104 protein-coding genes, 6 tRNA genes, 1 pseudogene and 1 riboswitch (1 of these 112 only partly in view) are annotated in these 113854 nt (G+C 65.6%); of the genes and pseudogenes, 40 read left to right on the top strand and 71 right to left on the bottom strand.

Translation table 11 applies throughout. The features are described from left to right. The 13 genes from AC3WQA_RS01845 to AC3WQA_RS01785 all read right to left on the bottom strand — a co-directional run. A protein-coding gene (locus AC3WQA_RS01845; protein WP_492673415.1) for a multicopper oxidase family protein crosses the window boundary here: on the bottom strand, nucleotides 1-365 show its 5' portion. Its footprint begins 1357 nt before the window's first position; only the first 365 of its 1722 coding nucleotides appear in the window; it begins with the start codon at nucleotides 363-365; the stop codon falls past the left edge of the window. Nucleotides 366-879: 514 nt separating this feature from the next. Then, nucleotides 880-1542, bottom strand: a complete 663-nt coding sequence (locus AC3WQA_RS01840) for an RNA polymerase sigma factor (protein WP_492673414.1) — start codon at nucleotides 1540-1542, stop codon at nucleotides 880-882. A gap of 784 nt (nucleotides 1543-2326) precedes the next feature. Continuing rightward, complete coding sequence (locus tag AC3WQA_RS01835) at nucleotides 2327-3418, bottom strand: inorganic phosphate transporter (protein ID WP_492673413.1); 1092 nt, start codon at nucleotides 3416-3418, stop codon at nucleotides 2327-2329. A gap of 82 nt (nucleotides 3419-3500) precedes the next feature. Then, nucleotides 3501-4181: a TIGR04282 family arsenosugar biosynthesis glycosyltransferase gene (locus AC3WQA_RS01830; RefSeq protein ID WP_492673412.1), complete on the bottom strand. Its 681-nt coding sequence runs from the start codon at nucleotides 4179-4181 to the stop codon at nucleotides 3501-3503. Further along, nucleotides 4178-4870 carry a TIGR04283 family arsenosugar biosynthesis glycosyltransferase gene (locus AC3WQA_RS01825; protein ID WP_492673411.1) on the bottom strand — a complete coding sequence of 231 codons (693 nt, stop codon included), beginning with the start codon at nucleotides 4868-4870 and terminating at the stop codon, nucleotides 4178-4180. The genes AC3WQA_RS01830 and AC3WQA_RS01825 overlap by 4 nt, the downstream gene beginning before the upstream one ends. A 1-nt stretch (nucleotide 4871) precedes the next feature. Beyond that, entirely contained in the window at nucleotides 4872-5939 is a 1068-nt protein-coding gene (locus AC3WQA_RS01820; protein WP_492673410.1) for a methyltransferase domain-containing protein, read from the bottom strand. Continuing rightward, nucleotides 5936-6916: an arsenosugar biosynthesis radical SAM (seleno)protein ArsS gene (arsS, locus tag AC3WQA_RS01815; protein ID WP_492673409.1), complete on the bottom strand. Its 981-nt coding sequence runs from the start codon at nucleotides 6914-6916 to the stop codon at nucleotides 5936-5938. The genes AC3WQA_RS01820 and arsS overlap by 4 nt, the downstream gene beginning before the upstream one ends. A gap of 54 nt (nucleotides 6917-6970) precedes the next feature. Continuing rightward, entirely contained in the window at nucleotides 6971-9112 is a 2142-nt protein-coding gene (locus AC3WQA_RS01810; protein ID WP_492673408.1) for a dihydrolipoyl dehydrogenase family protein, read from the bottom strand. 24 nt (nucleotides 9113-9136) lie between these two features. Continuing rightward, the gene (locus AC3WQA_RS01805; RefSeq protein ID WP_492673407.1) at nucleotides 9137-9646 is read right to left on the bottom strand and encodes an RNA polymerase sigma factor; all 510 of its coding nucleotides are present in this window, start codon (nucleotides 9644-9646) and stop codon (nucleotides 9137-9139) included. A 115-nt stretch (nucleotides 9647-9761) separates the two neighbouring features. Further along, nucleotides 9762-10271 carry a DoxX family protein gene (locus AC3WQA_RS01800; RefSeq protein WP_492673406.1) on the bottom strand — a complete coding sequence of 170 codons (510 nt, stop codon included), beginning with the start codon at nucleotides 10269-10271 and terminating at the stop codon, nucleotides 9762-9764. Then, nucleotides 10268-11035 carry an HvfC/BufC family peptide modification chaperone gene (locus tag AC3WQA_RS01795; protein WP_492673405.1) on the bottom strand — a complete coding sequence of 256 codons (768 nt, stop codon included), beginning with the start codon at nucleotides 11033-11035 and terminating at the stop codon, nucleotides 10268-10270. The genes AC3WQA_RS01800 and AC3WQA_RS01795 overlap by 4 nt, the downstream gene beginning before the upstream one ends. Beyond that, nucleotides 11028-11894, bottom strand: coding sequence for an MNIO family bufferin maturase (gene bufB / locus AC3WQA_RS01790; RefSeq protein ID WP_492673404.1), 867 nt, complete (start codon nucleotides 11892-11894; stop codon nucleotides 11028-11030). Before bufB ends, AC3WQA_RS01795 begins: the two co-directional genes overlap by 8 nt. 8 nt (nucleotides 11895-11902) lie before the next feature. Continuing rightward, nucleotides 11903-12199: a BufA1 family periplasmic bufferin-type metallophore gene (locus AC3WQA_RS01785; protein ID WP_492673403.1), complete on the bottom strand. Its 297-nt coding sequence runs from the start codon at nucleotides 12197-12199 to the stop codon at nucleotides 11903-11905. A 317-nt stretch (nucleotides 12200-12516) separates the two neighbouring features. Between AC3WQA_RS01785 and AC3WQA_RS01780 the strand changes: the two genes are divergently transcribed. After that, nucleotides 12517-12873 carry a hypothetical protein gene (locus tag AC3WQA_RS01780; RefSeq protein ID WP_492673402.1) on the top strand — a complete coding sequence of 119 codons (357 nt, stop codon included), beginning with the start codon at nucleotides 12517-12519 and terminating at the stop codon, nucleotides 12871-12873. A 105-nt stretch (nucleotides 12874-12978) separates the two neighbouring features. Here the strand turns inward: AC3WQA_RS01780 and AC3WQA_RS01775 are convergent, their stop codons facing one another. The 4 genes and pseudogenes from AC3WQA_RS01775 to AC3WQA_RS01760 form a co-directional block, all read right to left on the bottom strand. Further along, complete coding sequence (locus AC3WQA_RS01775; RefSeq protein WP_492673401.1) at nucleotides 12979-14454, bottom strand: patatin-like phospholipase family protein; 1476 nt, start codon at nucleotides 14452-14454, stop codon at nucleotides 12979-12981. A gap of 24 nt (nucleotides 14455-14478) precedes the next feature. Continuing rightward, nucleotides 14479-14643, bottom strand: a pseudogene (locus AC3WQA_RS01770) (DUF427 domain-containing protein); the annotation flags it as partial. Between the two features lie 296 nt (nucleotides 14644-14939). Further along, nucleotides 14940-15578, bottom strand: a complete 639-nt coding sequence (locus tag AC3WQA_RS01765) for a hypothetical protein (protein WP_492673400.1) — start codon at nucleotides 15576-15578, stop codon at nucleotides 14940-14942. Between the two features lie 307 nt (nucleotides 15579-15885). Then, nucleotides 15886-16740 (bottom strand): AraC family transcriptional regulator, encoded by an 855-nt coding sequence (locus tag AC3WQA_RS01760; protein ID WP_492673399.1) that lies wholly within the window; start codon nucleotides 16738-16740, stop codon nucleotides 15886-15888. Between the two features lie 140 nt (nucleotides 16741-16880). Here AC3WQA_RS01760 and AC3WQA_RS01755 point away from each other — a divergent pair, with 140 nt between their 5' ends. The 5 genes from AC3WQA_RS01755 to AC3WQA_RS01735 all read left to right on the top strand — a co-directional run bounded on the left by AC3WQA_RS01755 (nucleotide 16881) and on the right by AC3WQA_RS01735 (nucleotide 19577). Then, entirely contained in the window at nucleotides 16881-17438 is a 558-nt protein-coding gene (locus tag AC3WQA_RS01755) for a carboxymuconolactone decarboxylase family protein (RefSeq protein WP_492673398.1), read from the top strand. A gap of 73 nt (nucleotides 17439-17511) precedes the next feature. Next, nucleotides 17512-17766, top strand: coding sequence for a hypothetical protein (locus tag AC3WQA_RS01750; protein ID WP_492673397.1), 255 nt, complete (start codon nucleotides 17512-17514; stop codon nucleotides 17764-17766). Beyond that, entirely contained in the window at nucleotides 17763-18320 is a 558-nt protein-coding gene (locus AC3WQA_RS01745; protein WP_492673396.1) for a peroxidase-related enzyme, read from the top strand. The genes AC3WQA_RS01750 and AC3WQA_RS01745 overlap by 4 nt, the downstream gene beginning before the upstream one ends. Nucleotides 18321-18435: 115 nt before the next feature. Then, the gene (locus AC3WQA_RS01740) at nucleotides 18436-18756 is read left to right on the top strand and encodes a hypothetical protein (protein WP_492673395.1); all 321 of its coding nucleotides are present in this window, start codon (nucleotides 18436-18438) and stop codon (nucleotides 18754-18756) included. Continuing rightward, nucleotides 18756-19577 carry a sterol desaturase family protein gene (locus AC3WQA_RS01735; protein ID WP_492673394.1) on the top strand — a complete coding sequence of 274 codons (822 nt, stop codon included), beginning with the start codon at nucleotides 18756-18758 and terminating at the stop codon, nucleotides 19575-19577. Before AC3WQA_RS01740 ends, AC3WQA_RS01735 begins: the two co-directional genes overlap by 1 nt. 121 nt (nucleotides 19578-19698) lie before the next feature. Here the strand turns inward: AC3WQA_RS01735 and AC3WQA_RS01730 are convergent, their stop codons facing one another. The 3 genes from AC3WQA_RS01730 to rimO all read right to left on the bottom strand — a co-directional run bounded on the left by AC3WQA_RS01730 (nucleotide 19699) and on the right by rimO (nucleotide 23224). Further along, complete coding sequence (locus AC3WQA_RS01730) at nucleotides 19699-20781, bottom strand: ADP-ribosylglycohydrolase family protein (RefSeq protein ID WP_492673393.1); 1083 nt, start codon at nucleotides 20779-20781, stop codon at nucleotides 19699-19701. Between the two features lie 289 nt (nucleotides 20782-21070). Next, complete coding sequence (locus AC3WQA_RS01725; protein WP_492673392.1) at nucleotides 21071-21880, bottom strand: DUF3025 domain-containing protein; 810 nt, start codon at nucleotides 21878-21880, stop codon at nucleotides 21071-21073. A gap of 6 nt (nucleotides 21881-21886) precedes the next feature. Continuing rightward, nucleotides 21887-23224, bottom strand: a complete 1338-nt coding sequence (gene rimO / locus AC3WQA_RS01720) for a 30S ribosomal protein S12 methylthiotransferase RimO (RefSeq protein WP_492673391.1) — start codon at nucleotides 23222-23224, stop codon at nucleotides 21887-21889. A gap of 136 nt (nucleotides 23225-23360) precedes the next feature. Between rimO and AC3WQA_RS01715 the strand changes: the two genes are divergently transcribed. Together AC3WQA_RS01715 and AC3WQA_RS01710 are read left to right on the top strand one after the other, a co-directional pair. Continuing rightward, nucleotides 23361-24038, top strand: a complete 678-nt coding sequence (locus AC3WQA_RS01715) for a dienelactone hydrolase family protein (RefSeq protein WP_492673390.1) — start codon at nucleotides 23361-23363, stop codon at nucleotides 24036-24038. Next, nucleotides 24035-24451, top strand: a complete 417-nt coding sequence (locus AC3WQA_RS01710; protein WP_492673389.1) for an HIT domain-containing protein — start codon at nucleotides 24035-24037, stop codon at nucleotides 24449-24451. Before AC3WQA_RS01715 ends, AC3WQA_RS01710 begins: the two co-directional genes overlap by 4 nt. Nucleotides 24452-24505: 54 nt before the next feature. Here AC3WQA_RS01710 and AC3WQA_RS01705 read toward each other — a convergent pair whose 3' ends face one another. The 3 genes from AC3WQA_RS01705 to apbC all read right to left on the bottom strand — a co-directional run bounded on the left by AC3WQA_RS01705 (nucleotide 24506) and on the right by apbC (nucleotide 26984). Continuing rightward, entirely contained in the window at nucleotides 24506-25009 is a 504-nt protein-coding gene (locus tag AC3WQA_RS01705) for a hypothetical protein (protein ID WP_492673388.1), read from the bottom strand. Between the two features lie 96 nt (nucleotides 25010-25105). After that, complete coding sequence (gene dcd / locus AC3WQA_RS01700; protein WP_492673387.1) at nucleotides 25106-25675, bottom strand: dCTP deaminase; 570 nt, start codon at nucleotides 25673-25675, stop codon at nucleotides 25106-25108. Nucleotides 25676-25889: 214 nt separating this feature from the next. Beyond that, nucleotides 25890-26984, bottom strand: a complete 1095-nt coding sequence (gene apbC / locus AC3WQA_RS01695; RefSeq protein WP_492673386.1) for an iron-sulfur cluster carrier protein ApbC — start codon at nucleotides 26982-26984, stop codon at nucleotides 25890-25892. A gap of 170 nt (nucleotides 26985-27154) precedes the next feature. On the opposite strand from apbC, the gene AC3WQA_RS01690 reads away from it, so the two are divergent. The 5 genes from AC3WQA_RS01690 (at nucleotide 27155) to nth (ending at nucleotide 31532) form a co-directional block, all read left to right on the top strand. Further along, complete coding sequence (locus tag AC3WQA_RS01690; RefSeq protein WP_492673385.1) at nucleotides 27155-27619, top strand: DUF2147 domain-containing protein; 465 nt, start codon at nucleotides 27155-27157, stop codon at nucleotides 27617-27619. Between the two features lie 114 nt (nucleotides 27620-27733). Further along, nucleotides 27734-29824 carry a methionine--tRNA ligase gene (metG, locus tag AC3WQA_RS01685; RefSeq protein WP_492673384.1) on the top strand — a complete coding sequence of 697 codons (2091 nt, stop codon included), beginning with the start codon at nucleotides 27734-27736 and terminating at the stop codon, nucleotides 29822-29824. 10 nt (nucleotides 29825-29834) lie between these two features. Then, entirely contained in the window at nucleotides 29835-30290 is a 456-nt protein-coding gene (locus AC3WQA_RS01680) for a putative signal transducing protein (RefSeq protein ID WP_492673383.1), read from the top strand. After that, nucleotides 30274-30897: an RnfABCDGE type electron transport complex subunit B gene (locus AC3WQA_RS01675; RefSeq protein WP_492673382.1), complete on the top strand. Its 624-nt coding sequence runs from the start codon at nucleotides 30274-30276 to the stop codon at nucleotides 30895-30897. The genes AC3WQA_RS01680 and AC3WQA_RS01675 overlap by 17 nt, the downstream gene beginning before the upstream one ends. After that, a complete protein-coding gene (gene nth / locus AC3WQA_RS01670; protein WP_492673381.1) occupies nucleotides 30894-31532 on the top strand; it encodes an endonuclease III in 639 nt (212 codons plus the stop codon). Before AC3WQA_RS01675 ends, nth begins: the two co-directional genes overlap by 4 nt. A 174-nt stretch (nucleotides 31533-31706) precedes the next feature. Here nth and AC3WQA_RS01665 read toward each other — a convergent pair whose 3' ends face one another. Continuing rightward, the gene (locus AC3WQA_RS01665) at nucleotides 31707-32993 is read right to left on the bottom strand and encodes a porin (RefSeq protein WP_492673380.1); all 1287 of its coding nucleotides are present in this window, start codon (nucleotides 32991-32993) and stop codon (nucleotides 31707-31709) included. 173 nt (nucleotides 32994-33166) lie between these two features. On the opposite strand from AC3WQA_RS01665, the gene rnt reads away from it, so the two are divergent. The 6 genes from rnt (at nucleotide 33167) to phoU (ending at nucleotide 38610) form a co-directional block, all read left to right on the top strand. Then, the gene (rnt, locus tag AC3WQA_RS01660; protein WP_492673379.1) at nucleotides 33167-33826 is read left to right on the top strand and encodes a ribonuclease T; all 660 of its coding nucleotides are present in this window, start codon (nucleotides 33167-33169) and stop codon (nucleotides 33824-33826) included. A gap of 159 nt (nucleotides 33827-33985) precedes the next feature. Next, entirely contained in the window at nucleotides 33986-34969 is a 984-nt protein-coding gene (gene pstS / locus AC3WQA_RS01655; protein ID WP_492676298.1) for a phosphate ABC transporter substrate-binding protein PstS, read from the top strand. A gap of 194 nt (nucleotides 34970-35163) precedes the next feature. Continuing rightward, nucleotides 35164-36129: a phosphate ABC transporter permease subunit PstC gene (gene pstC / locus AC3WQA_RS01650; protein WP_492673378.1), complete on the top strand. Its 966-nt coding sequence runs from the start codon at nucleotides 35164-35166 to the stop codon at nucleotides 36127-36129. Then, entirely contained in the window at nucleotides 36126-36995 is an 870-nt protein-coding gene (pstA, locus tag AC3WQA_RS01645; protein ID WP_492673377.1) for a phosphate ABC transporter permease PstA, read from the top strand. Before pstC ends, pstA begins: the two co-directional genes overlap by 4 nt. Then, nucleotides 36988-37800, top strand: a complete 813-nt coding sequence (pstB, locus tag AC3WQA_RS01640) for a phosphate ABC transporter ATP-binding protein PstB (protein WP_492673376.1) — start codon at nucleotides 36988-36990, stop codon at nucleotides 37798-37800. The genes pstA and pstB overlap by 8 nt, the downstream gene beginning before the upstream one ends. 117 nt (nucleotides 37801-37917) lie before the next feature. Then, entirely contained in the window at nucleotides 37918-38610 is a 693-nt protein-coding gene (phoU, locus tag AC3WQA_RS01635) for a phosphate signaling complex protein PhoU (protein ID WP_492673375.1), read from the top strand. Nucleotides 38611-38705: 95 nt separating this feature from the next. On the opposite strand, the gene phoR is transcribed toward phoU, so the two are convergent. From phoR to rnr, 5 genes are all read right to left on the bottom strand, one after another. Further along, nucleotides 38706-39749: a phosphate regulon sensor histidine kinase PhoR gene (gene phoR, locus AC3WQA_RS01630; protein ID WP_492673374.1), complete on the bottom strand. Its 1044-nt coding sequence runs from the start codon at nucleotides 39747-39749 to the stop codon at nucleotides 38706-38708. After that, a complete protein-coding gene (gene phoB / locus AC3WQA_RS01625) occupies nucleotides 39746-40435 on the bottom strand; it encodes a phosphate regulon transcriptional regulator PhoB (protein WP_492673373.1) in 690 nt (229 codons plus the stop codon). Before phoB ends, phoR begins: the two co-directional genes overlap by 4 nt. A 90-nt stretch (nucleotides 40436-40525) precedes the next feature. After that, the gene (locus AC3WQA_RS01620; RefSeq protein WP_492673372.1) at nucleotides 40526-40792 is read right to left on the bottom strand and encodes a CBU_0592 family membrane protein; all 267 of its coding nucleotides are present in this window, start codon (nucleotides 40790-40792) and stop codon (nucleotides 40526-40528) included. Then, nucleotides 40789-41535 carry a 23S rRNA (guanosine(2251)-2'-O)-methyltransferase RlmB gene (rlmB, locus tag AC3WQA_RS01615; protein WP_492673371.1) on the bottom strand — a complete coding sequence of 249 codons (747 nt, stop codon included), beginning with the start codon at nucleotides 41533-41535 and terminating at the stop codon, nucleotides 40789-40791. Before rlmB ends, AC3WQA_RS01620 begins: the two co-directional genes overlap by 4 nt. Continuing rightward, nucleotides 41532-44123 (bottom strand): ribonuclease R, encoded by a 2592-nt coding sequence (rnr, locus tag AC3WQA_RS01610; RefSeq protein ID WP_492673370.1) that lies wholly within the window; start codon nucleotides 44121-44123, stop codon nucleotides 41532-41534. Before rnr ends, rlmB begins: the two co-directional genes overlap by 4 nt. Nucleotides 44124-44259: 136 nt before the next feature. On the opposite strand from rnr, the gene AC3WQA_RS01605 reads away from it, so the two are divergent. The 8 genes from AC3WQA_RS01605 (at nucleotide 44260) to AC3WQA_RS01570 (ending at nucleotide 54965) form a co-directional block, all read left to right on the top strand. Next, nucleotides 44260-44344 (top strand) — tRNA-Leu (locus tag AC3WQA_RS01605). A 187-nt stretch (nucleotides 44345-44531) separates the two neighbouring features. Further along, nucleotides 44532-44631: riboswitch (glycine riboswitch) on the top strand. A 53-nt stretch (nucleotides 44632-44684) separates the two neighbouring features. Beyond that, nucleotides 44685-47606, top strand: a complete 2922-nt coding sequence (gcvP, locus tag AC3WQA_RS01600) for an aminomethyl-transferring glycine dehydrogenase (protein WP_492673369.1) — start codon at nucleotides 44685-44687, stop codon at nucleotides 47604-47606. Nucleotides 47607-47993: 387 nt separating this feature from the next. Then, complete coding sequence (gene ovoA, locus AC3WQA_RS01595; protein WP_492673368.1) at nucleotides 47994-50138, top strand: 5-histidylcysteine sulfoxide synthase; 2145 nt, start codon at nucleotides 47994-47996, stop codon at nucleotides 50136-50138. 175 nt (nucleotides 50139-50313) lie between these two features. Further along, entirely contained in the window at nucleotides 50314-51477 is a 1164-nt protein-coding gene (locus AC3WQA_RS01590) for a MalY/PatB family protein (protein ID WP_492673367.1), read from the top strand. A gap of 138 nt (nucleotides 51478-51615) precedes the next feature. Continuing rightward, nucleotides 51616-52875: a DNA (cytosine-5-)-methyltransferase gene (gene dcm, locus AC3WQA_RS01585; RefSeq protein WP_492673366.1), complete on the top strand. Its 1260-nt coding sequence runs from the start codon at nucleotides 51616-51618 to the stop codon at nucleotides 52873-52875. Then, the gene (locus AC3WQA_RS01580; protein ID WP_492673365.1) at nucleotides 52872-53150 is read left to right on the top strand and encodes a hypothetical protein; all 279 of its coding nucleotides are present in this window, start codon (nucleotides 52872-52874) and stop codon (nucleotides 53148-53150) included. The genes dcm and AC3WQA_RS01580 overlap by 4 nt, the downstream gene beginning before the upstream one ends. Before the next feature lie 5 nt (nucleotides 53151-53155). After that, complete coding sequence (locus AC3WQA_RS01575; protein WP_492673364.1) at nucleotides 53156-53587, top strand: very short patch repair endonuclease; 432 nt, start codon at nucleotides 53156-53158, stop codon at nucleotides 53585-53587. Next, entirely contained in the window at nucleotides 53574-54965 is a 1392-nt protein-coding gene (locus AC3WQA_RS01570; protein ID WP_492673363.1) for an MvaI/BcnI family restriction endonuclease, read from the top strand. Before AC3WQA_RS01575 ends, AC3WQA_RS01570 begins: the two co-directional genes overlap by 14 nt. A gap of 85 nt (nucleotides 54966-55050) precedes the next feature. Here the strand turns inward: AC3WQA_RS01570 and AC3WQA_RS01565 are convergent, their stop codons facing one another. From AC3WQA_RS01565 to AC3WQA_RS01535, 7 genes are all read right to left on the bottom strand, one after another. Further along, entirely contained in the window at nucleotides 55051-55269 is a 219-nt protein-coding gene (locus AC3WQA_RS01565; RefSeq protein WP_492673362.1) for an addiction module antidote protein, read from the bottom strand. Nucleotides 55270-55342: 73 nt separating this feature from the next. Continuing rightward, nucleotides 55343-57997 carry a M1 family metallopeptidase gene (locus AC3WQA_RS01560; protein ID WP_492673361.1) on the bottom strand — a complete coding sequence of 885 codons (2655 nt, stop codon included), beginning with the start codon at nucleotides 57995-57997 and terminating at the stop codon, nucleotides 55343-55345. 159 nt (nucleotides 57998-58156) lie between these two features. Beyond that, complete coding sequence (locus tag AC3WQA_RS01555; RefSeq protein WP_492673360.1) at nucleotides 58157-60766, bottom strand: heavy metal translocating P-type ATPase; 2610 nt, start codon at nucleotides 60764-60766, stop codon at nucleotides 58157-58159. Beyond that, nucleotides 60763-61188, bottom strand: a complete 426-nt coding sequence (locus tag AC3WQA_RS01550; RefSeq protein ID WP_492673359.1) for a heavy metal-responsive transcriptional regulator — start codon at nucleotides 61186-61188, stop codon at nucleotides 60763-60765. The genes AC3WQA_RS01555 and AC3WQA_RS01550 overlap by 4 nt, the downstream gene beginning before the upstream one ends. A gap of 176 nt (nucleotides 61189-61364) precedes the next feature. Further along, nucleotides 61365-62348, bottom strand: a complete 984-nt coding sequence (locus AC3WQA_RS01545; RefSeq protein WP_492673358.1) for a malate dehydrogenase — start codon at nucleotides 62346-62348, stop codon at nucleotides 61365-61367. Nucleotides 62349-62405: 57 nt separating this feature from the next. Further along, entirely contained in the window at nucleotides 62406-63605 is a 1200-nt protein-coding gene (locus AC3WQA_RS01540; RefSeq protein WP_492673357.1) for an aminotransferase class I/II-fold pyridoxal phosphate-dependent enzyme, read from the bottom strand. Between the two features lie 145 nt (nucleotides 63606-63750). Then, on the bottom strand, nucleotides 63751-64260 hold the full coding sequence (locus AC3WQA_RS01535; protein ID WP_492673356.1) for a peptidylprolyl isomerase: 510 nt from the start codon (nucleotides 64258-64260) through the stop codon (nucleotides 63751-63753). 186 nt (nucleotides 64261-64446) lie between these two features. On the opposite strand from AC3WQA_RS01535, the gene typA reads away from it, so the two are divergent. Further along, on the top strand, nucleotides 64447-66276 hold the full coding sequence (gene typA / locus AC3WQA_RS01530) for a translational GTPase TypA (protein ID WP_492673355.1): 1830 nt from the start codon (nucleotides 64447-64449) through the stop codon (nucleotides 66274-66276). 278 nt (nucleotides 66277-66554) lie between these two features. Then, nucleotides 66555-67976, top strand: coding sequence for a phospholipase D-like domain-containing protein (locus AC3WQA_RS01525; RefSeq protein ID WP_492673354.1), 1422 nt, complete (start codon nucleotides 66555-66557; stop codon nucleotides 67974-67976). Nucleotides 67977-68006: 30 nt separating this feature from the next. Here AC3WQA_RS01525 and AC3WQA_RS01520 read toward each other — a convergent pair whose 3' ends face one another. The 4 genes from AC3WQA_RS01520 to ppsR form a co-directional block, all read right to left on the bottom strand. Continuing rightward, entirely contained in the window at nucleotides 68007-69215 is a 1209-nt protein-coding gene (locus AC3WQA_RS01520; RefSeq protein ID WP_492673353.1) for a beta-ketoacyl synthase N-terminal-like domain-containing protein, read from the bottom strand. A 1-nt stretch (nucleotide 69216) separates the two neighbouring features. Further along, nucleotides 69217-69732, bottom strand: a complete 516-nt coding sequence (gene fabA / locus AC3WQA_RS01515; RefSeq protein WP_492673352.1) for a bifunctional 3-hydroxydecanoyl-ACP dehydratase/trans-2-decenoyl-ACP isomerase — start codon at nucleotides 69730-69732, stop codon at nucleotides 69217-69219. 143 nt (nucleotides 69733-69875) lie between these two features. Then, a complete protein-coding gene (locus tag AC3WQA_RS01510; protein ID WP_492673351.1) occupies nucleotides 69876-70340 on the bottom strand; it encodes a DUF1249 domain-containing protein in 465 nt (154 codons plus the stop codon). A 7-nt stretch (nucleotides 70341-70347) separates the two neighbouring features. Further along, on the bottom strand, nucleotides 70348-71163 hold the full coding sequence (ppsR, locus tag AC3WQA_RS01505) for a posphoenolpyruvate synthetase regulatory kinase/phosphorylase PpsR (protein ID WP_492673350.1): 816 nt from the start codon (nucleotides 71161-71163) through the stop codon (nucleotides 70348-70350). A gap of 239 nt (nucleotides 71164-71402) precedes the next feature. Here ppsR and ppsA point away from each other — a divergent pair, with 239 nt between their 5' ends. Together ppsA and AC3WQA_RS01495 are read left to right on the top strand one after the other, a co-directional pair. Continuing rightward, entirely contained in the window at nucleotides 71403-73775 is a 2373-nt protein-coding gene (gene ppsA, locus AC3WQA_RS01500) for a phosphoenolpyruvate synthase (RefSeq protein ID WP_492673349.1), read from the top strand. 109 nt (nucleotides 73776-73884) lie between these two features. Next, a tRNA-Ser gene (locus tag AC3WQA_RS01495) sits at nucleotides 73885-73974 on the top strand. Nucleotides 73975-74105: 131 nt separating this feature from the next. Here the strand turns inward: AC3WQA_RS01495 and AC3WQA_RS01490 are convergent. The 3 genes from AC3WQA_RS01490 to AC3WQA_RS01480 form a co-directional block, all read right to left on the bottom strand. Continuing rightward, nucleotides 74106-75368, bottom strand: a complete 1263-nt coding sequence (locus AC3WQA_RS01490; RefSeq protein WP_492673348.1) for a hypothetical protein — start codon at nucleotides 75366-75368, stop codon at nucleotides 74106-74108. 76 nt (nucleotides 75369-75444) lie between these two features. Then, nucleotides 75445-75795, bottom strand: a complete 351-nt coding sequence (locus tag AC3WQA_RS01485) for an HVO_A0114 family putative DNA-binding protein (RefSeq protein ID WP_492673347.1) — start codon at nucleotides 75793-75795, stop codon at nucleotides 75445-75447. Further along, nucleotides 75792-76160 carry a toxin-antitoxin system TumE family protein gene (locus AC3WQA_RS01480; RefSeq protein WP_492673346.1) on the bottom strand — a complete coding sequence of 123 codons (369 nt, stop codon included), beginning with the start codon at nucleotides 76158-76160 and terminating at the stop codon, nucleotides 75792-75794. Before AC3WQA_RS01480 ends, AC3WQA_RS01485 begins: the two co-directional genes overlap by 4 nt. An 82-nt stretch (nucleotides 76161-76242) precedes the next feature. On the opposite strand from AC3WQA_RS01480, the gene AC3WQA_RS01475 reads away from it, so the two are divergent. Further along, entirely contained in the window at nucleotides 76243-76863 is a 621-nt protein-coding gene (locus AC3WQA_RS01475; RefSeq protein WP_492673345.1) for an EexN family lipoprotein, read from the top strand. A gap of 642 nt (nucleotides 76864-77505) precedes the next feature. Here the strand turns inward: AC3WQA_RS01475 and AC3WQA_RS01470 are convergent. From AC3WQA_RS01470 to AC3WQA_RS01455, 4 genes are read right to left on the bottom strand one after another with little or no spacing between them, the layout of a single operon-like run. Next, entirely contained in the window at nucleotides 77506-77853 is a 348-nt protein-coding gene (locus tag AC3WQA_RS01470; protein ID WP_492673344.1) for a plasmid mobilization protein, read from the bottom strand. A gap of 31 nt (nucleotides 77854-77884) precedes the next feature. After that, complete coding sequence (locus AC3WQA_RS01465; RefSeq protein ID WP_492673343.1) at nucleotides 77885-78073, bottom strand: antitoxin VbhA family protein; 189 nt, start codon at nucleotides 78071-78073, stop codon at nucleotides 77885-77887. A 40-nt stretch (nucleotides 78074-78113) separates the two neighbouring features. Next, complete coding sequence (locus tag AC3WQA_RS01460; protein WP_492673342.1) at nucleotides 78114-78632, bottom strand: type IV secretion system protein; 519 nt, start codon at nucleotides 78630-78632, stop codon at nucleotides 78114-78116. Further along, nucleotides 78623-79450: a YqaJ viral recombinase family nuclease gene (locus tag AC3WQA_RS01455; RefSeq protein WP_492673341.1), complete on the bottom strand. Its 828-nt coding sequence runs from the start codon at nucleotides 79448-79450 to the stop codon at nucleotides 78623-78625. Before AC3WQA_RS01455 ends, AC3WQA_RS01460 begins: the two co-directional genes overlap by 10 nt. Before the next feature lie 295 nt (nucleotides 79451-79745). Between AC3WQA_RS01455 and AC3WQA_RS01450 the strand changes: the two genes are divergently transcribed. Beyond that, a complete protein-coding gene (locus AC3WQA_RS01450; protein WP_492673340.1) occupies nucleotides 79746-80447 on the top strand; it encodes a PP2C family protein-serine/threonine phosphatase in 702 nt (233 codons plus the stop codon). Here AC3WQA_RS01450 and dnaQ read toward each other — a convergent pair. From dnaQ to AC3WQA_RS01435, 3 genes are read right to left on the bottom strand one after another with little or no spacing between them, the layout of a single operon-like run. Next, nucleotides 80439-81173: a DNA polymerase III subunit epsilon gene (dnaQ, locus tag AC3WQA_RS01445; RefSeq protein ID WP_492673339.1), complete on the bottom strand. Its 735-nt coding sequence runs from the start codon at nucleotides 81171-81173 to the stop codon at nucleotides 80439-80441. The genes AC3WQA_RS01450 and dnaQ overlap by 9 nt on opposite strands. Beyond that, on the bottom strand, nucleotides 81170-81619 hold the full coding sequence (gene rnhA, locus AC3WQA_RS01440) for a ribonuclease HI (protein ID WP_492673338.1): 450 nt from the start codon (nucleotides 81617-81619) through the stop codon (nucleotides 81170-81172). The genes dnaQ and rnhA overlap by 4 nt, the downstream gene beginning before the upstream one ends. Continuing rightward, complete coding sequence (locus AC3WQA_RS01435) at nucleotides 81616-82308, bottom strand: methyltransferase domain-containing protein (protein WP_492673337.1); 693 nt, start codon at nucleotides 82306-82308, stop codon at nucleotides 81616-81618. Before AC3WQA_RS01435 ends, rnhA begins: the two co-directional genes overlap by 4 nt. 378 nt (nucleotides 82309-82686) lie before the next feature. On the opposite strand from AC3WQA_RS01435, the gene gloB reads away from it, so the two are divergent. Beyond that, the gene (gene gloB, locus AC3WQA_RS01430) at nucleotides 82687-83454 is read left to right on the top strand and encodes a hydroxyacylglutathione hydrolase (protein WP_492673336.1); all 768 of its coding nucleotides are present in this window, start codon (nucleotides 82687-82689) and stop codon (nucleotides 83452-83454) included. Next, entirely contained in the window at nucleotides 83451-84695 is a 1245-nt protein-coding gene (locus tag AC3WQA_RS01425) for a transglycosylase SLT domain-containing protein (protein ID WP_492673335.1), read from the top strand. Before gloB ends, AC3WQA_RS01425 begins: the two co-directional genes overlap by 4 nt. A gap of 60 nt (nucleotides 84696-84755) precedes the next feature. Here the strand turns inward: AC3WQA_RS01425 and AC3WQA_RS01420 are convergent, their stop codons facing one another. The 10 genes from AC3WQA_RS01420 to AC3WQA_RS01375 all read right to left on the bottom strand — a co-directional run bounded on the left by AC3WQA_RS01420 (nucleotide 84756) and on the right by AC3WQA_RS01375 (nucleotide 94385). Then, a complete protein-coding gene (locus tag AC3WQA_RS01420) occupies nucleotides 84756-86660 on the bottom strand; it encodes a SurA N-terminal domain-containing protein (RefSeq protein WP_492673334.1) in 1905 nt (634 codons plus the stop codon). Nucleotides 86661-86762: 102 nt separating this feature from the next. Next, a tRNA-Asp gene (locus tag AC3WQA_RS01415) sits at nucleotides 86763-86839 on the bottom strand. Between the two features lie 9 nt (nucleotides 86840-86848). Further along, nucleotides 86849-86923, bottom strand: a tRNA-Val gene (locus tag AC3WQA_RS01410). A 19-nt stretch (nucleotides 86924-86942) separates the two neighbouring features. Further along, on the bottom strand, nucleotides 86943-87278 hold the full coding sequence (locus tag AC3WQA_RS01405) for an HU family DNA-binding protein (RefSeq protein WP_492673333.1): 336 nt from the start codon (nucleotides 87276-87278) through the stop codon (nucleotides 86943-86945). 238 nt (nucleotides 87279-87516) lie between these two features. After that, nucleotides 87517-90006: an endopeptidase La gene (gene lon / locus AC3WQA_RS01400; protein WP_492673332.1), complete on the bottom strand. Its 2490-nt coding sequence runs from the start codon at nucleotides 90004-90006 to the stop codon at nucleotides 87517-87519. Between the two features lie 192 nt (nucleotides 90007-90198). Further along, complete coding sequence (clpX, locus tag AC3WQA_RS01395; RefSeq protein ID WP_492673331.1) at nucleotides 90199-91488, bottom strand: ATP-dependent Clp protease ATP-binding subunit ClpX; 1290 nt, start codon at nucleotides 91486-91488, stop codon at nucleotides 90199-90201. A 119-nt stretch (nucleotides 91489-91607) separates the two neighbouring features. Continuing rightward, complete coding sequence (gene clpP / locus AC3WQA_RS01390; protein ID WP_492673330.1) at nucleotides 91608-92231, bottom strand: ATP-dependent Clp endopeptidase proteolytic subunit ClpP; 624 nt, start codon at nucleotides 92229-92231, stop codon at nucleotides 91608-91610. Nucleotides 92232-92315: 84 nt separating this feature from the next. Continuing rightward, the gene (tig, locus tag AC3WQA_RS01385; RefSeq protein ID WP_492673329.1) at nucleotides 92316-93608 is read right to left on the bottom strand and encodes a trigger factor; all 1293 of its coding nucleotides are present in this window, start codon (nucleotides 93606-93608) and stop codon (nucleotides 92316-92318) included. An 82-nt stretch (nucleotides 93609-93690) separates the two neighbouring features. Beyond that, nucleotides 93691-93776, bottom strand: a tRNA-Leu gene (locus AC3WQA_RS01380). A gap of 532 nt (nucleotides 93777-94308) precedes the next feature. Beyond that, nucleotides 94309-94385 (bottom strand) — tRNA-Ser (locus tag AC3WQA_RS01375). 158 nt (nucleotides 94386-94543) lie between these two features. Here AC3WQA_RS01375 and AC3WQA_RS01370 point away from each other — a divergent pair. Beyond that, complete coding sequence (locus AC3WQA_RS01370) at nucleotides 94544-96124, top strand: tyrosine-type recombinase/integrase (protein ID WP_492673328.1); 1581 nt, start codon at nucleotides 94544-94546, stop codon at nucleotides 96122-96124. 62 nt (nucleotides 96125-96186) lie between these two features. Here the strand turns inward: AC3WQA_RS01370 and AC3WQA_RS01365 are convergent, their stop codons facing one another. The 9 genes from AC3WQA_RS01365 to AC3WQA_RS01325 form a co-directional block, all read right to left on the bottom strand. Next, entirely contained in the window at nucleotides 96187-97005 is an 819-nt protein-coding gene (locus AC3WQA_RS01365; RefSeq protein ID WP_492673327.1) for an abortive infection family protein, read from the bottom strand. An 11-nt stretch (nucleotides 97006-97016) separates the two neighbouring features. Next, nucleotides 97017-98201, bottom strand: coding sequence for a GIY-YIG nuclease family protein (locus AC3WQA_RS01360; RefSeq protein ID WP_492673326.1), 1185 nt, complete (start codon nucleotides 98199-98201; stop codon nucleotides 97017-97019). After that, entirely contained in the window at nucleotides 98194-100299 is a 2106-nt protein-coding gene (locus AC3WQA_RS01355; RefSeq protein ID WP_492673325.1) for a DEAD/DEAH box helicase, read from the bottom strand. Before AC3WQA_RS01355 ends, AC3WQA_RS01360 begins: the two co-directional genes overlap by 8 nt. Beyond that, the gene (locus AC3WQA_RS01350) at nucleotides 100296-103061 is read right to left on the bottom strand and encodes a DNA methyltransferase (RefSeq protein WP_492673324.1); all 2766 of its coding nucleotides are present in this window, start codon (nucleotides 103059-103061) and stop codon (nucleotides 100296-100298) included. Before AC3WQA_RS01350 ends, AC3WQA_RS01355 begins: the two co-directional genes overlap by 4 nt. A gap of 121 nt (nucleotides 103062-103182) precedes the next feature. Then, a complete protein-coding gene (locus AC3WQA_RS01345) occupies nucleotides 103183-104493 on the bottom strand; it encodes a Y-family DNA polymerase (protein WP_492673323.1) in 1311 nt (436 codons plus the stop codon). Beyond that, a complete protein-coding gene (locus AC3WQA_RS01340) occupies nucleotides 104490-104798 on the bottom strand; it encodes a hypothetical protein (protein WP_492673322.1) in 309 nt (102 codons plus the stop codon). The genes AC3WQA_RS01345 and AC3WQA_RS01340 overlap by 4 nt, the downstream gene beginning before the upstream one ends. Before the next feature lie 77 nt (nucleotides 104799-104875). Beyond that, on the bottom strand, nucleotides 104876-105787 hold the full coding sequence (locus AC3WQA_RS01335; protein WP_492673321.1) for a DUF2971 domain-containing protein: 912 nt from the start codon (nucleotides 105785-105787) through the stop codon (nucleotides 104876-104878). Beyond that, nucleotides 105784-106380 carry a LexA family protein gene (locus AC3WQA_RS01330; RefSeq protein ID WP_492673320.1) on the bottom strand — a complete coding sequence of 199 codons (597 nt, stop codon included), beginning with the start codon at nucleotides 106378-106380 and terminating at the stop codon, nucleotides 105784-105786. Before AC3WQA_RS01330 ends, AC3WQA_RS01335 begins: the two co-directional genes overlap by 4 nt. Nucleotides 106381-106450: 70 nt before the next feature. Next, the gene (locus AC3WQA_RS01325) at nucleotides 106451-107161 is read right to left on the bottom strand and encodes a DUF6988 family protein (RefSeq protein WP_492673319.1); all 711 of its coding nucleotides are present in this window, start codon (nucleotides 107159-107161) and stop codon (nucleotides 106451-106453) included. A gap of 66 nt (nucleotides 107162-107227) precedes the next feature. On the opposite strand from AC3WQA_RS01325, the gene AC3WQA_RS01320 reads away from it, so the two are divergent. Further along, nucleotides 107228-108205: an SOS response-associated peptidase family protein gene (locus AC3WQA_RS01320; RefSeq protein ID WP_492673318.1), complete on the top strand. Its 978-nt coding sequence runs from the start codon at nucleotides 107228-107230 to the stop codon at nucleotides 108203-108205. Nucleotides 108206-108215: 10 nt separating this feature from the next. Here the strand turns inward: AC3WQA_RS01320 and AC3WQA_RS01315 are convergent, their stop codons facing one another. Then, on the bottom strand, nucleotides 108216-108896 hold the full coding sequence (locus tag AC3WQA_RS01315; RefSeq protein ID WP_492673317.1) for a DUF3223 domain-containing protein: 681 nt from the start codon (nucleotides 108894-108896) through the stop codon (nucleotides 108216-108218). Nucleotides 108897-109078: 182 nt separating this feature from the next. Beyond that, on the bottom strand, nucleotides 109079-109399 hold the full coding sequence (locus tag AC3WQA_RS01310; protein WP_492673316.1) for a helix-turn-helix domain-containing protein: 321 nt from the start codon (nucleotides 109397-109399) through the stop codon (nucleotides 109079-109081). Between the two features lie 178 nt (nucleotides 109400-109577). Between AC3WQA_RS01310 and AC3WQA_RS01305 the strand changes: the two genes are divergently transcribed. The 3 genes from AC3WQA_RS01305 to AC3WQA_RS01295 all read left to right on the top strand — a co-directional run bounded on the left by AC3WQA_RS01305 (nucleotide 109578) and on the right by AC3WQA_RS01295 (nucleotide 113845). Further along, on the top strand, nucleotides 109578-109976 hold the full coding sequence (locus AC3WQA_RS01305; protein WP_492673315.1) for a hypothetical protein: 399 nt from the start codon (nucleotides 109578-109580) through the stop codon (nucleotides 109974-109976). Between the two features lie 137 nt (nucleotides 109977-110113). Next, a complete protein-coding gene (locus AC3WQA_RS01300) occupies nucleotides 110114-112741 on the top strand; it encodes a beta strand repeat-containing protein (RefSeq protein WP_492673314.1) in 2628 nt (875 codons plus the stop codon). Between the two features lie 243 nt (nucleotides 112742-112984). Then, nucleotides 112985-113845, top strand: coding sequence for a hypothetical protein (locus tag AC3WQA_RS01295; RefSeq protein WP_492673313.1), 861 nt, complete (start codon nucleotides 112985-112987; stop codon nucleotides 113843-113845). The last annotated feature ends 9 nt before the right edge of the window (nucleotides 113846-113854 follow it).

The following is a 113854-nucleotide window of genomic DNA, read 5'->3' as shown; positions in this document are numbered from 1 at the left end:
ACGAAAGTCTGGCCCGGGCAGATGCCGTCGAACCCGTAGCCCCACGTGCCCTGGTTGTACGGCGGATCGATGTGGTAGACCCAGCGAATCTCTTGCAGGGTCTGGGTGTAGAACTTCTTCGGGGCGAACTCGAGGTAGCGCTGGTGACTCTGCGGATCGGGCGCCGGGTCGAGCACGGACTCGGGCACCGGCTTGGCGATCGGCATGATGAACAACGGCGTCACGAAAGGTCTTGCCGGCGGACTGGGATCGCTTTTCCAGGTTGGCATCCAGCCATCCGGATAGACCAGTCCACTTTGCGGCACGGTCTGGCCGAGCGCCGGTTTCAGCAGCAGGCTGGCGCCGGCAGCGGCGCCGAGCTTCAAGGTAAACCTTCGAGTAACCATGACTTCCCCTGTTGGATGGGTGCAGCCGCCCGTGCGACATCCGCTGGATGCCGACAAGTGGTACTGCCCGGAAACTTGCGTGTGACCCGCGGATGGCCAGGACCCTGGCGCTACCGCGGCAACGGATCCCCTGGATCCGCGTATTTCGAGACACCCTGCCGCCGAGACAGTTTGACCTGCGTCACGGTTCTGAAACGTGGACGCATGCCAAACATCCCGGCCCTGAAGGCGGGATGCCGCTTGTCAGTGAGCTGCCCTGTTCCAGCCCACACCGACGGAATAACCCCCTGTTGACGTTCCCTTGCCCGGCGCGCAGGCACCCGGCTCCCAAGGAAACCCCACGCCCGGCCCCTGTGGGTGGCCGCACGCGCGGTGGTTCCCATGCCATGGTGGCGTTCAGCCCCCTGGCATTCTGTCCAAGGATAAAGAGACAGCCTCAGGGCAAAAAGATTCACCCGCCGGGCAACTGCGTTCGATGAATCGAATACGCCCGCTATCCGTCGAGGTAGCTGCGCAGCCGCTTGCGACCGCGATGGATCCGGTTCTTGGCGATTTCCAGCGACACATCGAGCGCTTCGGCGATCTCGGTCAGCGCCAACTCCTCGACATCGCGCAGGATCACGGCCTCACGGTACGCGCCAGGCAGGTCGGCGAACGCCTGCACCAGGTCATAGCCGAGGGCGGGCGCTTCGTCCGAGCCCACCAGCGTGTCCTCGGCAATCTCCTCGGTCGGGGGCATCTGGCGCAGCGCCAGGCGCTGGCAGACGCGGCGGACGATGGACGCCACCCACGCCGGGAAAGCTTCGTTCGACCGCAGGCCGGTGACGTGGCGGTAGATCAGCAGCATGGACTCCTGCACCGCGTCCTCCGGATCCGAACCCGCGGGACAGCACTTGCGCGCGATACCGCACAGTCCGGGACGGCAGTGCTTCAGTACCGCCTCGATCGCACGAGGATCTCCATGCCTCGCCGCGTGCAGCACAGCGGGGTCGGGCGGGCCATAACTCCTGCCCGGCCGCGTTTCGTCCTCGGCCGGGCATGCGCCCGCTGGCCGGGTCGAGCCCGGGTGGCGGACACGGATCACAGGCGCGCATTCCGGGCGCCATCGGCGCGACTCCGTTTCCCGGCAACGTGTGCCAGCCCCGACGACAACCATCTGTGCACGATGCCCCCTGCCCCACCCCGTCCTGCCGGATAGGCGATAGAGGGCGCCACGCGGGAAAAGGATTCATGGCGCTCCGATCAGCTGGTTTCGCGCACCTCAGAGCTTCGGGCAGGCTGCTGGAGGAAGCGCCCGCCGGGAATATCCTCCGGGGTCGCCAGGCGCCCTGTTTCTACCGCCCAAGCTCCCGGGTTTCCCCATGACCGCAGATCGGCGCGAGCGACGTCCCGGTTCCGCACGATGTCAAAAGACGGACATGACGCGCTGGCTCACGGCGCGATGGCTACCTTCGACTGTGCCAGCCCGCTGGATCGGGCGACGCAGGTTCCCAGCAAGCGCTGGCCGGCGGCATCGGCGTCGATGCCGCCGGCCAGGCGCCGGTGCCATCAGTGCTGGGCGGCGCACTTGGGAGCGCACTTCGCTCCGCACTTGGGAGCGCATTTGGGAGCGCATTTACTGGCGCCGCACTTCGCCTTCATGTGCTTGTGCATGTGCACGTGCTTCTTCGCGGCGCACTTGCCCGCTGCACACTTGGCGCCGCACTTGGTCATGCTCGTCGACGGCGCGCACTTGGCCTGGGCGCCGCTCATGTCCGCGGCAGCGGCGGGAAGGGCAACGATGGCGGCGGTCAGGGCGGCGAGCGAAGCGAATTTCACGGAAGCTTTCATGGGTTTCTCCAAGGCAGGTGACAGGAAAAGTTGCGGAAGAGACACGCGGTCTCGACAACAGAGAGGCCGCCGGCAACCAAAAGGATTCAGGAAATCGACGCGGCCGCCAGTCAGCCCAGCCACAGATACAGCAGCGCGCCGAACAGCGCGCCGGCGGGCACGGTGATCAGCCAGGAAAGGACGATGGCGGTCATCACCGGGCGATCCACGCCGACCCCGTTGCCGATGCCAGTGCCGGCGAGTGCGCCGACCGACACATGGGTCGTGGACACCGGCAATCCGCTGAAGGAAGCCGTGCCGACCAGCAGACTGGTGGTCAAGCCGGCGGCCAGCGCTCCGCCGGCATCGAGCCGCGTGATCCTGTCGCTCATGGTTCGGGCGACGCGCCTCGCCCCCAGCAGACCGCCCACCAGCATCGCCAGACCGACCGCCAGCGCCGAGGCGCTGCCGTCCAGCGCCGCGACCGGCAGCAGCAGGGCCGCGATCTTGGGCGTGTCGTTCAGGCCCCTGGCGAAACTGACCGCGCCACCGGAGAGATACAGCAGGCCATCCACCAGACCACGGGCATCGGGCCGCCACACGCGGCTGGCCCCGACGCTTTCGCACTCGGCCACGGTGCCGATGAGGGCCACCGGCATGCCCGTACGCAACATCAATCCCTCCGTGGAGACCTGCACCACACTCACCGTGCACTCGCATTCCGGCTCGCGCTCCGCACGCACGGTCAGCCGGCGCAGCCACGGCGCCAGCAGCCAGGCCGGCAACACGGCAATGACCGGAGTCGCCAGCAGCGGCAGCAGGAAGCTGTGTCCCAGTGTGCCGAACTTCACCGCCGAGCCGACCGCCATCAGGCCGACACCGCTCATCGCGCCGACCAGCGCGTGGGTGGTCGAGATCGGCTGCCCGCGCCAGGCGGCCAGCGCAACGGTGAGGCCGGCGCCGCCGGCGACCGCCAGCGCAAACGGAAGCTGGGCCGCGACATCGGCCGGTACCAGACCGGCGCCCGTGAAGGCCTTCAGCAACGCACGCGCGAGGAACACCGAGGACAGCGATCCGGCCAGGGTGGTGATGCTCGCCCAGCCCAGGCTGGTCCAGTAGCCGGCGCGGCGGCTGCCGTACAGGGCGGCCACGCCCTTGAAATTGTCGTTGGCGCCGTTGGTGGCGGCGAGGAACAGCACGGACAGCACGAGCAGGGTTTCCATCTGGCATCCCGGGGAGCGTCATGCAAGGACGAGGCGAGGCACGAGGCCACATGGCATGGAGTCGTCCGGACGGCAAAACGATTCAGGCCGTCGGAAGTTCCGCAAGTTGCCGCTGCATCCATTCCGCCAGTGCGCGCTGCGCCGGCAAGGCCTCGGGCAGCCGGCCAAGCGCGTCCAGCACCCGCGGCAGATCGTCGACGTGGTCGACATCGGTGAGCGCGGGCAACTCGACGATGCGTCCCGTCGCGGGCAGTGCATGGCGCAGTGCCGCGCAGGTGTCGCCCTGCGAGTAGCGCACCGACTGCCAGACCGCCAGCGGCACCGGGGTGTTGGCGCCGAACAGCCAGAAGCCGCCATCGGTGGCGGGACCGAGCACAAACGCCACCGGCGGCGCGGCCAGCGCCTGCGCGGCTTGGACCAGTTGCCCCGGCGTGAGCTGCGGCACGTCCGCACCCACCAGCAGCACACTGTCGTACCGGCTCAACAGGACGTCGAGGACGTGATGCATGCGCGTGCCCAGGTCGCCCTCCCCCTGCCAGATCGTGGGAAAGTCCGGCCACGCGGCATGCGCCGCGTCGTCGGCTTCGGCCACCGCCCAGTAAGGCGTGACGAGTGGCCGGGCCGCCTCGGCCACCGCCGCCACGGCAGCGCTGGCCAATCGATGGAAATCGAGCGCGTCATCTTCGCCAATCGCCGCGGCCAGCCGCGTCTTCAGCGGCGAATGACCCGGGGTCTTGACGAAGATGGCCAGCGCGGTCGTCATGGCCTGGCCCGCCGCATGGCGCGCCACGCCGGCCACGCCTGGGCCGCCGTCAGTCGCCAGTGCCTGAGCGTGGTGCTCAACCAGCCATGCCGCGCGTATTTGCGTGCGCTGGTTTCCAACACGGCGGGAATGTGCCGCAACGGCAGGCCGGCCTGTCGCGCAGCCCATACCAGCAGGTGGTCCTCGCCGTAGCGCGCGTGTTCGTCGAAACCGCGCAGTGCCTCGAAACTATGCCGCGGCAACAACAGCCCCTGATCGCCGAACGGCAATCCCAGCCAGCGCGCGCGCCAGTTGGCGCCGGCCGCGTTCAACGCCGTCCAGCGCGGGCCATCGCCGCGAAAGGCGAGCGTGAACCAGCCCAGCGCCGCACTGCCCTGAGCGATGAAACGCTGCAGTTCGTGCAGGGTGCCGGGGCGCAAACGCGAGTCGGCGTGCAGGAACCACAACCACTCGCCGCTGGCCAGACCAGCGCCGAAATTCTGCTGGCGGGCACGGCCGGCTTCACTGCGGCACTGCCGATAGTGCAGATAGGGGGGCCACGTCGTCGGTGGCGGTCGCGGTTCGTCGTCGGCGCACACCACGATCACTTCGCTGTCATCCGGCAGATCCGCCAGCTGCCGCAGCAGCTCGGGCCATTCGGTCTCGCCGGGCGCCAGCGGCACGATCACCGACAACGACGTCATCGGCATCTCAGCAACCGCAGGCCGCGGCGCCGGCCGGTGCGGCGGGCGCGCAGTCGAACAGGCCGAAATGCCGCCGCTTGTCGCCATCGATGCGGAAATGCGCGGCATAGCGGCTGCCCGAGAGCATGTCGGCGGTGTTGCCGCAGACCCGCACCGGGCGGCCGCTCTCGAACAGGTGGTGGTCGTCCAGCGCAAAGCGGTGCGGCTGTCCGGGCAGGCTGCCCAGGTAGGTCGCAACCTGGCCGTAGTCCTCGCAGCGATCCTCCAGCGGCAGCTTGAAGGCGCGCCAGGTGATCGACTCGAAGTTCGCAAAGCCGATGCGCTGCTCGATCGCCGCATCGGTCAGCGCGATCGGGCTGCGCGCGCACACGCGCGCATCGGCCACGCCCAGCTCGCCGAGCAGCCGGCGGAAATCCTCCACGTACAGCGCGCCGGCCAAGCACTCGCCCAGCAGCACCGGGTCGGTCAGCAGCTCGCGTGGCAATCGGCGGTCGCTGAACACGTCGGAGAAGTACAGCTCGCCACCGGGTTTGAGCACACGACATATTTCGGCGAACGCGCAGCGCTTGTCCGGCACCAGGTTGAGCACGCAGTTGGATACCACCACGTCGACGGAATTCTCGGCGATGCCCAGCGCCGCCAGGTCGGCGAGGTCGCCGAGCTGCAGGGTGACATTGCTGCGTGCATGACCGAAGGCCTGCGCATGCCATTGGCGATGGCGCTCGGCCACCGCCAGCTGCTGCTCGGTCATGTCGACGCCGATCACCCGCCCGTGCTCGCCCACCAGCTTCGACAGCAGATAGACGTCCCGTCCGCTGCCGCAGCCGAGGTCGAGCACGGTGGCACCTTCCAGCGCGGGCGGCAGCGGCGAGCCGCAGCCGTAGAAGCGATCGCGCACTTCCGGATGCAGCTGGGCCAGGATCGAGCGCAGGTGTTCCGGCATCGCCTCCAGGCTGCAGCAGGCCGTGGTGCGCAGGTCGCGGCTCGACTGCAGGGTCTCGCCGTAATAGCTGCGCACGGCGGCTTGCTGTTCTCCCGCGCGGGCGGCCGTGTCGTGTTCCAGGGTCATGTTCATGTCAACGATCCTCCACAGGAGCTGCCCGCCCCGGCGGTACAGCCATAGCAATGGTCGGCGAACGCAATCGGGCCGCACCCGGCGCCCGCAAGCGTGTCGATGTCCCACAGGTTGCGCCGGCGGCCGCCCAGCGGCAGCTCCAGCGCCTGGTTGAAATCGCAGTCGAACAGTTCGCCCTCCCAGCTCACCGACAAGAGGTTGCGGCACATCACGCCCAATGCCGCCTGCGGATTGAACGCATCGAGCAGGGTCTGCATGTAGCGCTCGTGGCGGCCTTCGCGCTCGAGCAGGTGCAGGAAGCGCTTGATCGGCATGTTGGTAATGGTGAACAGGTGGTTGAACACGATGCCGAAGTGCTCGGCCAGCTCGCGCCGGTAGGTCGCCTCCAGCGCTGCCTGGGCGGGCGGCAGCGTGGCGCCCAGCGGGTTGTAGACCAGGTCCAGTTCCAGCCCGGAGCCGGCGCGGCCGTAGCCGAGCGCATTGAGCCGATGCAGAGCGCGCAGGCTGGGATCGAACACGTGCTGGCCGCGCTGCTGCTCCACGTTGGCCTTGCTGTAGCAAGGCAGCGAGGCGATCACCTTGACGCCTTGCGCAGCCAGGAACTCCGCGGTGTCCTCCTGTCCGGGACGGAACAGCACGGTCAGGTTGCAGCGGTCGATGACGGCCTTGCCCAGCGCACGCGATCCCTGCACCAGCGTGCGGAAATGCGGATTGAGTTCCGGCGCGCCGCCGGTCAGGTCCACCGTATGCACACGCGGAGCCTTCGCCAGCAGTTCCAGGATGCGAGCCACCGTGGCCGCCTGCATGATCTCGGTGCGCTTGGGCCCGGCTTCCACATGGCAGTGCTGGCAGGCCAGGTCGCACAGCTTGCCGACGTTGACCTGCAGGATTTCCAGCGGCGTGCGCGTCACCGCCAGCCCGTGGGCGCGCAGGGTTCGTGCAAACGATGGGCGTGATGGGGAAAGAACGGCGTTCACTTGAAATACTCCTGCCCGGTCGGGCGACATTCGGTCGCGGTGTTCATGGCGCAATCATCCGCGGCGCCAGGCGTGGTAGCGAGCCAGCCAGCCCAGCACGCGCTCGGGCGCATGTGCCTTTTTCCATTGACCGGCGGCGTACTTGTTGGCCTCGGCCCAGGTCGGATAGGCGTGGATGGTGCCGAGGAGCTTGTTGAGCCCCAGCCCATGGCGCATCGCCAGCACGAACTCGGCCAGCATCTCCCCGGCCTGGGCGCCGACGATGGTGACGCCCAGGATGCGATCCTTGCCCGGCGGCGTCAGCACCTTGATGAAACCCTGCGCGCGATCCTCGGTGATCGCGCGATCGAGCTCGTCCAGTCCATAGCGGGTCACCTCGCAGGCGATGCCCTGCTCGCCCGCCTCGCGTTCGTTGAGGCCGACGCGCGCGACCTCCGGATCGACGAAGGTGACCGCGGGGATCACCGAGTAATCCGCGCGGAAGCGCCAGACCTGGCCGAACAGCGCGTTGACCGACGCGTACCAGGCCTGGTGCGCCGCGGTATGGGTGAACTGGAACGGGCCGGCCACGTCGCCACAGGCATGGATGTTGGGGTACAGCGTGGCCAGGTACGCGTCCGTTTCCACCGTGCGCGCGGCCGGAATGCCCAACGCTTCCAGGCCGAGGCCGGCGGTGCGCGGCTTGCGTCCCACCGCCACCAGCAGGCGGTCGCACGGCAGCCGTACCCGTCCGCCAGCCGTCTCGCAGACCAGTACCTGCCGGTCGCCATCGCGCTCGACCGATACCGCCTTGTGCCCGGTACGCACGTCCACGCCATCGGCCGCGAGCCGGGCCTGCACAAAGGCCGACACGTCATCGTCCTCGCGCAGCAGCAGCCGATCGACGGCCTCGACCTGGGTTACCTGCGAGCCGAGCCGGGCAAACGCCTGCGCCAGCTCGCAACCGGTCGGGCCGCCACCCATCACCAGCAGGCGCGCGGGCAGTTCGCGCAACTGCCACAAGGTGTCCGAAGTGAGGTAGCCGGCGTCTTCGATGCCCTCGATCGGCGGCACGAACGGCTCGGCACCGGAAGCGATCACGATCGACCGCGTGCTGATCGGCTTGCCGTCCACCTCCACGATCCACGGCGACACGATGCGCGCCTGGCCACGCTGCACGTCCACGCCCAGCTCGCGGTAACGCGCCACCGAGTCATGCGGCGCCACGGCGGCGACGGCCTGTTGCACCCGTTCCATCACCGCGCGGAAATCCACCCGCACCTCGCCCACCTGCACGCCGGCACGACCGGCGCCGCGCGCCTGCGCCGCCAGCCGCGCGGCATGGATCAGCGCCTTCGACGGCACGCAGCCGGTGTTGAGGCAGTCGCCGCCCATCGCCCGCTTTTCGATGAGGGTGACCTTCGCGCGCACGGCGGCGGCGATGTAGGCGCTGACCAGGCCGGCCGAGCCGGCACCGATCACCACCAGGTTGCGCTCGAAGCGTTTCGGCCGGGGCCAGCGCGCATACACCCGGCCCGCCCTGACCCGCGCCACGCCCCGGCGCGCCAGCAGCGGAAAGACCCCGAGCAACACGAACGAGCCGATGATCCGCGGCGACAGGATGTCGGACAGCGACTGCAGGCTGGCCAGCTGGGTGCCGGCATTCACGAACACCAAGGTCGCCGCCAGCATGCCGAGCTGGCTGACCCCGTAGAACGTGCGCGCCGGCAGCGTGGTCAGTCCCATCAGCAGGTTGACCATGAAGAACGGGACCACCGGCACCAGCCGCAGCGTGAACAGGTAGAGCGCCCCTTCGCGCCGCATGCCCTCGTTGATCCCGCCGAGACGTTTGCCGAAGCGCTGCTGCACCGTGTCGCGGAATACGAACCGGCTGGCCAGGAAGGCCAGCGTCGCGCCGATGCTGGAGGCAAACGACACCAGCAGCGTGCCTTCCAACAAGCCGAACAAGGCGCCGCCGGCCAGAGTCAGCACCGTGGCCACCGGCAGCGACAGCGCGGTGACCACGACATACAGCAGGAAAAACCCGCCGCCGAGCAGCCACGGATGGGTCTGCCTGAAAGCGTTCAGCGCGAGCAGTTGCGCCTTCAGCGCCGCGAGTGTGAACAGGTGCTGCCAGCCCAGCGCGAAGAACACGGCGACCGCGCCGGACAGGCCGATGACGATCAGCCAGCGGAGGATCGTGGTGCGACTTTTCATGGGTAAAAGTATCCGGTGCGCCGCTCAGTCCTTGAGGTATTCCTGAACCATCTGGCGGCCACGATGGATGCGGCTCTTGACCGCCTCCCGCGTCAGCCGGAGCTGGTCGGCGATCTCGCTGATCGAGTACTCCTCGAAATCGCGAAGGATGATCGCCTCGCGATATTTCTCCGGCAGGGACTGGATGGCGGCGGCCAGATCCGATCGCATATCGAGGCGCTCGACATAGACGAAGACGGCGTGATCCGGTTCCGGCAACGCGACCTGGCCGCGCATCGCACGCAGCAGCCGGTGGCACTCGTGGCGCACGATCGAGAAGGCCCAGGCGGGAAACGCGGCGGCCGTGCGCAGCGTGCCGAGCCGGCGGTAGATCAACAACAACGATTCCTGCACCGCATCGTCCGGATCCACGCTGCTGGCGCATTGCGATTGGGCGATGCGCCGCAGGTCGGGCCGACAGGCGGTCAGCAGCCGCTCCAGCGCGGCGAGGTCGCCCTGCCGCGCTGATTCCAGGAGGATCGGGTCATGTCGCATGGGTGAACCTTGGCGTGGTTGTTCGATGGTGCAGATGGCGGAGATTCCCGTTCTCTCGCTCCATAGAGGACACCAGCGCAACAAAGGATTCAAGCGGGCTCACCGGCACGGCTGGCTACCCTGCCCGCACCGCGGCATCCGCACCGTCGTTGCGCCGGAACCGCTCGAGGATACGATCGAGCGAGAACGCGCCCGGACCCCAGGCGATCACCGCCAGCAGCATCATCGCCCAGACCTTGTGGTCGCTGAAATCGTTGCCGATCAGGCCTGCCCAGAAGCCGTGTGGCCACAGATCCGGGTAGGAAACGACGGCCATGATGTTGTAGACGAACAGGAACCCCGCCGTCAGCCGCCCGCCCAGCCCCAGCAGCAGGAACCATGGCGTGACCAGCTCGATCCAGGTGCCGAGAAACGCCGCGACGTCGCCGGACAGCAGCGGCACGTGGTATTCGTTGTTGAACAGGTAGGACGTACCCGCCGGGTCGTCGAACTTCACTACGCCGGCACGCCAGAACGCCAGCGCCACCCATACCCGGAACAACAGCAGCACCAGCGGCCCCAGGCTCGACAGCGCCGTCGCCAGTTGCCGGTACCAACCACCCGCGCGCCAAAGCAGCTTGTTCATGTGCAGCCCTCTTGATTGTTGAATGCCACGACCAGACCCTGCACGAGCAGATCCCGCAGACAGGGTTGAAGATCAAAATGGGAATCCAGATCCGCGGCCGCCCGATGGGCCGCCGCCACGTCGCCGCCCGCGGCCAGCACCTCGATGCAGCGGAACGTGGCAGGGTCGGCGACGGCCATGGCGACCTCGCCGCCGTCACGCCACAGCAGGACGCTCTCGCCGCCCTGATCGGCACGCGGAGCCGGCCCGATGGGCGACTGACACCACTGCCACAGCGTGAACACGGCCCAGCGGCTGTGCAGCCGGTGCAGGCTCGGATGCAGGCGGAGATGCAGCCGGTGCGGCTCCACCGCAGCCGCGTCGGCGGCGGCGCGGGCATCGGCAGGCGCCGCATCCGGCGCCAGCACGGTCAGCTGGCGCAGCCAGTCCAGCCTCGCGATGTCCGCCAGATAACCCAGCGCCCGGGCCTGCGGCATCGCCTCGATGAACCCGGGCAACGCGACGCCGAATGCCTGCAGGTTGCCGCAGGTCGAGGGATGCTGCTGGCGGTAGCGCGCCGCCATCGCGTCGAAGAAATCCTCGCCCACCAGCGCGTGCACGGTGGGAAAAGCGTCGTGCAGGGCCGCCTTGAGGGTTGCGGCCACCGCGTTGCGGTAAACGCGCAGCCGTGCCGCCGGTTCCAGCCCGGCGCCGTCGACCCATGCCGCCACGTCGTCGCCGCGGCCCAGCACGGCCGCGGCGAAGCCTTGCTGCAGTTCATGCAATCGCGGTGCGGCAGGCATGCAGCGCCTCCTCGGCACGGGCGGCTTCGGCCAGCAGCACCTCCAGTTCGGGAATGTCCTGGTCCCATTCGATCAGGGTCGGCTGCGGCCCGCACAGTTCCAGCGCCTCGCGGTAGAGCGCCCACACTTCGTCGGCGACCGGACGGCTGTGGCTGTCGATCAGCAGCGGCACCGGCAGGTGGTCCTTGCGCAGAAAGCCGGCCAGATGGATCTCGCGCACCGAGGCATGCGGCATGGCACGCAGGTACTCGCGCGGGTCGAAACCGTGATTGACGCTGTTGACGTAAACGTTGTTCACGTCCAGCAGCAAGCCGCAGCCGCTGCGGCGTACCAGCTCGGCGACGAAGGCCGACTCCGGCATGTCGGCATGACGGAAGCGGAGATAGCTGGAAACGTTCTCGACCAGGAACTCGCGCCCCAGCGCGTCCTGCACCTGCTGCACGCGCGAAACCATCAGGTCCAGCGCCTCTTTCGTATACGGCAGCGGCAGCAGGTCGTTCAGGTGGATGCCGCCGACTGCACCCCAGCAGATGTGGTCCGAGACCAACGCGGGCTGGTAGCGGTCGACCAGCTGCCGCAGGCGGCCCAGATGCGCGATGTCAAACGCATCGGCCGAGCCCAGCGACAGGCCGACGCCGTGCAGGCTGAGCGGATAGTCGGCGCGGATGCGTTCCAGCGCCGCGTGCAGCGGGCCACCGGCGGCGAAGTAGTTCTCGCTGTGCACCTCGAACCACGGCACCGGCGGCCGCTCCTGCAGCACGCGTGCAACGTGCGGCGCGCGCAAACCGATCCCGGCGGCTACCGGGACCGGACGCTGCGCATGGGGCAGCAGGCAGTTCATGGGCTGGCTCAGGCCTTGTCGGCCGGCGTGGTGGAGCCGCCATCGATCTTCTCGCACAAGCCGGCCGGCAGCGCCACGAACGCATTGGCATCGCGCGCCTTGCTGTCCTGGCCCGCGCACGAATGCCCCGGCGACTTGCAGTCGTTCTTGTGCGCCGCGTTGATGCCGTAGCACTTGACCATCGCCATCTTGCCGCTCTTCATGTCGTTCGCGCCGTTCGGCGCCGGGCTGGCGGTGGCGACCGATGCCACGCCGACGGTCAGCGCGCCGATCAGGGCGACCTTGAGCAGGTTGTCGTAGTTCATGGTGGGAATCTCCGTAAGGTGAGCCGGGGTGTCCGGCAACCCATAGAGCCGCACACGAGGCAAAAGGATTCACGCTACGGACGCGCGACACGATTCCATCGAGCCGATGAGGCGGCAAGGCAGCAAGGTGGCAGGCATCGGCTGCGCCACCACGGCCACACCATGCGTCGGGGGCAACGGACTGGCGCGGACGACCCGCAGCCGCTGCGTACCGATTGCAACGCGGCCCTCGATGGCATCAAGCTGCGCGGATGCACAGCAGGCTGGCAAGAATCTGGCACTCGTATCGCAGCCTGCCCCGCTGGGTGCAGGTCTGGGTGGGCTTCGTGCTGATACCGGTCAACGTGTTGCCGTTTCTGTTGCTGGACACCTGGAGCGGTCGTGCGGGCGCCGCGGCCGCCCTCCTGGTGGTGGCCACCAACGTGCCGATCATGTGGTTCGCCGGCGGCATGAGCCGGGCGATGTCGCTGCCGCACCTGCTGGCCTGGATTCCGCTGGAAATCGCGCTGGCCGTGCGCATCTCCGGTGCCGCCGGCAGTCTGCCGCCGTCAACGGCCGAAATGGCGCTCGCGATCGTGCTGCTGTCCATCAACGGCGTCTCGCTGGCGTTCGATGCGCTCGACTCGTGGCGCTGGTTGCGGGGACGGCGCGACGTACCCGGAACTGCAGCCTGAGCCTGCGGTGGCGGGGAGCGACATCAGCCTCGTATCACTGATGACCGGCGCCAGCCGGCTTCCCGCCATCCATGGTGGACGCGCATTCCATCGCCGGCAGGATCACTACCGTCCAACCCCAGCCGGCTCCGCAACAGTCGTGGCCTGCGGATCCACCACGGCAGACGGCTCATCGCGCAGCTCGTGCACGAAGCTCTGGAACTCCGGCGCCTGGGTCAGCAGGCGTCCGGCCAGCGCACGCAGCGCATCGACCTGGTCGGCATGCAGGTGGAATGCCGTCGGCATCGCATTGAATCGCTGCCGTTCGGCACCGTCCTCGATCTGGCCGAAGGTCAGCACGGCAAAGTTCACGTCCACCGTGGGGGCTCCTGCCGGGCGCATCGCATTGACGTGGCGTGCCCACATCAGGAAGCCGCTTTTCGCCAGCGCCGCCGTCTCGTTGTTGAGTATGCCCAGCGAAGCATCGAACGAGGCACGCAGGGTATCGATCGTTCCCGGCACGCGCCCCCGTTCGGACCATGGATAAGGCGCATAGACCTGGGCGTTGGCGACGATGACCAGCACATGCCGCACGTGGCGCAGCTGCTCCGGCGTGAACGCACCGGCCATGTCCGGCACGTTGCCGTACTGCGCCACCGGGCTCATCATCGAGCCGCGCACGCCGAGGTTGTCGGTGATGCCGCCATCGACCAGGCGCAGGACCGACATCCGCTGCGGGTCGTCATAACGTGACAATGCGAGCGCCACAGCATGGCGGCGCGACAGCAGATCGTCGTGCGCCAGCGACTGCGCCACCCACGGCTGGTGCCGCTGGCGGCAATCGGGATAGTTGCGCAGCGCGATCGGCGCGAACAGTCCCGGCACGGCGGCCGACGCCATCACCGCATTGGCCACCGGATAGGTCGACAGATCCGAGCAGAGAAAATCGAACTGTTGCTGGATGAAGGAAAACGTGGTGGCGTTGTTCAGGTCGCTGGCGTTGAGGATGACCATCGGCAGGCCCGCCGGCGACATGTCGGCGAACGTCTTGCCCTCCAGCAGCGTGCGGTCGAGATAGGCGGCAACCAGATCGCTGCGGTTGTAGTGGCGGCCGGCAATCGATAGCAGGTGATCAGGTCGGCCCAGCAGGCCCAGCAGCTCGCCCTGCCAGTCGCGATAGAGGAAGCGGGTGCGGAAGTCGTCGAAGATGCGGTCGCCGAACAGGCCGTAGTACGCCGCGGTATAGCTGCCGCCGGAAACCGAGGTGACCACGTCGACCAGATCGAGCAAGCGCGTCGGCTGGCCGCCCGACGGGACCTCGGTGTCGCGCAGCTTTTCCAGCACGCCGTAACTGAAGGCGGCCGCGCGGGTGCCCCCGCCGGAAAACGCCAGCACCACGAAGGTATCGCGGGGAGCGTGCGGGAAGCGCGTCCTGAATTCGTAGCGATCCTCCACTCCGGCCGGCTTGATCCGGGTATTCCAGGTCCGCGTGGCGCAACCGGCCAGCGCGCACAGCGCCAGGCCAAGCAGCAGGCATGGCCAACCGTCCGGCAAACGACGGGACGCAGGCGTCACGGTCTTGTCCTGTGTTGCAGGCAGCATGGTTCGTCCCCGGTCCGGATGGTTTCAGCGGCGCACCGTGACACCGTGCCGGAACGCGACGTGCCCGCGAATCTCCGCCGCTTCCGGTTTGGGCTGCGGGTAGTACCACGCCGCGGCGGGATTGGCCTCGTCGTCGACCACCACATCGAAATAGCTGGCCGTGCCTTTCCAGGAACACGCCGCATGCCGGGTGCTGTCGCGCGGGTGTTCACGCGGGCCGACTCATTCGCGGTCAGGACGCGATCATCGGCCGGCACATCGCCAGAGGTGCATCCGGTTCCCGAAGCGGTCGCCGGCAGACGTCTCCACGTGTACATGCCCGATAGATGCGCCCGCCTGGCCAAAGGATTCATCGGGATCACACCCCACGACAGGGGCGTAGCAGCAACGGCCAGGAGCCATGGGCGGTGGGAACCAAGCTGGCGAGGCAAAGCCGCAGCCGCTTGTGTTTTACCGCCCACGCTCCCAGGGCCGGCAATCACGTTTCATCGCGCCACGGGCAACACGATGCCCACCAGCAGCATCGTCTCGCCAAGATTTGGCGCCCGCGTGCGGCCATTGGAAATGTGCCGCAGCTCGATCACCACGTGGCGACAGGACCAGCCCAGGGAGCTGACAAATTGCTGCGTGCTGCTCAAGGCCGGGGTCTGCGGTGCCGCTGCGCCGACCTGGAAACTGAAGAACATGTGGTGGGTTATCTCGGGAAAGCGCACGCCCACGGCAGCAACCCAGGCGCCCCGCTCGAAATCAGCCCCCTGGTGCCGCCGTGATGCGACATACGTCAGGCCCAGCTCAGGCTGGAACGTGATCCCCCGCCATTGCCGTATCTCGCCCGCCCAGTTCCCCGCCGCGACAGGTGTGGATCGCTGGCTACTGGTGACGCTGTCTCCTGCCATCAGCTCGACATCGGCCGACCGGGTGGCGCCGCTGGCCACGAGGAGCGCAAGGAACAGATACCCCGCAAAGATGCGATGTGCGAACCCGACCGTGCGCGCGTGCCGTTTTGCGAACCGCGCCGTCCCGCTGCCATCAAAGATTTCCAGGAGACCGCCTGTCCACGTTTTGCGGATGTCGTCGATCCGACGCGTCGGCAAACTCTCCACCATGGTCATGACGTCAGCCACCTCGATGTCCTGGCATCGGCATCCCGGGCGGTACAGTCGGAACCGCGCAGGAACTGCAGCGGTTTCTGGCCCTCGATGCCGTAGGCCGCGATCAGTCCGAACGTACTTTACCTGCCGCCACCAGCAGGGTGCGCACGTGTGCGCCGATCATACGCTGGAGCGCCTCATCGAGGCTTCGCCCGGCTTCGACTGTCACCGGACAGACTCGGTGGAAATCCATCATGACCGCCGGTGCGGAATCCTCGTCCGTCAGCGAGGATCCCATCCGATGGATGGGGCCGGATCGGTCGAAGGATTCAACGAAGTTTCAAAGCGATCGCGAGACACCCGGCGAGTGTCCGTGGAGGCGCTTGAAGGCGCGGCTGAAAGCCGCCTCCGTCGCATAGCCGGCGATCACCGCCGCTTCGGCCACGCTGATGCCGCGCTCGGCCAGCGCCGACTTCGCCTGTTGCATGCGCAGGCCGGTGACGTAGCCCATCGGGGTGGCTCCGGTCGAATGGGCAAATCGCCGGGCGAACGCCGCCCGCGACAGATGCGCCCTGCTGGCCAGCAGCTCCACCGTCCAGGGTTGCTGCGGGTCCCGATGGATGGCGAGCAACGCCGGGCCGAGCTGCGGATCGAAAATCGCGGTCAGCAGCCCGCGCGCAACCGTGCCGGCGGCCAGGCATTGCCGCAGCGCGTACATGAACAGCGCATCGGAAAGCTTGTCCATCAACGCCATCGCGCCGGGCCCGTTCGACTCGGCTTCGGCAACGATCAATTGCAGCAGGGCCGCTGGCGCGCCGGAGTCGCCACCATCCGGCTGCGGAGCATGCCGCAGCAGCAGCTGCGCCGGCAGCGAAGCCAGCAGCACTTCCGACAACGGCGAGTCGAACTCGAAGTAGCCACACAGCAGCAGGGTGGGAACGTCGCCGTCGGCGTCCAGCGAGGCGATCAGGCAATGGCCCAGCGGGCGGTTGAACAGTACCGCGTCACCAGCGCGGAGCAGGATGTCATCGGCACCGCCGTCATGCCGCATCACGCAGCGGCCGGTGGCCACCAGGTGGAACATCGCCTTGCGCTCGTATTCGCCATCGACCACCCACTGCCCGCAATGCGTGGTCCGGTGGAACACGCGCGTCTGCAGGCGGAGGTGCCGCATCAATTCACTCAATTCGTCCACGACAGTTCCCGATCAAGACGCGCAGACAAGCATGCGCGCGTTGCGGGCATGCTTGCGTTCGCAGCCGAGGGCCAGAGTATGCCCATGGCCGGTTCGTCATTCGACCGGTCGCCCGCCAATCCATCAAGAGAACATCAACCATGAGCGAATTCACCCCGCAGACCTCCGACTCCGCCCCGGGAGCTGCACGCCCGCTGCTGCGTAGTGCACAGGAAAAGATGGGTTTCGTACCCAACCTGTATGCCAACCTCGCCAACGCGCCGGCGGCACTGGAGGCCTACTTCGGGCTTTCCGCGCAGTTCGACAAGACGTCGTTCAACCCGGTGGAACGCCAGGTGGTGCTGCTGGCCGCCAGCGTGGAAAACGGGTGTGAATTCTGCGTCGCCGCCCATTCGATGATCGCCCGCAAGATGGCCAAGACTCCCGATGTCGTGGTCGACGCGCTGCGCAACCGCACCACCCTGCCCGACATCCGGCTGGAAGCGCTGGCCACGTTCACCCGCCACATGGTGAAGGAACGCGGCTGGGTGGCCGGAGCGCCGCTGCAGGCCTTCCTCAAGGCCGGATTCACCCACCAGCAGGCGCTGGAAGTGGTGCTTGGCGTCGCCATGAAGACGCTCAGCAACTACACCAACCATCTGACCGAAACCCGGACCAACGAGCAGTTCGCCAGCGAGGCATGGCAGCGCCAGGCATGACGATCGACGGCCGCAGACAAGCCGCGCGCGACAACCCGGATCACTCCCGAGCCTTGATGGATGCACGGTCGCCATGAAACGCCCCGACACCGTGGTACTCGACGCCGACGGCGCCCTGTTCGACGTGCACTCGTCCAGTACCCGGGATATCGCCAGCGCGGCTTACTCAAGCTGGCATGCGTCGTGGTTCAACCGGGCCGGGCGTCCAGGGGAATACCCGTGGATCACGGTACCCGCCGTATCCGGTTCCGGCCAGGCATTGCGGCATGTCGTGGAAGAGCCGACAGTTGCCGGCACCGACGACACTCGCAGAGGAGCGGATGGATGAGTTGGATCAGCGAAACACCCGAAAGCGAGGCACACGGCCCGCTGCGGGACATCTACGACGCCATCCGGAAGCAACGCGGCAAGGTGGCGCGCATTCTCGGCGTACACAGCCTCGATCCGGGCGCCTTGCAGCATCATCTCGATCTGTACATGCACCTGATGTTCTCCGCCGGCCCGTTGAGCCGGCGCGAGCGCGAAGCCATCGCGGTGGTGGTCTCCACCACCAACGGCTGCGCCTATTGCGTGGCGCATCATCTGGAAGCACTGCACCGCTATGAGAAAGATGAGGCCGTGCTGTCAGCCGTGCGCGCAGCACCCGACCGGCTCGCCGACTCGCGGCTGCGCGCGATGTTGCTGTACGCGCAAAAACTCACCGCCGCCCCGTCGACGATGGACCAGACTCAGGTGGCGGCATTGCGCGCGGAAGGACTCACCGACCCGGATATCCTGCGCATCAACCTGGTCACCGCCTACTTCAATTTCGTCAACCGCATCGCGCTGGGCCTTGGCGTGGAAGCCGACCAGGAAGAGATCACCGGCTATGCCAACGAATGAAGCGGCTTCCGTCCCCAGCGGCCCGGGGCCGGACAAACCACACCATCCCACGCTTGCCGCGCGACGCCATGCACGGTGGTAGGGTTGCCTGGGCGAGCGATTTCCGGCGCAGAAAATGCGGCAGTCCAACCCTGCCCACTTCACGACCGCCGGGTTCCGCTCCACCCAGGATTGCCGGGAAGCCCATGACATGATGACGCCGCGCCAGATTCTGAGGGTGGTGTTTTACCCTCCCCATCTGAAACGAACCTGCCTGGTGGCGCTGCTGGTGGGCGTGTGGCTGAGCGTATTCAACCTCGGCGACCAACTGCTGGCCGGGCCGTGGAACGCGCAGCTGGCGATCAGGGTCGCGATGAATCTGCTGACCCCGTTCACGGTCGCCAATCTCGGCCTGATATCCCGTCAGGCCGGAACGGAATCGGACAAGGCTGGATGATGTCCTCGTTTCTGCTCGCCCATGAACCCGCGATCCGGCTCGGTGCCTTCACCGGCATCTTCGCCGTGATGGCGCTGTGGGAAGCGCTGGCGCCGCGGCGGCGCCAGGCGATCGGCCGATGGCAGCGCTGGCCCGGCATCGTCGTGCTCGACAGCGTGCTGGTGCGGTTGCTCTTTCCCACCGCCGCCGTCGGCGTGGCGCTGTTCACCGAGACCCATGGATGGGGGCTGCTGCACGTGCTGAACGCGCCCAACTGGCTGGCGCTGGGCGCAGCGGTGCTCCTGCTCGACCTTGCGATCTACCTGCAGCACGTGTTGTTCCACGCGGTGCCCGCCTTGTGGCGGCTGCACCGGATGCATCACACCGACCTCGAATTCGACCTGACCACCGGCGCGCGCTTCCATCCGCTGGAGATCCTGCTGTCGCTGGGCATCAAGCTGGGCGTCGTCGTGGCATTGGGCGCGCCCGCGACGGCGGTGCTGGTGTTCGAGGTGCTGCTGAATGCCACCGTGATGTTCAACCACAGCAACGTCCGCCTGCCGTTGCCGCTGGATCGCCTGCTGCGTCGATGCCTCGTCACGCCCGACATGCATCGCGTGCATCACTCGTGGCATCCGGACGAGACCAACGCCAACTTCGGCTTCAACCTGCCCTGGTGGGATCGCCTGTTTGGCACCTATCGTGCGCAACCGCGCGATGGCCATACCGACATGACCATCGGCGTCCACCAGTTCCGCGACCCGCGCGAACTGCGCCTGGACCGGATGCTGTGGCAGCCGTTTCGCACCGACCAGGACGACCGTCCATCATCCGGCGTTTGACCATGACGGGCGACGTTGTCCCCTGCCCGGCAGGGTAGCCCGGAGCAGCCTCGACTCCGCTTGTGGCAGCCGTTCATGGGCGGGCACGCCAGGCGACCGGCTCACCGGGATGACGCCGAGGTCAAGCGGACTGGTCAGCGAGCCTTTCGCCGAGTGCGCGATACGTGGCAGCCATGCCCAGCCCAACGATGAGGCGCTCGGGTATCGCCTCGATCCCGCCAATGGCGCCGCACAGCGCGCCGGTGAGCATGGCGCGCGCCTGGTTCTGTCCACCCGCGTTCACCGCGTGGAGCACGCCCTGTTCCACGTCGCCCTGGAAGCGCGCCGCCAGGTAGTAGGCGGCGGGAAACTGGTGGTACACCGCGCACGGCAGGCCGTAGACCAAGCCAACCTTCGATGCCGGTTCGATGCGTACCGCCGGATCGTGCGCCGCGCGCGCGATCGAGGATACCGTGAGCAAGGCGTCGGGCGAGGCGAACTGCCCGGCCTGCAGCGGCGCCTCCGCGTCTTGCGGCACGTCCAGCGCACCGCTGGTCACGGTGTGGAACGGCAACTCGCCGGACTTCACCAGCGCCATCAAGCGCCCGGACAAATCGCCATCCAGCGGCACGCCACTCGCCAGTTGCCCCAGCACGGCGGCAAACGCCAGCGTCATCGCGCCCACCGTGGGATCGCGCTGGGTCAGCGCCACGTTGCTGCTGACGTGCTGCGCCAGCCGTCGCGGCTCGCCCGCGTAGCGCAGCGCGATCGCCAGCACCCGCTCCGCCGCCTCGGTGGTATCCGCCAACCCCGCCACCTGCCCCCACGGCAAGCCGGTGCGGCGTTTGCGCCAGGCCTCGCGCATCGACTGGCTGGTGTAGCCGCCCGGCCCCGCCATCGGCGTGCCGTCGATCACCGCGAACAACTCGCGATCCAACCGCGCGCAGAAGTCCGCCTCGTCGTAGCCGCCGCGTTCCACCAGCGAACGAGTGGTCAACGCGAGGATGAAGCCCGCCTGCGACGACGCGCCCGCTGGCAGGCCTTCGTGGTAGCGCCCCGGCTTCGGCGCCGTGTAGTCGCTGATCCAGTCGCCGTAGTCGCGGCGCAGCGCGGCGAGGTCGTAGTACCAGTGCGGGCCGAGCGCCAGCGCATCGCCGATGAAGGCACCCAACAGGGCGCCCTGGATGCGGCTTGTTCTTGAAGTGGGGGATAGATTTGGGGACATGGCGTCGCATCCAGGCTGGGTGACCACGTTGCATCGTACGCCTGCCCTCGGCCAACCCCACGTAGCGCCACACGGGTTCCACATCCCACAAGCCGGCCAGGCGGCGACTTGGAACCCAAGCATTGGGTGCATCGAACGATGTCCGTACAGGAATGGAGCATCGTTCCCACATTCCTCCGTGCAACAGCCGGTCACTCGACAACCAAGGCAAAAGTAACTCTGCAGTGTGCCTCACGTCGATCTTGCCCATGGCGACGATGCCACTGTGCGTTTGTGCGCCCCACCACATTCACCTGCCGGTCAACGGTGCGGGGTAATTGCGCCCTGCCCGCACTGGTAGAAAACACGGTGCGTCGCCGAAAAATGCTTCGCACTCGTTGTCGGAATGCCAGCCGGGCACCCCAGCCAGCGGCAATGGCCGCAGATCCAGTGGATCGCGCAATGCCGTGCCTTCGTGGATTGCCCGCGCACAAGCATCGGCCACCATCACCGGCGACACATTGGGATCGGCCACGACCAATGCCTTCCCCACCAGTAACTGCCCCGGCGTCAACGCGTGTTCGAGCAGCGCGTGGCCGAACACTTCGACGCCAATGCGGCCATCGAGCCAGGCGTTGCGTTCGCGCCAGAACAGGCCGTTCCAATCGTGCGCGTCCCATAACCGCAACAAGGATGGATCACGCAGCGCGACCACCACGCCGGCTTCGTCGAAATGGGTGAGCGCGTATTGGGCACGAGAGCGCTGCTTCGGCCCCATGTGGGCGATTTCGGCCATCTGCCGCATGTTGAGAGCGCGCTTCAGGGCGGGATGGCGCAGCCAGACCAGCGCATTGAACAGGTCGTGCCAGTTGTTTGCACGGGTGGCGATGGCGCCGTGTTCGGCGATGCGCTGTTCGTAGTGCAGGCCGTCGGCCAGCAACTCGCGGGTTTGTGCCACGAAACGCTCGCGCATGCCGGTGGGTCGGGCGGCGTTGAGCGCCTCAATGGAAGGCCAGTCGTGGCCTTCGGTCAGCCCGGCATATTCGCGCCACGCCGCCAGCGGCATCCGCCCGAACACCTGCGGATCGACCGCCTCACGGGCCGGCGCCAAGTAGCGCATGGCGCGTTACACGATCTTCAGTGAGGGATGCGCCAGGCGCGCGTGCAGGTCGTGTTCGCTGGCTGCCTCGACCACCACGTCGACGAACTGGCCGGGCTTGAGCGACTGCCCGTCGGCGATCAGCACGCTGCCGTCGATCTCCGGCGCGTCGGCCATCGAACGGGCCACCGCGCCGCCCACGCCCGCCTCATCCACCAGCACCTTGAGCGTGCGGCCGATCTTGCGCTGCAGCTTGGCGGCGGAAATTTCCGCCTGCACCGCCATGAACTGTTCGAGGCGGTCTTCCTTGAGTTCTTCGCTGACCGCGCCGGGCAGTTCGTTGGCCTTGGCGCCGTCCACCGGCGAGTAGGCGAAGGCGCCCACGCGATCCAGCTCGGCCTCGCGCAGGAAGTCGAGCAGCTCCTCGAACTCGGCGTCGGTCTCGCCGGGAAAGCCGACGATGAAGGTGCTGCGGATCGTGAGGTCGGGTACCAGCTTGCGCCAGTTCTGCACGCGCTCCAGCGTCTTCTCGATGTTGCCGGGGCGCTTCATCAATTTCAGGATGCGCGGGCTGGCGTGCTGGAACGGGATGTCCAGGTACGGCAGAATTTTTCCTTCCGCCATCAGCGGCATCAGCTCGTCCACGTGCGGGTACGGGTAGACGTAGTGCAGCCGCGTCCACGCGCCGAGCTCGGACAGGCCTTCGCACAGCTCGGTCATGCGCGTGCGATGGCTTTTCCCGCGCCATTCGCGTTCGGCGTACTTGAGGTCGACGCCGTAGGCGCTGGTGTCCTGCGAGATCACCAGCAGCTCCTTCACGCCGCCCTTGACCAGCTTCTCGGCCTCGACGAGCACCTCGTCGACCGGGCGCGAAACCAGGTTGCCGCGCATCGACGGGATGATGCAGAAGCTGCAGCGGTGGTTGCAGCCTTCGGAAATCTTGAGGTAGGCGTAGTGCTTGGGCGTCAACTTCACGCCGGTGTCCGGCACGATGTCGAGGAACTTGTTGCGCGTGGGCGGCAAGGCCTCGTGCACGGCGTGCATCACGCTGGCGTAGTCCTGCGGGCCGCTGATGGCGAGCACGTCAGGGTAGGCCTCGCGGATCAGCTCGGCGCGCTTGCCCAGGCAGCCGGTAACGATCACCTTGCCGTTCTCGGCGAGCGCGGTGCCGATCGAGTCCAGCGACTCCTGCACCGCCGACTCGATGAAGCCGCAGGTGTTCACCACCACCGCATCGGCCTCGCCGTAGGTGGGCACGATCTGATAGCCCTCGACCTTGAGCTGGGTGAGGATGCGCTCGGAATCCACCAACGCCTTGGGGCAGCCCAGGCTGACGAAACCGATCTTTTGCGAAGCCTGCGGCATGGCGGTGGCAACCGTGATGACGGGAAGCCGGGCATTGTACTGGCTCGACGCCGGTAAACGGCCCGCTGGCTTTCACCGTTTCCAGCAACATCGGGTTTTAGAATCACCTCTCCGCCGCGCAAAGGAGACGGCCACCATGGGCCAGCAGATCAATATCCCCACCAACCGCACGCGTTGCATCGGCGGCTACCTCGCCAAGCCCGAAGGCAAGCCGAAGGGCGGCATCGTGGTGGTGCAGGAAATTTTTGGCGTCACCGCGCACATCCGCAGCGTGGCCGACCGCTTCGCCGCAGCCGGCTATACGGCCATCGCGCCGGCCTTCTTCGACCACCTGGAAGCCTGGCTGGAGCTGGACTACGACGACGTGGGCGTGGCGCGCGGCAAATCGCTGGTGACCGAACTCGGGCTGGATCGCCCGCTGGAAGACGTGGCCAGCGCCGCCCAGTCCATCGCCTCGTCCGGCAAGATCGGCGTGGTGGGCTATTGCTGGGGTGGCACGGTGGCGTTGCTTTGTGCGCAGCGCCTCGGCCTGCCCGCGGTGAGTTACTACGGGGCACGCAACCTGGGTTTTCTCGGCCAGACGCCGAAGGCGCCGGTGATGTTCCACTTCGGCGAGCTGGATCCAAGCATCCCGCCCGAAGCCGTGGCCAAACACCGCGAAGCGCTGCCCGACATGCCGGTATTCAGCTACCCCAGTGCCGGCCACGCCTTCAACCGCGACGTGCCCGGCGACAAGCACTATCACGAAGCCAGCGCCACGCTGGCCTGGCAGCGCACGCTGGACTTTTTCGACAAACAGCTGGCCAGCGCATGAGCGAGGCCGGTTTTCTGCTGGACACACGCCTCGCGGCCGACACACGCCACGTCGCGATGCTGCCGCTGTGCGAGCTGCGCCTGATGAACGACGCACGCTTTGCGTGGCTGATCCTGGTACCGCGTCGCGCCGGCCTGGTGGAAATCAGCGATCTCGATGAAGCCGAACAGCCGCAGTTATGGCGCGAGACCAACCAGTGCGCTGCCGCGCTGCGCGCCGTGGCGCCATGCGACAAGCTCAACCTCGGCGCGCTGGGCAACATCGTGCGCCAGTTGCACCTGCACGTGGTGGCGCGTACCGAGGGCGATGCCGCCTGGCCCGGCCCGGTGTGGGGTAGCGGTGCCACCCTGCCCTACGACGAAGCGGCATTGGCCGCGCGGCTGGCGGTACTGCGCGGCGCGTTGTCACCATGAAAAACCCGCCGCTTGCGTCGCAGGCAGAGTCGCGTGTCACACCCTAACACGGGCTCAGTAGCCTCGTTGTCCCGCTTGTTCGACGCTGTCGCAGCCTGCAGCCGAGCGGCACTTCTGGCCGTCGTCGACCTTCACCGGCTCATGGTGGTCTTCCAGCTTGCGAGCCTTGGTATTGACCGCGCTGATCTGGGTGAGCTGGCCGCCATCGTCGTAATAGGCGGCGAAACCGTAGTCGATGGACATGCGCGCCAGATACTGCAGGTGCACCTTGCGGATGCCGGAGTCGTCGCCGGGGACGAGCAAGACGGTCTTGGGCAGTTTGCCGATGTCACGCAGGTAGGCGAAATGGCTGCCGGCGTCCACCGCCGACAGTACCGCGCCGTCGATGATGAACTGGCCTTCCTTGTAGGACTCGATGGTGGTGTCGAACTGCCCTTTCCAATGGGCGATCTTGGCCTGGTCCTTGGCGGCACCCTTGTGGCAGCCGCCGAGCAGGATGGTGCTGCCCAGCAGCAACGCGGTGGCCGTGCGTATCATCAGGGTGGAAAGACGGGTCATCGGGGTCTCCTGCGCGAAGCGGCCGGGGCGGCCTGTCGAGTGTAGCGAGCGGACGACGCGGCCATGCCTGCGCCACGCCGCCGTGGGGGTGATGGTTCAGGTGCGCGGCAGGGTCACGCCCTGCTGGCCCTGGTATTTGCCGCCGCGATCCTTGTAGCTGGTGGCGCACTCCTCGTCGGATTCGAAGAACAGCATCTGCGCCACACCCTCGTTGGCGTAGATCTTGGCCGGCAACGGCGTGGTGTTGGAGAACTCCAGCGTCACGTGGCCCTCCCACTCCGGTTCCAGCGGGGTGACGTTGACGATGATGCCGCAGCGCGCGTAGGTGCTCTTGCCCAGACACACCACCAGCACGTTGCGCGGGATGCGGAAGTATTCGACGGTGCGCGCCAAGGCGAAGGAGTTGGGCGGGATGATGCACACGTCCGACGCCACGTCGACGAAGCTGTTCGGATCGAACGCCTTGGGGTCGACGATGGTGGAGTTGATGTTGGTGAAGATCTTGAACTCGCGTGCGCAGCGCACGTCGTAGCCGTAGCTGGAGGTGCCCCAGGACACCGCGCGGCTGCCGTCGGCGGCTTGCTTCATCTGCCCCGGCTCGAACGGCTCGATCATGCCGTGGCTTGCGGCCATCCGGCGTATCCACTGGTCGGACTTGATGCTCACGTGCGCTCCGCAGTCGGCGTAGTGCCCGGTGGCGCCGGGCGAAAGCGACAAAAATACATGGTCGGGGCAACGATGCGCCAGCGACGCACACTTAACTCCCCTCTCCCGCCTGCGGGAGAGGGGTGGGGGAGAGGGCGCATTGCCCAACCAGAACCAAAGAGCCCCCTCTCCCTAGCCCTCTCCCCAACATACGTTGGGGGAGAGGGGATAAAGACTATGCGCCGGGGATGCCCTGCACCACGATCTTGCCCAGCCCCAGCGACTTGTTGCGCGGCTGGCGCGAGAGGCGGCCGGCGGTGTTGCGGGCGATCTCGCGGTAGCGCGCGGCCAGCTCCGACTCGGGCATCGCCACCACGGTGGGATTGCCGCCGTCGGATTGCTCGCGGATGCGGATGTCCAGCGGCAGCGAGCCGAGATAGGGCACCTGGTACTGCTCGGCCATGCGCGAGCCGCCGCCCTCGCCGAAGATGTGTTCCTCGTGGCCGCAGTGCGAGCACACGTGGGTGGCCATGTTCTCCACGATGCCGAGCACGGCCACTTCCACCTTCTCGAACATCTTGAGCGCCTTACGCGCGTCCAGCAGGGCGATGTCCTGCGGCGTGGTGACGATCACCGCGCCGGATACCGGCACCTTCTGCGCCAGCGTGAGCTGGATGTCGCCGGTGCCGGGCGGCAGGTCGATGATGAGGTAGTCGAGCATCTCCCAGCGCGAATCGGTGATGAGCTGCATCATCGCCTGGGTGACCATCGGGCCGCGCCAGATCATCGGGGTTTCCTCATCGACGAGGAAACCGATGGACATGGCCTGCATGTCGTGCCCGCGCATCGGCACGATGCTCTTGCCGTCGGGCGACTCGGGCTTGCCGCTGATGCCCAGCATGCGCGGCTGGCTGGGGCCGTAGATGTCGGCATCCATCACGCCCACCCGGGCGCCCTCAGCCTTGAGCGCCAGCGCCAGGTTCACCGCCACCGTGGACTTGCCCACGCCGCCCTTGCCCGAGGCCACCGCGATGATGTTCTTGACGTTGGGCAGCGGGCCCAGCGTGCCCTGCACCTTGTGCGACTGGATGCGGCTGGCGATCGACACGCTGGCCTGGGCAATGGCCGGGTTGGCCTCCAGCGCCTGCCGCGCTTTCGCCACCATGGCGTCGATCACGCCGGCGGCGGGATAGCCGATCAGCAGGTCCACCGAAACCTTGTCGCCGTCCACGCCCACCGCGCGGATGGTCTCGCCCAGCGGCGCGCCAGTATGGGTGTCGATCAGCTCGCCAAGCAGTTGGCGCACCAGGGCTTCGCTCGCCTGCGTCATGTCGAATCGAATTTTGCCGAATGGGGAGACGCGCATTATGCCAGCCGTGCCCTGCCGCCCGTGCTGATGCAGGTCAGCGTGGCCGGCCGCAGCCATGGCGCGACGCCACTTGACGCCGGCGGCGGCTACCGGCACGCTCCGACCATACTGTTTCGTACGGGGAGACCACCATGAAGCTTGCTGTTCGTTACGCCCTCGCCATCGGCCTGCTGGCAGGCACGGGTGCCGTATCCGCCGCCGACCTGAGTACCCCGGTGGGCACCTGGCAGCAGGTGGACGACGCCACCGGCAAGGTGAAGTCCATCATCGAGATCAGCACACTGAACGGCCAGTTGCAGGGGCGCATCCTGCAACTGCTCAACCGCGACCCCAAGGACATCGCGCGCGACGGCGAGCATCCCAAGTGCACCAAATGCGATGGTGCGCTCAAGGATCAACCCATCGAGGGCATGACCATGATGTGGGGCGTGCGCAAGGACGGCGAGGTGTGGGACGGTGGCAAGATCCTCGATCCCAAGAGCGGCAAGCTCTACAAGGTGAAGCTCACGCTGGAGGACGGCGGCAGGAAGCTCGATGTGCACGGCTACATCGGTTTCGCCCTGCTCGGCCGCAGCCAGACCTGGAATCGCCAGTAGACCTTGCGACAGCCGCTCGCGAAAAGCGCGCCGCATGGCGCGCTTTTTCGTTGCGGAGGCCGGCATTTGGACGGCCGTGGCATAATGGACGACCCCCAGGAGCCACCGCCCACCATGCCTCGTCGCCTGCTCGTCACCCACGCCCTGCCCTATGCCAACGGCCCGCTGCACCTGGGCCACATGCTGGGCTACATCCAGACCGACATCTGGGTGCGCGCGCAGCGGATGATGGGCCACGAGGTGCATTTCGTGGCGGCGGACGACGCCCACGGCACGCCGATCATGCTGGCTGCCGAGAAGGCCGGCACCACGCCCGAGGCCTTCATCGCGGAGATCCGGCAGGGCCACGAGGCCGACTTCGCCGCGTTCCATTTCAGCTACGACCACTACCACACCACCCACTCGGACGAGAACCGCGAACTGGCGGCGCTGATCTACACGCGCCTGCGCGACGCGGGCTATGTCGCCAGGCGCAGCATCCAGCAGCTGTACGACCCCGAAAAGCAGATGTTCCTGCCCGACCGCTACATCAAGGGCACCTGCCCGAAGTGCGGCGCGCCGGATCAGTACGGCGACAACTGCGAAGTGTGCGGCGCCACCTATGCGCCCACCGATCTCATCAATCCTTACTCGGTGGTATCCGGCGCCACGCCGGTATTGAAGGATTCCGAGCATTACTTCTTCGAGTTGTCGAAGTTCCAATCGCTGCTTGAAGACTGGTTCGCCGGCAAGCTCACCGGCGGCCCGGTCGCCAATCCCGGCGTGTTGGCCAAACTGCGCGAGTGGCTGGACGGCGGCTTGCGCGATTGGGACATCTCGCGCGACGCGCCCTACTTCGGCTTCCCCATCCCCGACGCGCCCGGCAAGTTCTTCTACGTGTGGCTGGATGCGCCGGTCGGCTACCTGGCCAGCTTCAAGGCGCTGTGCGACAAGGGCGGCCTGAAATTCGACGACTTCCTCGGCGCGGACAGCCAAACCGAGATGCATCATTTCATCGGCAAGGACATCATCAATTTCCACGGCTTGTTCTGGCCGGCGATGCTGCACGGCGCGCACATGCGCGTGCCCACCGCGCTGCACGTCAACGGCTACCTGACCGTGAACGGCGCGAAGATGTCCAAGTCGCGCGGCACCTTCATCAAGGCGCGCACCTACCTCGATGCCGGGCTCAATCCCGAGTACCTGCGCTACTACTTCGCCAGCCTGCTGAACGACACGCCGGTGGACGTCGACCTCGACCTCAAGGCCTTCGAGGAACGTGTCAACTCGCACCTCGTGGGCAAGTGGGTGAACATCGCCAGCCGCACCGCGGGCTTTGTGCAGAAGTTCTTCGACGGCAAGCTGGTGGACCGTTTCGACGTCGAACACACTGCATTGTGGGAACAGCTGATCACCCAGTACGAAGGCATCGAGGCGCTGTACGAAGGCGGCGAATTCGCCGAACTCACCCGCCGCTTCGTGGCGATGGCCGACCTGGTCAACAGCCACATCGCCGCGAAGGCGCCATGGGCGATGGCCAAGGACGAAGCCCGTCGCACCGAGCTGCACCAGGTGTGCTCCTTCGCGCTGGCCGGCTTCCGCCTGCTGGCCGGTGTGCTCAAGCCCATTCTGCCCGCCACCGTGGCTGCCGCCGAAGGCTTCCTCGCTGCGCCGATCAAGGACTTCGCCGATGCGCGCGACGCGTTGCATGGCCACAGCATCGCCGCCTTCAGCCCGCTGATGGCGCGCCTCGACCCGAAGCTCATTGAAGCCATGATCGAAGCCTCGAAGGAATCGCTGGGCACCCCTGCGCCCGCCACTGAAACCGCCAAGAAGAAGCCCGTGAACGACACCGCCAAGCCCGCCGCCACCCCCGCTCCCATCGACGCGCCGGCCACCATCGCCATCGACGATTTCGCGAAGCTCGACCTGCGCGTGGGCAAGGTGCTGGCCTGCGAGTTCGTGGACGGCTCGGACAAGCTGCTGCGCTTCGAGTTGGATGCCGGCGAGCTGGGCAAGCGGCAGATCTTCTCCGGCATCCGCGCTGCCTACGTCGAACCGGAAAAACTGGTCGGCCGCAACGTGGTGTTCATTGCCAACCTCGCGCCGCGCAAGATGCGCTTCGGCCTCTCCGAAGGCATGATCCTCTCGGCCGGCACCGGCGGCAGCGACCTGTTCCTGCTCGACGCCGACCAGGGTGCGCCGGCTGGCGCCACGGTGCGCTGACGGAGGCACGATGCGGTGCGTTCACCGATCCTACGGACAGGCCGAGGCGGAGATCGTCGCGGGCCTGCTGCGTGAAGAAGGCTGCGTTGCCTTCGTCTACGAAAACGGCCTGTCGCGGCTCGAATGGTACAAGGTGATTGCGTTTGGTGGCCCGCTGGTCGTGGTTCCCGATGCCTGCGTGGCGCAGGCCCGCGACGTGCTCGACCACTGGCGGCGCGGCGATTACAGCGTCGAGTGCGACGACCGCTGCCCGCGCTGCGACAGCGGCGACATCGAAGAGAACCCCAACTATCGCGGCTGGGCCTTCTTCTTCGGATGCTTCCTCGGCCTGCCGCTGTGGCCGGCACTCAAGTGGCGCGAACGCTGCAAAGCATGCGGCCACCACTGGAAAGCGACGTTGCCGGACACGTATGCCGAATTGAACAAGCTGGTGAGCCCAACGGACGCACATGCCCGCAATGGTTGAATCCGCGCCCACCGCCGACCAGATCGACGCCCTGCTGCCGCAGACCCAATGCGGGCAATGCGGCTACCACGGTTGCCGGCCCTATGCGGAGGCCATCGCGCGCGGCGAGGCGCCGATCAACCGCTGCCCGCCGGGTGGCACCGAGGGCATCCGCAAGCTGGCCACGTTGCTGCACACGCCCGAACTACCGCTCGATCCCGCCTGCGGCGTGGAGAAGCCGCGCCTGCTGGCGCGCATCGTCGAGGCCGACTGCATCGGCTGCACCAAATGCATCCAGGTCTGCCCCACCGATGCCATCGTGGGTGCGCCCAAGCTGATGCACACCGTGCTGGCCGACGACTGCACCGGCTGCGAGCTGTGCGTGGCGGCCTGCCCGGTGGACTGCATCGAGCTGATCCCGATGCCGCCCGAGCAGATCGACCAGGCGCATGCCGACGCGGCGCGCGAACGCTTCCAGAAACGCGAGACACGGCTGGCGCGCGAAGCCGCCGAGCGCGAGGCGGAGCTGGCGGCGCGCAAGGCCGAGGTCGACGCCGTGGCAGCGACGGGCAACCCGGTGCTGGCGGCACTGGCCCGCGCCCGCGCGAAACAGGCCGGCAAACCATGAAACGCACCGACGTAGTCGAGTTGTTCACCCGCCTGCGCGAGCTGAACCCGCAGCCCACCACCGAGCTGCTGTTCGACACCCCGTTCGAATTGCTCGTCGCCGTGGTGCTCTCCGCGCAGGCCACCGACGTGGGCGTGAACAAGGCCACGCGCAAGCTCTACCCGGTGGCCAACACGCCCGCCGCGATCCTCGCGCTGGGCGAGGACGGGCTGAAGCGTTACATCAACACCATCGGGCTCTACAACGCCAAGGCGAAGAACGTGATCGCGCTGTGCGAGCTGCTGATCGCGCGACACGGCGGCGAGGTGCCGCGCTACCGCGAGGCGCTGGAGGCACTGCCCGGCGTGGGCCGCAAGACCGCCAACGTGGTGCTGAACACCGCCTTCGGCGAGCCCACCATCGCGGTGGATACGCACATCTTCCGCGTCGCCAACCGCACCGGCCTCGCCCCCGGCAAGGACGTGCGCGCGGTGGAAGACAAACTCCTGAAAGTGGTGCCCGCCGAGTTCAAGCGTGACGCCCACCACTGGCTGATCCTGCACGGTCGCTACGTGTGCAAGGCGCGCAAGCCGGATTGCCCGCATTGCCCAATCCGCGACTTGTGCGCGTACAAGCACAAGACGCCGGCGTCCTGAACCAGTGTCCGGCAGCAACAATGCCGACAACCTGACCGATCGTCGTGTCGTACGACTGGGCGACCGACGCAAAAGCAAACGGCGGGCATCCTGCCCGCCGTTTTCCGTCCCTGGGTCGAACTCCCTTACGATAAACGGTTTGGACGCCGCCGGTTGCCAGGCGGCGGCAGGCGATCAGAAGGCCACTTCGCCGAACACGCCGATCTCGTTGGTCTTGACGTTCTGCACGTGCGGCGGCAGCGGCGTGGCCACCGACTTGTCACCCTTCTCGTGCTTCCACACGCCAGCCAGCTTGAAGCCTTTGCTCACCTGGTACTGCAGGCCGAGGTTGTAGTAGGTGTCCTTGGCGTTGTTGTCCAGGTTCTTGCTCAGCTTCGCCTCGTCGTAGCGGGCGAACAGGGCGAGATCATCGGTCAGCGCCACGCTGCTCCACACCGACCAGCCATCGGCTTTGTCGGCCTGCGGGGTCATCACATTGCTCCAGTTCTTCGCGGTGAAGTACTCGCCGCCCACCCGGAACTGCTTGTTGACGTAGGCCACCAGCAGGTCGCCGCGCTGCGCGGTGTGGTCGGCGCTCGCGGTCTGGGTCTCCTGGCCGCGGTGGCCGGAGTAGCCACCCACCGCCACGGTGAGGCCATCGAACGGCACGAAGCCCACGCGCGCTTCCACGTCCACGCCCTTGCTGCGGCTGGGGTTCTTGTAGCCGGCGCCGTTCACCACCGACACCGCGTAGTTGAACATGTTGTTGGCGCCGACGTCACCGAAGGCATGCAGGCCCCAATCGGCCGAATTCGCGTACTTCAGGCGGTCGGTAAGGGTGTTCTCGACGTAGCGGAAGCCGTACAGGTTCTCGACGAACGGGATCCACGGCATGTCGGCCGAGCCGACGCGGAGGATCGCGGCCTTGTCGAACTTGCCCTGCACGTAGGCCTTCTTCACGAACAGGTTGGTCTCGCCGTCGTTGGCGACGTAGTTGAAGTCGGTGGTCAGGTTGGCCGACCACACGTCGTTGAACTGGTGGTCGACGCCCAGGTAGAAGCGCTTCACGTCCAGCCCGACGCCGTTGGCGGCGGTCTTGCCGCTGTCGCTGTTCTTCTGGTCGATGTTGCTGAAGTCGAAGAACATCTTGCCGGACAGCTTGGTGTTGTTGACCAGCTTGTCGAGCGCCTCGAGGCGCTTGTCAGGCACGGCGACAGTCGCCTGCTTGGCCTCCACCTGCTGCACGGCCTGAGCGGTCTGGCTCTGTGCCTCATTCTGCGCGCTGGACTGCGCCTGCAGTTCGTCCACCTTTTCCTGCAGGGCGGCGAGCTGGGCCTTGAGCTGCACCAGCTCTTCGGCGCCGACGGTGGCCTTGGCCGCAGCCTTGGGGTGCGTCGTCTTCTGCGCCGGCGCGGCGCTGGCCGCAAAACTGGTCAGGCCCAGACCGGCGGCTACCGCGAGAGCGAGCGTCTTGGAATGCATGCATGTCTCCATATGGGATAGATGGCGGACCGCCTCTTTGGCCCGACGGAATGCGGGGCAGCAAGGCACGAACGTGACGCAGCTTGCCCGACGTTCGTTGCGGTTGCATGCATTTCATGTGACACCGGCATGACATCGGCCGACTTTCCATGCCCGACTGATATGCTGCGCGGATGGACATCCCGAACAACAGTCTGGCTGGCCGCATGGCCGAGCGTTTCCGCGGTTTCTTGCCGGTGGTCGTGGATGTGGAAACCGGCGGTTTCGACGCCACGCACGATGCCCTGCTGGAAATCGCGGCGGTGATCGTGGGCATGGACGAGCAGGGCTTGCTGCACCATCGCACCACCGTGCACGCCCACGTGGAACCCTTCCCGGGCGCCAACCTCGACCCGCGTGCGCTTGAAATCACCGGCATCGACCCGGACAACCCGCTGCGTGGCGCGATGCACGAGCGCACGGCGCTGGAGCACGTGTTCCAGCCGGTGCGCGTGGCGATGCGCGAGAGCGGCTGCCAGCGCGCGATCCTGGTGGGCCACAATGCCGCCTTCGACCTCGGCTTCCTCAACGCCGCCGTGCAGCGTACTGGCAACAAGCGCAACCCGTTCCACCCCTTCAGCTGTTTCGACACCGCCACCCTGGGCGGCCTCGCCTACGGCCAGACCGTGCTCGGCAAGGCCGTGCTGGCCTCCGGCCGCACGTTCGACGCCCGCGAGGCGCATTCGGCGATCTACGACGCCGAGGCCACCGCCACGCTGTTTTGCGACATCGTGAACCGCTGGCGGCAACTGGAGACCTTCGAACGCGAGCGGGTGGGCGTCGATCTGGGCTGACGCGGCGTACTGTCACGTGACTGTCATCCTTCACTCATCCGCCTGCAACACGGAGTCGCTGGAATGGTGGGCACCGGGCGCCGCCCGGCCATTGCCTAAGGAGCCTCCGTGCTAACCTCATCGCGTTTCCTGTGCCGGCTCGGCACGCTTTCCGCGCTCATCGTCTGCTCGCTGGGCGCCCTGCCCGCCAACGCCACCGACATCACCGGCGCGGGTTCGAGCTTCGTCTACCCCGTGATCTCGAAGTGGTCGGCCAGCTACGCTGAGAAGACCGGCCACCATATCAACTACCAGTCCATCGGCTCCGGCGGCGGCATCGCCCAGATCAAGGCCGGCACGGTGGACTTCGGCGCCAGCGACATGCCGCTGGACGAGGCCACCCTCGCCAAGTTCGGCCTGGGCCAGTTCCCCGACGTGATCGGCGGCATCGTGCCGGCGTTCAACGTGTCCGGCGTGGCGCCGGGCAAGATGACGCTGGACGGCTCGATCCTGGCCGAGATCTACCTGGGCAAGATCACCCATTGGAACGACCCGGCCATCCAGAAGCTCAACCCGGGCCTGAAGCTGCCCAGCACCAAGATCACCGTGGTGCATCGCTCTGACGGCTCGGGCACCAGCTTCAACTTCACCAACTACCTGTCCAAGGTCAGCACCGACTGGAAGGCCAAGGTCGGCGAAGGCACCGCCGTGAACTGGCCGACCGGCATCGGCGGCAAGGGCAACGAGGGCGTCTCGGCCTACCTCCGCCAGATCCCGAACTCGATCGGCTACGTCGAGTACGCCTACGCGCTGAAGAACCACATCGGCTACGCGCTGATGAAGAACGCCGCCGGCAAGGTGGTGCAGCCCAACACGGCCAGCTTCCAGGCCGCCGCCGCCACCGCCGACTGGGCGCACGCGAAGAACTTCAACCTGCTGATGACCAACGCGCCGGGCGCCGAGGCCTGGCCGATCACCGCCACTTCGTGGGTGATCATGTACAAGCAGCCGAAGAACGCCGCCAACAGCAAGGTCGGCTTCGACTTCTTCAAGTTCGCCTACGAGCACGGCCAGGAGCAGGCCCGTGCGCTAGACTACGTGCCGCTGCCGACCTCGTTGGTGAGCCAGATCGAGGCTTACTGGAAGGCGGAGTTCAAGCAGTAAGCATCCCCCTCACCCCAGCCCGCTCCCCCAACAGGGCTGGGGGGAGGGAGGCGCAAGCCCCCTGCTTCAAGTCACCTCCGCTGACCGCGGAGAAAAGCTGCAAGCCCTCTGCTGCAAGCCCTCTCCCCCGCTCGCGGGGGAGAAGGGGTCGGGTGAGGGGGCGTTTGCCCAAACCTTCCCCGGGTCTTCAAGCATTGGCCACCATCGACGCAACTTCGCAAATAGACCAACGCAGCCGCCGCGACGCGCGTCACGACGCCTGGTTCCGCGCCCTGCTGAAGGCTTGCGCCCTGCTGGTGCTGGCCGCCTTGCTGGGCGCCGCGCTGTCCACGCTGTGGGGCGGCCACGAGGTGTTGTTCAAGGACGGCTTCCACTTTCTCACCAACGACGCCTGGAACCCGGTCACCGACGACTACGGCGCGCTGGCGCCGATCTTCGGCACCCTGGTGACCTCGCTGATCGCGCTGCTGCTCGCGGTGCCGATGAGCTTCGGCATCGCCTTGTTCCTCTCCGAGATCGCACCGGCCTGGCTGCGCGGCCCGGTTGCCACCGCCATCGAACTCCTGGCCAGCATCCCGTCGATCATCTACGGCATGTGGGGCTTGTTCGTGTTCGTGCCCTTCATGGCTGGCATCGAGCCGGCGCTTTCCGACACGCTGGGCAAGCTGCCGCTCATCGGCAAGCTGTTCCAGGGCCCGCCGCTGGGCCTGGGCCTGCTCACCGCGGGCATCGTGCTGGCGGTGATGATCCTGCCCTTCATCACGACGGTGATGCGCGAGGTGTTCCAGACCGTGCCGATCCGGCTCAAGGAGTCCGCCTATGCGCTGGGCTCGACCACCTGGGAAGTGGCGTGGGACATCGTGTTGCCCTACACCCGCTCGGCGGTGATCGGCGGCATCTTCCTCGGCCTCGGCCGCGCGCTGGGCGAAACCATGGCGGTGACCTTCGTGCTCGGCAACGCCTACGGCATCACCAGCTCGCTCTTGATGCCCGGCACCTCGATCTCCTCGGCCATCGCCAACGAGTTCAACGAGGCAGTGGGCACGCATCGCTCGGCGCTGATCGCGCTGGGCTTCCTGCTGTTCGCGGTGACCTTCGTGGTGCTCTTGATCGCCCGCCTGATGCTGCGTGCACTGGCACGGCGCGAGGGCGCACGATGAGCGGCTCCCGCTACCCGCGCCGCCGCCTCGCCAACGTGGTCGCGCTCGGCCTCAGCGCCTGCGCCACCCTGCTCGGCCTCACGTTCCTCACGTGGATACTGTGGACGACGCTGAAGAATGGCCTCGGCGCGATCACGCCCCACCTGTTCACCAAGATCACCGCCTACGCCGAACAGGGCGGCCTGTCGAACGCCATCGTCGGCAGCCTCATCATGGACATGTTGGCGCTCGCGATCTGCGCGCCCATCGGCATCGCCGCCGGCACCTTCCTCGCCGAATACGCCAACCGCAGCCGACTCGGCGCCACGATCCGCTTCCTGAACGACATCCTGCTGTCGGCGCCATCCATCGTGCTTGGCCTGTTCGTGTACGTGATCGTGGTGTTGCCGATGTCGAACCTCACCCACGGCGAGGTCTCGTTCTCCGGTTTCGCGGGCGCGGTGGCGCTGGCGCTGATCGGCCTGCCGGTGATCGTGCGCACCACCGACGAGATGCTGCAGTTGGTGCCCAGCACGTTGCGCGAAGCGGCGCTTTCGCTGGGCATCCCGCAATGGAAGCTCACCGTGCAGGTACTGATGCACGCGGCCGCCTCGGGCATTGCCACCGGCGTGCTGCTGGCGCTGGCGCGGCTGGCCGGCGAAACCGCGCCGCTGTTGTTCACCGCCTTCGGCAACAATTACATGGCCGTCCACCCGCTGGACAAGATGGAAAGCCTGCCGGTGGCGATCTACCAGTACACCAACGATCCCAACCCCGAGCTGCACGCCATCGCCTGGGCCGGCGCGCTGCTGATTACGCTGTTCGTGCTCGCACTGAGCCTGTTCACCCGATTGCTGCTGTTCCGCCACAAGGTGCGTTATGACTGAGCTTGCCACCCGCGACGCGGATCGCGCCGCGGCCGCGCCACCCGCCGCCGTGCGCACCAAGATCACGGTGCGCGACCTGCACTTCCACTATGCCGGCTCCCATGCGCTGAAAGGCATCGCCATGGACATCCCGGAGAAGCAGGTCACCGCGATCATCGGCCCCTCCGGCTGCGGCAAGTCCACCCTGCTGCGCATCTTCAACCGCATCTACGCGATCTACCCGAAGCTCATCGCCAGCGGCGAAGTGATGCTGGACGGCGAGAACATCCTCGATCCGAAGTATTCGCTGAACCGCCTGCGCAGCAAGGTCGGCATGGTGTTCCAGAAGCCGGTGCCCTTCCCCATGACGATCTTCGAGAACGTGGCCTGGGGCATCCGCCACCACGAGAAGCTCGGCAAGGCCGACATGCTCGATCGCGTGGAGCAGGCGCTGCGCCGCGCCGCGCTGTGGGACGAGGTGAAGGACAAGCTCAAGCACAGCGCGCTCGGTCTCTCCGGCGGTCAGCAGCAACGCCTGTGCATCGCCCGCGGCATCGCGCTCAAGCCCGAGGTACTGCTGCTGGACGAACCCACCTCGGCACTCGACCCCATCGCCACCAGCCGCATCGAGCAGTTGGTGGAAGAACTCAAGCACGACTACACCATCGTGATGGTCACCCACAACATGCAGCAGGCTGCGCGCGTCTCCGACCGCACCGCCTTCATGTACCTGGGCGAGCTGATCGAGTTCGACACCACCGAGAAGATCTTCACCAAGCCGTCGAAGAAACAGACCGAGGACTACATCACGGGAAGGTTTGGCTGAGAGCCGAAACAGGGAATGGACATGGGGAACCGGAAGGCCGGTTCCCGCGCGTCCCGCCCCGACCGCCCCTTCCCGCGTCATGTCGCTTCCCCCATTCCCACTTCCGATTCCCTTCCCATGACCGACCACATCATCAAGAGCTACGACGACGAACTGGCGCGCCTCACCATTGAGCTGGTGCGCATGGGCGAGCTGGCGGTGAGCCAGTTGGAGGCCGCCATCGACGTGGTGGAGCGCCGCGACGAGCGCGCCGCAGCGCACGTGGTGGGCAACGACGACGTCATCGACCGGATCGAACAGGAGATCGGCCACGATGTGGTGCGCCTCTTGGCGCTGCGTGCGCCGATGGCCAGCGACCTGCGCAACGTGTTCGCCGCGCTGCGCATCGCCGCCGATATCGAACGCATCGGCGATTACGCCGCGAATGTCGCCAAGCGCTCCATCCCGCTGTCGCTGACCCCGCCGATCCAGCCCACCGGCGGGCTGGCGCATCTGGCGGAGCTGGCCACCGCCGAGGTACGCGATGTGCTGCGCGCCTATCGCGACCGCGATGCCGAACTGGCCTATCGCGTGTGGCAGGACGACGCGGCGCTGGACGCCGCCTGGACCGGCTACTTCCGCCAGTTGCTCACCTACATGATGGAAGATCCGCGCAACATCACGCCGTGCACCCACCTCTTGTTCATGGCCAAGAACATCGAGCGCATCGGCGACCACGCCACCAACATCGCCGAAAACGTGTGGTTCATGGTGCGCGGCGAGCCGCTGGCGGGGGCGCGCAACAACGAAGACCACACGGTGGATACCTGAGCGTCGGCAAAAAACGGCCGCCCGCCGCAGCCGCCGCACAGCGCGCCCGGCGACGCCGCTCGCGCTGTTCACCGGCACTGCACCGCCGATAGTGCCTACGCCGCAGGCGGCAGCAGACGGCCGGCGTCGAACACGCAGGCGAAGGTGGAGCCCTTGCCCGGCACGCTGTCCACGCGCAGCTGCGCATCGTGCAGGCTGAGCACATGCTTGACGATGGAAAGCCCCAGCCCGGTGCCGCCGGAGGCGCGCGAACGGCTGGACGACACGCGGTAGAACCGCTCGGTGAGCCGCGGCAGGTGCTCGGCGGGAATGCCGTAGCCGGTGTCGCTCACCGCGTATTCGGCGCCGTCGGGCGTGCGCCGCCAGGCGATGGTGATGGTGCCGCCGTCGGGCGTGTAGCGCACGGCGTTGCTCACCAGGTTGGAGAAGGCACTGTGCAGATCCTTGGGCGAGCCCAGCAGGTCGACACCGGCGGTGTTCTCCAGCACGACGCGGTGACGGCCCTGGCTCAAGCCATCGGCCTCGCTGCGCAGCGTGTCGAGCAGGGACGCCATGTCCACCCGCTCCTCGTCGAGGTGCTGCTGCACCTCCAGGTGCGAGAGCACCAGCAGATCCTCCACGATCTGGCGCATGCGCTGCGACTGTATGCGCATTTCGCCAAGCACGCCGGCGAGCGCGGGCACGTCCTCGGGATCGAGCAGTTCCAGGTAGCCGTGGATCACGGTGAGCGGCGTGCGCAATTCGTGCGACACGTTGGCGACGAAATCGCGGCGCATCTGCTCCAGCCGGCGGATGCGGCTGATGTCGCGCGCCACCAGCAGGCGACTCTCCTTGCCGTAGCTGGTCAGCGACAACTGCAGGCGGACGTCGTCCCCGGCCGGCGAGGCGACGTCGTCGGCCACGCCTTGCGCCATCCGTGCCCACACCGATGCGCCGTCCGCGCCGAAGCAGGCGGACGCCGACATGCCGCGATCGCGCGGCCAATGAATGTCCAGCAGGCGCTGCGCCGCCGGATTGCACCAGCGCAGGCGGCCATCGCGATCGAGCAGCGCCAGCCCGTCCGGCAACGCGCAGGCCACAGCGCGCAGGTCGCGCAACTGGCCGGCGAGGCGTCGCGCGCGTCGATGGCCGGCGCTCACGGCAGCGCCGACAGGCGGTAGCCGGTGCCACGCACGGTCTGGATCAGACCATCCAGGCCGAACGGCTCCAGCGCCTTGCGCAGGCGGCGGATGTGCACGTCCACCGTGCGCTCCTCGATATACACGCTGCCGCCCCACACCTGATCCAGCAGCTGCGCGCGCGAGTAGACGCGGTCGGCATGGTTCATGAAGAAGTTCAGCAGCCGGTATTCGGTGGGGCCGATCTCCACCCGCGCCGCGCCGGCGTATACGCGGTGCGCCGGCCCATCAATGCGCAGGCCGCCCACTTCCATCGAGCCGGTGCCGCCGTCGGCCTGGGTGCGCCGCAGTACCGCCTTGATGCGCGCCACCAGCTCGCGCGTGGAGAATGGCTTCACCACGTAATCGTCCACGCCGGCCTCCAGTCCGCTGACGCGATCCAGTTCCTCGCCGCGCGCGGTGAGCATGATGATCGGCACTTCGGCGGTAGCCGGTTCGCGGCGCAGGCGGCGCGCCAGCTCCAGCCCGGACAAGCCCGGCAGCATCCAGTCGAGCAGGATCAGGTCGGGCGGCTGGTCGCTGATCGCCAGCAGCGCCGCATGCGCGTCGGCGGCATGCACGGGCTCCATGTCGGCCTTGCGCAAAGCAAAGGCCACCATGTCGCGGATGGAGGTTTCGTCTTCGACGATGAGGATGCGTTTGTGCATGTGACGATCCGCGTCTTCCCAGTGACCAGGCCATTGCAGCGTAGAAACATGACTGGCCCGTGACAATCGCGCCAAAGACCCATGCCGGGATCAAACCTGCGGTTCGGCGCCACGCCGGCGCACCTCGCGGGCGATGCCATAGACGCTGACCGCGACCCAGGCCACCTCCAGCATGAACGCCGGCCAGTTGTGCTCGCCAAACAGCAGCGAGAGCATCACGCCCAGCGCGCCCAGTGCATTCATCAGCTGATAAACGAGGCCGTTGCCGTGCAGCTTGCGCGACTGCAGCAGGAAGAACGCGCCAAGCACCAGCAACACGCCGGCATAGCCGGCCCAGTCGTACCAGAGAAGGTTCATCGCTTTGCACTCCGCTGCCGCAAGGCCTCGAACAGGACGATACCGGTCGCCACGGACACGTTGAGGCTTTCCATCACGCCAGGCATCGGGATTTTTGCCACGAAATCGCAGTGCTCGCGAGTGAGCCGGCGCATGCCTTCGCCCTCGCTGCCCAGCACCAGCGCCACCGGCCCCTTGAAGTCGATGGCATAGATGGGTGACTCGGTGTCGCCGGCCAGCCCGGTGATCCACACGCCGGTATCCTTCAGCACTTTCAGCGTGCGCGCGAGGTTGGTCACGGCGACCAGCGGCACGCGATCCGCGCCGCCGGCCGAGGCGCGGCGCACCACCGGGGTGAGGCCCACCGCGCGATCCTTGGGCACGATCACCGCGGTGACCTTGGCCGCGGCGGCGCTGCGCAGGCAGGCGCCGAGGTTGTGCGGGTCGGTGACGCCATCCAGCACCAGCACCAGCGCCTCGCCGCCGGCCTGTTCCAGCAGCTCCGGCAGGTCGCCTTCCGTCGCCAGCGCGGGCGCTTCGTACAGCGCCGCCACGCCTTGGTGGCGCGCCTCGCCGGCGAGCTTGTCGAGCTGCTCGCGCGGGCGGTGATGCACAGGAATCTTCAGCGTCTTCGCGCGTTCGGCCAGCTCGTGCACACGCGGGTTGCGCTGGCCGTTCTCGATGAGCAGCTCGCGCACGCGCGCGGCGTCGTTGTCCAGTGCGCCGTCGACCGGGTTGATGCCGACGATCCAGTGTTCGTTCATTGCCTGCCTTTGGGTTTGGGGGAGCGCGCCGGCTTGCGCGGTTTGGCGGCTGCCGGCGTCGCTTGCTTCGTGGTCTGTTTCGCGGCCTTCTTCACCGCCGGCCGGGCCGGGCGCGTCGCGGCCGGCGGCGGATTATCGCGCGCCGGCGGCACGGTAGCCGTCGGGGCTTCGTCGCGGCGACGGCTGAACAGCTTGCCGATGGCCTTGGCGGCCTTGCCCACCAGGCCCGACGCCGGGTTGCTGCCCGGCAGCGAGTAGCGTTCGCCCGTGGCGGCATAGTCGTAGGCCTTGCCCGGGCGCGGCGGCGGCGCGGCGGGCGCGCGTGGCTCGGCCAGGCGGAAGTCGATCTTGCGATCCTCCAGGCTGGCGCGCAGCACCTGCACGCGCAGGTGGTCGCCCAGGCGGAACTGCGCGCCGGTGCGCTCGCCTTTCAGCAGGTGCCGCTGCGGATCGAAGTGGTAGTAGTCGTTGCGCAGCTGGCTGATGTGGATGAGGCCGGACACCTTGGATTCGTCCAGCTCCACGAACAAGCCGAACGAGGTGACGCCGGTGACCACGCCAGCGAATTCCTCGCCTACGTGCTTGGCCATCCACGCGCACTTGTAGCGTTCGTCCACGTCGCGCTCGGCCTCTTCCGCGCGGCGTTCGCGCTGGCTGCAATGCAGCGCCAGCGTGGCCATCTCGGCGGGGCTGTAGGTGTAGTCCTTGGGCTTGCCGCCGGTGAGCGCGTAGCGGATCGCACGATGCACCAGCAGGTCGGGATAGCGCCGGATCGGCGAGGTGAAGTGCGCATAGGCCGACAGCGCCAGGCCGAAGTGGCCGCGGTTGTCCGGCTGATACGCGGCCATGCTCTGCGCGCGCAGCAGCACGCTCTGGATCAGTTCGCGCTCGGGGCGCGCGGCCACCATGCGCAGGATTTCGGAGAAATCGGCCGGCGTGACATCGGCCACCGGCGGCATGCGCAGCTTGAATTCGCGCAGGAACTGCTGCAGATCCTCATACTTCTCCGCCGGCGGCGGCTCGTGCGCGCGGAACAGCGCCGGGATCTTCTTCTTCTCCAGGAACAACGCCGCCTGCACGTTGGCGGCGATCATGCATTCCTCGATCAGCTTGTGCGCATCGTTGCGCGCCGTGGCGCCGGCCGATTCCACCTCGCCGCGCTGGTCGAGGCGGAACTTCACCTCCGGCGTCTCGAAGTCGATGGCGCCGCGCGCCTTGCGCTGCGCGGCCATCGCCTGGTACAGCGCGTGCAGGTTTTCCAGCTGCGCCAGCACGTCGCGCACCTGATCCAGCGCGCCGGCCTCGCGCAAGCCCACGGCCTGCCACACCTGGTCGTAGGTGAGCCGCGCATGCGAGCGCATCACCGCGGGGTAGAACTTCGACTTCGCCACCGCGCCGCCGGCGTCCACCACCATGTCGCAGACCATGCACAGGCGGTCGACCTTGGGGTTCAGCGAACAGATGCCGTTGGAGAGCGTCTCCGGCAGCATCGGCACCACGAAACCGGGGAAATAGGTGGAGGTGCTGCGCTCCTGCGCTTCCTTGTCCAGCGCGCTGCCCACCGGCACGTAGTGCGACACGTCGGCGATGGCGACCACCAGCCGCCAGCCACCGCCGCGCTTCGGCTCGGCGTACACGGCGTCGTCGAAGTCGCGCGCGTCGGCACCGTCGATGGTCACCAGCGGCAGCTTGCGCAGGTCGACCCGCCCTTCGCGCTCGGCAGCGGCGACCACGGGTTCCACCTCCGCCGCATCGCGCAACACCTCGGGCGGCCACTCGTGCGGCAGGTTGTGGCTGGCGATCGCCATTTCGATCAGCAGCGACGGCTGCAGGCGCTCGCCCAGCACGGCACGGATCGCGCCCAGCGGGCCACGCTGCGGCGTCGGCGGATCGGTGATTTCGGCCACCACGATCTGGCCGGCCTTGGCGCCCAGCGTCTGCCCGGGCGCGATCATCACGTCCTGGTGCAGGCGGCGGTCGTCCGGCGTCACCAGGGTCACGCCGTTCTCCACCACCACCCGTCCCACCAGCCGCGGCGAGCGCCGCTGCAACACCTCCGCGATCGCGCCCTGGCGCCGGCCGCGCCGATCCACGCCCACCACGCTGGCCAGCACGCGGTCGCCGTGCAGTACTCCACGCATTTGTTGCGGCGAAAGATAAAGATCCTCGCCGCCCTCGTCGGGACGCAGGAAGCCGTAGCCTTCGGCGTTCGCCAGCACCACGCCGGGGATCAGGTCGAGCTTCTTCGCCGGCGCGTAGCCGCCGCGCCGGCCCAGCAGCAGCTGGCCGTCGCGCACCATCGCGCCGAGGCGCTTGTGCAGCGCGAACAGGTCGCTGTCATCGAAAAGCTGCAGCGCCTCGGCGATGAGCGCCTCGGTCAGCAGCGCGCCGCGCGCCTCCAGCAGGGCAAGGATCGCCTCGCGACTGGGAATGGGCCGCTCGTAGCGCTTGGCCTCGCGGTCGGCCTGAGGGTCGCGCGCCACATCATGGCGGCTGGCCGGTGATGCAGTGCGCTGGCCGGTGGAAGTTTTCTTTCTGGCTGGCGCGCGGACGCCCGCCAGCTTGCCATCCTTGTTTTTCTTGGTCACGAAATTGCCTTGTGTCGAGTGCCGCGCCGGGGCCGGCACGGCGATTTGGATAAGGCCGTCAACAAAGTGTTGACAAGGCCTGGGACGCCCCCTAGTCTACGCGGCTCACGCAGCCCGCAAGGCTCGCGCGACACCTGCCCAGGTGGCGGAATTGGTAGACGCACTAGTTTCAGGTACTAGCGGGTAAAACCGTGGAGGTTCGAGTCCTCTCCTGGGCACCAATTGTAAACGAAGCCCGCCGCAAGGCGGGCTTCGTTTTTGTCGCGCCGATCCGTTGCCACGCCCGCGCAACCGCGCACGTGGCTGCCTGTATAATTGCCGGCTTGAAACGCAGGGTGGGAGAAGTGGCGCGCGCGCCACTGCCGAAGGCGCAACGCCCGTAATCGCTCAGGCCCCATACCATCCTGCGTACAGCACTCTGGAGAGAGCGGTTCGATCCGCCGCCGAAGGGGCAAGAGACGCGCCAGCGCGTTTCCAAACTCTCAGGCAAAAGGACAGAGGGGCGCTTCGCGTGCAGCATGCACGCCGGCCTTCATCAGCCATTATCGGACGCCCCATGCCATGAACCAGACCACCCCTTCCCTGCGCGAGCTGGAACAGCACGACGCCTTCATCGGCCGCCACATCGGCCCCGACGATGCCGAAATCGCGCAGATGCTGCGCCTCCTCGGCCACGATTCGCTGGAGTCGTTCACCGACGCCATCGTGCCCGCCAGCATCAAGTCCGCCGCGCCGCTGGCACTGCCTGTCGCGATGAGCGAAGTGGATGCGCTGGCGAAGATCCGCGCCATCGCCGGCAAGAACCAGGTGTTCAGGAGCTTCATCGGCCAAGGCTATTACGGCACCCACACGCCGAACGTCATCCTGCGCAACATCCTCGAGAACCCGGCCTGGTACACCGCCTACACGCCCTACCAGGCGGAGATCTCCCAAGGCCGCATGGAGGCGCTGATCAACTTCCAGACCATGTGCGCCGACCTCACCGGCATGGAGATCGCCAACGCCTCGCTGCTGGACGAGGCCACCGCGGCGGCCGAGGCGATGACCCTGGCCAAGCGTTCGGCCAAGGCCAAGGGCAACACCATCGTGGTGTCCGGCGACACGCATCCGCAGACTATCGAAGTGATGCGCACGCGCGCCGAGCCGCTGGGCCTGGCGATCACGCTGGCCAACTCCGCCGAAGAATGGGACGCCGCGATCGCCGCCGACGACTACTTCGCCGCGCTGATCCAGTACCCCGCCAGCAGCGGCTGGCTGATGGACTGGAGCGACGAAGTCGCCAAAGTCCATGCCAAGGGTGCGCTGGCCATTTTCGCCAGCGACCTGCTGGCACTGACCCTGCTGAAGTCGCCGGGCGAGATGGACGCCGACATCGTGATCGGCAACACGCAGCGCTTCGGCGTGCCGTTCGGCTTCGGCGGCCCGCACGCCGCCTTCATGGCCTGCCGCGATGCCTACAAGCGCTCGATGCCGGGCCGCCTGATCGGCGTGTCCATCGACGCCGAGGGCAACCAGGCCTACCGCCTCACCCTGCAGACGCGCGAGCAGCACATCCGCCGCGAGAAGGCCACCAGCAACATCTGCACCGCGCAGGTGCTGCTGGCCGTGATGTCCTCGATGTACGCCGTCTACCACGGTCCGGCAGGCCTCACCCGCATCGCCTCGCGCGTGGCGCGCCTCACCGCGATCCTCAAGGCCGGCCTGGCGCAGCTCGGCTTCACCACCAGCCACCATGAAAGCGCGTTCGACACGATCAGCCTGAAGACCGGCGAGCGCACCGACGCCATCGCGGCGCGCGCGGTGGCGCTGGGCGCCAACCTGCGCAAGGCCTGGGGCGAGTACCTGTGCATCTCGCTGGACGAGACCACCACGCGCGCCGACATCGAGCTGCTGTGGCGCATCTTTGGCGGCGATGACGCGAAGCTGCCCAGCATCGACGCGCTGGATGCCAGCGCGCCGTCGCTGATCCCGCAGGCGCTGCAGCGCACCTCGGCCTTCCTCACCCATCCCGTGTTCAACAGCCACCACAGCGAGCACGAACTGCTGCGCTACCTGCGCTCGCTGGCGGACAAGGACCTGGCGATGGATCGCACGATGATCCCGCTGGGCTCGTGCACGATGAAGCTCAACGCCACCGCCGAGATGATTCCGATCACCTGGCCGGAATTCGCCAACATCCATCCGTTCGCGCCGGCCGGACAGACCGAAGGCTACCGGGAACTCATCAGCTCGCTGGAAGCGCAGTTGGTGGAAATCACCGGCTACGACGCGGTGAGCCTGCAGCCGAACTCCGGCGCGCAGGGCGAATACACCGGCCTGCTGGCGATCCGCGCCTACCACGCCGCGCGCGGCGAAGGCCATCGCGACATCTGCCTGATCCCCGAATCCGCCCATGGCACCAATCCGGCCTCCGCCAACCTGTGCGGCATGAAGGTGGTGGTCACCAAGTGCGACGCCAACGGCAACGTGGACGTGGAGGACATCCGCGTGCAGGCCGCGAAGCACGCGGCCAACCTCGCCGCGATCATGCTCACCTATCCGTCCACCCATGGCGTGTTCGAGGAGGACGTGGTCGCCATCTGCGACATCGTCCACCAGCATGGCGGACAGGTGTACACCGACGGCGCCAACATGAACGCGTTGGTGGGGCTGGCCAAGCCCGGCAAGTGGGGTTCGGACGTCTCGCACCTCAACCTGCACAAGACCTTCTGTATCCCGCACGGCGGCGGCGGCCCGGGCGTGGGCCCGTGCGCGGTGCGTTCGCACCTCGCGCCGTTCCTGCCGGGCGCGCTCGGCAACGAGGGCGCGCGCACGCAGGGCACCGGCCACGGCGCAATGGTCAGCGCCGCCACCTTCGGCAGCGCCTCCATCCTGCCGATCAGCTGGATGTACATCACCCTGATGGGCTCGGCGGGCCTGCGCAAGGCCACCCAGGTGGCGATGCTCAACGCCAACTACATCGCCAAGCGCCTCGCGCCGCACTACCCCACCCTCTACACCGGCCGCAACGGCCTGGTCGCGCACGAGTGCATCCTCGACCTGCGCCCGCTCAAGGACGCCACCGGCATCAGCGCCGAGGACGTGGCCAAGCGCCTGATCGACTTCGGCTTCCACGCACCCACGCTGAGCTTCCCGGTGGCCGGCACGCTGATGGTGGAGCCCACCGAGAGCGAATCGCGGTACGAGCTGGATCGCTTCATCGACGCCATGATCCAGATCCGCGACGAGATCCGCGCGGTGGAGGAAGGCAAGCTCGACCGCGACGACAACCCGCTGCGCAACGCCCCGCACACCGCGTTCGCGGTGAGCGCCAGCGAGTGGACGCACGCCTACCCGCGCGAGCTGGCCGCCTTCCCGCTGCCCTCGCTGAAGCTGCAGAAGTACTGGCCACCGGTGGCGCGCGTGGACAACGTCTACGGCGACAAGCACATCATGTGCGCCTGCATCCCGGTGGAGGCGTACAAGGAAAAAGCAGAGGCGTGATGTTCTACTCCCCTCTCCCGCATCGCGGGAGAGGGGCCGGGGGAGAGGGCAGCTTTTCGCCAGACACCCACACCCTCTCTCCAGTCCTCTCTTCCTCGCTCCTCATGGCAGGGCCATCCATGGCCCTTCCCCGCGTCCGCAAGCGGAAGAGAGGCTTCAGCAAAAGCCCCGCCTTGCGCGGGGCTCTTCGTTTGAGGAATGCGGCCACGGATGGCCGCCCGTCTAGCTCTCGCGATCAGGGATGACTGCAGGAATGGTGCCATTGAATCCGTGACGGCGCGCCTTACGTATACGTGACGCGCAAGCCCATCGGGCCGCACGGCAGTCCGCGTGCCAGAATGCAGGCTCCAGGCGCCGTCTGTTTCCCCGGGATCGAGAGGTATCGCCTTGAACGCTTCCACGCTCGCCGAGCCTGCGCCCCGCGCAGCCACCACCGCGCTGCCGCGCACGCCCAACCTGCATGAAGCCGACCCCGCGCGCCTGCGCGCCGTGCTTCGCGACTACTTCGTCAGCACCTTCGACCGCTATGAGTCGCTGTTCGAAACGCTGGCGGTGGACGCAGCCTGGTACGAGCCGGCGATCACCCTACGCCACCCACTGATCTTCTACTTTGGCCACACCGCCACCTTCTTCGTCAACAAGCTGCTGCTGGCGCACCTGATCGACGAGCGCCTCGACCCGCGCCTGGAGTCGATCTTCGCCGTCGGCGTGGACGAGATGAGCTGGGACGACCTCGACACCACGCATTACGACTGGCCCGGCATCGACGAGGTGCGCGCCTATCGCGCCAAGGTGCGCGCGCTGGTGCTCGACCTCATCGACCACGCGCCGCTCGCCACGCCCATCGGCTGGGACAACCCGTGGTGGGCCATCGTCATGGGCATCGAGCACGAGCGCATCCATCTGGAAACCTCCTCGGTGCTGATCCGCCAGCACAAGCTGGCCTACGTGAAACCGCACCCCGCGTGGCAGCCCTGCACGCAGACCGGCGAGGCGCCGGAAAACACGCTGGTGAAAGTACCGGCCGACAAGGTGGCGCTGGGCCGCGAGATCACTAGCGCCATCTACGGCTGGGACAACGAATACGGCTGCCACGAGGCCGAGGTGCCGGCCTTCGAGGCCAGCCGCATGCTGGTCAGCAACCGCGAATTCCTCGCCTTCGTGGAGGACGGCGGCTACGCGAAGGACGCGCATTGGGACGAGGAAGGCCGCGCCTGGCGCGATTTCGCCAAGGCGACGCACCCCACCTTCTGGCGCCATTCGCAGGACGGTTGGAAGCTGCGCCTGATGACCACGGAGGTGGCGATGCCGTGGAACTGGCCGGTGGAAACCAACTACCACGAGGCCAAGGCGTTCTGCCGCTGGAAATCCACGGTGAGCGGCCAGCCGGTGCGTCTGCCCACCGAGGACGAGTGGTATCGGCTCCACGCCGAAAGCCGGCGCGGCGTGCCCGACGGCAAGACGCCGGAGGCGAACATCAACCTCGCCCACTGGGCCTCGTCGTGCCCGGTGAACCATTTCGCCCAGGGCGAATTCTTCGACGTCACCGGCAACGCCTGGCAGTGGACGGAAACCCCGATCTACCCGTTCGAGGGCTTCCAGGTGCACCCGATCTACGACGACTTCACCACGCCCACCTTCGACGGCCGCCACAATCTGATGAAGGGCGGCTCGTGGATCGCCACTGGCAACGAGGCCGAGCCCGCCTCGCGCTACGCCTTCCGCCGCCACTTCTTCCAGCACGCGGGCTTCCGCTACGTGGTGTCGAAGCACATGAAAGCCGCGCCCGCCTCGCACTACGAGAGCGACAAGCTGCTCAGCGAATACGCCGAGTTCCACTACGGCGACAGCTATTTCGGCGTAGCGAACTTCCCGAAGGCGCTGGTGGAGCTGGCGATGGGCGCGCTCGGCGACGCGCCGCGGCGCGCCGCGCTCGACCTCGGCTGCGCCTCCGGCCGCGCCACCTTCGAGCTGGCGCGCCACTTCGACCACGTCACCGGCGTGGACTTCTCCGCCCGCTTCATCGGCCAGGGCGCGCTGCTCGCGCGCGGCGACAGCCTGCGCTACCTGCTCACCGACGAAGGCGAGTTGGTGGAATACAAATCACGCAACCTCGCCGAGCTGGGCCTCGCGGACGTCGCGGTCAAGGTGGAGTTCTGGCAGGGCGACGCCTGCAACCTCAAACCGCAATTCACCGGCTACGACTTCATCCTCGCCGCCAACCTGATCGACCGCCTGTACAACCCCGCGCAGTTCCTCGAAGCCATCCACGAGCGCCTGAACCCCGGCGGCGTCCTGATGATCACCTCGCCCTACACCTGGCTCACCGAGCACACCCCGCGCGTGGACTGGCTGGGCGGCTTCAAGAAGGACGGCGAGAGCTTCACCACGCTGGACGGGCTGGACGCCATCCTGGGCACGCACTTCCAGCGGCTGGGCGAGCCGCAGTCGGTGCCGTTCGTGATACGCGAGACGCGGCGCAAGTTCCAGCACACCTTGTCCGAGGTGACGCTGTGGCGGCGACGCGCGTGAACCGCTCGGCCCGCGTCGCTCTACTCCCCTCTCCCACCGAGAGAGGGGCCGGGGGAGAGGGTCCGGGCTGGCCGCAGCACCCCGCCGTGCCCAAGCCCCTTCGCTCCAGCGCCCATGCCTCGCGCACCCGCGAAGCTGGCATGGATGCCGTTCAACATGTTGTGCAAGGACGTCGATGACTTTCGACTTCGACCAGCCCATCGACCGCCACGGCACCCACGCGGTGAAGTTCGACGGCCGCCGGCAAAAATTCGGCAGCGATGCGGTCAACCCGCTGTGGATAGCCGACATGGATTTCGCGGCGCCGGCCTGTGCGAGCGAGGCCGTGATCGCTCGCGCGCGGCATCCGATCTACGGCTATACGCAGTACCCCGAGAGCCTGTACCAGTCGCTGCTCGACTGGTGCAGGCGCCGCCACCGCTGGCAGGTCGAACGCGCCTGGCTGGTGCCGGCCGCCGGCGTGCTGGCCTCGCTGTCGGCCGCGGTGCAGGCCTGCACCGCCGTGGGCGACGCGGTGATCGTGCAGCCACCGGTGTACCACGGCTTCTTCCGCGCCGTGCAGGACAGCGGGCGGCGCCTGCTGCACAACCCGCTGCGAGAAACCGACGGCCGCTACGCGATGGACTTCGCGCAGCTGGAGCAGCTGGCCCGCGACGGTGCGCGCGCCCTGCTGCTGTGCAACCCGCACAACCCGGTCGGCCGGGCATGGCACCCGGACGAACTCGCCAACGTGCTCCGCATCGCACGCAAGCACGACCTCACCATCATCAGCGACGAAGTGCATGGCGACCTCGCGCTGCCCGGCGCCAGCCACCACCCGATGGGCAGCGTCGCGCAGGCGGATGATCGTGTCATCACCCTGCTCTCGCCCAGCAAGACCTTCAATCTGCAAGGGCTGGGGCTGGCCGTCATGGTGGCGCCGCGCCCCGACCAGCGCGAAGCGCTGCAGCACACGGTCGCGACCCTGCACCTGGGTGACGCCAACCCCTTCGCGATCGCCGCCGGCGAGGCCGCATGGCGCGGCGGCGGCCCGTGGCTCGATGCCCTGCTCGCCTATCTTGCCGGCACGCGCGACTTCGTCGCCGACTACCTGCGCACGCGCCTCCCCTCAATCCACCTGGCGCCCCCCGAAGCCGGCTACCTGCTGTGGCTGGACTGCCGCGCACTGGGCATGGACGACGCGGCGCTGCGCGACTTCTTCATCCACCGCTGCCGGCTCGGCCTGAACCCCGGCACCGACTTCGGCCCCGGCGGCAGCGGTTTCATGCGCATGAACATCGGCACGCCGCGGCGAAACATCGCGGCGGCACTGGAGGCCATCGGAGCAGCCGCGAGTTAAAACGGAGCAAAACAAGTGAACCCGGCTCCGTTTCCGCGACTCCGTTTCCGAACCCGACCACGTTGTCAAATCGCATCTCGGCTTTTGAGACGAAAATCGGACATACTGTCCGCAATCCGTCCCGCGTAGAGCCAGCCCATGCAAGACGTTCGCCAGCTTCTGACCACCCTCCGGGGCCGCTACAACCAGACCGAGTTGGCGCAAGCGCTCAGCATCACCACGCGCACCCTGCGCCGCTGGGAGATCGGCGAGACCGACCCACCGCCCTACGCCGTCGACGCCATCCGCCAACGCCTGCTGCCGCTGGCTGATCCCTCGCAGAGCGGAGACGGTGACTTTCGCTTCATCGACCTGTTCGCCGGTATCGGCGGCATCCGTATGGCTTTCGAGGCGCACGGCGGGCGCTGCGTGTTCACCAGCGAGTGGAATCCGTACGCGCAAAGAACCTACCTCGCCAACTTTCCGAAAGCGGCGCATGCACTGGAAGGCGACATCACCAAGGTCGATGCCAGCGACATCCCCGACCACGACGTGCTGCTGGCCGGCTTCCCCTGCCAGCCTTTCAGCATCGCCGGCGTGAGCAAGAAGAACGCGCTGGGGCGTGCTCACGGCTTCGCCGACGAGACCCAGGGCACCCTGTTCTTCGACGTGGCGCGGATCATCGCCGAGAAGCGCCCGGCGGCGTTCCTGCTCGAAAACGTCAAGAATCTGGTCAGCCACGACAAGGGCAACACCTTCCGCGTCATCAAGAAGGTGCTGGAGGAAGAACTCGGCTACCACATCACATGCAGGGTGGTGGACGGCGCGCACTTCGTTCCTCAGCACCGCGAGCGCATCCTGATCGTCGGCTTCCGCGAAAAGACCGACTTCACCTTTGACGACATGCTGCTGCCCGAGCACAAGCCGACCCTGAAGGAAATCCTGCATCCGCAGGACGGCAGCGAGAAGCCGGAAGCGCATTACACCGCAGGGGCGAAAGCCAAGGTGGACGATCGCTACACGCTCACGCCGAAGCTGTGGGCGTACCTGCAAGCCTATGCCGAAAAGCACCGCGCCGCGGGCAATGGTTTCGGCTTCGGCCTCGTTACGGGCGACAGCGTGACGCGTACCTTGTCCGCCCGCTACTACAAAGACGGCTCGGAAATCCTCGTTTCGCAAGGCCCGCGCAAGCGCCCGCGCCGGCTTACGCCGCGCGAGTGCGCTCGCCTGATGGGGTTCCCGGACGACTTCGTCATTCCGGTCAGCGATACGCAGGCTTACAAGCAGTTCGGCAACAGTGTGGTCATGCCGGTCATGCGCGAAGTTGCCCGCGTCATGAAACCGCGCATTCTGGAATTGATCGACCCTGAACTGGCAAGGCAAAAGTCCATTTTGCTACATGAAGGAGAAAGCGCATGAACGCTTCACGCATTCCCGCCTATGACCGCAACAACCCGGATGGCATGCTGGTCTGGTTCGCCGAAATGGCGAACCGCGACCTCCTTTTCCACGCGGAAGACGCACCGGAAAGCATCATCAATCTCGCCAATGACAAGCCGCTTTTCTCGCAAACCGAATGCGAAAAGGCCAGCGCAATTCTGGCGGACATGTTTGCCGAATACGGCGATGGCGTAATTGAAGCAAGCTATCCCATCTTCATGCGCAAGGCCGGGCAGGTTCGGGCGTTGAACTGATTGCCATGGATGTAGTGAATGCGGCCACACGCAGCCGGATGATGGCTGGCATCCGTGGCAAGGACACCCAGCCTGAACGAATTGTGCGCAGTTTCCTGCATCGCGCCGGGCTGCGCTTCCGGCTGCATGCCAAGCTGCCCGGCAAGCCTGACTTGCTGCTGCCGAAATACTGCACCGCCGTATTTGTGCATGGCTGTTTCTGGCACCGGCACGGAGGCTGCCGCTACGCCACTACACCGACGAACAACGCCGCGTTTTGGTGCGAAAAGTTCGCCACCAACGTGGCTCGTGATGCCAAGGTCAGGCAACAACTGGAGGAGCTTGGCTGGCGTGTACTAACCATCTGGTCTTGCGAGCTGGACGATCACAGCCTCGCGAAGCTTGCGGCTACAATCCGCAAATACTCCGAGAGGGAAAACGTGAATGGCAAGGTCTGATGATGCGGACAAGTGGCTGTCGGGGATCGACCTTGCTGCCGTGTTCAGCATGCTCCGCGACAATGGCGCGACTGAAGTGCTCTACAAAGTCTTGCCCAAGAACGCGAACAGCAAGAATCAAGTCTATCTAGCCAATGATTTGTCCCAGCTCGGCAAGATTCCGTCCGGCGAAGTGACAGCCCACGTTTCCACCTCGGAGAAAAGTGGCAAACAGGAAGCGGTGTTCCGTTCCGCACTGGATTTTTACTGGCTGGACGAAAACGGCCAGACACAGCATGCGCCGAAGGCGCAACTGATCTTCTACCCGCAATATCCCGAAGTGCGTTTCTCCGGCTTCCTGCAAGGCTGCAAGAATCCGCCGACCACGCTATGGGTGAAGGAAAAACGCGGCGAAGTGCCCAACCGTATCCTCATGTTCGGCCTCGGCAATGGAGTCAAGGTTTTTGGCATCACCTTGCCGCCGGAGTCGCCGGCAGCGAAAGAAATTCGCGCTGGCGAACCGCGAGACGCTTACGGTTTGCTCAACATTTTGCCAATGCCCGGCCAGGACACTGGTAACGGTTTCCTCGAACTGATGGCCAAGTTGTGCCGCATCCATCGGCGCGGCTGGGTTCCTTCGACCCGCCTGGACAAGAACGGAAAGCTGGTTCCCTGCAATGCATCGAACTGCAACGGCAACACATTGGAATCGCTGTTGGGCATCCGATCCAACGGTTACGCGCTGCCGGATTTTCGGGGCTGGGAAGTGAAGGCGCGACAGGTGCCGAATGCCGACAAGCCCGGTTCCAGCATCGTCACCTTGTTCACACCAGACCCGACGGCCGGCTACTACGGCGAGCATGGCGTGTCCGACTTCATTCGGCGTTACGGCTACGCGGACACCAAGGGGCGTGAAGATCGCCGCAACTTCGGCGGCATCTACAAAGCGGGTGTGCAGGCACACAACCGCACCGGCCTGCGCTTGGTACTGGATGGTTTCAACGCCGAAACCCGCAAATACGCATCCGCCGGCGCCATTCAACTGCTCGACGGGAAGGACGATGTGGCCGCCTCCTGGCCGTTCGCGAAGCTGCTCGACCACTGGAAGACCAAGCACGCCCACGCCGCTTTCGTGCCGTCTCAAGCGAGCAAGACCGGCGAGCGCCAATATCGTTTCGGTCGCGGCATCCTGCTCGGCGAAGGCGCAGAGTTCAGCCGGTTCCTGCACGCCGTCCACGAAGGCAGGGTCTATTACGACCCCGGCATCAAGCTGGAAGGCATCTCGACCGGCAAGCCGAAAACCAAGGCGCGCAGCCAGTTCCGGGTGAAAAGTCTGGATTTGCCTGCACTCTACGAAACTAGTCGCGTCGTAGATGCCTGCGAAGAAGCAAGGCGCTGAAATCGGTGCCCAGCTTCTTTTTCGGACGGATTCGACGCTGGCGCCCATCGCACAGCCCCGTTGGCCGTGGCCGGCCCCGCGTGATTCACGCCGCCAGCGGCTTGGTCGTCAGTTGCAAGCCCATGGCATGCAGGATCCGTGTCACCGTCGCAAAGCTGGGGCGGCCCTCGCCGGAGAGTGCCTTGTAGAGCCCGGCGCGCGTCAGCCCGGCGTCGCGCGCCAGCTGGCTCATGTTGCGCGCGCGAGCCACTTCTTCCAGTGCCGCCAGAATCACCCGGTCGTCGCCATCGGCGCCGTCGATCACTACTTGCAGAACGAAAACGGGGTCAGGTTCACTTCCGTGGCACCTGACCCCGCCTACCTCACGACTCGCCCCCTCAACCGCCGTTCTTGGCCAGCCACGCATCCACCGCCGGCAGGCGATCCTTGCGGATCATCGTGCGGTACTGAATGTTGGCGATCACGGCTTCGGCCGGGCGGCGCGCGGAGGGATCGATCGTGGCCTCGTAGGCCTTGATCTTGCCGATCATCGCCGGGTCGAACGACATGCCGCCCAGTGACGGGTAGTAGCGGCTGCTGGAGGTGGAGTCGACCAGCTTGTCCACCTGCGCGCGATGCGCCACGGCGAAGTCGTAGGCCATCTCCGGGTGCTGCCAGGACACGCCGCGTATCATGCCGGCGCTGTTGGTGGCGCCCGGCTCATTGGTGAGCGCGAGATCCAGCGCGCGCTGCGCCAGTGCCTTGTCGTCGGCGTAGGACAGCAAGCTGTACAGGCGATCCCTGATCATCGGCGACTGCTCCGCCTGGGCCTGGGCGTGCAGCTTGTCCCAGGTGGCCGCATCCGCATGCTCCGCGACGATGGCGAGGATGGTCTTGCGCAGCGCCGGCGGCACCGCCTTGGGGTCGGTGGCCTGCGCGTCGTAGCGGCGGCGCACTTCCTTCAGCATGTCCGCATCGCCCAGCGCGGACAGCGCGCCGATCAGCTGCGTGCGCAGCAGCGTGGTCGAGCTGCTCTCGTCCGACTTGGCGTCCCAGCCCACGCGCGCGAACACCGGCTTGAGCTGCGCCACGGCATAGGCGCGGAAGCGGCCCTGCCGCGCCTTGTCGCCGCGGTAGTACGCGTCCAGCCCTTCCAGGCTGCCCGCCACTTCCGCCCAGATTTCCGGCGCGGCGTCGGCCGGCGTGGCCTTGGCCATGTCGAGGAAATCCGACACCGGCTCGAGGCCGGCCATGCTTTCGGCCCAGGTGTCGCTCATCAGGCCGAGCTGGTCGATGGGCGCGAGCTGGTTGAAGTCCTGCTTCAGCGCGGCGAGCTGCGCCGGCGCGTACAGGGTGCGGTAGTAGCCGGTCTGCCCCGCGTTCACCAGCGCCGGGCCGCAGCCCTTCAGCTTCAGCGTGGCGGCGCCATCCACCAGCGTGCTGGACGCGGCGTTGCCCACCACCGCGGCGATCACCGGCACGTGCCAGCGCAGCGGCGGCTTGCCTGGGCGATCCTTGGTGAACTCGCCCTGGCTGAGCTTGAGGGTGGTCGCGCCGTTGCTGCACGTGGCGGAATCCACCTTGATCAGCGGCACGCCCGGCTGCAGGGTGAAATCGTGCGCCACCTGGGTGATCGGCTTGCCGTCGGCCACGCCGTCCATCGCGTGCCACAGGTCGTCGGACACGGCGTTGCCGTAGGCGTGGGCCTTGAGATAGTTGTGCACGCCCTGGCGCCAGGCCTCGGGGCCGACATAGGTTTCCAGCATGCGGATCACCGACTCGCCCTTGGAGTAGGTGATGGTGTCGAAGGCCTGGCTGGCCTGCTCCACCGTGGCGATCTTCTGCACAATGGGATGGGTGGAGGCGATCGCGTCGGCGGACATCGCACCCTCGCGCACGCGCACCGCGTCCAGCGCGGTATGCCACTCGGGATGGCGCTGTTCGGTTTCGCGCGCCTCCATCCACGAGGCGAAGCCCTCGTTGAGCCACAGGTTGTCCCACCAGTTCATGGTCACCAGGTCGCCGAACCACTGGTGCGCCATCTCGTGCGCCGCGACGCTGAACACCCGCATCTTGTCGCCCTGGGTGGAGATCGAGGGATCGAGCAGCATCGCGTAATCGAAGGTGAAGATCGCGCCCCAGTTCTCCATCGCCGAGAAGAACTGGCTGCTGCCCGGCGCGGCGATGTTGTCCAGCTTGGGCAGCGGGTACTTGATGCCGAAGTAGTCGTTGTAGTCGTGCAGCACCGCCTTGGCCGAATCCAGCGCGAAGGCCGCCTGCGCCGCCTTGCCCTTCTGCATGATGACGCCGATTTCGGTGCCGTCGCTCATGGTGGTGGCCCGGTCGAAATCGCCCAGGCCGAAAAACAGCAGATAGGTGGACATCTTCGGCGTGGTGCGGAAGGTGACCTTCTCCAGGCCGCCGCCCAGCGCCGTTTTCGTGCCCACCGGCATGTTGCTCACCGCCATCTCGCCGGTGGGCACGGTGACCGCGAGGTCGAAGCTGGCCTTGTAGTTAGGCTCGTCCCACGAGGGGATGAAGCGGCGCGCGTCGGAGTTCTCGAACTGGGTGAACAGCGCGCGCTTGGTGCCGGAGGTGCTGGGGTAGTCGATCGCGAACAGGCCGTTGGCCTGGGTGCCGATGGTGCCGACATAGTCCATCGTGAGCCGGTAGCTGCCGGGCGCGACGGGTCTGGCGAAGCTGAAGGTGGCGGTCTGCGCCTTCGCATCCACGGCGACCTTGGCGGGCATGGCCGCGCCCTTGCCCGCCACGGGCGCCAGCGTCACCGACGAGAACCTCATGCCCTCCGCATTGAGCGTGATGCGGGTGCTGGGCGCGAGCACCTCGACGTCCACCACCACGTGGCCGTCGAAGTTCAGCTTGTCCGCATGCGGCGTGATGCCGACGGCGTAATGCAGCGGCCGCACGTTGCGCGGCAACTGGGTGGGCGCGAGCGACGATGTGGTCGCGGCCGGTTGCACCGGCACGGCAAGCAGGCTGCCGGCGGACACGGCAAGCGCCAGGGTAATGGCGGAAACGAGGGACTTGCGCACGCAACTTCTCCTTGGGCGGCCGCCACGCCAAGCGTGGCGGCAAACCGGCATGATCGCGCCCGCCAAGGCCATCCGGTAGCGCCGGAAGTCATGGCCCGCCCCGCCCATCTGCGCCGATTGCGCCACGGCGGCCGGCCTCACCACCCCGACGCGGGCGCGCTACCCCGCCCGTCCGCGCAAGCGCAGCGCGTTGCTGACCACCGACACCGAACTCAGGCTCATCGCCAGCGCGGCGATCATCGGCGAGAGGGTGATGCCGAACCACGGGTACAGTACGCCGGCGGCCAGCGGCACGCCGACCGCGTTGTAGATGAAGGCGAAGAACAGGTTCTGGTGGATGTTGCGCACGGTGCCCTGCGACAGCTTGCGCGCGCGCACGATGGCGCCCAGCTCGCCCTTGACCAGGGTGACCTGCGCGCTTTCCATCGCCACGTCGGTGCCGCTGCCCATGGCGATGCCGATGTCCGCCGCGGCCAGCGCCGGCGCGTCGTTGATGCCGTCGCCGGCCATCGCCACGCGGTGGCCTTCGCTGCACAGCGCGCCCACCGCCGCGGCCTTGTCGGCCGGCGAGACGTCCGCGTGCACTTCGTCGATGCCCAGCGTGCGCGCCACCGCCTGCGCGGTGGTGGCGTTGTCGCCGGTGAGCATCACGATGCGCAGGCCAGCCGCATGCAGCGCGGCGATCGCGGCAGGGGTGCCCGGCTTGATCCGGTCGGCTACCGCCAGCAAGGCGGCGAGCGCGCCGTCGACGGCCAGGAACATCACCGTGGCGCCCTGCCCGCGCAACTGCTCGGCGCGGGCATGGGCGTCCGCGCCGATCGCAACGTCCGCTTCGGCCATCAGCTTCGCGTTGCCCAGCGCCACCGCGCTGCCATTCACGCTGGCACCGACGCCGCGGCCGGTGAGCGAGCGGAAATCCGTCGCCGCCAGCGTCGGCACGCCTTCGGCTTCCGCCGCGACAACGATCGCGCGCGCCAGCGGGTGCTCGCTTGGCCGCTCCAGCGCCGCAGCCAGCGCCAGCAACCGTTCGCGCGGCTGGCCGCCCAGGATCACCAGTTCGGTCAGCGCCGGCTTGCCCTCGGTCAGCGTGCCGGTCTTGTCCACCACCAAGGTGTCGATGTCGCGCAGCGTTTCGATCGCGCCGGCGTCCTTGAACAGCACGCCGTGCTGCGCGCCGCGGCCGCTGGCGACCATGATCGAGATCGGCGTGGCCAGGCCCAGCGCGCACGGACAGGCGATGATCAGCACCGACACCGCGGCGATCAGCGCGTGCGTCAGGCGTGGCTCCGGCCCCACCGTCGCCCACACGGCGAACGCTGCCACGGCCACCGCCACCACCGCCGGCACGAACCACGCCGCCACCTGGTCGGCCACACGCTGCAACGGCGCGCGGCTGCGTTGCGCGGCGGCCACCAGCGCCACGATCTGCGCCAGCATGGTCTCGCCGCCGACCTTCTGCGCACGCATGGTCAGGCCACCGTCCTGGTTCACCGTGGCGCCGGTCAGCGGGTCACCCGCTGCCTTGGCCACCGGCATCGGTTCGCCGGTGAGCATCGACTCGTCGACGTGGCTCTCGCCTTCCAGCACCACGCCATCGACCGGCACCTTCTCGCCGGGGCGCACGCGCAGCACGTCGCCGGCCTGCACCTCCTCCAGCGCCACGTCAGCCTCGCTGCCGTCGGCGGCGATCCGGCGTGCGGTCTTCGGCGCCAGTCCCAGCAGTGCCTTCAGCGCCGCACCGGTGCGGCGGCGCGCGCGCAGTTCCAGGAAATCGCCCAGCGTGACCAGGGTGACGATCACCGCTGCCGATTCGAAGTACACCGCGACCCGGCCGCCGGCGTCGCGGAAACCCTGCGGGAAGATGTCCGGCAGCAGGAACGCCACCGCGCTGTACAGCCATGCCACGCCGGTGCCCAGCGCGATTAGCGTGTACATGTTCGGACGCCAGGGTTTCAGCGAGCGCCAGCCGCGCACGAAGAACGGCGCGCCGCCCCACAGCACCACCACGCTGGCCAGCAGCGCCTCGGTCCAGGCCGCCACGCCGTCCCATGGTGCGGGCAGGTGCCAGCCGAACAGGTGCGGCCCCATCGCCACCAGCAAGGTCGGCACGGTCAACACCACCAGCCACCAGAAGCGCCGCGTCATCGACGCCAGCTCGCCGCCATCGTCTTCGTCCAGCGTCGGCATCAGCGGTTCCAGTGCCATGCCGCAGATCGGGCAATGGCCAGGGCCGACCTGGCGGATCTCGGGGTGCATCGGGCAGGTGTAGATGGTGCCGGCCGGCACCGGCGCTGCGGGCTGGCGTTCGCCGAGGTAGGCCGACGGGTCGGCCACGAACTTCTCGCGACAACGCGCGGAACAGAAGTGGTAGCTCTGTCCGCCATGGTCGGCGTGGTATTTCGCCGTTTGCGGATCCACCGTCATGCCGCACGCCGGGTCCTTCACCCCGTGCGCATGCGCGTGATCTTGGTGAGCGTGGTCGTGATGGGCATGATCGTGGTGGACGTGATCATGATTCGCGTGGTCATCCGCCGCCGGCTTGCCACCGCAGCAGCTTCCCGCGAGCTTCTGCCCGGCGGTCACGTACGTCGCCGGCGACGCGTCGAACTTCGCCTTGCAGCCCGCGCCGCAGAAATGAAACGTCTGCCCCTCGTGCGTGCTGACATGCTTCGCCGTCGCCGGGTCCACCGTCATGCCGCATACCGGGTCGATCGCCGCGCCGGCCATCGGCTTGTCGCCGCCCGCGCAGCAGGAATCCTGTCCGCTCATGCCTTCACCTCCTCGTCGCCCAAGGCGCGCAGGATCGGGCATTGCTCCGGTTTGCCATGCCCGGGGCACGATGCGATCAGCTGCGCCAGTCCGTCACGCACGCGCTGCAGTTCGGCGATGCGCTGCTCGATCGCCGCCAGCCGCCGCTGCGCGCGCTGTTTCACCGCCTTCACCCCATGCTGGCGATCGGCCGACAGGGCCAGCAGCTCGCGGATCTCTTCCAGCGTGAAGCCCAGCTCCTTGGCGCGGCGGATGAAGCGCAACTGCACCACCGCGCCCTCGCCGTAGCTGCGATACCCCGAGGCGCGCCGCAACGGTTCGGGCAACAGCCGTTCGCGCTCGTAATAGCGGATGGTGTCGATGGCCACGCCGGCGCGCTTGGCGACGGCACCGATGGTGAGGGAGCTGGCTTGGGCGTTCATGGCGCAAGTCTAGAGCCTTGATCCAACTCCAGAGTCAAGCCCCGGCTCGCGCCCTGCGGCAAAACGGCAGGCGGCAAAACGGCAGGCGGCAAAACGGCAGGCGGCAAAACGGCGACGGGCCAGCAAACGCCGGCCCGTCGGGGAAGCTGGATCGGGCGTCGGCACGCCCGCAAGCATCACTTGGCGAACAAGTGCTCCACGCCCGCGCGCTCCTCGCGCAGCTCCTTCTCAGTGGCCTCGATGCGCGAGCGCGAGAAGGCGTTGATCTCCAGCCCCTGCACGATGGCGTACTTGCCGTCCTTCACCGTCACCGGGTAGCCGAAGATCACGCCCGGCGCGACGCCGTAGGAGCCGTCGGACGGAATGCCCATCGACACCCAGTCGCCCTCGGCGGTGCCCTGCGCCCAGGTGCGCATGTGGTCGATCGCGGCCGAAGCGGCTGAGGCGGCAGAGGAAGCGCCACGCGCCTTGATGATCGCCGCGCCGCGCTGCTGCACGGTGGGGATGAAGTCACTCTCGTACCAGGCCTGGTCGACCAGCGACAGCGCGCTCTTGCCGGCCACGGTGGCGTGGTGGATGTCCGGATACTGGGTGGAGCTGTGGTTGCCCCAGATGGTCATGCGCTTGATATCGGTGTTGTGCTTGCCGGTCTTCTCGGCGAGCTGGCTCATGGCGCGGTTGTGGTCCAGGCGCACCATCGCGGTGAAGCACTTCGGGTCGAGGCTGGGCGCGTTCTGCTGGGCGATCAGCGCATTGGTGTTGGCCGGGTTGCCGACCACCAGCACCTTGACGTCGCGCTTGGCGTGGTCGTTCAGCGCCTTGCCCTGCGGGGCGAAGATCTTGCCGTTGGCTTCCAGCAGATCCTTGCGCTCCATGCCCGGGCCGCGCGGACGGGCGCCGACCAGCAGCGCGTAGTCCACGTCCTTGAAGGCCACGTTGACGTCGTCGGTGGCGACAATGCCGGCCAAGGTCGGGAAGGCGCAGTCGTTCAGCTCCATCACCACGCCCTGCAGCGCCGGCAGCGCCGGGGTGATTTCCAGGAGGTGCAGGATGACCGGCTGATCGGGGCCAAGCATGTCGCCAGCGGCGATGCGGAACAGCAGGGCGTAGCCGATCTGGCCGGCAGCGCCGGTAACGGCAACGCGAACGGGAGCTTTCATCGTGATTCTCCGGGGGTGGGGAGGCGGGATTCGGGATTCGGTTGAGGAGCCCGAGTTTCAGACGAGTTCGGCGAAGAACTCTTGGATACGTGCCAGCCCCGGCGCGAGCTGCGCCGCCGGGCAGGTGTAGGAAATGCGCATGCCGCGCGGCTCGCCGAAAGCCGAACCGGGCACGCAGGCGACGCCCTTGGCTTCCAGCAGCGCGGCGCAGAACTCCACGTCGTTGGCGATCATCGTGCCGCGATGGCTCTTGCCGAACGCCACCGAGATATCGGGGAAGGCATAGAACGCGCCCTGCGGGCATGGGCAGGTGACACCGGGAATCGCGTTCAGCGCCGTCACCACGGCGTCGCGACGCGCGGCGAACTCGATGCACTTCTGCCTCGGCACGTCCTGCGGGCCGGCGAGCGCGGCCACCGCGGCGGCGGTGACCACTTCCGGCAGGCTGGTGATGTGGTTGGAATTGAGCGTGGTGACCGCCTTGGCCACCGCTTCCGGCCCGGCCATGAAACCCACCCGCCAACCCGGCATGCCGTAGGTCTTGGAGATCGAGTCGACGAATACCAGGCGATCCTTCAGCGCCGGCTGCGCGTGCACGAAGTTGTGGTAGCCGATGCCGTCGAACACCATCGCGTTGTAGATGTCGTCGGTGACGATCCAGGTGTCCGGATGGCGCACCAGCACCTCGGCCAGCGCGGCGATTTCCTCGCGCGTGTAGACCATGCCGGTGGGGTTGGACGGGTTGTTGAAGAGGAACACGCGCGGCTTGCGCGCGAGCGCGGCATCGAGCTGCGGCGCCGTGAGCTTGTAGTGCTGCTCCGGTCCGCAATGCAGCACGTTGGCCTTGACGCCGGCGATGTCGGCGATGTCCCGGTAGGTGGTCCAGTACGGCGCGGCGAAGGCGATCTCGTCGCCCTCGTCCATCAGCGCCTCGACCAGGTTGTACAGCATCTGCTTGGCGCCGATGCCCACCGACAGGTTGGCGTGGCCGTAGCCGGCGAAGCCCAGCGCCTCGATGTGCCTGAGGAAGGCGTCGAGCAGCGCCTCGGCGCCGCGGTTGCTGCCGTACTGGCCGCTGTCGTGGCCCAGCGCCTCGCGCGCGGCGGCGTACACATGCTCGCCGGGCAGGAAATTGGGTACGCCGATGGAGAAGCTGATGATGTCGCGGCCGGCGGCCTTGAGCGCCTTCGCCTTGGCGGCAATGAGCATGATCGCGCTGGGCTTGGCGCGACCGACGCGCTGGGCGAGCTGGGGCATGGCGTTCTCGATGACGTGGAAAAGAAACGGCAAGGCCGGTGATTTTACCATGAGGCGGCGCGACGCCGGCAGCAGCAAGCCGCCATGAAAAAGCCGCCGCAAACATCACGGCGGCCCGGGAGCGTGGGCGTCACGCCGGCATGGATCAGCCGCGCTGGTCGAGCACGCCGTTCCATTCCTTCACGCGGTCGGCCTGGGCGGCGAGCAGCGCATCCACGTCGCCTTCGGCCGTGGCCTTCTCGATCACGTCGCCCTGGCGAATCTGATCCACCACGGCCTGATCCTCCGCGCCGACGACTTCGCCGAACACGCTGTGCTTGCCGTCCAGCCACGGCGTGGCGCCATGGGTGATGAAGAACTGGCTGCCATTGGTGCGCGGGCCGGCATTGGCCATCGACAGCACGCCGGGCTTGTCGTGGCGCAGCGAGGCGACGAACTCGTCCTCGAACTTGTAGCCCGGGCCACCGGTGCCGGTGCCCAGCGGGCAGCCGCCCTGAACCATGAAATCGGCGATCACGCGGTGGAAGGTGATTCCATCGTAATAGCCGCGACGCACCAGGTTGACGAAGCTCGCCACCGTTACCGGGGTCTGTTCGTCGTGCAGGCGCAGGCGGATCGGGCCGCGGTTGGTGGTGAAGGTGACTTGGATGGCCATGGGTAATCCTTGGATCGGGAGCTTGGGAATCGAAAGCCTGCAGCGCAGCGAAAAGCGCCGCGCGTCGGCCGACAAGGATAGCGCACCGCGTCCGAATCGAGCGCGCCGGGACAAGTATGCGTATAATCGGCCGATTCGCCTTCCAGAAACCTGCGCGACGATCCCCGCATCGCCCGAGCCACGCCTATGTCCATCGAAAATCTGCGCAACATCGCCATCGTCGCCCACGTCGACCACGGCAAGACCACCCTCGTCGATTGCCTGCTCAAGCAGTCCGGCACGCTCAATGAGCGCACCGTGCTGGCCGAGCGCGTGATGGACTCGAACGACCAGGAAAAAGAACGCGGCATCACCATCCTGGCCAAGAACACCGCGATCAAGTGGAACGGCAACCGCATCAACATCGTCGACACCCCCGGCCACGCCGACTTCGGCGGTGAGGTGGAGCGCGTGCTGTCGATGGTGGACACCGTGCTGATCCTGGTCGACGCGATGGACGGCCCGATGCCGCAGACCCGCTTCGTCACGCAGAAAGCCTTCGCCATGGGCTTCAAGCCGATCGTGGTGGTGAACAAGGTCGACCGCCCGGGCTCCCGTCCCGACTGGGTCGTGGAGCAGGTGTGGGATCTGTTCGACCGCCTCGGCGCCACGCCGGAGCAGATGGAATTCCCGATCGTCTACGCCTCGGCGCTGAACGGTTACGCCAGCCTTGATCCCGAGGTTCGCGAGGGCGACATGACGCCGCTGTACGAAGCGATCATGCAGCACGCCCCCAAGCCTGACGTCGATCCGGAAGGCGCCTTCCAGATGCGCATCAGCCAGCTCGACTACAACAACTTCGTCGGCGTCATCGGCATCGGCCGCATCCAGCGCGGCACGCTGAAGAAGAACATGCCGGTCGCGATCATCAACCGCGAAGGCAAGAAGCGCCAGGGCAAGGTGCTGCAAGTGCTGGGCTTCATGGGCCTGGAACGCATCGAGCAGGAGAGCGCCGAGGCCGGCGACATCGTGGCCATCTCCGGCATCGCGGAACTGACCATCTCCGACACCGTGTGCGCGCTGGACACGCCCGAGGCGCTGCCGGCGCTGACCGTGGACGAGCCGACCATCTCGATGACCTTCCAGGTCAACAGCTCGCCGTTCGCCGGCAACAAGGATCTCAGCGGCGGCAAGTTCCTCACCAGCCGCCAGCTCAAGGATCGCCTCGACCGCGAGCAGGTGCACAACGTGGCGCTGAAGGTCGAGCAACTGGAAGACGCCGACAAGTTCCTGGTCTCCGGCCGTGGCGAGCTGCACCTCTCGGTGCTGATCGAGAACATGCGCCGCGAGGGCTACGAGCTCGCCGTGTCGCGCCCCGAGGTCATCATCAAGGAGATCGACGGCCAGAAGATGGAGCCGATCGAACAGCTGGTGGTCGACGTGGAAGAAATCCACCAGGGCCCGGTGATGGAGCGCCTCGGCATGCGCAAGGGCCAGCTCAAGAACATGGAACCCGACGGCAAGGGCCGCGTGCGCCTGGAATACATGATCCCGGCGCGCGGCCTGATCGGCTTCCAGAACCAGTTCAAGACCCTCACCCAGGGCTCGGGCCTGCTGTTCCACGTGTTCGACCACTACGGTCCGAAGGAAGAAGGCCAGATCGCCAAGCGCCAGAACGGCGTGATGATCGCCAACGCCGGCGGCACCACCCCCGCCTACTCGCTGGGGCCGCTGCAGGAGCGCGGCAAGCTGTTCGCCGCCGAGGGCGACAACGTGTACGAGGGCCAGCTGGTCGGCATCCACGCCAAGGACAACGACCTCACCGTCAACGTCATCAAGCCCAAGCCGCTGACCAACATGCGCGCCTCCGGCAAGGACGACGCGATCCAGCTCACTCCGGCCACCAAGTTCTCGCTGGAGCAGGCGCTGGATTTCATCGACGACGACGAGCTGGTGGAAGTCACGCCGAAGGAAATCCGCCTGCGCAAGAAGCACCTCACCGAGAACGACCGCAAGAAGGCGTTGCGCGGCGGCTGAGCCAACTGCACCAGGCACCACACGAAACCGAAGGCCGCCGCGAGGCGGCCTTCGGCGTTGCGGCGCCCGCCCCACGCGTCCCTCGACCACGGCTCACGCAGCAAGCCGCGCCACCGCAGCATCTCCCGCGACCGGCTGCAGTGAGGAGCAAAGCGTGGCGATGGAAGGCAGTACCGGCGGACTGGCGACGCATCCAGCGTTCCGATGGCGACCGCCGGCGCGGCACCAGCCATCGCGACCGCCATCCATCAGATGGTCGCCCATGGCACACTCGCGGCATGCCCACCGCCCCGCACCTGTTCACGCCGGCCACCCGCCAACTGGCGGCACAGGCGCTGAGCCGCAGCGCGGGCGCCCCGCTGCTGGACGGCAATACGGTGGCGCTGTTGATCGATGCCGAGGCGCATTACACGGCGTGGCTGGAAGCCATCCGCGGCGCGCAGCACCACGTGCTGCTGGAGAACTACATCATCCGCAACGACGCGGTGGGCCGCGCCTTCCGCGACGCCCTAGCCGAGCGCGCCCGCGCCGGTGTATTCGTGGCCGTGGTGGCCGACTGGCTGGGCTGTCTGGGTGCCTCCACCCGCGCGTTCTGGCAACCGCTGCGCGCGGCCGGCGGCCAGGTGCGCATCTTCAACCCGCCGCAGCTCGGCCAGCCGTTCGGCTGGCTCAGCCGCGACCACCGCAAGCTGCTGGTGGTGGATGGCACGCAGGGCTTCCTCTCCGGCGTATGCATCAGCGCGAAGTGGCTGGGCGACACGCGGCGCGGCGTGCCGCCGTGGCGCGACACCGGCGTGGCGCTGCGCGGCCCGGTGGTGGCCGAGATGCAGGCTGCCTTCGCGCAAAGCTGGGCCGAAGGCGGCGGCGCCCTGCCCGGGCTGCCGGCCACTGCCACGCCGGCCGGCAGCATCGCACTGCGACTGATCGCCACCCAGCCCGCCAGCGCCGGCATCTACCGGCTGGATCAGATGATCGCCGCGCTGGCGCGCAAGACGCTGTGGCTCACCGATGCCTATTTCGTGGGCACCGCGCCCTACGTGCAGGCGCTGACCGCCGCCGCGAAGGACGGCGTGGACGTGCGCCTGCTGGTGCCCGGCAGCAGTGACGTCCCCATGGTGGCCGGCCTGTCACGCGCAGGCTACCGGCCGCTGCTGCAGGCCGGCATTCGCGTGTTCGAGTGGAACGGCTCGATGCTGCACGCCAAGACCGCGGTGGCCGATGGCCAGTGGGCGCGCGTGGGTTCCTCCAACTTGAACCTCGCCAGCTGGCTGAACAACCGCGAGATCGACGTGGCGATCGAGGACGCCGGCTTCGCCGCGCAGCTCGCCGCGCAGTACGAGCGCGATCTCGCCAACGCCACCGAGATCGTGCTTGCCCCGCGCAAGCGCCGCCGCGACAAACTCTGCAGTGCCAGCGCACGCCCGCCACGCAGCCACCACGATGGCGGCAGCTCCAGCCGCGCCGCCACCGGGGCCGTGCGACTGGCCAACCGCATGGGCGCCGCGCTGGTCGATCAGCGCGTGTTGGGCCGCGCCGATGCCGGCCCGCTGGCGCTGGGCGCGCTGGCGCTGCTGCTGCTCGCCATCGTGGCGTGGCGCTGGCCCGCCGTACTGGCCTGGCCGCTGGGCGCGCTGGGCGCATGGCTGGCGCTGAACCTCGCCATTCGCGCCTGGCAAGAGCGCCGGGCGCCACGGCCATGAACCGCTGATCGCAGCACACCGAACCAGCTTTTACACCCGCGCGAACACCAGGCTGGCGTTGGTGCCGCCAAAGCCGAAGCTGTTGGAGATCACCGTGTCGAGTTTCGCCGGGCGGCTTTCGCGCAGGATGGGAAAGCCCTCGGCGCGCTCGTCCAGCGCGGTGATGTGGGCGGAGCCGGCCATGAAGCCGTCGCGCATCATCAGCAGGCTGTAGATCGCCTCGTGCACGCTGGCCGCGCCCAGCGAGTGGCCGGTGAGCGCCTTGGTCGAGGACAGCGGCGGCACGTCGCTGCCGAAGGCCGCGCGCACGGCGTTCAGCTCCACGATGTCGCCCAGCGGCGTGGCGGTGCCGTGGGTGTTCAGGTAATCGGCGGGGCGGCCGGCGCCGGCCATGGCCATCTGCATGCAGCGCACCGCGCCTTCGCCGGAGGGTGCCACCATGTCGGCGCCGTCGGAGGTGACGCCATAGCCCACCAGCTCCGCGTGGATGCGCGCGCCGCGCGCCTTCGCGTGTTCGTAATCCTCCAGCACCAGCATGCCGCCGCCACCGGCGATGACGAAGCCGTCGCGCCCCACGTCGTAGGGGCGCGAGGCCTGTTGCGGCGTGTGATTGGCGCCGGTGGAGAGCGCGCCCATGGCGTCGAACTGGGCGGTCATGCCCCAGTGTTCCTCCTCGCCGCCGCCGGCGAACACGATGTCCTGCGCGCCGTGGCGGATGAGGTCCGCCGCCGCGCCGATGCAGTGCGCCGAGGTGGCGCAGGCAGCGGAAATGGAATAGCTGAGGCCGAGGATGCCGAAGGCGGTGGCCAACGTGGCCGACACGGTGGAACACATCGTGCGCGGCACCATGAACGGGCCGACCTTGCGCACGCCCTTCTCGCGCAGGAGGTCGCCAGTTTCGATCTGCCACTGCGCCGAGCCGCCGCCGGAGCCCGCGATCACGCCGGTGCGCGGATGGCGCACCTGCTCCAGCACGAGGCCGGCGTCGGCGATGGCGTCGCGCATGGCCAGGTAGGCGTAGGCCGCGGCGTTGCCCATGAAACGACGCAGCTTGCGGTCGATCAGGGCGTCGAGGTCGAGCGACGGTACGCCCGCCACCTGGCTGCGCAGGCCGCGCGCGGCGTATTCGGGCATCGCAGTGATGCCGCTCTTGAGTTCCTGCAAGGCATGCGAGACGGTATCCAGCGCACTGCCGAGGCAGGAAGCGATACCCATGCCGGTGACCACGACGCGGTGCATGTCAGAAGCCCTCCGTGGACTGGAACAGGCCCACGCGCATGTCGTCGGCGGTGTAGATCAGGCGGTCGTCGACGAAGGTCTTGCCGTTGGCGATCACCAGCGCCAGCTTGCCGCGCATCACGCGGCGGATGTCGATTTCGTAGCGCACCAGCTTGGCACTGGGCAACACCTGGCCAGTGAACTTCACCTGGCCCACGCCCAGCGCGCGACCGCGGCCGGGTTCACCCAGCCAAGGCAGGAAGAAGCCGGAGAGCTGCCACATCGCGTCCAGCCCGAGACAGCCAGGCATCACCGGGTCGCCGTGGAAGTGGCAGCCGAAGAACCACAGGTCGGGCCGGATGTCGAGCTCGGCGACGATCTGGCCCTTGCCGTAGGCGCCGCCCTCGGTGGCAATGTGGGTGATGCGGTCGAACATCAGCATCGGCGGCGCCGGCAGGCGCGCGTTGTTGTCGCCGAACAGCAGCCCGTCGCCGCAGGCCAGGAGTTGCTGATGGTCGTAGGAGGAGGGACGGCTCATGGGACGCTCGCACTAGAAGAACGCCAAGTGTGCCCGTTTGCAGGGCGTTTGTCTTGCCATGAATCAAAAGACGCGAGCGTATGGACGTCCAAACCGCGGCGTATGGACGCATCCCGCATCCCGCGGCGCGCCCGCGCCTCCACCTATCTCGCCGACGGCAGCAGCGTCGCCGTCGAATGGCCCTGTTCGGCCAGGTACTCCAGCCAGCGGGCGAGAAAGCCGTTCATCTGCAGGCGATGCTGGAACACCGTGTGTGCCGGCGCGAAGGGGCCGAGCACCTGCCAGAGGTGCCGGCCGGGGTGGCAGTGCAAGGCTTCGGCCACGTGGGCATCGCTGTACATGCGCAGTTGCGCCGACGGCGCGCGCCGGCCGGTATGCGCATCCACGAAGGCATAGGTGAGTTCCAGCTCCAGCGTGTAAGGGTGGCGCTCCTGCACGGCGAGGTGCACGTTGAGCCCGTCGTCCACATCGGAAACGTAATGCCCCGGCGCCAGTTGCTGCGGCGCGAACAGCCGGGTCAACCGATGGTAGTTCTCGGCATACAAGCCCATCAGGAACGCAAAGCGCCCCGGCAGCAGGCTGTGGCGGTCGTCGAGTACGGCGCTCATGGCGAGGTCAATACATGGTGCGTTCGATGCCGAAGCGGGCGAAGATCTTGCTGGCGATTTCCTCGATGGAAACATGCGTGGTGTTGAGGCACGGGATACCGGCCTGGCGCATCAGGCGATCGGCCTGTTCCAGCTCCCAGGTGCACTGCTTGAGCGTGGCATAGCGACTACCGGCGCGGCGCTGCTCGCGGATCTGCGCCAGCCGCCCCGGCTCGATGGTGAGGCCGAACAGGCGATCGCGATAGGGGCGCAGGCGGGCGGGCAGCTCCAGCTTCTCCAAATCCTCGTCGGTCAGCGGATAGTTGGCGGCGCTGACGCCGTAGTGCAGCGCCATGTACAGGCAGGTGGGCGTCTTGCCCGAGCGCGACACGCCCACCAGGATCAGGTCGGCATTGGCATAGTTCACGTCGATGCCGTCGTCGTGGGTGAGCGCGTAGTTGGTCGCGTTGATGCGCGCCTCGTATTTGTCGAAATCCACCAGGCCGTGCGAGCGGTTCACCGCGCCGGAGCGCTTGATGCCCAGCTCCACCTCCAGCGGGCCGATGAACGGCGCGAACACGTCCAACATCAAGGCGCCGCTGGCGGCCACGATGTCGCTGAGCGCACGGTCGGCCATGGTGTTCACCACGATGGGCCGCTCGCCGGTCTTGGCGTAGTGCGTCTTGATGCGCAGCGCCGCCGCCTCGGCCTTGTGCGCGTCGTCGATGAAAGGCACGCGGTGCTTGTCGAAGCGCAGCCCCTCGAACTGCGCCAGGATGCTGTTGCCGATGGTTTCGGCGGTGATGCCGGTGGAGTCGGAGATGAAAAAGACGGTGCGTTGCATGGGATTTCCGCAGGACTGGCGTTGCTTGCGCGCACCATAACCGATGCACCGCCGACTGTCCCGGCTGCGCCACCCTGCTCCCGGCTGACTGGTATGCAGTTGGCGCGACGGCGGACGGCATTGGTCTCCTTGTGCCGCGCACCATCGAAAGCGGACAATACCAATCCTGCGCAGCCCGCGTCACAGCTGCCGCGCGCGCCCATTCCACTATCCGCGGCATTGCCCCTCAGGAGACTCCCTTGAATCATCTCGTGCTTTGGCTGGACCAACTGCGCATGACCGACCTCGGCAAGGTCGGCGGCAAGAATGCCTCGCTGGGCGAAATGATCGGCAACCTCGCCCAGCTCGGCGTCTCCGTGCCCGGCGGCTTCGCCACCACGGCCGATGCCTTCCAGTCGTACCTGGAGAAGAGCGGCGTGGCCGAACGCATCGCCGCCCGGCTGAACGGCCTGGATGTCGACGACGTGGACGCGCTGGTCAAGGCCGGCAAGGAAATCCGCGAGTGGGTCATCGAGACGCCGCTGCCGGCCGAGCTCGACCAGGCCATCCGCGACGCCTACGCCAAACTCTGCAAGGACGCAGGCGCCGACGACATCGCCGTCGCCGTGCGCTCCTCCGCCACCGCCGAGGATCTGCCCGACGCCAGCTTCGCCGGCCAGCAGGAAACCTTTTTGAACGTGGTCGGCATCGAGGACGTGCTGCACAAGGTGAAGGAGGTCTTCGCCTCGCTGTACAACGACCGCGCCATCGCCTATCGCGTGCACCAGGGCTTCGCGCACGAGAACGTGTTCCTCTCCGCCGGCGTGCAGCTGATGGTGCGCTCGGACGTGGGCGCCGCCGGCGTGCTGTTCACGCTGGACACCGAGTCCGGTTTCCGCGACGTGGTGTTTGTCACCGGCAGCTACGGCCTCGGCGAGATGGTCGTGCAGGGCGCGGTCAACCCCGACGAGTTCTACGTGTTCAAGCCCACGCTGAAGGCCGGCAAGCCCGCCGTGCTGCGCCGCAGCCTCGGCGCCAAGCAGCTGCGCATGGTGTATTCCAACGCGCCGGGCGAGCGCGTCAAGACCGAGCCGACCCCGGCCGAACTGCGCCACCGCTTCTGCATCACCAACGAAGAAGTGGAAGCGCTGGCGAAGCAGGCGCTCATCATCGAGCAGCACTACGGCCGCCCGATGGACGTGGAGTGGGCCAAGGACGGTCACACCGGCAAGCTCTACATCGTGCAGGCGCGGCCGGAGACGGTGAAGTCGCGCGCCCACGCCACCCAGCTCGAGCGCTTCCACCTCAGCGAAAAGGGCAAGGTGCTGGCCGAGGGCCGCGCCATCGGCCAGAAGATCGGCGCCGGCGCCGCGCGCGTGGTGCGCTCGCTGGCCGACATGAGCAAGGTGCAGCCCGGCGACGTGCTGGTGGCCGACATGACCGACCCCGACTGGGAGCCGGTGATGAAGCGCGCCAGTGCCATCGTCACCAACCGCGGCGGCCGCACCTGCCACGCCGCGATCATCGCGCGCGAGCTGGGCGTGCCCGCCGTGGTCGGCACCGGCAACGGCATGAGCCTGATCCCCGACGGCGCCGAGGTCACCGTTTCCTGTGCCGAGGGCGACACCGGCACCATCTACGCCGGCAAGCTCGCCTTTGAACGCAGCACCGCCGATCTCGGCGCGATGCCCGAGGCGCCGCTGAAGATCATGATGAACGTGGCCAACCCGGAGCGCGCGTTCGATTTCGGCATGCTGCCCAACGGCGGCATCGGCCTGGCGCGCCTGGAAATGATCATCGCCAGCCACATCGGCGTGCACCCCAAGGCGCTGCTCGAGTACAACAAGCAGGACGCGGAAACCAAGGCGAAGATCGATGAGCGCATCGCCGGCTACGCCGGCCCGGTGGCGTTCTACGTGGATCGCCTCGCCGAAGGCATCGCCACCATCGCCGCCTCGGTGTACCCGAAGCCGGTGATCGTGCGCATGAGCGACTTCAAGTCCAACGAGTACGCCAACCTCATCGGCGGCTCGCGCTACGAGCCGCACGAGGAAAACCCGATGCTCGGCTTCCGCGGCGCCAGCCGCTACGTCGACCCCAGCTTCGCCGAAGCCTTCGGCCTGGAGTGCCAGGCGGTCAAGCGCGTGCGCGAGACGATGGGCCTGGACAACGTGTGGGTGATGATCCCCTTCGTGCGCACCCTGGACGAAGGCCGAAAGGTGATCGAGGTGCTGGCGCAGAACGGCCTCAAGCAGGGCGAGCACGCGCTCAAGGTCATCATGATGTGCGAGGTGCCGTCCAACGCGCTGCTGGCCGAGGAGTTCCTCGACATCTTCGACGGCTTCTCCATCGGCTCCAACGACCTCACCCAGCTAACCCTCGGCCTGGATCGCGACTCCTCCATCGTGGCGAGCCTGTTCGACGAGCGGAATCTCGCGGTGAAGAAGCTGCTGGCCATGGCGATCCAGACCGCACGCGCCAAGGGCAAGTACGTAGGCATCTGCGGCCAGGGCCCCTCCGACCACCCGGATCTCGCCGAGTGGCTGATGGAGCAAGGTATCGAGTCCATGTCGCTCAACCCCGACACCGTGGTCGACACCTGGCTGCGCCTGGCGAAGAAGAAGGCAGGCTGAGGCACACACAGGATGCGGCAAGCCGGTTCGGTTCGCCGGCCCGGCCTGCTTGCCACGGTTGGCGCCAGCACGTAGAATCGCCGGCTCGCACCGACCATGCGACCGTTTTGGAGAGGTGGCAGAGTGGTCGAATGTACCTGACTCGAAATCAGGCGTACGTGCAAGCGTACCGTGGGTTCGAATCCCACCCTCTCCGCCAGTAAAAGCAACTAACGCCATGATTCTCATGGCGTTTTTTGTTGGTGATGCGTAGCTGGTGTACCAATTGGTGTACCAGCAATTGTTGCTTGTGGTTTTGCGTTGTTGGGCCTTATTACGCTTACCGGGCAATCAAGGCTTGCTCTCGAATCGCAGGTAGCCGGACAGCTCCGTGCTTTCCACGATCTCGTCGTGGGGGATCAGCAGGTACTTCCACGGCTTCCCGCCCACGGTCGCCGCATGCTCCGTTGCATGCTTGCACCAGCGGACGGCGGCGTCGGCCTTGTCCTTGACCTCACTTGTGGTCAGCTCTTTCCGCTGCTTGGTTTCCACCATCAGGATGGCGTTTTCGGTCTCGGCAACAAAGTCCGGGATGTACTCGGGCTGCTCCACGCCTCGCTTGTAGTACATCTGAAACTGCCCCTTGGCGGGTTTGAGCCACTTCTGCGCATCCCTCTCCAGGATGATCGCAAAGCGCCGCTCAGAGTCGGAATCGAACTTCTGCAACGGGTACAGACACCGTTTGAAGCCCGCAAACAACATCTGCTTGATGGCGCCCAAGTGCTCGACAGTTTGACGATAGCTGTGCGGCGCCTGGCCTGCGGTGACCGTGTAGTTGCACGGCTTCAATTCGGTATAACCCCGGCTAACCTGTACCTCGTAATCCGTAGCCTTCTCCCAGAAGTGAGCCATCATCTGCGAGTGAATTTCCTTCGCGATGGTCTGTCGGTGCTGATCCAGCACGTTGATCGACTCATCCTCGGAAAGGTAGCTACGCAGGTGCTGCACCATCTGCCCCGCCAAGTCATAGAGCAACTCGGATTGCGTGAAGTAGTCAATGTCATCCAAGTCCACCAGAGCATGAACGACGTAGTCTTCAGGCCGGGATTCTTTCACCCCGACCTCGGCCGCCAGCGTGAACTGCCTGTTCGTGCGCAGCTCTTGGCCAACAATTTCACGCTTGCTCGGCTGCAGATGGAGTCGACTCACATCCAATGTGAAGGGATGAAAGCCCGTCGTGACCTCGCCCTTGGGCACTACGGCAATACGAGGGATGTCGATAGTCTGCTGCACCACGATTTCGGCTGTCTTTGCCACCACAGCGGACAGGTCCAGCACCGGGGTGGAGTGATCCGCACCCGCCAGCAGGCTGCCCTGCATCGGCTTCAGCCGCTCGGCTACCTCCGCCAGAATCTCCTGTTGAACTTCGGGCCTTAGCAGCGCACCACTGGTTGGCACCAGCTCGGGCCTGACCTCGTATTTGCCGATCACATCCATGACCATGCGCGCAGCCTGCCTCTCTCCGTGCGCCGATTGCAGTTGCAGCAGGTGATAAGGCACCTCGCTCGCGGCCACGGCGGCCTGCGCCCTATTCACCCAATCGAGTATCGGCATGCGGAGTCCTGGTCAGTCCCTTGCGGGCGGTGCATCAACATCGCCCGCAGCGGCCGTGCCGCGCGGGCATCCCTTCTCACGCGGCCTGGATCAGGAACTCGCTGGCCTTGGCCACCGGCTGCACCTGGCGTGCCTGCCGGCGCAGCTCCACTAGCCCGTAGCGCTCCATCGTCTTCAGCGTGCGCGACAGGTTGCTGGGCGCGCGCCCGCTCAGCTCCGCCAGATGGTTCAGCGACTCGGGCTTTTGCTCGCGGATCAGTTTCAGCAGGGCGCGGTTGTCGTCCGACAGCACCTCAGCCAGCGAGCGCATGGAGGTGAACCAGATTTTCGGCTCGCCTGCCGCTGGCTTGCGTTCGCCGCGTGCGATGGCCAGCGCGCGGTCGCGGATGGCTTCCTGCGTGGCGATGCCAATGACGATCTTTTTCATGCCTTTGCCTCCTTCAACACGCGGTCGACTTCGCCAAAGAAATCCTTGAGCAACTGGTCGGCGCTGGTGAACTCGTAGGGCACGCCCTTGTCTCGCGCGTGCCGGTGCTTGTGGTCGTAGGCCAGCCGTCGCCCGGCGAACTTGTTGCGCTTCGGCGGCTTCACGGCGTGCGCGTTGTCGTAGCCCAGCAGGCGCGTGCCATGCCGATCATGCAGCGTGAGCGTGTAGCGGACGCCGTGCGGTATGTGCGCGTCCGCCGCCACCTCCCATGCCTCGATCTTGATCCAGAAGCCGTCGCCCTGGTCATAGACCTCGCCATGCAGCAACAACAAGTTGTCCAGACTGTGGTCGTGCGTTGCAGCCATGCTATCACCAGATGATATATAACGCCATACCGGCCGATACCGAGCCGGGGCCATCTGGTCGCATTGTCCGCGATTTCGCCGCGTGGCCGGAATCTCCACCGCCCGCCAACTAGCAGCCGCGCATGCGGCTGCCCTGTCCGAAGTCCTCGCCCGTCATGGCCTGAAGGCCAGCCGTGCCGCCGGCAACGCCGGCCCGCAGGGTGCGGCATGGATGCCGCACGGCCCCCCCATCGAAGCGGGCTTGTCGATGGCAACCCCAAATCTGTTGGGGAATGAGGCGACGAACCCGTCCCAACCAGCACGACATGTGATGAATGCCGGCGACAGCCTATCCTGCACTAGCTCAAACCGTATGCCGTTTCTTGATATTCTCAAATTTCACGCCCACGTGGTGACAAGGAAGGAGCGAAGCATGAGGAAGACGACTCTGGTATTGGCGGTTGTGACCGTGGGGAGCGCTCTGTCTGCTTGCGCACCGAAGGAGCCCGTGCAGACGGTCGACTGGTACAAGACGCACACGGCCGAGCGTGACGCGATGATTGCCCGTTGCGACGCTAATCCCGGTGAGCTGGAAAGCACACCGAACTGCATCAACGCCACCGATGCGCGCAACGCGAAGACATGGGCATCGCGTGCGGGTATCACGGCACCCAAAGCCCCGACGTTTGGAAAGCAGCCACCCGTCAAGGCAGCCAATCAATAAGGGGCAAGCCCAAGCTCGACCCAGTGATCGATCCCTCAGTTCATCGGTGAGGCTGCGGGTGAGCGCCCGGCACATTGGCTTCGGGGGCATGACTGCTCACCTCATTCAGATTTGCGGCTGAGCCGGCGGAGCTTGTGGGCAACGGCCGCCCGATGGGCAGGCGGTCGGCGACTTGTCGTCCACGGGCAGTCCATCGAGAGCCACGCGGCGGCTGGGTCGACATCCGTCAACAGCCCATGCCACCCCGTCTGTCCTTAATATTATTAAGGGATTCCAAAGCCCATGAGCCGAAGCCACCAGACTGAACCTGGTGAGAGCGGGAGTTCTTCAGCGCATGGCCTGGACGCTCCGGTACGCCAGCGGGAGTTCTTCAGCGTACCGACTCAACCTCTTCAACGGGTTGGCTTCGCAACCATGTTTTCCGATTGGTAGCTGAGCCGGTGGAGCTCGTGGGCAACGGCCGACCGGTGGGCAGGCGGTGGGCGACGTGTCGTCCACGGGCTGTCCACCGGGAGCCGCGCAGCGGCTAGGCCGGTATCCGGCAGCGCCGGATTGTCCACAGATCCACGGGCGTGTCCCTGCGAGTGCAGGCATTCCCCAACAGATTCGGGGCACATTGCGTGCCCTGTACCCGCGACGGCCTCAGCGTGGCGCAGAACCCGAGCGCCAGCCGTCGGCGATGCCAAGCTCCCGGAATTCGTCTTCCACGGCTGCCCGGATAGCGGCTTCCATGGCGGGCTTGTTGCGCTCCCAGGCCTTCGCCTTCGCTTCGCTGGCAGCCAGCTCGACCGCAGTGCGCTTGAGCCGTTGCTCCAGCTTCGCAAGTTCACTGACCAGAGCGCGCACGTCGTCGGGATCGGTTCCCTCAAGCTCCAGGCGAGTACGTACCCAATCGGAAAGTGTCACGCCCGCGCGCTTCGCCTGCTCGCGCAAGGCGAGCTTAAGTTCGGGGGCCACCTGCACCGTAAGGCGTTCCGTCGATGCTTTCATGGTCAGACCCCGCCGAATCGCTCTGCGTCCATCAGCCTTCCGACTGGGCCGACATGACCCGCACGATATGGGCGGCTACCGCTTCATCATGCGTCAGTTCGCCCCGGATGACCTTCTCCTGGATCGCCAGGGCTTCGCGGGACGGTTCCCAACCCTCCAGCCCCACGATGGCATTGGCCTGTCGGTAGGCTTCGCGCTTCTCTTGCGCCTGCTCGTTCATGTGTCTTCTCCCATGCCCATGGTTTTGGTCGGCAAATGCATCACGAACCGCTGACCTTGCCGCCCCGTTTCGTTGCCCAGTTCCGTCCGATGTTCTCCCGAATGGCCTGACGATACGCAGGGTTCAGCACCGTGTTGCCGGCGACCATGTGATCGAACCTGGTGCCGGTGGACATCATGCCGGACTGCAAGTCGCGGCGCGTACTGGTGGGGTTTAACGTGTCGCCTACGCCCTTGACCGTCCGCATGCCGCCTGTGACCGGCGACGCCAGGTTACGCAAAGTCACCGCCACGGACGACATGCCACCGGCAAGCGCAGAGGCGATGTTGTTCGTTTCGTACAAAAGCCAGAACAAGATGCCCGCCATCACGGCCATGCACAGTGCGGTGAACAAGGTGTTCTGATCACCTGATGGGTTCACTGATGTGGTGTAAGCGGAGAACGCCGCCACGGCAAAGGCGCACACTGCCGACAACAAGGCCACCCGCAAGATGTAGTTCAGGCACTGCCCGAACCAGCCATCGAAGAACTTGGCGGCAGGTGGCCACATCAGGCACATGATGCCAGTCGGCCATCGGGCCGTCCTGCAGGATGGGCAGCGTGACGCCGAACCAGCCGTGCAAGCTCCAGTAGGCGGACAGCACCGCCATCAAGAGCGACACGCCATCGAGGGCGAGCATGTTGGGTGCGCGGCCGACAACCTCGCCGGCGTAACCAAGCCGGCGAAGCCAGTACCAGAAGCGTACGATGGCAAGGCTCATCAGCACTGCCGGTAGCAACGTGAGGTAAAACATGTGTGTCTCCTTTCAAGGGGATTGGGGTGGCCTGTGGCAGCCCAGCATTACTTCCAGCGGCTGCAATCGACAATGATTCGCTCGGCGATGTAGGGAACGTCGGCCAGCTCGTCCATCGCGATTTCAACCGTTCGGAAGCGGTGCCCGTCACCGCCAGCTGGTGCTGCACCTGCAGCTGGACATACTCGGGCACACCGTCCTTCCAAAGCCGTGCGCCGAACTCGCCAGCTGTCTTGCACTCCAGCACCTGCACACCCGGCACACCGACGATTTCCCGGTCGATGTTCGCCAGCATGTACGGGAACGTCGGGTGCTGGAGCACGGCGTTGAGTTTGCGCACCTTGCGCCCGGTGCGCTCCTGGTAGGCCGCGGCCACCATCGGTTCCAGCAGAGTGCCCCAGTAGCGCGGGTCGTCCTGGCCGGGGCGCGTTTCCTCCGGCGGCGTGCGGCCGGTCTTCTCCATCCACAGTTCGAGCTGGCTCTTGTACGGGCACAGGCCCACTGCGGCGGCGGCATCCGAACTGCCGATGCCGTTCCGCCGCACGTCCAGCCACTGCCCGTAGGGCAGCTTCTTGGTATCCACCAGCCTTACGGCGGCGCTTTGCTTGCTCATCGGGTGGGTAAAAAGAAGCCACGCAGGTGATTCGACCCATCCTGCGCCTCACCCTCCGGGCCATCGGCTATGCCGACGTTCGCTTCGGCATCCCGCCTTCGTGAGCGACAAATTCGTTCGAAACGAATTTGGACAGCCGAAGGCCGGCCCTGAAGCGCGCAAGCACGGAAGGGTTCGGCTCATGGATGAGCCGAACAATCCCACCCGGCCAGCGTGCACAGCTTGTGCTTTTGCACCCTCCTCCAACATCCATCATGCTTTCTCCATGATCGAATTCGGACACGCTACCCACGTTGGCCTGCAGCGCACGCGCAACGAGGACACCTGTTACGCCGACGCATCGCTGGGCCTTTTCCTGGTGGCCGACGGCATGGGCGGCCATCTCCACGGCGAGGTGGCCGCGGCGCTGGTGCGCGACACGGTGGTGGCGATGGTGGGCAAGGGGCACGGCCTGGCCGAGGCGATCCTGCACGCCGACGAGCTGCTGCTCGCTCAGGCCAACCCGGAGCCGGAGATGCCGCCGATGGGCAGCACCATTGCCGCCTTGCGCGTGACCGGCAACGCTTACGAGGCGGCCTGGGTGGGCGACAGCCGCATCTACGTTTCCGGCAAGGAGTTTCGCCAGGTCAGCCACGACCACTCGCTGGTACAGGCGCTGGTGGAAAACGGCCAACTGGATGCCGCCCACGCGGCCCGCCATCCGCAGCGCAACGTGCTGACCCAGGCGCTGGGCATCACGCCGCCGGAACAGCTCCTGATCGGCATGGCCAAGGGCTTGTTCACGCCGGGCACCGGGCTGCTGCTGTGCAGCGACGGCTTGACCGAAAGCCTGGACAACGCCGCCATCGCCCGTACCGTCATGCGTGCCGAACTGGGCGCGCAGGAATGCATCGATCACCTGGTGATCGACGCCCTGGATCGCGGCGGCAAGGACAACATCACCGCGATCCTGGTGCGCTCAAGCTGATTCGGGGGCGGCGGCCATCCGCTTGCGCCAAAGGCAACTGCCGTCCGGGCTTTTCTTGTCCAGCGCATCGAGGCGTTGCTCGTGGAGCGCGGTTTCCTCGGCAGTGGCACGCAGCACGCGCGGGCGCCGCTGCAACACCAGCGGGGCGACCACCTTCGTGGTTGCCGCAGGTTCGCTCGGGGATTCAAAGGCGAGATCCAGCGCCACCTGACCCGAGGTCATCGCCAGGTACACATCGGCCAGCAGCTGCGCGTCGATCAGGCCGCCATGCAGGTCGCGCCGCGAGTTGTCGACGCCCAGGCGCTTGCACAACGCATCCAGGCTGTTGCGCTGCCCGGGGTAGCGCTCGCGCGCCATCGCCAGCGTATCGAGCACGCTGCAGCGGTCGCCGATACTGCCGAAGGTGCCGCCCAGCCGCGCCAGTTCGGCGTTGAGGAAGCCCACGTCGAAGCTGGCGTTGTGGATGATGAGCTCGGCGCCGTCGACGAAGGCGAGAAACTCGTCCACCTTGGCGGCGAACAGGGGTTTGTCGCGCAACATATCGTCGCGGATGCCGGTGACCTGGCTCGCGCCTTCGTCCATCGCGCGCTCGGGGTTCAGGTAGGTTTGCCAATAGCGGCCAGTGATGCGGCGCTCCAGCATCTCCACGCAGGCGATTTCCACCAGCCGGTGGCCCTGGCGCACCTCCAGGCCGGTGGTTTCCGTATCCAGCACGACCTGTCTCATGCCCTGCCCTTGAACTGCTCGGCCTGCTCGCGCGCGGTCTGATCCACGCGTTCGTTCTCGGCGTGGCCGTTGTGGCCCTTCACCCATTGCCAGCGCACGCGGTGCTGGCCGGTCGCGGTGGACAAGCGCTCCCACAGATCCTGGTTCTTCACCGGCTTCTTGTCGGCGGTACGCCAGCCGTTGGCGCGCCATTTCGGCAGCCATTGCTCGATGCCCTGCATCACGTAGCGCGAGTCGGTGGTGAGCAGCACCGCGCAGGGCCGTGTCAGCGCCTCCAACGCGCCGATGGCCGCCATCAGTTCCATGCGATTGTTGGTGGTGGCGGCCTCGCCGCCGGCCAGCAGCCGCTCATGCCCCTTGATCCGCAGCAGCGCCGCCCAGCCGCCGGGGCCGGGGTTGCCAAGGCAGGCACCGTCGGTAAAGGCATGGACTTCGTCTTGACTCACGCGCAACCATCCCGTTCAGACACCGCCCGTCGGCGGGCACCCGGCGACAGCGGCATGGCCGATACACCGACCGGCCGCAGCCGCCATTTCAAAGGCAGTACCAGGCTGCGCTCCTTGCGCGCGAGCAGCAGGTACCCCCCACCGCGGGGATTGTCGCCGACCGGCGTGCCCCGTGGCCAGCTGGCGCCGAGCCGGCGCAGTTCCTCGACCCGCAGGCCTTCGTGCCGGAGCCGCTGCCGTAGTCGCCACGGCCATTGCAGCGCTTGCCGCTGGCCGCGCGCACGCCACAGGAACCAGGGCGCCCATCCACCCAGCGGATGCAGCGCCGTCACCACCAGCACGCCGCCGGGCGCCAATACCCGGCACGCCTCAGCGAGCAGCCGCGCACCGCGTGGCGCCGGTTCCAGCGCGTGTTGCAGCCAGACCAGATCGAAGGCACCGTCGACAAAGGGCAAGGCCTCGTCCAGGCGCGCCAGCAGATCGCCGCGATACCCTCCCTGCGCCAGCCATAGCCGCGTCCAGGCCATGCCTGGCACCGGCGGCAACGCATCGTCGAAGCTCACCCCCACTCGCAAGGCCAGCCGGCCAGCCTCGCACCGCAGCCGGGACGCCAGCATGCGTCCCTGCCCGTTGCGCAGTTGCCGCAAGGGAAGGCTGAGGTGGATATTCGACTCGACGGGGGGACGCATACGCTCACATCGGTGGCACGCCAGCGCCGATCCGGCGCGGCCATGGTCTGGATCAAGCGCCAGTGTAGCCGCGCGGCCCCGGTTCACAACGCTGAACCTTGGCCTGCCGAGTCCACCCCGCATTTAACGATGTTCTAACTAGCAGGGCGTGTATCGCCTTTATAGTCGACCGCTTGACGCATGCCGGAACAGGCCGCGCCAACCTGTTTCCGCGCAACATTCCGCGTCGCGCAGAACGCTTCATCGGTGTGTCCGGCCCATGGCTGTTCGCGCCTGCGTCGAGCCATCACATCGTGTGATGGTCCAGCGACCGGCCGTCCGTGGCCGGGCTTCGCGTTTGAACGAAAGCCAACGCTCACCCACGTAGCGGAGCAAGCCGTGCACCTCGTACCGCTGTCGGCCCTGGCCGACAACTACATCTGGCTGCTGCACGACGACGACGGCGATGCCATCGTCGTCGATCCCGGCGACGCCGCTCCGGTGGAGGCAGCGCTGGGCGAGCGCAAGCTGCGGCTGCGCGCCATCCTGCTCACCCACCACCATCACGACCACATCGGCGGGGCGGCGTCGCTGCGCGCGCGGCACGGTGCCACCGTGTACGCGCCGCAGGATGACCGCATCGCGGCAGTCGACGTGCGCGTGTCCGACGGCGAGCACCTCCGGCTGGAGCAACCACAGGCGAACTTCACGGTGCTCGCCGTACCCGGCCATACGCGCAGCCACGTGGCCTATGTGGGCGAAGGCCTGCTCCTGGCCGGCGACACCTTGTTCAGCCTGGGCTGTGGCCGCCTGTTCGAGGGCACACCGGCGCAAATGCTGGCCTCGCTGGACCGCCTCGCCGCCCTGCCCGCCCAGACCCTGTTGTGCTGCGGCCATGAATACACCGCCGCCAACGGCCGTTTCGCCCGCACCATCGAGCCCGACAACGCCGGGCTCGCCGCGCGTCTGGACGAGGTGACCGCCTTGCGCCAGCAACACCAGCCCAGCCTGCCGGTGCCCCTGGCCAGCGAACTGGCCTGCAACCCCTTCCTGCGTACCGACGCACCAGCAGTCATCGACTGGTGCCGGCAACAGCCGGGAAATCCCGCCGACCGCATCGCACGCTTTGCCGCCGTGCGCGCCGCCAAGGATGCCTTCCACGCATGAACCACCGCCACCTCCCCCTGCGCCTGTTGCCGCTGGCGCTCACCGCCGTGCTGGCAGCCTGCGCCACCACGCCGCCGCACCCGCAGCCGGCACAGCCCACGCCAGTACCGGCGCCCACCGCCGCGGCCGACGGCATCCCGCCCGCCGCCATCACGCCCACGCCGGCAAGCAGTGACATCTGGGGCCGCCTGCGTGGCAGCTTTGCGATGGCCGACTGCGATGCCGACCCCGCCGTGTTGTCCCAGGCGCATCGTTACACGCGTAATCCGCAGCGCTTTGAACAGGAAGTGCGCACAGCCCTGCCCAAGCTCACCTATGTGCAGCAGGTGGCCGCCGATCACGGCATCCCGGGCGAGTTTGCCCTGCTGCCGTGGGTCGAGAGCGGCTTCCGGCCGATCCTTGGCCGCCACGGTCATGCCGCGGCCGGCATGTGGCAGATCATGCCGGCCACGGCCCGTGCCATGGGCCTGCGGGTGGACCGCCACTATGACGCGCGGCTGGATGTGCAAGCCTCCGCCGATGCGGTGATGGCCCTGCTCAGGCACTATCACGACGAGTTCGACGACTGGCGCATCGCCGACGTCGCCTACAACGCCGGCGAGCTGAGCGCTCGCCGTCTGCTGGACAAACACGGCGAGCCCCCGGCGGCGCCGGCCATCCCCGCATGGCCGGTGCGCCACGCCACCCGCGAGCACCTCACGCGCCTGCTCGCCATGGCCTGCGTGGTGCGCGAGCCCGAGCGCTTCCATGTCAGCCTGCCCACGCTCACACCCGAACAGCACTTGGTGTCGGTACCGCTACCGCGCTCGATGCCGCTGGCGCTTGCAGCCGACAACGCCGGCATGTCGCTGCGTCACCTGAAGGATCTCAACGCAGCCTTCCGCAACGACGTCGCCGATGCAGACGCGGCATCCTACCTGATGATGCCGGTGGGCCATGCGCAGCAGTTCCGTGATGCCTTGCTGAACCAGGCCGCCAGCGCCAGCGCGGATCGCCTGCCCGACACCATCATGCCCGCAGGCATGGGCAGCGCCGGCACCACCGTCGCCACGAACGACGCCAGCGATACGCCGCCACCGGCCGGCCGCCCACGCACCCATCGGGTGAAGGCCGGCGAAACCCTTTGGCAGCTGGCGCGCCACTACGCGGTCAGCGTGCCCGACCTGGAGCGCTGGAACCACCTGCAGGGCGGACGCATCAAGCCTGGCCAGACGCTGCACCTCGGCGCCTCCACACATTGATACCGCACAACGACAAGGGCGGCCCATCGGCCGCCCTTGTCGTTGCCACCGCCAGATGGATTACATCCGATCCTTGGCGATCTTGATTTCAGTCGTGCGGCGCAGCGCCTTGATCAGCTCGTCGGTGGCCACGGTGCCATAGGCCCGGCCCATCTGCTGGCGCAGCATGTCGAACTGGCCGGGTGGCAGCTTGCTCATGTCCGCGCCCTGCACCTTGTCCACCGCCAGGAGCGCATAACTGCCGTCCTTCATGTCCACCGCGGCGTACTGCGGCTTGCCGTCGACCGGGTGCGGCATGAGGAAGGCCTGATCGCGAAGCGCCACCGGCACATCCACCTGAAAACGGTCGGCCGCCGCCAGCTGCTTCACATCGGCATGGGCGGAAGCCGCCACGGCATCCAGCGACTCGCCCTTGCGCAGGCGCGCCAGGAGGCCGTCGGCCTGCTGCTTGGCCGCCACCTCGACGCGCTGGTCGAGGATGGTCTTGGCGATGGCATCGTGCACCTCGGCCAGCGACTTGGCCGCGGCGGGCACGTGCTTGGCCACACGGATCACCACGGCATCGTCATTGCCCAGCTCGACCAGGCTGGAGTTGTTGCCCTGCACCAGCACGTCGCTGCCGAAAGCAGCCTTGATGACCTTGGGGTTGGCGGCGATACCCGGCCCGCCCTGCTGCGAGAACAGTGGCGTGGTCTGGATGGCGAGGCCCAGCGCCTGGGCGGCCGGCTCCAGCGAAGAGGGATTCTGGTAGGTGTTGTCCGACAGCTTGCCGGCCACTTCGTTGTACTGGCGATCCTTGTCGCCGGCGGTGGCCTCGGCCAGCAACTGGCTGCGCACCTCGGCGAAGGACTTGGCCTCGCCGCTGCGAATGCCGCGCAGCCACAGGATGTCGTAGCCGTCCGGCGTCAGCACGGGCTTGGAAATTTCACCCGGCTTCATCGCGAACATGGCGTTTTCGAAGGCGGCATTGGTCACGCCCTTCTGCAACCAGCCCAGGTCGCCGCCCTGCCGCTTCGAGCCGAGGTCGGCCGAATCCTGCTTGGCCAGGTCGGCGAAGTTGGCTGGGGTGGCCTCGGCAGCAAGCTTGTCGGCCTTGGCCAGCGCGGCCTTCTGCTGTTCCGGCGTGGCGTTCGCCGGCACGTTGACCAAGATATGCGACACCTCGCGCTGCTCGGGCTGCACGAAGCGCTGCTTCTCGCCCTCGTAGCGCTTCATCAGGTCGGCATCGCTGGGTGGCGCCGCCGGCTTGAGCTTGGCGCCGTTCACTTCCAGGTATTGCAGCGACACCTGCTCGGGCGTCATGAAGTCGGCCAGATGCGCCTTGTAGTAATCGGCGATCTGTTTATCGGTGACCGTGGCGTCGGCCGGCTGCGGCCGGGGCAGCAAGGCGTAGCTGAGGTCACGGCGCTGCATGCGCAGGTTGAGGTAACGCTCGACCTCGGCGTTGGTGACGATGGCGCTCGAGCCGATCGCATCGGGTAGTGCCTGGGTGGCCAGCGAGGCGCGCACGTCGCTCTCGAACGTCTCCGGCGTCTTGCGCTGCTCGGCCAGGATGGAGCGGTAGGTGCCCGGGTCGAATTGGCCGTTCAACTGGAAGGCGGGGATCGCTGCGATGTAGTCGCGCACGGCCTGATCCGGCACGCGCACGCCCCAGTCCTCGTTGGCCTTGAGCAAGAGCTGCTGGTCGATCATGCCGTCCAGCACTTTCTGCTTCATGTCCGGTTTCTCGAAGGCATCAGGGTCGAACTTGTCGCCCTGCTCGGACTGCAGCTGCTGGCGCAGCTGGTTCATGCGGTTCTGGAAATCCTGCTGGCTGATCTCGTGCTTGCCCACCTTCGCCACGTAGGTGTCGGCGCGCGACATGATGTAGCCCTCGACGCCGAAGAACGTCATCGCGAAGGTGGCCACACCGAGAACGATGGCGGCTGGCCATCCGTGCATCTTGTTGCGCATTGCCTGCAGCATTGCCTGTCTTCCTGCCTGTTGAACGGCGCGCGCGGCGCGCCTTGCATGAGTCGGAAACCGGGTGAAACGACAAGGGCGCCACTGGGGCGCCCTTGCGAACCGTGGCGGAGCGGACGGGACTCGAACCCGCGACCTCCGGCGTGACAGGCCAGCATTCTAACCAGCTGAACTACCGCTCCACATGTTACTGGTGGGTGCTGTAGGGATCGAACCTACGACCATCGCCTTGTAAGGGCGGCGCTCTACCGCTGAGCTAAGCACCCGCAACCGAGCGCGAGCCGCTCAGTTTAGGGCGTCCTTGAGCGTCTTGCCAGCCTTGAAGGCGGGAACCTTGGAGGCCGCGATCTTGATCGTCTCGTTGGTGCGCGGGTTGCGGCCGGTGCGGGCGGCACGCGCGCGCACGGTGAAGGTGCCGAAACCCACGACAGACACGTCTTCGCCTTTCTTGAGCGACTTCTGCACGACTTCGACGAAGGCGTCGAACGCGCGGCCGGCATCGGCCTTGGTCAACTCGGCCTTCTCGGCGATGGCATTGATCAGATCGGTTTTGTTCATCGAATGCTCCCTGGTACGTTTTGCGGCGGCACGAACCGTGGCATGGCCACGTGCCGCCGTCATGGATGGTGGGTGCCTGCTTGGCGCCGTAACGCAGCCCCGCTTCACGGATACATGCAGCGGAGGCCGAGATTGCGGTTCCGCCTTTATACCAGCGCGTTATCGGCCACCGCAATACAAGCAGGCGCCGGGATTCCAGGCCCAAAGGCATGTTGCGACGCCGGCCGGAACGTGCTTGCCGCACGGTGTGCGCCAATCTGGCCAGACACGCGGCCGGAACAGTACGGCCGCGACCCGGCGATCAATGCGGCCGCGCGTGCGCCTCCGACTCATCGGCCTCGGCGGCCTCCTCGTGCGCCGCCGGTGGGTTCGCCTCGGCGACACGGGGCTCGCTTGGCTGCAAGGGGCGTTCCAACGCAATGTCCAGCACCTCGTCGATCCAACGCACCGGCTTGATCTCCAGCGAAGCGGTGATGTTGGCCGGCATGTCGGCCAGATCCTTCTTGTTGTCCTCGGGAATGATGACCGTGGTGATGCCGCCGCGATGCGCCGCCAGCAGCTTTTCCTTCAGGCCGCCGATCGGCAGCACGCGGCCGCGCAGGGTGATTTCGCCGGTCATTGCCACGTCCGAACGCACCGGCACCTTGGTGAGCGCGGACACCAGCGCGGTGCACATGCCGATGCCGGCGCTGGGGCCGTCCTTGGGCGTGGCGCCTTCGGGCACGTGCACGTGGATATCGAATTTCTTGTGGAACTCGGGATCGATGCCCAGCCGATCCACCCGCGCGCGCACCACCGAGAGCGCCGCCTGGATGGACTCCTTCATCACGTCGCCGAGCTGGCCGGTATGCACCAGTTGCCCCTTGCCGGACACCACCGAGGCCTCGATGCTGAGCAGTTCGCCGCCGACCTGGGTCCAGGCCAGGCCGGTGACCAGGCCCACCTCGTTCTGCTGCTCCTTGCGACCGAAATCGAAGCGGCGCACGCCGAGGTAATGATCGAGGTTGGCCGCATCCACGGTCATCGCCTTGGCCTTGGCTTTTGCGGATTTTGCCGCCGGCTTGGCCGGCTTGCCCTTGACCTTGCGCACCTCGTTCAAGGTCAGCTCCTTCACCACCTTGCGGCAGATCTTGGAGATCTCGCGCTCCAGGTTGCGCACGCCGGACTCGCGCGTGTAGTAACGCACGATGTCGCGCAACGCCCCCTCGGCCACGACGAGCTCCTCCGGCTTCAGGCCGTTCGCCTTGATCTGCTTGGGCAGGAGGTATTTCCGCGCAATGGCCAGTTTCTCGTCTTCGGTATAACCCGGGATGCGGATGACCTCCATGCGGTCGAGCAGCGGGCCGGGGATGTTCAGCGAGTTGGCGGTGGCAATCCACATCACCTCGGAGAGGTCGAGATCGACTTCGAGGTAGTGATCGTTGAAGGCGTGGTTCTGCTCGGGGTCGAGCACTTCCAGCAGCGCCGAGGACGGGTCGCCGCGGAAGTCCATCGACATTTTGTCGATCTCGTCGAGCACGAACAGCGGGTTCTTGCTGCCGACCTTGTTGAGGTTCTGCACGATGCGCCCCGGCATCGAGCCGATATAGGTGCGCCGGTGACCGCGGATCTCCGCCTCGTCGCGCACGCCGCCCAGCGACATGCGAACGAACTTGCGATTGGTGGCCTTGGCGATCGACTGGCCCAGCGAGGTCTTGCCCACGCCGGGCGGGCCGACCAGGCACAGGATAGGCCCCTTCATCTGGGTGACGCGCTGCTGCACGGCGAGGTATTCGAGGATGCGCTCCTTGACCTTCTCCAGGCCGAAGTGGTCGGCGTCCAGCACCTCCTGCGCCATCGCCAGATCCCTGCGCACCTTGTCGCGTTTCTTCCACGGCACGCCGGTCAGCCAGTCGAGGTAATTGCGCACCACGGTGGCCTCGGCCGACATCGGCGACATCTGGCGCAGCTTGCCGAATTCCGCGCGCGCCTTGGCCAGCACCGCCTTGGGCATGCCGGCGTGCTCGATCTTCTTCTGCAGTTCCTCGGCCTCGTTGGGGGCGTCTTCGCCCTCGCCCAGTTCCTTCTGGATCGCCTTCATCTGCTCGTTGAGGTAGTACTCGCGCTGGCTCTTCTCCATCTGCGACTTGACCCGGCCGCGGATACGCTTCTCCACCTGCTGCAAGTCCATCTCGCCGTCGACCAGGCCGATCAGCAGCTCCAGACGCTCGCCCACGTCGGCGATTTCCAGCACCTTCTGCTTGTCGGCCATGCGCACCGACAGGTGCGCGGCGATGGAGTCAGCCACGCGCGAGGGATCTTCGATGCCGGACAGGCTGGCCAGCACTTCAGGCGGCAGCTTGCGACTCTGCTTCACCAGTTGCTCGAACAGTGAGACCAGCGTGCGCGACACCACGTCCAGCTCGCGCTCCTTGGCGCCGTAAACCGGCTCGATCACGCGCGAGCGCGCCACCAGCATGCCATCGTTCTCGTGGCAATCCTCGATGGCCACGCGCGACTGGCCTTCGACCAGCACCTTCACCGTGCCATCGGGGAGTTTCAGGAGTTGCAGCACGCCAGCCAGGGTGCCGATCTCGTGCAGATCGCCCACCGCCGGATCATCGATGTCGGGGCTCTTCTGCGCCACCAGCAGGATTTGCCGCTCGCTTTCCATCGCGCGTTCGAGCGCGCGCATGGATTTGTCGCGACCCACGAACAGCGGGATCACCATGTGCGGGTAGACCACCACGTCGCGCAGCGGCAATACGGGCAGCGCGTCGGGAATGGCGGGCGCGGGGGCGTTCTTGGCCATTGAAAAATTTTCCACGGATCAGGTTGAACGGGGCCGACACTGCGCCGGGCCCCATGTCACGTCAAGTGGCGTCGAAAAGGCGCTGGCACAAGCCAGGCACGCATGCTTTTTTGTACGCAGTGGCCGCAACGAAACGCAAACGGCCCCAGCGCATGCGCCGGGGCCGCCTGGCAAAGCCGCTCCACGCCGCGATCAGGCGGCGCCGCCGTCGCCTGCGGCACGCTGCTGCAGGTTGCCACGATAGATCAGGTAGGGCTCGGCCTGGCCTTCGATCACCGCGTCGTCCACCACCACCTTGCTGACGTGTTCCAGCGAGGGCAGTTCGTACATGGTGTCCAGCAGCACTTGTTCCAGAATGGTGCGCAGGCCGCGCGCACCGGTCTTGCGCTTGAGCGCCTTCTTGGCGATCGCGGTCAGCGCCTCGGGGCGGAATTCCAGTTCCACCTCTTCCATCTCGAACAGCTTCTTGAACTGTTTGGTGACTGCGTTCTTCGGCTCGGTGAGGATCTTCACCAACGCCTCTTCATCGAGCTCATCCAGCGTGGCCACCACCGGCAGGCGACCGACAAACTCGGGGATCAGGCCGAACCGCACCAGGTCGGCAGGCTCCACGTCGGCCAGCGTCTTGCCGAGGTTCTGCGTGCGCTCCTTGCTGCGCACCTCGGCACCGAAACCGATGCCGGTGGTTTCGGAGCGCTGCTGGATCACCCGCTCCAGCCCGGCGAACGCGCCGCCGCAGATGAACAGGATGTTCTTGGTATCGACCTGCAGGAATTCCTGCTGCGGATGCTTGCGCCCGCCCTGCGGCGGCACCGAGGCCAGCGTGCCCTCGATCAGCTTCAACAGCGCCTGCTGCACGCCTTCGCCGGACACGTCGCGGGTGATCGACGGGTTCTCGCTCTTGCGCGAGATCTTGTCGATCTCGTCGATGTAGACGATGCCCGACTGCGCCTTCTCGACGTCGTAGTCGCACTTCTGCAACAGCTTCTGGATGATGTTCTCGACGTCCTCGCCCACGTAACCGGCCTCGGTCAGCGTGGTGGCGTCGGCGATGGTGAACGGCACGTTGAGCAGGCGCGCCAGCGTCTCGGCGAGCAGGGTCTTGCCCGAGCCGGTGGGGCCGATCAACAGGATGTTGGACTTGCCCAGCTCGATGTCGTCGTTCTTCTGGCGCGACTCCATGCGCTTGTAGTGGTTGTACACCGCCACCGCCAGCGCCTTCTTGGCGCGGGTCTGGCCCACAACGTACTGGTCGAGCGACTCACGGATTTCCTTGGGCTTGGGCAGCTGGGTACGACCGGACGCGGCCTTCTCCTCCAGCTCCTCGCGGATGATGTCGTTGCACAGCTCCACGCACTCATCGCAGATGAACACGGACGGACCCGCGATCAGCTTGCGCACTTCGTGCTGGCTCTTGCCGCAGAAAGAACAGTAGAGAATCTTGCCGCTGTCGCTGGATCGCCCCTGCCGGTCGTCGCTCATACTTTCGATTCCGCTGGTGAAACGTGTTGTTGGATCGGGCTGCGGCCCGAGAATAGCACAGGGCTCCGCGCCTGCTGGCAGGCGCGGAGCCCTGTTTCACATCGTGGAGACACCCACTATCAGGCGGACTTGACCGTGTCGACGGCGCGACGATCCAGTACCGCGTCGATCAGGCCGTAGTCGCGGGCCGCCTCGGCGCTCATGAAGTTGTCGCGCTCCATGTCGCGCTCGATCTTCTCCAGCGGCTGGCCGGTGTGCTTGACGTAGATGTCGTTCAAGCGGCGGCGCAGGTAGAGGATTTCCTGGGCCTGGATCTCGATGTCGGTGGCCTGGCCACGCGCGCCGCCCGAGGGCTGGTGGATCATCACGCGCGAATTCGGCAACGAGAAGCGCTTGCCGTGCGCGCCGGCCATCAGCAGCAGCGACGCCGCGCTGCACGCCTGGCCAATGCACATGGTGCTGACGTCAGGCTTGACGTACTGCATGGTGTCGTAGATCGCCAGGCCCGCGGTGACTACGCCGCCAGGGCTGTTGATGTACAGGTGGATGTCCTTGTCCGGATTTTCCGACTCCAGGAACAGCATCTGCGCCACCAGCAGGTTGGCCACCTGGTCGTTGACCTCGCCCACCAGGAAGATCACCCGCTCCTTGAGCAGGCGCGAATAGATGTCGTAGGAGCGCTCGCCGCGGGCGGTCTGTTCGACCACCATTGGCACCAGATTGAGGTTGTGGATCGGTTCCATGGTGCTTGCGCTCTCTGCGTGATGTGCCTTGAGTATGACACCGGGCCCGGCTCGCGCCAGACCCGGCATCGGGTGCGCGCGCGATCAGGCGCCCGTGGGGCGCATCACCTCGTCGAAGCTCAGCTCGAGCACGGTGGTATCGGCATGTTCAGCCACCCACTCGGCCACCTGGTCTTCCATCACGCGGTTCTGCAGCCCGGACATCAACTGGGGGTCGCCGTTGTAAAGTTCAACGACCTTCTCCGGCTCCTCGTAGGTCGAGGCGATCGCGGCGAGCTGCTCGGCCACGCGCTTGCGGTCGATCTTGAGCTCCTGCTTGCGAGCGATCTCGCCCATCAGCAGGCCGGCGATCACGCGCTTGCGCGCCATCGGCAACGCGGCATCGACCAGCTGTTGCGGCGCCTGCTGGCCGCGCGGCACGCTGCCGGCCGCCATGGCGCGGGCCTCGGACTGCACCATCAGCTTGGGCACGTCCAGCCCGTCGTAGGCATCGGCGAGCTTCTCGGCCACTTCGGACTTGAGCTTGCCCATCAGCGCGGCCTTCAGCTCGCGCTCCAGGTTGGCGCGCACCTCCTTGCGGAAGTGCTCCAGATCGCCATCGGCCACGCCAAACAGCTTGGCGAACTCAGCGTCGATCTCGGGCAGCTTGGGCTCCTGCACCTTGACGATCTGGAAGCTCACCTTGGCGGCCTTGCCGGCCAGGTTCTCGTTGCGGAAATCCGCTGGGAATTCGATCTCGGCCTCGTAGCTGTCGTCAGCCCGGTGGCCGACCAGTGCCTCGTCCAGTGCCTTGAACAGGTTGCCCGCGCCCAGCACGCTTCCAGCGCGCTCCAGGCCCTCGGCCGGGAAGCGGTAGTCGCCGACCTGCGCGGCGTACTCGAACATCACGAAGTCGCCCTCGGCCGAGGCCCGCTCCACCAGTTCAAAGCTGCGACGCTGCTGGCGCAGGGTATCCAGCATTTTCTCCACGTCGGCGTCGGCCACGGCGGCTTGCGGCCGCTTGATGCCGAGTTTCGCCACGTCGATCTCGGGGAACTGCGGCATCACCTCGAAGGTGGCGGTGTAGGCAAACTCACCATTCTCCGGCGCGCCGGTGGTGTCGATGGCGGGGTTGGCGACCGGCTGCAGCTTCTCCTGCGTCACCGCCTCGCGCAGCGTGCTGCCAATCAGGTCGGAGAGCACCTCACCACGCACCTGCTCGCCGAAACGCTGTTTGATGACGCCGACCGGCACCTTGCCCGGGCGGAAGCCCTTCAGGCGCACCGTGCGACCCAGCTCCGCGATGCGGGCGCTCACCTGCGACTCGTAGCGCTCCGCGGGAAACTTCACCGTGAGCTTGCGCTCGAGCGTGCCGATGTTCTCAACCGAAACCTGCATGACGACTCCTGGAACCTGAATGTGATGGCGTCGTTCCGACGCACTGGCGGCAACCATTCGGCGCCGGGAAACCATCGTGGGTTGGTGCGAAAGGCGGGACTCGAACCCGCACGGGGGTTACCCGCCAGAACCTAAATCTGGTGCGTCTACCAGTTCCGCCACTTTCGCCTCGTGCCACGGCCAGCAAGGCCGCAGCCTAAGTCGATGATTACCCAACGCTAAAGAGAGCCATTGTAAGGTGCCGCCGAACCGCTGCACAAGACGCCACCAGCAGCTTGTAGCTGCCTGTGGGTCATGCCCTCTTTTCCGAAGGGGCTGGCATGGAAGTGGCGATGGCGCCGGCGGACCGCCGCGGACCAGTGCCGTCGTCAGCATGCGCTCGCAGCGGGCACGGATGATGCCGTATTGCGGGGCATCGAGCCCCGGGATGCTGCCTGGCGCAGTGGCGGCCCGCGTGGCGCGATCCGCCGACCTGCTGCTCCAGCGTCGTGCGGCCGGCCTTCTTCAGCTTGCCGCGCAACCGCGGCAGCTTGTCATCCAGCCGCGGCCGCGTGCTCCTTGGCTGGCGCGTGCATCGAATCCGACGGGCGCCAGCCGGCAGCCCGCACGCGAATGCTCAAAGAATGTACGGAGTCTTACTCGGGATTTTATCCCGGCTAAAAAAACAGGCACCCGGCTTGCGCTGGGTGCCTGTTTCGATTGGTGGGCCGTGAAAGATTCGAACTTTCGACCAATTGATTAAGAGACAAATGCAAAGAATTATTTGACCCTTGTCCCGCATCTCTCATGGAACGGACAGCACACTATTTCAATGACTTAGCGAAATCTACCAGGAATGAAGGGTTGTGAAAAAGCACGACAGATGGGGTCCATACGGGGTCCAAGTTTTGATGTAACCTGCGGCTCACCACTTCCGTTTCGGTGACTCCTTATCTATGCGCCTTTCGATCCAAGTTGAGCTTGATGATGCGCTGGCCGCGGCCGTGAGCTTCGATCAGTGGCCCGTCGTGCCGGCGCAGTGGAAGAAGGGGAAGTTGGTGACCGAACCAACACCGCCCGGCATCAAAGAATGGGCGATCCTCGACACGAAGCGACCGGGGCTTTCCTTGCGTGTGACGCCGAAGGCTGTGTCGTGGTCTGTGCGACGCAAGCGCCCGAAGGGTTCAGAGACCTGGCGCAAAAATTTGGGCGACCCGCCCGGCATGAAAGTAAAGGTTGCCCGCGCGCTGGCCGATGAATGGTTCGCTTACATCGTTGTCCACAAGCGCAACCCCGATCACGACACCCGGAAGGACGCACAAGCGGAGACGGAAATCCGTCGCGCCCGCAAATACACCTTTGGCGAGCTCTACCTCGACTTCATCAAAAATAGCGAGGCACGGGTCAAGATGAAAGACCTTCGCCCCACGACCGTCACGGATCAGAAGGCCGTGGTGAAGTGGCTGCGAGACCAGCCCATCTGGCAGGTGCCCGTGGCCGACCTCAGCCCGGAGCACGCCGAAAAACTTTTCGCCCAGTGGTTCGTGGATGCTGACAACGCGCGCATCGCCAAAGACACCAAGCAGAGTCTCCCTGTGGTCGAACACACCCTGCCCCTCGACTTGGCTGCGGCGCACAAGGCCCTGGCTCACGCTCGCGCTGCCTGGAATTTCACCAAGGCACGCAAACAAGCCATCAATCCCATCTCCGCCTGGGCGTCCGGGAAGAAACTCCCGCCGGTTCCCCGACGCCAGACCGTGCTGAGAATCAACGAAGCCTCCGGCCAGGCGTGGTTGAAGGAACTGGTTGACCAGCGTGATTCCGAGGACGCCCTCCTGTCCGTGACGGCAGACTACGTCCTGGTGGCGACCCTCTGGGGCGGCAGAAAATCAGAGACCGCCGCCTTGCGGTGGTGTGACGTGTTTTTCAGCGATCAAGCCGCGCGCTTCATCGGTGAAACCACGAAGAACGGCCAAGACCATTGGGTCCCGTTGACTTCATGGTGCGATGACGTGCTCGCCGCTCGACGTGCGAAGAGCGAGGCGCTGAAATGGCCGGTTGGTCCCCTTGATCCCGTGTTCTACTCGCCGGACACGAAAGACCATCGGATCGGCGATTACCGGCCGCTCACCCGGCTCCTGGAAAAGAAGACCCGTCCACCTGACAAACTCCTGGAAGAGAAGTCAGGGGTATGGATCACCCTGCACGACCTGCGCCGCACCTTGGCATCCAGCGTCTTCGGAACGGTGAAGGACCTGGGCACGGTCGCCGTCGCTCTTGGGCACAAGTCAGACCGCGAAGTCACCATGGGGTATCTCGAACGTCAGCAGGCATTGGCAGCCTTGCGCGAGATTTATGCCGCGCGCGAGAAGAAACTCCGGGTGCTGATCGGACTGGACCAGGCGCCGAACATGGATGAGCTCTCCAAGGACAAGCGCGTCGAAATTCAAATGATCCGGTCACTCATGAAAACCGCAGGCCTGGACAACCTCACTCCGGAACAACAGGCCGCGCTGTTTTTCGAGCCCAAGACCTGACGGGGTGTGCACCCGTCAGGATCATCGACGTTAGCTTTGGACAGACGATTTAAGAACAACACTCAGAAAGGGATCGTTTCATCGTCCCAAGGCGGCACGACCGGCACCTGTGCTTTGCGCAGCAGTTGAGCCTCATGAGCCTTGATGAAACGCACGGTGCTGGCCACGTGATTGAAGATCAACAAGGCCTCGTCGTAGCCCAAGATGGTGTTGTCATGCGCCATCGAGTGGTTGTTGCGCACGTGGTTGAAGGCCTCGAAGTGGGCGATGCTCGACTTCAAGATCCGTTCGGCCATGTCGGAGCCGATCTTGCCCTGCTCTTTCAACACCTTCACATAGGCACCCACTAAGCCGTTCAACGGCACGTTGCGATCCAGCTGCAGCCCGTGGTCATCGCAGAGCTTCCGAAAGAATTTCACGACGAAGGTGTGGAGGCGATCGAGGCCAGTTTCGGGTTGGTTCTTTTCGATGGCCTCTCGTGCTGCCTTGGCCACGGCCTCGAAATCACGGTCATCGGTTTCAGCGGCAATGGCGGCCAGATCGGCAACGGGCTGCCCAGCTGAAATTCGAGTGAGCACGGCTTCGTATCCGGCCACCAACTTGTCGTCGGCAACTGCGTGCCATGCCTCATCCTTGGCTAATTGGAGCAGCGCGGTGAGGCACTTAGCCACCACCCAGTTGTCTTCCTGATCCCAGAAGCTCCGCATCCGCCAGGCCTTGGAACCACTTTGAATTCTGAAACGCGGATCATCAATGTCTCGGTCCACCTCTTCGGCAAAGAACCGGGCATAGGTGCGGTCGCTGAAATTCAGCACATAGCCTGAGCCCATGCCCAGAAAGGTTTCGAGTGCCCGGCGTTCCTTTGGGGTTAGATCTGACATAGAGGCACCCCTTAGATCGGCTTCAGACTCGCGGTTTGCGGGTCATACACCACCTGGGTGATCGTGCCATCGAGGATGCGCTGCACCGCCTCATCAATCGCCGGAAGAGGCACCACGAACCACTCCCGTGGTCGAACCGGCTTGCCGAACCGATCTTCGATCTGGATGTCGAGCTGTGCCGACGCGAAAAGGCGGTGGAAGATGTTTTCTAACTTCACGCGATTGATGTTGGACAGTTTGTAGGTGGCCACCACTTCAACCTTGGCCAACAGGTAGGTGGGGTCGTTCACCGCGTCAGAGATTCGCGTTTCGACCTTGCCTCCCGTGATGCCGATCTTATGGAGCGTCTTGCGGTATTGAGCAATGAAAGGATTTTCTGACAGGCTGCGCAGCACATAAATTGTGCCGCTGGCGATGTCCTCCTTCTCAATAGCATCGCCGAACAGAGGGCCCACTTCCGTGTTGGAATCCGATATGCGTCGGCCGGTGGGGTCTTTGTAGAGCGCGCGTTGCAAGGAACGCTGCAACAGGTCACTTTCAGTGCCGTTGGAGAAGATCACACGCATCCGGGCATCCGGGGTTCCATTCGGTGTGCGGAATGTCTCGCCCATTTCGGCGATGTAGACCGTCTGCCCTGTCAGGATGAAGAAATTGCCCACTTCCACACTGGCATCCCGCCGGAAGCGGATGGTCTTGCGCGAGCCCGATTTGAGCTCGCGTTCGGCTTGCTCGAACAAAGGCTGGAACCGCTCGAAGTCTTCGCACCGTGCTCGTTGTGCGATGTCTTCCGCGGCCTTCCGCTCCTCGAAGGTGCGGACGTGCCGGAGATGAGTGATGTCATCTCCGCCACCGATGCCAAGTTCAGCCATCAAAGAGTCATCGTCCAGCGCTTCGACTTGTTCGGGTGCCAACACGTGCGGGGCCTCGGCCAGCAGACCGTGCGCGTCGAGGGGAGCCAGCAGGGCATGCACATGGGACATGGCACGGAGACGGTCCAGGCGCACGGCATAGAGCCGCTCGAAAATTTCGCGGTCTTCGCCATGTTCAGGCGCCCGGCCGTGGGTTTCAACAAACCGAAGGATTTCCTCGAAACCCGCAAGGATGCGCTCCTCCTGAGGGGTGTGCGCACTGGACTTAATCGGCGTGATTTCGAGGCCGAGTTCGGCCAACAGGTCATCGTCTTCCTGATTAGCCATTCGCCCCTGCCTTGGCCTCAGCAGCCTTCTCTTGTGCCTTGTAACGCAGGAATGCGGCGACGCCCTCCGCCATCTTCTGCTCCCAGGCATCGGGAGAGTTGATGTCGGGCAGGCGCCCCTTTTCGCTCTTGAACAACGCGGCGCGCTTGGTTAGGTCACGGGCTTCTTCAAACGAGAGGGCCACTCGCTTGCCGGCAATGCTCGCCTGCACCTGGCGGAGCACCTTTTCATCCATGGCCTTGGCCAACACCGCATAGGCGGCGTCGAACGGGTTGATGCGGTCGATCAGGTCAATGTCGAGATCGCGGACGTTGACGAACTTTCGCACCCCTTCAATCAAAGACGTGTTGCCTTGCTCACCCTTGGCATCCCCCTCGGCCAGCTGCTGCTTCGCTTGCTGGGTAACATTGAGCACCGCGATAGCGTGTTGGCGCACGGCCTCCTGGTCTTCGTCACTGAGGTTGGGGTAACGATCACGCACAATCTTGCCCATCGCCACCTGGGTGATCTCTTCCGGCAACGTGTTTTCCTTATCGAACAGACCGCGCTCCAAGGCGCTTTTGTCCTGAATGAACGTGGTGATCACCTCGTTCAAATCTTCCTTGCAGATGCGCTGGGCTTCGTGAGTTTTCGGTGCGACCAAGCCATTGATTTCGACATGCACCTCACCGGTGGTGCTGTTCACTCCGACGTTGGTTTTCCCTTCCTGGTAGCCGCCATCGCCGTATTCGAACCCTTCCTTAGGGCCCTGGTTTTTCGGGGTGAATTCGAAGCGCGGTGCCAGGACTTGCTCCATCAGCAAGCTGGCTGCGATGGCTTTCAAGGTGTCGTTGACCGCATCCACGACCGTGGCTTCGTCGGCGGTGGGTTCCGCGATCAGATTGGTGAAGCGCGACCGTTCCTTGCCCGGGGCATCACGGGTGGCGCGGCCGATGATCTGCACAATCTCGGTGAGGCTGCTCCGGTAGCCAATCGTCAGTGCATGTTCGCACCAGATCCAGTCGAAACCTTCCTTGGCCATCCCCAAGGCGATGATCACGTCTACGTGGTCTCGATTGTCTTTCTGCGCAGGGTCTTTCAGCGCAGTCAGGACCTTGGATCGTTGCACGGCATTGCTGTCGTCCACCAGGTCGGCCACCTTAATAACCCGGCCATCTCTCAACTCGATGAGATGGAACCCGGTGACCTCATCCTGACCCTTCCAGGACCCCAGGTTACTCATGATTTCTTCCACCTCGCGGTGTTTGTCCTTGAGGCTTTCGCGCGCGTTGACGTTGGGGATGTGGATAATGGTTTTGAGCGACGGATCAAGAACTTTCATGATCGCGTCGATGTAACGGCCCGTGTAGAAGAAGTATCCGATGTCCAGGGACTTCAAATAGGTGTAGCCGTTGAGCTGCTCGTAGTAGGTGTAGGTGACCGTTTCGAACCGGGTCTCATCCCTTGGCGATAACACGGCCACCGCATCACCACGGAAGTAAGAACCGGTCATAGCTACAACGTGCACGGATCCGCGTTCGATCAACTGCGTGAGCTGACTGCCCAACTTGTTGTCCGGGTTGCTGCTCACGTGATGGAATTCGTCAATCGCGATCAGCCGGTTGTCGAAGGCCTCAATGCCGTATTCCTCCACCGCAAAGCGGAAGGTGGCATGGGTGCAGACCAGGGTCTGATCCGCGCTGGTCAAGAATTCGCCCACTGCCTTGATCTTGGACTTGGCGACCTTCCCGTTGTCCTCACCCGGAGCGTTGCAGAGGTTCCACTGCGGCCGCACCACCCAATCGGCCCAGAATCCAAACTTGGAAAGGGGCTCGTCCGCAAAGCTTCCACCGATCGAGCGTTCGGGCACGACGATGATGGCCTGCTTCAAGCCCTGGTTGTGGACCTTGTCCAAAGCAATGAACATCAAGGCGCGAGACTTACCGGAGGCCGGTGGCGACTTGATCAGGAGGTATTGCTCACCGCGCTTGGCGTAGGCGCGCTCCTGCATGGGGCGCATGCCGAGTGCGTTGACCTTACTGGACGCACCGGTGCGCGCCGTGGTGATGGAAACCGACGGAACCGTGCGCTGATTGGTCGGGTTGCTGTCCGTGCTCATTTGGCTTTGGCCCCTTTCTTCGGCTTGCCCTGGGCCGCCGTCATCTTGGTGTAGAGATCAAAGAGCTTTTCCAGGCGCTCGGTGTCGTTGCGGAACCGGCGGCCGATGTAAATGCGTTCCAGGATTTCGTCATTCTTCTCATGAGCCCGTCTCAAATCCTGAGGCATATCCTCCGGGTCGTAGAGATCAGCGATCGTCGCTGGGAAGTGAGCCTCGCGCGCCAACAAGATGTCCTGGGCACATTCGGTTAGGTCTGCCTTGTTTTGCTCGGTCAACGTGGGCACCGGAAAGGTGTTCCAGCCCAGCGTGTTCGAGTAGGAGAACCGCATTTCCAGTCGAACGCAGACCGCGCTAATCCAGACCCAATGTAATCTGGAAGCGATAAGTGCCATATTCCATAGCGGCGCATCGTAGAGCGCAAAATTTCTATCTCCCACCACGAAGTCTGAGCTGAGGTAATCCACCGGCAGATACGGGCGATTTTCAGACGAAACACGGGGAACCACGATTACAGTAGCCGTCGCCGACCCCGCGATTTGCACAAATCGATGCGATTGCTTGGCAAAAGCGCGTGTGGACTCCGCATCCGAGTGTCTGCGGTTCTCTGCCACTAATTTTAGTCGATTGGCGACAAAATCGCTTTGTTGCGCATCACGCACGTCACGATCTTCGATCCATAGGCAATATCGCTGCCTGCCATTGATTAGTTCGTCTGAGCCAACAAACCGCCTGATGAAACGTCTTGCGACGGGATCTTCCAATGAGATCCTAGTGGCGAGATCCGAGTCCAAAAAGAGGTTGCCACCGTCCCGGGGCATGTTCCCGAAGAGCATCGGCGATTGTTCACCGATGGGTGTGCTCGCCTTTTGCACATAGGCCATGCTGTCGGGCACTAAGTATGGCCCGATCACCGAACATTGCTTGACTAGATCATCTTGAAACAGCCGCTTGGTTACCGTGGACTTCTTTCCAATTCCAACAATGACGACCGTGACGCCCGCGTTGTTGCTTGCGAGGTTTGCCCACTTAAAGGAAGTATGTGCAAAGCGGATCTCGCATCCACGCTCGAACGCAGTCGGCCATACTTCAATGGCCTGTTGACCCTGGCATATGCTATTGGTTGCCACAAAGGCGCACACCGCTTCAGGAACTTGGTCAACGTAATCGAAGAACCTCGCAAACCAACCTGTCACAAAATCGGTGGTCTTCGCCAATTTAGGGTGCTTGGACCAAGCATTGGCCAAATCGGCTTTCTGCTCGTCGGTTTGCCATTTGCTTCCCTTGTAAGGCGGATTTCCGCAGATGTAGGTTTCCCCGCCCTCGTTCTCGAAGTCCACTTCGGCTTGATCCGTGGGCGCACTGAGAAGATCATCACCAACGACACGCACGCTTTTCCCTGATGGCTGAAATAGGTTCAACCAATCGAGCCGCAGCGCGTTTCCGCAGGTGATCCAGTTTTCCGAGTCGAGCGGCAGCACATCCGCAAGCGCCTCCTTTTGGCCCCTGTATAGAACGTCGCACTGAAACTTGGCGATCACAAGCGACAATCGTGCGATCTCGGCGGGGAAATTGCGTATCTCGATACCACGGAAGTTGGTGAGCGGGATCTCCGTGCGCATATCTATCTCACCGCGGCGGCGGTTGATCTCAGCCTCGATCGCGCGCAGATGCTTGTAGGCGATCACCAAGAAATTGCCGCTGCCACATGCCGGATCAAACACGCGGATGCGCGACATCCGTTTGCGCAGGTTGAGGAGCTTGGCCTTGTTATCTCCCACCGCCTCCAACTGTGCCCGGAGGTCATCCAGGAACAGGGGATTCAGGACTTTCAGAATGTTGGGCACACTGGTGTAGTGCATCCCTAACGAGCCGCGCTCCTCGTCATCTGCGACCGCCTGGATCATGGAGCCGAAGATGTCCGGATTGATCTGGGCCCAGTTGAGCTCACCCGTCCGCAGCAGATACGAACGCGCGGTGCGGCTGAACGTCGGCACGTCTGTGCCACTGGCGAATAGGCCGCCGTTGACGTAGGGAAACTGCTCTGCCCAGCTCGGCAACTTGGCGCCTGGCCGTTCGCGGGTCGAAACATTCATGGCCTTGAAGATGGTTTCGAGCACTTCATGGGTGTTCGAGCCATCGGAGTCGGCAACCTGCTCCATGGTGCGCGTGAAGATGCTGCTGCCGTGGAAGATGTCCGTGTCTTCGGCGAAATAGCAGAACACCAAGCGCGCCATGAAATGGTTCATGTCCGGCCGGCGTTCGTCGGTCGCCCACTCCGGGTTGTTCTTCAACAGCTCGACATAGAGCTTGTTGAGCCGCCCCGTCGCCTTGACGTCGATGGGGTTTTCCTTGATCTCCTTGACGGTCGAAATGCCCGCCAAGGACAGGAAAAACGCGAAGTGATCGGCGAACCGCGGGAAGTCACACGCGAGGACCTCGCCACTGCCCAGTTCTTCAGCTTCGAGGGTCACCCCATCCGTGGCCAGAATGAATTTGGCCTTGGCCTGGCCGGTCCTGGGACTGGCACGGAGCGTGCGGAGGGTGTGTGGCACGTCCCCTTCGGCGCAGACCGCAAGGTGGATGTTGTTGTGTTGCAACAGGCCGCCGGGGACATCCGACTTATTGGTGTCCCCTTTCCTCAGCCGTTTGAGGGTGACGTCCTTGTTGCCCAAGGCTTCCAGGAAGAAAAACGGAAACTCAACCGGGTCAAACGGCTGTGCGGCAAGGTCTGAGAGGGCTTCTTCAATTTCTACCGCGTTCATCATTCGGCCTGCGTGGGCGTCCGTGTCAGCACAATCGGGCAATTATTGCCGGAATATCCCATACCCACACGCGGCAATTTTGACGGTCGGCCCGGGGCGTTGCTGCCATTGGGCTGGCCCATCAAGACACCACCCGGAGCTCCTGCCAGTTGGTCGTGTAAGCGGGGCTGAGCATGCCTCGGTTCATCGTCCAATCCCGGTGGCCTTTCACCCCAGCACTGCCCACGCCCATGGTGCCCCTGCCCCATTTCCCGTTCGCCTTGTCCAGCACGCCCATCAGTTTCTCGCGCCGCAAATCCTGAGCTGGCGGCTGTGCATCGAAAAGCGAGCCCTGGGTCATCCCACGCGGCCGGATGTCGTCTAGCATCACGCCAGCTTTGACGTAGCGATAGCCCGCCCGGAACACGGCTTCCAGAACGGCCGCGGCCCAAGCTGCGATCACGGCCGTGTCATCGCTGGCCACGGGCATCGCAACGCTGCGCATCGGGGTGTATTGCGGATCCTGTGGCCGAAACACGTTGGTCTGGATCCACACGCCCACCCGCCCGGCCACGCTGCCCTGCTGGCGAAGTTTTTCCGCCGCGCGGTTGGCGTGGAACCGGATGGGTTCGGCCAGCTGATCGAGGGTGTAGAGCGGCCCGCCGAAACTGCGCGAGGCAATGATCTGTTGCTTGGCCGGTGGCTCCGTTTCCCAGGCCATGCAACTGACGCCTTGCAGTTCGCTGACCGTGCGTTCCACGACCACCGAAAAGCGTTCGCGAATCCGCTTCGGATCACACCGACGCAAGTCGGCCGCGGTTTTCACCCCGCCCTGCATCAGCTGCGCGGACAACTTGTGGCCGATGCCCCAGACATCCCGAACTTCGACCTGGCCAAGCACGTCGTTCAGTTCGGTTTCGGATACCGCGGTGAGGTCGCACACGCCTCCCCACCGCGGCTGCTTCTTCGCACAATTGTTCGCCATCTTGGCGAGTGTCTTGGTCGCACCGAACCCCACGCACACCGGCAACCCCGTCCAGCGCTTCACGCGATCGCGGATCACGCGGCCGGTGGCGGTGGCGTCGTCCAGGCGATGGTGAGTGAAGTCGAGGAAGCATTCATCTATCGAATACACCTCCTGGTCGGGCGCGGGCACGAACTGGCCGAGCACGTCCATGAAGCGACGTGAGAGGTCCCCATACAGGGTGTAATTCGAGCTGAAAGCCACTAGGCCGTGCTTCTTCGCCAGGTCCTTGATCTGAAACCATGGCACGCCCATGGCGATGCCGAGTTTCTTCACCATGCTGTCGCGGGCGACCACGCACCCGTCGTTGTTGCTGAGAACAACCACGGGCACGTTTTCCAGATCGGGCCGAAACACCCGTTCGCAACTGCAATAGAACGAATTGGCATCGACCAGTGCGATGCGTCGCGTAATTGGCATCCCATTCATGACACTGGTGGGCGCCAGTTACCTATGATCTCATCGGTGCCAAGATCGTATTGCAACAAAAGACGCTCGACGCCAAGGCTTCGAATGTTGTAAAGCGTGTGCACCTGTTGGCTTGCGGCAGGCGGACAGGCAAGTTGATCGAGCTCAGTCAAGTCGTAGCTCAACCCTGTGTTCAGCAATCGGTAGTCGGTGATGTTCAGAGCCATGCAGTCTGCGGTTTCGAACGAAAAGGAATACCACGTGCCATTTGCTATGCAGGTGGTGAGTTCTTTCTCGTCGTAGGGTTCATATATTTTATTTTTCATGTCTATCTCCTTTCTTTGTAGACGTAGTATTTATACGTCTGCATGACACGTGAAATCGGCTGTCTTTCCTGGTTGGGTTACGCCAATCGCCTGATTTCAACCCGATACCGCTGCTTGGCTGCTGCCGCGACATACATGGCCGGCCGCACCCCATATCGCCGCTTGCGTTCGTCCATCAATCCCAGCACATAGGCCTTGTCTGCGTCGGAGACGCGCATGCCAAAGATCACGGCACCCATTGCCTCCGGCGCGAAGTGTCGATGGGTGTTCGGTTCTTCTAGTGCCACGATGCGCCATTCTTCTTCGTAAGCCCAATCGCTGGACTTGCGCATGATCGGCAACACTGTTCGTGACTCGGCCGGATCCAAGATGTCGTCAAGCACTGGATAGGTATCGCAGTATTCGACCGGGTGAGCGATCAGCGCGTCCAGATCCATCACCGGCCGAAGTTGAACGCATATCCCGGTGTGGTCTTGCGCGTAGTGCGCCCACAACAGCGGACTGGTCGCATTGGTGCCGAGCGCGCACACGCCGACGGTTTCCAGTATCCGCAGATTGCCTTGCCTGGCACGCTCTTCGATCCTCGTGGGATCGGACACATCCTCACTGTCCACTTTTAGCTTCGCATCCTGGCTGTTGAAGCCCAGTTCGCGGTATTTACGTTCCAACGCCTGGCGCAGTTCCGCACCACGATAGGGGACGACATAATCTGCACGGCCTTCGAACGGGTCGTTGAATGCCGAAACCTTTCCCAGCCACAACCGGTTGTGGAGTAAGAATTCTTCCAAGCGAGCGCGTTTGACCGCCTCATCCGCCAAAGGAATCGCGCGGTATTTGTAGAGGCTCCTAGGCATGCCCATCTTTTTCAGGAACACACGTTTCTGAAATGGACTCAGGCGCTGCCACAAGGCCAGCGTCCGTTCCAAGCCAGCGCTCGACTGTTGATACAAAAGCCCGGCGCGCGAAGATCCTCGCTTCATGGCTTTCACCGCCCTCCCCGTCGGAAATTCCGAAGGCAACTGGTCACCACGCCCCAAATCATCAGCTCATCCCCGTCTTCCATCACGATGGGTTGGAAGTGAGGGTTTTCCGGGATCAATGCGAGCTTGCCTTCCATCGTCCCAAGCCGCTTGATGGTCAAATCGTTGTTCAACACGGCCACCACGACATCGCCTTGGTGAGGCTCCAAGGCGCGATCCACCACAATGCGATCGCCATCGAAGATGCCGGCGTTGTGCATGCTCCAACCCTTCACCCGAAGCACGAAAGTGGATGCCTCGTGGCCTTGGATGATGAGCTCGGAATTAAGGTCGATCGCATCGTCGATGTAGTCGGTGGCGGGGCTGGGGAAGCCCGCGGCGACTCTCGATGAAAAGGCGATCAGGTGGATGGCCGACGGCTGCTGAGTGATCGGGCGTGGCGCCTCGGCTTTCGTGTCTTGGCGGTAGGCATCGAGATACGCCACCACGGTTTCCACCTGGCTTTCAGGCACCCGAACGGGCGTGGTGGGCTCGCCAAACGAGCCTGAGCCGGGCTTGCGGCCGGCGCCGGGCCGGAAACCGCCGTGATCGGGGGGAGACATGGTGAATTCTTGATTTCTGAACGAAAATCAAGATTACCACCGGTGCCGTCTCACGCGCTGAGAGAAGGTCTTACCCTTGCCGTTGCTTCATCCGCTCCGTCCACCCCTCAAAGGACTTGAAGGGCGGCCCCAAGATGTCAGAAACCCGTTCGGGAGTGTCGGCAGCCACCCGACCCACGATCGCCAAAGCCAAATTGGCAAACGCCACCAGGTGATCGAGGATCTGACAAGCGTCTTTGCGGGAGATGTCGAAACCGACTTCGTTGCCGCTCCCGCCATAGGCGTTGAGCAACGCATGGCCGCCATGCACCAGGGCGCTCAGCGTGCCATAGGATCCTTTGACGACCCTAGCCAATTTGCCGTCCACCACTCCCCCCTCGTCCTGATCCAGGAACGGTTCGACAATGGCGGTCAGCTCATTCATGGTCATCGGGTGTTTCCGGCCATCGTCTCGTGGTCGATGTCGAAGCCTGTCTTGCTTGAGGAAATGCGCCACTTCATCGTCAGTCGCCGGTCCGCAGAAAAAGGCGCTGCGCAGGACCTGTTCCATTTGCATGCGGTGGAGACTGATGGCGGGGGCGCCCAAATCCTTGAACCCGTTGGCCATCAGCACAGCCGAGCCGCGGCCAAAGTCGATGGATGCCCTGGCCAGCTGAATCGCAATGCGACCGCGTGGTGCCGGTGCCCCCAGTGCGAACTGCGCCATGGCGTGCGGCAGCACCTCAATGTGTTCGCGTGCCGCGTCGGCCTCGGCCGCCATGAAGCGGTGATCGTCGTCCATGTCGCCCTCCCTTAAATTTGACATCTCCGGTCTATCATGCGGGAAAACGGATGAGGGAATGCTGCGATGTGCTACTCCGCCGAAGCCTGGTCTGATTTCCACCGGTTCACGAAGGAATTCGGGGCGATCCTGTCCATTCGCCACTTCGTGAAGCTGTTCGGCGACCGGGGCAAGGACAAGAAAATCAAAATCCCCAAGGCGATGGCCGATGGCTTCGCGCACCCGAAGACGGACGGTGAGCGCGAGGTCAAAGTGTTCATCGATGCCTATGACGCCGAGCAGACCACGGCGCTGGAACAGGAACTGTTCAAGCAGAAGAAGCGCCTGGCCGATGCCGAACGCTTGCTGGCGGGCCCAAAGCCGACGAAAAAGGCGGCGGAAGACCAGCGCATCGCGTCGAACAAAATCCCCGACATCCAGGGCAAGTTGGCCGACCTGCACCGCACCGAACCCAAGGCGCGGGACAGCCGCATTTTTCCGGACAGCTACGCCTCCGTGATGCTCATGCAAGACGGGAAAAGGGTGGTGATGCCGATGCGGTATCACTGCCGGCCCGAGGGCATGCCGGCGTCCATCGACCGCACGAAGGACGGCAAGGTGAGTGGCACCTACAACGCCCGCCGGGACAACCTCGAACGCTTCTGGCGGAACCAGTTCGGCCACACCCACGCGGTGATGGTTGTGAACGCGTTTTATGAAAACGTGGCTCGGCACACGATGGAACACCGTGAGCTGGCGCCGGGCGAGAAAGAAGAAAACGTGGTGTTGAAGTTCAATCCCGAACCACCGCAAGACATGCTCATCGCGTGTCTGTATTCCCATTGGACGGGGCCAGGTGAGGACCTGTGGAGTTTTGCTGCCATCACGGATGAACCACCACCGGAGGTGGCCGCTGCCGGCCACGATCGCTGCATCATCCAAATCAAGCCAGAAAACGTGGACGCTTGGTTGAACCCGGATCCGGCGAACCTGGCGGCGCTCTACGCCATCCTCGATGACCGGCCGCAGGCGTTCTACGAACACCAGTTGGCTGCGGCCGCGTAACTGGCAGTTCTCACAAACCCCAGTCGATCCTGGGCTTGGGCAATGTGAGGTTGCCGTGCTGGGAAATCAGGCGAAGCTCGGCCCGCTGCTGGTGATAGTCGGCCCATGCCTCCGCCAGGACCTCATCCGTGAAGAAAGCCACCGTGCCGCCCCGTGACCCGACGTGCACTAGGATCGGATCGACATTGTTCTCCACCGTGAAATCGAGCAGCAGACGATCGAAGGTCAGCGGCGCCACGTGGTCCACGTGCGCATTGGTGGCGGTGAGGGTCACGCCCGTGATGGGACAAGCCCCTGCCGTGGGCAGCTCCCGATCGCGAAAGACCCGGGTCTGAGGCTTGATTGTTTCACGCGCGGCGGCTTTGAAGTCGAGCAACGACTGCGGCAGCCGGGACGCTGATTTGTTGGTGGGCACGCACTTGATGGCATGTGGAAAGGAAATGTCCTCGGTTCGGCCATCCCCGCACACCAGGTGGAAGCATGGCGTGCCGTGCGGGGTTTGATACACGGTCACGCCTTCCACCCCGCCGTGTGATTTCTCCACCCACTGCTCGTGGTGCTTGAACAGCTGCAACAAGAACGCCACGTCTTCATCGGCCACCGCATGGGCGCTTGCCCGCATGATCTGCCGGCAGCGCTCGGTGATGGCGCCCTTCGTGACGAATTCTTCGTCGCCGATCTGGTAAGGCATTGGGCAACCCCCGGGTTGTCGTTCCGTAGACCCACAAAGCTTATCCCGAGCGCACGGACATCGACGTCAGAAAAACCTGATAGACGCACCGATAATGGGGCGGCAAACTGAGGTCGTTGGGAAGTCCAGGCGCCGCAAGGATGCCGACGCCCGACCAAGCCGCCTCCACCAGGGCGGCTTGTTTATTTGGGCTTCTTCCCCGCCCCAGCGTTCCTGCTCTTGGTCGGCTTCACCGGCTCCGGTGACAGCTGGTTTTCGATCAGATCCGCCCATTCGCGAAGATTGGACCCGCACGCGCGAACCCAGTCCATCAGTTGCAACCCATCCAGGCGCACGGCTGAGCGTTCAGCCGAAGACACATACGTCTGAGACCGACCCAGCCTAACCGCGAAGTCTGTTTGGTTCAGCCCCGTCCGTTCGCGCAACGCGCGCAGCACGCCCACGAACACGGGGGTTTCTTCGCGGTAGAGGGACTTGCGGGCGGGCGGTTTCGCAGGGGCCATGGCACGGACACGGTGAGGGGTCGTCCATGACGGTAAGTGCGAAAGCCGGTTAGGCCATCATCTGCTACCCGTTTATGCGATGTTCGGTTATTTGAGTGTGATTCTGGGTAACCTGCTCTCGCCAGGTGCGCAGCGGAGCTCCTGGTCATCCGAAAAGGCCCGCAACAGGGGATCCACAATGAAGCTTCACTTCACGCTGATCGCGCTCACGTTGCTGGCGGCTGCCGGTTGCAGCCACGGCAAGGACATTCCGGTCGTGCCGATGTCCGCGGTCAAAAGCTATGACCCCACCGATGGCCTACCGTCAGTGGCGAAATACTCGCCAGGCACCACACTTGCGCAACTTGAACACGACATGGGGCCACCCGCAGATAATATGGTCGCCAACGGCAAGGTGTTCAGCGCGACGTATTACGTCGCGACTAATCCTGCTCCTCTCCCCGGCGAAATACCCGGCGTGACCGACCTGCGCAACAGTCCTGACGCGGTGTGGCTTTGCGTCTTCGCATTTGGGTCAGACGGGAAGACCCACATCTGGCCAAGTTGCACCTCGATGCTCAACCCAAACCGTCACTGACCTACCTTCACTTCACTTGTTCTGCCAAGCCGCCCCTGAGGCGGCTTTTTTATGTTTGCGGTCCGTGTATTGACAGCACCCGATTCTTTGGGAGGGTTTGAGTAACCCCGAATCTTCATCTCTGAGGCACCCTCCCCATGCGCACGTTCCGCTCGCCCTTGCTCACGTTTGCTGCCCTCGCCTTGGCGGTGGGTTTGTCCATTGCCCCCACTGCGCACGCCGCCGTTGATTGCCCCTACGTTTTCCTGTGCGTCGGCGGCACATACGACCAAGCGTATGTCACTGACTCTTCAACGGCGGTCGCATTTGGCAACGGCGCCAGGGCGTCGAACGACGGCTGGGCCTTCGGCAACATGGCGCTGGCCACCGGGAAGTCCTCACTCGCCTGGGGCCAGGTGGCCACCGCATCAGGCGCAAACAGTATTGCGTTCGGTGTCAATTCGCTGGCGACCGGCATCAACGCCGTTGCGCTGAACGGCGAAGCGCGATCTAACGGTTCCATTGCCATCGGCGGCCAGGCCGGTTACGGAAACGACCCAACCTCCAACACGAACGCCATTGCGATCGGTGGGGGGGCTTGGGCGACCGGCTCTATCGCCATCGGCGGCGGCGCCGTCGACGTGAACGCCACCGCTGTCGGAACAGGTGCCCGAGCTGGCAGCTTGGCCGATGACAACACGGCACCCAACGCTTCCGCGTTTGGCTACCAAGCGATGGCTTACGCCGCCAACAGTGTGGCATTGGGTGCGAACACGCAGAACAACGAGGCAAACACGGTGGCTGTGGGTAACCGTCGCGTCACGCAGGTGACCGCGGGAACCAACCCGCTCGATGCGGTCAATGTGCAGCAGCTCAACACCGCCATTGCTGGCATGCCCGCTGGTAGTGCGCCCACGTGGTTGGCCGCGACGGACACCTCCACCCCAGCGACGGTTTATGGCGACAACACCAAGTTCCGTGGTGCCGTAGCCGTGGGTCCTGCCTCTGCCGCCGGAAACGCGGCGGGTGGCGATTACAACTCGGCATTTGGTTACGGTGCCCAAGCAGGGCTCAACAGCCTGATCGGTGGCACCACGGCCGTGGGCGCTTTCGCTAACGCTCAAGCGGACAACAGCTCCACGTTTGGCGCTGGGGCCACGACCGGCGTGAACGCGGTGAACAGTTTGTCGCTGGGTGCTTTGACCAGCACCGATCGCGCCAACACGGCAGCGTTCGGAAACCGGACGTTGTCGCAAGTGTCAGCAGGCACCATGGCCGACGATGCAGTGACACTTGGCCAAGTGCAAGTCCAAGCAGACGCCCTGGGCGGGGGCGCTGGCTACAACGCCGGCATCTTCACTGCTCCCACTTACAGTCTGTCAAGCGGTTCGGTGATCAGTTCTTTCAAAAACGTGGGCGACTCTCTCACGTATCTCGACACGTCGATCACCACGGCCTCGACTGCGATGGGCAGCTGGTTGGGCGGCGGTGCGCAGGGCGGGAACGGCAGACCGTTTTACGCGCCGACCTACTCTCTCGCAAACGGTACTTATCACGACGTGGGCTCGGCTCTCGCCGGTCTGCAAAGCCAGATCACCAACATCGACACCGGTGCTGGCGGCTCCGCACCTGTGTGGCTCGCCACCGACGCTCCGACCACTCCCGCCAACCAAGCGGGCGTGGATGAGGTAGCCGTGGGCCCGGGCGCGAGCGCCGGCAACGCTGACACCGGGCAGAACACCGCGATCGGTGCGGGTGCCTCTGCGGGCACGGTGGGTTCGGGTGCTGCGGGCACCGGTGGCCAGGCCACTGCGGTTGGCGCGCATGCGGGTGCAGATGCAGTGGGTGGCTCGTCCTTCGGGCAGGGCGCCTATGTTGGTCCCGACGGCATCTTCTCCGTCGCCGTCGGTGCACAAACCACCACTGATCGCGCATTCACCGTGGCGGTGGGCAATCGCACGCTTTCGCAGATGGCGGACGGCACGGAGTTGCAAGACGGTGCCACGATCAATCAGATCAACCGGGCCATGGCCGGATTTGGCGGAGGTGCCTCGTTCCTCGGCGGCGTCTACCAGGCGCCGACCTTCATCTTGACTGCACCGGGTGCAGCGGGCACTTACACCGACACGAACGGTGCCTTGCTCGCGCTGGATAATGGTCTGAATGCGGTGAACACCCGCATCGACAACTTGCCAGTTGGCGGCGGCAGCGTGGGCCCAGCTGGCCCACAAGGTCCGACCGGTCCACAAGGCCCCCAGGGTGTTGCCGGAAAGGACGGAAAGGACGGGACCGGCAGCGGGACCGATGCGCTCGCCGTTCACTACGACAGCACCACAAAAGACAAGGTTACCCTGGCCGGCACAAACGGAACCACCATCTCGAACGTGGCCGATGGTGTGGCCAACAGCGATGCAGCCAACGTAGGCCAAGTGAGCCAGCAGGTGCAAGATGCGATCAACACTGCAAATGCATACACGGACGCTTCCTCTGCGCAGACCTTGAACTGGGCGAACAGCTACACGGATCGCAAATTCGCGGAAATGAACAAGCGTTTCAGCACGACGCAAGCCATGGCTACCGCGCAGACGCAAATGGTCGCCACGTTCGCAGGTGCGGATCCGTCTGCACACAACCGCATTGCAGCTGGCGTGGGCTTCGCGGGTGGGCACAACGGCCTGGCCGTCGGCTACCAGCATGTGACCAGTCGCGGTGTGGCTTGGAACGTGGGCGGAGCCGTGGCCGGTCGGGATCGCACCATTGGCGCTGGCGTGGGCTACTCGTGGTGAACGCTCACGCGGCTTACTTCGACTTCCTGACACGTGAGCTGGGCGACCCCAGCTCACGCCTTGCGAACCCGTCACCAGAGGATTTGGTAGGCCAGAGTGAGCCAGCAGTGCAGGCCTGAAATGCGATGAGTGTGTAGGAGTCGATCTTAGAGCCGCCATCGGGCGGCTTCTTTTTGTGTTCGTGTCTTGACAGCACCCGACACTATGAAAAGGTGAAGGTATCCCGACCAAGGATCACCTCACATGCTCACCTTCTCCAACTTCGACCGCTCGACTCTGAAACTCTTCGTTGCCGCTTTCTTCGTGCTTGGCGGGGCCTCTTTCGCGACGGCGCGGGCGCAGGACAACAGTGCTTTGCCCGGCGCCTACTCCGACGATGGCGACACCAACGGTTGGGTTGTCGGCGGTATCAGCAACATGCCCGACGCTGTCGGCTTTGCCAGCTGCACCTGCGCTTGCGACTGCGCGGGCCACTCCATTCACACCATTACGGGAGGTCCATCGTCGGCCGTCGTTGTCAGCCCGCGCCGTGCCGCTATCGTTTTTGCACCAAACAGTCCCGTCGCTCCCACTGACGTTTCTGGCGTCTTCGGCGATCCGATCGGAACCCCAATCGCGTATGGAAATAGCGGCGATAGCTGGCTCGTTGGGGAACCCATTGATTGGGTCGCTGACTTTGCTGAGCTGTCAGTCAACACGGCGACTTCAGAGGACATGTCGGCAGAAGGCCTGGCTGCTCACCCCACATGCGAGGTTTACGACGGCGGCCGCCGTGCACTGATCCGGGGCGCCGTTCTTCATGCTGATCCATACAGCCCCGCTGCCATCGCTGTCGAGGTGATCGATAACAACGGGCGACGTGAGCTCCATGCCATCAATGCCGGCGATGGCGGCTTCTTCTTGCTCGACTTGACCGTTGACCATGCCTTCTCCGCGTATATCGCCGCAGCGGGCCAACCCGATGCGATGACCGCGTGCACCCGTCCGAAAATCGCACCGGCGCCTGGGCTGGGCCTTGGCGGTGTTGCCATCTCGAATTCCACACCCGATGCCGAAATCACGTCAAACGTGGACGCGGCTTTGAACGCCTACAACCTTTTCTGATCCACCAAC

This window comes from Rhodanobacter sp. FW106-PBR-R2A-2-24 (assembly GCF_058789615.1).
The sequence above is the reverse complement of the archived record's forward strand: the minus strand, read 5'-3'. Positions and strand labels throughout refer to the sequence as shown.

Coding starts and splice junctions, on each gene's coding strand:
- typA (WP_492673355.1), top strand. CDS start 64,447: ATGTCCATCGAAAATCTGCGCAACATCGCCATCGTCGCCCACGTCGAC.
- tig (WP_492673329.1), bottom strand. CDS start 93,608: ATGCAGGTTTCGGTTGAGAACATCGGCACGCTCGAGCGCAAGCTCACG.
- AC3WQA_RS01350 (WP_492673324.1), bottom strand. CDS start 103,061: ATGAACGCGGTAGAAATTGAAGAAGCCCTCTCAGACCTTGCCGCACAG.
- AC3WQA_RS01370 (WP_492673328.1), top strand. CDS start 94,544: ATGCGCCTTTCGATCCAAGTTGAGCTTGATGATGCGCTGGCCGCGGCC.
- AC3WQA_RS01680 (WP_492673383.1), top strand. CDS start 29,835: ATGCGGTGCGTTCACCGATCCTACGGACAGGCCGAGGCGGAGATCGTC.
- ppsR (WP_492673350.1), bottom strand. CDS start 71,163: ATGCAACGCACCGTCTTTTTCATCTCCGACTCCACCGGCATCACCGCC.
- AC3WQA_RS01710 (WP_492673389.1), top strand. CDS start 24,035: ATGAGCGAGGCCGGTTTTCTGCTGGACACACGCCTCGCGGCCGACACA.
- AC3WQA_RS01450 (WP_492673340.1), top strand. CDS start 79,746: ATGATCGAATTCGGACACGCTACCCACGTTGGCCTGCAGCGCACGCGC.
- AC3WQA_RS01725 (WP_492673392.1), bottom strand. CDS start 21,880: ATGCGCTACTTGGCGCCGGCCCGTGAGGCGGTCGATCCGCAGGTGTTC.
- clpX (WP_492673331.1), bottom strand. CDS start 91,488: ATGAGCGACGACCGGCAGGGGCGATCCAGCGACAGCGGCAAGATTCTC.
- lon (WP_492673332.1), bottom strand. CDS start 90,006: ATGGCCAAGAACGCCCCCGCGCCCGCCATTCCCGACGCGCTGCCCGTA.
- AC3WQA_RS01325 (WP_492673319.1), bottom strand. CDS start 107,161: ATGGACGACGATCACCGCTTCATGGCGGCCGAGGCCGACGCGGCACGC.
- AC3WQA_RS01525 (WP_492673354.1), top strand. CDS start 66,555: ATGCCCACCGCCCCGCACCTGTTCACGCCGGCCACCCGCCAACTGGCG.
- AC3WQA_RS01555 (WP_492673360.1), bottom strand. CDS start 60,766: ATGAGCGGACAGGATTCCTGCTGCGCGGGCGGCGACAAGCCGATGGCC.
- AC3WQA_RS01825 (WP_492673411.1), bottom strand. CDS start 4,870: ATGCCGATGACGTCGTTGTCGGTGATCGTGCCGCTGGCGCCCGGCGAG.
- dcm (WP_492673366.1), top strand. CDS start 51,616: ATGCAAGACGTTCGCCAGCTTCTGACCACCCTCCGGGGCCGCTACAAC.
- AC3WQA_RS01570 (WP_492673363.1), top strand. CDS start 53,574: ATGGCAAGGTCTGATGATGCGGACAAGTGGCTGTCGGGGATCGACCTT.
- AC3WQA_RS01330 (WP_492673320.1), bottom strand. CDS start 106,380: ATGTCTCCCCCCGATCACGGCGGTTTCCGGCCCGGCGCCGGCCGCAAG.
- AC3WQA_RS01750 (WP_492673397.1), top strand. CDS start 17,512: ATGAAACGCCCCGACACCGTGGTACTCGACGCCGACGGCGCCCTGTTC.
- AC3WQA_RS01535 (WP_492673356.1), bottom strand. CDS start 64,260: ATGGCCATCCAAGTCACCTTCACCACCAACCGCGGCCCGATCCGCCTG.
- AC3WQA_RS01405 (WP_492673333.1), bottom strand. CDS start 87,278: ATGACGGCGGCACGTGGCCATGCCACGGTTCGTGCCGCCGCAAAACGT.
- AC3WQA_RS01345 (WP_492673323.1), bottom strand. CDS start 104,493: ATGAATGGGATGCCAATTACGCGACGCATCGCACTGGTCGATGCCAAT.
- AC3WQA_RS01365 (WP_492673327.1), bottom strand. CDS start 97,005: ATGTCAGATCTAACCCCAAAGGAACGCCGGGCACTCGAAACCTTTCTG.
- AC3WQA_RS01755 (WP_492673398.1), top strand. CDS start 16,881: ATGAGCGAATTCACCCCGCAGACCTCCGACTCCGCCCCGGGAGCTGCA.
- bufB (WP_492673404.1), bottom strand. CDS start 11,894: ATGAACTGCCTGCTGCCCCATGCGCAGCGTCCGGTCCCGGTAGCCGCC.
- fabA (WP_492673352.1), bottom strand. CDS start 69,732: ATGAGCCGTCCCTCCTCCTACGACCATCAGCAACTCCTGGCCTGCGGC.
- AC3WQA_RS01690 (WP_492673385.1), top strand. CDS start 27,155: ATGAAGCTTGCTGTTCGTTACGCCCTCGCCATCGGCCTGCTGGCAGGC.
- AC3WQA_RS01510 (WP_492673351.1), bottom strand. CDS start 70,340: ATGAGCGCCGTACTCGACGACCGCCACAGCCTGCTGCCGGGGCGCTTT.
- AC3WQA_RS01715 (WP_492673390.1), top strand. CDS start 23,361: ATGGGCCAGCAGATCAATATCCCCACCAACCGCACGCGTTGCATCGGC.
- AC3WQA_RS01740 (WP_492673395.1), top strand. CDS start 18,436: ATGCGGCAGTCCAACCCTGCCCACTTCACGACCGCCGGGTTCCGCTCC.
- AC3WQA_RS01550 (WP_492673359.1), bottom strand. CDS start 61,188: ATGAACGCCCAAGCCAGCTCCCTCACCATCGGTGCCGTCGCCAAGCGC.
- clpP (WP_492673330.1), bottom strand. CDS start 92,231: ATGGAACCGATCCACAACCTCAATCTGGTGCCAATGGTGGTCGAACAG.
- AC3WQA_RS01435 (WP_492673337.1), bottom strand. CDS start 82,308: ATGCGTCCCCCCGTCGAGTCGAATATCCACCTCAGCCTTCCCTTGCGG.
- AC3WQA_RS01305 (WP_492673315.1), top strand. CDS start 109,578: ATGAAGCTTCACTTCACGCTGATCGCGCTCACGTTGCTGGCGGCTGCC.
- AC3WQA_RS01340 (WP_492673322.1), bottom strand. CDS start 104,798: ATGAAAAATAAAATATATGAACCCTACGACGAGAAAGAACTCACCACC.
- AC3WQA_RS01590 (WP_492673367.1), top strand. CDS start 50,314: ATGACTTTCGACTTCGACCAGCCCATCGACCGCCACGGCACCCACGCG.
- AC3WQA_RS01580 (WP_492673365.1), top strand. CDS start 52,872: ATGAACGCTTCACGCATTCCCGCCTATGACCGCAACAACCCGGATGGC.
- AC3WQA_RS01745 (WP_492673396.1), top strand. CDS start 17,763: ATGAGTTGGATCAGCGAAACACCCGAAAGCGAGGCACACGGCCCGCTG.
- pstA (WP_492673377.1), top strand. CDS start 36,126: ATGAGCGGCTCCCGCTACCCGCGCCGCCGCCTCGCCAACGTGGTCGCG.
- AC3WQA_RS01460 (WP_492673342.1), bottom strand. CDS start 78,632: ATGTGCCTGATGTGGCCACCTGCCGCCAAGTTCTTCGATGGCTGGTTC.
- rlmB (WP_492673371.1), bottom strand. CDS start 41,535: ATGAACGAACACTGGATCGTCGGCATCAACCCGGTCGACGGCGCACTG.
- AC3WQA_RS01835 (WP_492673413.1), bottom strand. CDS start 3,418: ATGGAAACCCTGCTCGTGCTGTCCGTGCTGTTCCTCGCCGCCACCAAC.
- AC3WQA_RS01480 (WP_492673346.1), bottom strand. CDS start 76,160: ATGGCTGCAACGCACGACCACAGTCTGGACAACTTGTTGTTGCTGCAT.
- pstB (WP_492673376.1), top strand. CDS start 36,988: ATGACTGAGCTTGCCACCCGCGACGCGGATCGCGCCGCGGCCGCGCCA.
- AC3WQA_RS01425 (WP_492673335.1), top strand. CDS start 83,451: ATGAACCACCGCCACCTCCCCCTGCGCCTGTTGCCGCTGGCGCTCACC.
- AC3WQA_RS01465 (WP_492673343.1), bottom strand. CDS start 78,073: ATGAACGAGCAGGCGCAAGAGAAGCGCGAAGCCTACCGACAGGCCAAT.
- AC3WQA_RS01620 (WP_492673372.1), bottom strand. CDS start 40,792: ATGAACCTTCTCTGGTACGACTGGGCCGGCTATGCCGGCGTGTTGCTG.
- AC3WQA_RS01320 (WP_492673318.1), top strand. CDS start 107,228: ATGTGCTACTCCGCCGAAGCCTGGTCTGATTTCCACCGGTTCACGAAG.
- AC3WQA_RS01840 (WP_492673414.1), bottom strand. CDS start 1,542: ATGGTTGTCGTCGGGGCTGGCACACGTTGCCGGGAAACGGAGTCGCGC.
- AC3WQA_RS01705 (WP_492673388.1), bottom strand. CDS start 25,009: ATGACCCGTCTTTCCACCCTGATGATACGCACGGCCACCGCGTTGCTG.
- AC3WQA_RS01830 (WP_492673412.1), bottom strand. CDS start 4,181: ATGACGACCGCGCTGGCCATCTTCGTCAAGACCCCGGGTCATTCGCCG.
- AC3WQA_RS01800 (WP_492673406.1), bottom strand. CDS start 10,271: ATGAACAAGCTGCTTTGGCGCGCGGGTGGTTGGTACCGGCAACTGGCG.
- AC3WQA_RS01310 (WP_492673316.1), bottom strand. CDS start 109,399: ATGGCCCCTGCGAAACCGCCCGCCCGCAAGTCCCTCTACCGCGAAGAA.
- AC3WQA_RS01315 (WP_492673317.1), bottom strand. CDS start 108,896: ATGCCTTACCAGATCGGCGACGAAGAATTCGTCACGAAGGGCGCCATC.
- AC3WQA_RS01545 (WP_492673358.1), bottom strand. CDS start 62,348: ATGAAAGCTCCCGTTCGCGTTGCCGTTACCGGCGCTGCCGGCCAGATC.
- gcvP (WP_492673369.1), top strand. CDS start 44,685: ATGAACCAGACCACCCCTTCCCTGCGCGAGCTGGAACAGCACGACGCC.
- AC3WQA_RS01490 (WP_492673348.1), bottom strand. CDS start 75,368: ATGCCGATACTCGATTGGGTGAATAGGGCGCAGGCCGCCGTGGCCGCG.
- AC3WQA_RS01520 (WP_492673353.1), bottom strand. CDS start 69,215: ATGCACCGCGTCGTGGTCACCGGCATGGGTATCGCTTCCTGCCTCGGC.
- AC3WQA_RS01820 (WP_492673410.1), bottom strand. CDS start 5,939: ATGAACATGACCCTGGAACACGACACGGCCGCCCGCGCGGGAGAACAG.
- rnt (WP_492673379.1), top strand. CDS start 33,167: ATGGACATCCCGAACAACAGTCTGGCTGGCCGCATGGCCGAGCGTTTC.
- AC3WQA_RS01810 (WP_492673408.1), bottom strand. CDS start 9,112: ATGAAAAGTCGCACCACGATCCTCCGCTGGCTGATCGTCATCGGCCTG.
- AC3WQA_RS01735 (WP_492673394.1), top strand. CDS start 18,756: ATGTCCTCGTTTCTGCTCGCCCATGAACCCGCGATCCGGCTCGGTGCC.
- AC3WQA_RS01485 (WP_492673347.1), bottom strand. CDS start 75,795: ATGAAAAAGATCGTCATTGGCATCGCCACGCAGGAAGCCATCCGCGAC.
- AC3WQA_RS01355 (WP_492673325.1), bottom strand. CDS start 100,299: ATGAGCACGGACAGCAACCCGACCAATCAGCGCACGGTTCCGTCGGTT.
- rimO (WP_492673391.1), bottom strand. CDS start 23,224: ATGCCGCAGGCTTCGCAAAAGATCGGTTTCGTCAGCCTGGGCTGCCCC.
- AC3WQA_RS01665 (WP_492673380.1), bottom strand. CDS start 32,993: ATGCATTCCAAGACGCTCGCTCTCGCGGTAGCCGCCGGTCTGGGCCTG.
- metG (WP_492673384.1), top strand. CDS start 27,734: ATGCCTCGTCGCCTGCTCGTCACCCACGCCCTGCCCTATGCCAACGGC.
- dnaQ (WP_492673339.1), bottom strand. CDS start 81,173: ATGAGACAGGTCGTGCTGGATACGGAAACCACCGGCCTGGAGGTGCGC.
- AC3WQA_RS01575 (WP_492673364.1), top strand. CDS start 53,156: ATGGATGTAGTGAATGCGGCCACACGCAGCCGGATGATGGCTGGCATC.
- AC3WQA_RS01540 (WP_492673357.1), bottom strand. CDS start 63,605: ATGCCCCAGCTCGCCCAGCGCGTCGGTCGCGCCAAGCCCAGCGCGATC.
- nth (WP_492673381.1), top strand. CDS start 30,894: ATGAAACGCACCGACGTAGTCGAGTTGTTCACCCGCCTGCGCGAGCTG.
- AC3WQA_RS01300 (WP_492673314.1), top strand. CDS start 110,114: ATGCGCACGTTCCGCTCGCCCTTGCTCACGTTTGCTGCCCTCGCCTTG.
- AC3WQA_RS01775 (WP_492673401.1), bottom strand. CDS start 14,454: ATGCTGCCTGCAACACAGGACAAGACCGTGACGCCTGCGTCCCGTCGT.
- AC3WQA_RS01785 (WP_492673403.1), bottom strand. CDS start 12,199: ATGAACTACGACAACCTGCTCAAGGTCGCCCTGATCGGCGCGCTGACC.
- AC3WQA_RS01295 (WP_492673313.1), top strand. CDS start 112,985: ATGCTCACCTTCTCCAACTTCGACCGCTCGACTCTGAAACTCTTCGTT.
- AC3WQA_RS01805 (WP_492673407.1), bottom strand. CDS start 9,646: ATGCGACATGACCCGATCCTCCTGGAATCAGCGCGGCAGGGCGACCTC.
- AC3WQA_RS01675 (WP_492673382.1), top strand. CDS start 30,274: ATGCCCGCAATGGTTGAATCCGCGCCCACCGCCGACCAGATCGACGCC.
- AC3WQA_RS01470 (WP_492673344.1), bottom strand. CDS start 77,853: ATGAAAGCATCGACGGAACGCCTTACGGTGCAGGTGGCCCCCGAACTT.
- AC3WQA_RS01730 (WP_492673393.1), bottom strand. CDS start 20,781: ATGTCCCCAAATCTATCCCCCACTTCAAGAACAAGCCGCATCCAGGGC.
- phoU (WP_492673375.1), top strand. CDS start 37,918: ATGACCGACCACATCATCAAGAGCTACGACGACGAACTGGCGCGCCTC.
- AC3WQA_RS01360 (WP_492673326.1), bottom strand. CDS start 98,201: ATGGCTAATCAGGAAGACGATGACCTGTTGGCCGAACTCGGCCTCGAA.
- AC3WQA_RS01420 (WP_492673334.1), bottom strand. CDS start 86,660: ATGCTGCAGGCAATGCGCAACAAGATGCACGGATGGCCAGCCGCCATC.
- phoB (WP_492673373.1), bottom strand. CDS start 40,435: ATGCACAAACGCATCCTCATCGTCGAAGACGAAACCTCCATCCGCGAC.
- apbC (WP_492673386.1), bottom strand. CDS start 26,984: ATGACGCAGGCGAGCGAAGCCCTGGTGCGCCAACTGCTTGGCGAGCTG.